Origin of the sequence: Shewanella sp. S1-49-MNA-CIBAN-0167, assembly GCF_040310145.1 — a bacterium.
GTDB lineage: Bacteria > Pseudomonadota > Gammaproteobacteria > Enterobacterales > Shewanellaceae > Shewanella > Shewanella psychromarinicola.
In genome coordinates this window covers 1-115,343 of sequence record NZ_JBEOPO010000007.1, presented here as the reverse complement: position 1 = coordinate 115,343, position 115,343 = coordinate 1, and the positions used below count along the sequence as shown (strand labels likewise).

Sequence of the window (115,343 nt, the reverse complement as noted above, 5' to 3'; positions counted from 1 at the left end):
TATTTCTTGGCATGCATCACGCATATCCACTTTCATCATTGGAGTGTCGTTAGCTTTATTGCCCTGGGTAAGGGTTAAAATACCGTACTCTTGAAGAATATGACTGATAGCCTCTGCACTCACGGGTTTTTGAATGAAGTCCAGAGCACCTAAGGCTTTGACCCGTTCGTGAGCCTTAATTTGAATATCACCTGAGACCACAATAATTAATGCAGGTAAATCTTGTTGTTGTACCGCTTGCAGAACTTCGTAGCCATCCATAACCGGCATATTGAGGTCAAGAAAGACAATCTCACCTTTACCTGCGCGAATAACATCAAGGCCTTCTGCGCCATTGGTAGCGTAGCTGATCTCGACATCCCAATCTTTGGGGAGTGTTCTTGCCATTTGTTTTCTAGCGAGTGCTGAATCGTCGCATATTAATATTGGGATGGTCATTGTTGCTGGTTTTCCTTCTTTCGCCTTAATAAAAGAAACTCATGAATGACCCACGAGTGTACAGGCGGGCAGATTATTATAAGAATTTAATACAGCGATTTTAATCTATTGGCGCATTATACGTATTTGCTAATAATATTGGTAACTTAGTTTTAACATTTGCTCGATTGGGTATCATGTTAAATGCTGTATTTCAGCGCCTAACTGCAACTAGGTTGGACTGATTTTATCGTCGGTACATGAGCATACAAGGCTTTATATACCCAAGCCACTCCAACATGCGCGTTTCAGTGCTCCCGTAGGATAACTGAATCAGGCAGTGATTGAAGAGAATGGTTACTGCCTTTTTAATATCACTATTCCTAGGTTCTAGGTCGCTACGCTACTAGGAACTCGCAAGCTCGCCAGAGGGCGGTGCTTCGCTCCTTCTAGGTGCTAGGTTTTAGGTCCTAGGATCTAGAAGCGTAGCGTCCTCGAAGACCGCAGGTCGTCCTAGCAGCCGTAGGCGCCCTATTCCTATACCCTTGAACTCGGTCACTGGATAACATTTTACTCAAAAAAACCTGGTAATATTTTGACCTGCATCGATTATTGGTCATGTTATTACTATTCGACAGAGAGTACAGATATGTTAGTCTAAAAACTGGACTGACCAGTAAAAGGATGTTTCATGGAACGAGAGTTAATTAAATTCACGGTAGATAATGGTATTGCACATGTTTGCTTGAATCGACCCACTAAGATTAACGCGCTCAATGTTGAGATGTTTACCGCGATTGATAAGGTCATTAAACAGATCCGTGCTAACAAGCAGATTAATGCGGTGATTTTATCCGGCGCCGATGGGAACTTTTGCTCTGGTCTTGATGTGAAAAGTGTGGCTAATTCCCCCACTAATGTACTGAAACTATTATTCAAGTGGTTGCCTGGTAATGCAAACTTAGCACAGCGCGTGTCTTTGGGCTGGCAACGTTTACCTATTCCGGTTATCGCGGTATTAGAGGGTTGTTGTTATGGCGGCGGAACTCAAATTGCCTTGGGCGCCGATATCCGTATTGCGACGCCAAACTGTCAGTTGTCGATAATGGAAGCAAAGTGGGGACTGGTGCCAGATATGGCAGGTCTGGTGGCGTTAAGACAAATAATGCCGAAAGATAAAGCATTAATGTTGACCTATACCGCGGATATTTTAACGGCTGAGCAAGCACTCGATCTAGGCTTGGTGACTCAAATAAGTGACAACGCTTATGAGTGTGCGACCTTGTTAGCGCAAAAAATCATGCTTACTTCACCCGATGCGAACGCTGCGATCAAACGCAGTATTAATCAAAGTTGGACGGCTTCTGTGCGCAGTTTATTAGCGCGAGAGTCGCTGAGTCAAATTCGGTTATTATTGGATAAAAATCGAGTGATAGCAGCGATAAGACAAACCAAAAATCCTGACAAAGCCTATCGCGCCCGCCAATCTTGGTGGTAGCAGAGTGTTGACCGAGATCTTATATTCGCAAATATTATCTACCGATAATGGTTCTGGCGAAGCCTTCGATTTGATCGAGGGCTTCTTCCCAGCCACTGGGGTTGCTTAAATCTAAACTCATCTGATATTGGCGATAATATCGAGCCGATTTAACTTGGTTCAAGTGAAGCCGAGTCGGTGCTTGTTCCATTGAATTAGGATGCGCATCCGATGACTGAATATCGAGGATTGGAATAGACATGGCGACTAATTGTTCTGCAATCGATTTACGCTGACTTTGCGGATCAATTAAATATTCATATTCACGATAAGGGTTGATCAACACCAACATATCAGGCGTGGGAATTTTTTTATCATAAAGTAAATTGGTGATCATGCCTGCACTGTCATCAATCACGATCAGAATTTGGGCTCCTGGAAATAAACCTGTGGTGGAGCTTAACTGATTAAGGGCTTCATTTAGACTAGCTTGTTGAAAATTTCGTAGTTCAAGTAACTGAGATGAATCATATTTTGGTGTGCTTTTATTGCTACTAAGTTGTAACTGTTGGGTACCTGCCTTGGTGATATCTTCAGGTTTTGTGGCATAGTTGGGCCGGTATAGCCCTTTTGCCGGTGTTAAGCTAATACTTGCCCAGCCACGGCTATTAATTGTTGTTCTTAGGTAGCTGGCTAAACCTGCGGCATCAGCATCGGTGTCGGATGCGGCAATAATGGTTACTGAACCGAAGTGTTTTTTGCTCTGCCAAGACCTAACGAGAACTTTACTTTGCTTGCCGTCGATAGTGACAAATTTAATTTCATCAGCAGACAGGTGAGCATATTGTTGCTGCGCCTGTGTGAAGGGCATCGTCGCCAATATGCTTATCGATACGATTAATAACTGACTAAGTCGACCTAGTTGCACGATAACCTCGAGCGAATAACATCATAATATGATTAGCTTAATGTATTTTGGTGGCAAAAAACAATGCCCTGATAAACAGGGCATTGTTGATACAAGATTGTTGCTACAAAATTGTGTAATGCTAACTCACCCCCACGGTTAATCCGAGTGGCGGTGAGCGAGTTGTTATACGTGGCTGACAAGCACCATGCGTATTGCATCAAGTTGTAATTGACTGTTGTCCATGTAGCCCGTTAACTCGACCATTTGGTTGCGAATATGTTCTAACTCGTCTTCGCGAATGTTCGGGTTTACGGCTTTTAGGGCTTCAAGTCTTGCTAATTCACCCGTTAATTGCAGTGTCATTTTGCTGCGAGCATCGATCACCAGTTGCGTTAGCGCTTGTTTTGCATATTCTTCACCTTTGGCGAGTAACGGGTGCAAAATAGGCTGAGAGGCATTCACCAGCTTGCTGGCAATATGACGGTTAATGGCACTTAGCTGCTTGTCAAAACTGGCGTAATCAACTTTATCGGCCATATTTAAGCCATTTTTATCCAGCAATACTCGGATGGGTGTTGGTGGTAAATAACGGTATAGCTGAGTGGCTTTAGGTGCAGAGGCATCGGCCATGTAAATCAATTCTAAAAACAGCGTACCAGCAGGTAATGCCTTATTTTTTAGAACCGCGACACTGGTGGTGCCGGTTTCTGAACCGGTAATTAAATCTAAGCCCGTTTGTACTAAAGGATGCTCTTGGGAGATAAACGCAATGTCGTCACGTGCCAAAGCCGTTTCACGATCAAACGTCACCGTAATACCGTCTTCATTTAATCCAGGATAAGTAGGGAACATCATGTGTTCACTAGGGCGTAAGATGATTGAGTTTTCACCGCGATCTTCTTGATCAACACCAATAATGTCCCATAAGCGGATCACCGACCCGATTAGATGAGTATCATTATCGCTGTCTGCTAACCGCTTGATTAACGCATTGGCACGCTCGCCGCCATGGGAGTTTATCTCTAGCAGTTTATCTCGGCCTTGTTCCATTGCCTGTTTAAGCTCTTTGTAACGATGTTGAGTATGGTTGAGTAATTGGATCATTACCTCTTCATCAGCGTCGCAAAGCACATTGATCAGCTCGTCGGCAAATTCATTGAACAACACATGACCGCTAGGGCAGGTCAGTTCAAATGCGTTCAATCCTTGGTGATACCATCGCATCAATCTTTCTTGCGCAGTACCGCGCAGGTAAGGTAAATGAATTTGGATGTCATTTTGTTGGCCAATACGATCTAAACGGCCAATACGCTGCTCTAATAAGTCAGGATTTAGCGGTAAATCAAACAGAATTAAATGGCTAGCAAACTGGAAGTTACGTCCTTCAGATCCAATTTCAGAACAAATTAATGCTTGGGCGCCGCCGTCTTCTTGAGCAAAGTAAGCGCCGGCTTTATCGCGTTCGATAATCGACATATCTTCATGGAATACCGTAGCTTGAATACCTTCGCGGGTGCGCAGCGCTTCTTCAAGGCTTAATGCGGTTTCTGCTTGGCTAGCAATAATCAGTACTTTTTTACTGCGATGCGATTTTAGAAACTCAATTAACCAGTCTACCCGTGGATCAAACTTCCACCAACTGGCGCTGTCGCTTTCAAAGGCTTGATACAGTTTTTCAGGGCTTAATGCCTGGGCGGCTTTTTCTTTTGGTTGTTTGGCGCTGCCCATCATGGCGTTAACGCGTTCAGCAGTAACGTATTGTGGAGGCATCTCATGAGGGTAAGCATTAAATAAACGTTTCGGAAAGCCTTTCACTGATGCGCGGCTATTTCGATAAAGAACACGGCCTGTACCATGACGGTCGAGTAATTCTTGGAGTAATTCCTGTCGTGCTGCTTGTTGTGCTTCAACGTCAACCTCTGTTGACTGGATTAAGCGAATGCTTGGCTGTATGTCTTTTTCGCTAAGCAATTCGGTTAAACTATTAATGGCACTGTCGGGTAATTTAGTGTCTTTAGTTAATGCTTCAGCCGCTTCTGCTACATCTTTATAGCCTGATTCTTCAGTTAAGAAAGCGTCGTAATCGTAAAAACGATCGGGATCGAGCAGGCGTAAACGAGCAAAGTGACTTTGATGACCCAGTTGGTCTGGTGTTGCGGTTAGTAGCAATACGCCAGGGACCACTTCACTTAAGGCTTCGACGGTTTTATAGGCGCGACTAGGTGCCTCTTCTGACCACTCTAAATGGTGAGCTTCATCGACAACCATTAAGTCCCAATCGGCATCTAAGGCTTGTTCAAGACGCTTTTTCTTACGCAGTAAATCAAGTGAGCAAATGATCAACTGTTCGGTGTAAAAAGGATTGTCATTGTCGGCATAAGCTTCAACGCAACGATCTTCATCAAATACTGAAAAACGCAGGTTAAAGCGGCGCAGCATTTCAACTAACCATTGATGGCGGAGTGTGTCTGGCACTATCACCAAAATGCGTTCAGCACGGCCAGTGAGTAATTGCTGATGAATAATTAAGCCAGCCTCAATGGTTTTACCTAAACCGACTTCATCGGCCAGTAGTACGCGCGGGGCGTAACGGCTACCGACTTCATGAGCGATCCACTGTTGATGCGCAATTAAGCCTACTCGTGGGCCTTGCTGGCCGAGTAAGTCTGAGGTGGCTAATTTGTGGCGTAATAACTGACATTGGTAACGCACACCAAAGCGTTCTAAGCGATCAATTTGCCCAGCGAACAAACGGTCTTGGGGTTTATTAAAGCGAATGTTGTGATTCAGCATTGTCTCACGAAGACTGACTTTTTCTTGAGTTTCGCTATGAATACCATGGTAAATCACCAATTGATTTTTTTCTTCAAGCTCTTCAATGGTGATACTCCAACCATCACCGCTTTCAACAGTGTCACCTGGGTTAAAAATAACCCGGGTTAAGGGAGCTTCACTGCGGGAAAACATCCGGTTTTCTCCAGTGGCAGGGAATAGCAGCGTAATCATGCGGCCTTCAACTTGAACGACTGTCCCTAATCCGAGTTCTGACTCGGTATCACTTATCCAGCGTTGACCTAAGGCAAACGACATCTATTACTCTCATTTATTGCGTGAAACAAAAAAGGGGGCGTATGTTAAACCAAACCCATCCAGATTGAAATTCTAGCATTGATTTATCGTTCAGATATTCATTTTTACATCATATTGACATGTTAGCGTCATATTGACGTCATAGTGTGAAACAAAGGCGATAGTGATGATATTGAGTTCTTACTCGACAAGTGGCATATTTTATTGAGGCAAGCATTGCGCATGGCAATGGCCTGTTTTCAAAGAGGCTTTAATTATTCCTTTAATGTTATACGTTTAGCTAAGTGATATTGATAACTTTTCATTGAGAGCACTCTGGAGGCACCATGGAACAAAACGACAGAAAGTTGTTTGTACTGGATACCAACGTGTTACTGCATGAACCTTTAGCGATATATTCGTTTAAAGAACATGACGTAATTATTCCCATGACTGTGTTAGAAGAACTCGATAGCATCAAGGATAGGAAGCGAGATGTCAGTCGTGATGCACGGGTTGCCATACGTGCATTAGAAGATATTTTGGGTGGTCCCACGACTCCGGAGCAAATTTTAAAAGGCGTTGCGTTGCCCACTCGTGAAGAACATTCAGACGTTTCTGGTCATTTGTCGATTTTCCCAGATCACCAAATAGAGTTTATTATCGGCTCACTACCCGGTGATAATAACGATAACCGCATTATCAACACCGCGCTGCATTTACAAAAAATCCATTCTCCCCGCACCGTGGTGTTAGTTACCAAAGACATTAACATGCGCTTAAAAGCCAAAGGCGCGGGTATTGAGCGAGTAGAAGATTACCGCAGAGATCAGTTGATTGATGATGTGCGATTTCTCGCCAAAGGCTTTTATCAATTCTCCGGAGATTTTTGGCAAAATGTCGATAAAGTGTCGACGGATCGTAAAGATCGTCATACGGTTCATCAAGTGCCATTGGAGCATCTTGGTAATGAAAACTTTTACCTTAATCAGTATTTAATTGACGACAGTTCTGATTTTTGTGGCCGTGTTGCCAGTAAAACTGAGCAACATTTGCAGATAATTGATCGCGGCCGTGATCGCTTATTACATCATCAAGCGTGGGGGGTGAAGCCGAAGAATATTTATCAAGGCATGGCGTTGGATGCTTTGCTGGACCCTGACATTGAATTGATTATTTTGACTGGCCCCGCGGGGTGCGGTAAGACGCTATTAGCCATGGCGGCGGCATTAGAACTGGTGGTTGAACGCAAGCGGTATGACAAAATTATTGTCACCCGTAACACTCCCGAAATTGCTGAATCGATAGGTTTTTTACCGGGCACCGAAGAAGAGAAAATGACCCCTTGGTTAGCCGCTATTACCGATACACTTGAAGTGCTGCATAAAAATGATGTTAATCCCAGTGGCAGTGTTAATTACATTATGGAGAAGGCTAACATTCAGTTTAAGTCGATTAACTTTATGCGTGGCCGCTCTATTCAAAACTCGGTGGTCATATTGGATGAATGCCAAAACTTAACCGCATCACAAATTAAAACCATGATCACGCGGATGGGCGAAGGGACTAAATTGATTTGCAGTGGTAATTTAGCCCAAATCGATTCGACTTACTTAACCGCGGTTACATCGGGATTAACCTACATGGTTGAACGTTTTAAAGACTTTGAAGGCAGTGCCAATATTTACCTCGATGGCGTGGTACGGTCGCGTTTAGCCGAGTTTGCTGAGGAACATTTGTAACCGTTTAACCGATTGAGATAGTGGCCACAAAGAGGGTTCTATATCCCGCCATATAATAAGGTTACATTGTGTAACCTTATTAACTTTCTTATCAATGGTTTAAAATCAGTCTTAATATTTGTTGTCTGTATTATAGCCATCGTATTCATTATCGCCGCTTATCGCGGCGATTCACATTGCGCGAATCAAGGCGAAGCCTTGAAGGCATAGTGTTGTTCAGCAACCACTGCTGCGTTGTTCTACCTCCTGCGTCAGACCTCCCTGGAAGGTTATTTTTTATGGCACAAAATAGACCATGCAATCGTACGTTTAAAAACGTCAACGCAGAGTCAAGTGATTTGAAACTTGGCCATTGAGCGGCTCAAGCGTTCCACTTCTGCGCTGGATTAACGTAAATGGCAATCGCCACTCTAGGATTAATTCACCTTAAACTGAAAGCTTGAGTGGCTCTGAATTGTTCAGATAATTAATGTGATTGGTATCACTTGCAGGTTGGACAAGTGCCTAAGGAGCCATTAATACATGTGCTTGAGCTTATCTTCCTGATATCATAATCATTCGTTTTTTATTGCCGATTATTTGGTGTTATTCGTTCGACAGCGAGTCTTCCTTTACGCTGTATCAAGGGTGGTTAATGAAACCGACTGAGCCAGACTTACAATTAAAATCTCCTATTCAACGTAATTATAACCGAGCGGTGTTTTACACCTATATCGGCGTGATTGTGATGGCCTTATTGACGGCAGGCATTATGTTTGAACGTCAAAAAGAGCAGCAAATTCAACAAAGAGAAGAACAAGTTGCTCGTCATGTTATGCAAATCGATTTATTGCTTGAGTCGAGTATTCGCGCGGTGAAAAGTTTGCGTGATGTGGCGGTGGATCATTTACGCTTGGGTGAATTTGTGCGTAAAGAGCGATTACCTCAATATGAAAAATTTAACGAAGATGGTCAGTATTTTACCTTAGAACCCAATTATGCCAACAGCGGCGTGCCGTTTACTAATATGGGGCGTATTACTGGCGCTGGATCGTTAGATAATCGCAGTGAGAGCTTTTATCAAGAGCTTGAAATGCTATTTGAGCTATCATTATCCTTCCCTGTCGCCAAAGAAGCCGCCCCTAAAGCCTCATCGATTTATTATATTTCTAAGCGTCGAATGATGTCATTTTATCCATGGGAAAGTAATGACTTACGCTTTAGAGACGAACTGCTCAATAAGAAACAATTTCAACTATCAACGCCTTCAATGAACCCACAACGGAGTGTCTTTTGGAGCGAGGCATATATTGATTCGGCTCATCAAGGTTTAATTACTACGCTTGGGTTGCCAGTGTATCTAGCTGATGAGTTTATCGGTTCAATTAACCTCGACATGACCTTATCGTCGCTAGATAAGCAAATTCGCACCTATTTTAAAATGCCTGGCACAGTTATTTTGCTTGACCAGCAAAATAATATTTTATCTCACAGTGATTTCGACTCCAGTGAAATGAATAAGGTTTACCACATTAGTCAGCGTATTCCGGCTGAGTTACATTCATTATCTGAATCTGAGCTATTTGATGCCCACGAAGGCATTTTGCGAAACGGTTATTACATTCATAGTGTGGCACTGCATAACGCGCCTTGGCGATTACTGTATTTACAAGATGAAGATGATTTATTTAAAGACTCGTGGGACAAACTGCAACTGAGTTTTCTGTTCGTGGTGCTGGCCTTGTCTCTGTTAGTGACCATAGTGCATTGGCAGACTCGCCGTGCATTCGTCAGCCCTGCTTCTCGGTTGTTAACACACTTAGAAGCATGCTCACAAACACCGATTAGACCGCCTGAAAAAATAACCCGTGGTTGGGAACCGTGGTTTGCATTAGTGAGCCGTATTTTTGAAGAGAACCGCCAGTATACTCTCCACTTAGCTGAACAAAATAAACGTCTGGACAACTTAGTGGCGCGGCGAACTCAGCGTTTACGCGAAACCACCGAACGACGCGAACGTGAATTTGCGTTATTGCGATCACTCATTGATTCGATCCCTGAAGCGATTGTGTTTAAAGACAAAGAAGGCAAATATTTAGGCTGTAATAAGTCAGCTGAACGAATGCTGGGCTACAGCGAAAATGAGATTATTGGCTTAACGTCATCAGAAGTGGTGAGCCCAGAGAAAGGCTTGCGCATTGGTGAAGAAGACAAGAAAGTACTGAGTCAGCAACATTCATTACGTTACCAAGAACGGGTCAATATTGAAGGCAAACCGGTATTACTCGATACCTTTAAACTGCCGTTTTATAATCGCCGTGGCGAACTATTAGGCTTGATTTCAGTTTGGCGCGATATTACTCGTGAATACGATGCTGCTGAGCAATTGCGTTTGTCTGAGCAGCGTTATCATCTTGCCATGGATGCGGTAGAAGATGGTTTGTGGGATTGGTATATTGATTCCGAACAAATCATTTGTAATCCAGCCTTTTATTCGATGTTGGGTTATCAAGCCAACGAATTTCCACCATTACTGGCATCCATTGATGAGTTGTATCACCCAGATGATCGTGATCGAGTGCAAGAATACCGCGCTCAGTATGTCCGCGATCCGGTTGGCACTTATGAAATTGAATTTAGAATGCGCGGTAAAAATGATCTGTATTACTGGGTGTTATCCCGTGGTCGTGCAGTTGAGTTCTCTGAGGACGGTTGCAGCAAGCGCATGCTAGGTACTCATAAAGATATTACTCGCCAGAAGAGTAATGAAGTTGCCTTACTTGAAGCAAAACAAGAAGCCGAATTAGCCAACATGTATAAGAGTGAGTTTTTGGCCAATATGAGTCATGAAATTCGTACTCCAATGAATGCCATCATTGGGATGTTGCAGTTGGCGCAACGCACAAGTTTAACCGTGCAGCAGCAAGATTATCTTAATAAAGCAGGGTTTTCGGCCCAATCGTTACTGCGAATTATTAATGATATTTTAGATTTTTCGAAAATCGAGGCTGGCAAATTAGAGCTAGAAAGAGTCGCTTTTCCACTGGATAAAGTGCTTGATCATGTGATTGATATTAATGCCATTAAAGCCCAAGAAAAAGGCGTTGAACTCTTGCTATATGCACCGGTAACGGCGGGATTAATTTTAAACGGTGATCCGCTGCGTTTAGGCCAAGTTTTAGTCAATTTATTGTCCAATGCGGTTAAATTTACCCAAACGGGTGAGGTTGAGCTGGGTTGTGAAGACGTGGGTGAGCGTGACGACCGTATTACGCTGAAGTTCTGGGTGCGTGATACCGGTATTGGTATTAATAAAGATCATCAAGCAATGCTGTTTGATGCCTTTTCGCAAGCCGATGGCTCAACCACGCGTAAATACGGCGGTACAGGCTTAGGTTTGTCGATTAGTAAACATTTGGTGTCCATGATGGGCGGCACTATGCAAGTTGAGTCTGAAATGGGCACGGGCAGTAAGTTCAGTTTTACGATTAGTTTTGAAATTGCCGAGGAACAAGTCGTCGAACCACTTGTGGTTCCAGAACAATTAAATAATCTCACTACACTGGTGGTTGACGATAACCCAAGCGCATTACAAATATATTCAGCATTGATGAAAGATTTTAGTTTTGGGGTGAACTCAGCTAACAGTGGCCCAAAAGCACTGGATATGTTGCGTAAAAAACCGGTCGATTTATTGTTGTTAGACTGGATGATGCCAGAAATGAACGGCAGCGAGGTTATCACGGCGATTGATAAAATGGTCGAAGATGGTAGCTTAGCAAAACGGCCGATCATTATGTTAATGACCGCTTATGCCGCAGAGCCATTAGACCATGAGCTGCAAACAAAGTCGGTTTATGCGGTGTTACAAAAGCCGTTTAAAGCGTCGGCATTATTTGATGAGATTATTAACGCCTTTGCCAAAGAGCCTAAGCTTAATTCCATGCCGGTGATTATTGAAGCTGAACCTACTAAGGCATCGGGTTTGATCTTGTTGGTCGAAGATAACGTGATCAACCAACAAGTGGCATCTGAATTACTCAAAAGTGCCGGGTATGAAGTGGTGATTGCTGATAATGGTCAAGTCGCATTAGATATGATTGACTCTCAGCCGTTTGATGCGGTGTTAATGGATATTCAAATGCCGATCATGGATGGATTAACCGCTACTGCTGAATTACGCAAACGTTACAACAAAGAACAGATGCCCATCATCGCCATGACAGCACATGCCATGTCGGGTGATAAAGAAAAAAGTTTAGCCGCAGGTATGAATGCACACATTACTAAGCCGATAGTGCTTAGCGAATTATTTGAAACTTTATCTCATTGGATTAATTATAAAAATAATCATAAAGACGATTAGTATTTTTCGACGATAGGGTATTAACGACAGGGAAATTAATTATGATCCGCCGCAGTATTTCATTGGCATTGTTGCTGGCTATTACACCAGTAACGTTACTTTCTCACAGTGCGATAGCGGCCAGCGATGCCGCTCGAAAAATCATTAAGAGTGCTGAAGCGGCAAAAGGCTTTATTAATCTGTTTTATGACGCCAAATCTGCAGAGTTGTACCTGCAAGCGGATAAGCTTAATCAACCCTTTCTATTGATCACAAGCTTACCCCATGGCGTCGGTTCAAACGATATTGGCTTAGACCGTGGCCAGCTAGGCCAAACTCGGATGGTACAGTTTGAGCAACATGGCCCCTATGTCGTGTTAAAGCAGCTTAATACCCATTTTCGCGCCTCCAGTGATAACGTTGCCGAACGTCAAGCCGTAACACAAGCTTTTGCCGAGTCGATTTTATGGCGGGGTAAATTAGTGCAAGGTAAAACGGCGATAGTCGCAATTAATGACTTAGTGATCGATGATTTACATGGGGTGTCTGATGTATTAGCGGCAACCAAACAAGGTGAGTACAGCTTAGACAGCAGCCGCTCAGTGATTTTACCCCAAGGGATTAAGTCGTTTGAACGTAATGCCGATATTGATGTTAATTTAACCTTTAAGGCCAACAAAGCGGGCAAACAAGTGGCGCAAGTTACTCCAGACGGTAAATTGTTATCGGTGCGGGTGCGTTATTCATTTGTGCAACTCCCTGATGTTGGCTACCAGCCCCGCCGTTATCATCCCATGAGCGGTTATTGGTCCGATCAATATCTTGACTATTCAACCGCCATCGATCAACCGCTGACGCAACGTTATTTGCTGCGTCACAGATTAGAAAAAGTGACCCCAGGAGACGCGCCCAGTAAGGTGGTGACCCCTATTGTGTATTACCTCGACCCAGGTGTTCCAGAGCCTATTCGAAGTGCATTACTCGAGGGTGCCCGCTGGTGGGAAACGGCCTTTACAAATGCCGGTTTTATTGATGGCTTCAAGGTTGAATTACTCCCCGAAGGCGCAGACCCTCAAGATATGCGCTATAACATGATCCAATGGGTGCACCGTGCCACGAGAGGCTGGTCATATGGCGCCGTTGTTACCGATCCTCGTACCGGTGAGATCATTAAAGGTAATGTCACGCTCGGCAGCTTAAGAGTTCGTCAAGACCATCTCATTGCGCGCGGGCTTACCGCAGGCTGGCCAGATCGACACGCCGCGGATAATGCGGCAATGGCATTATCACTTGCGCGTATTCGTCAGCTAGCTGCCCATGAAGTTGGCCATACATTAGGCCTTGATCATAATTTTGCCGCATCAACAAACGATAATGCCTCTGTGATGGATTATCCGCACCCCTATGTGAGTATTCAAGGCGATAAAATAGATATCTCAGCGCCATACAGGGAAGGGATTGGCGAGTGGGACAAATACACCATAGCCTATGGTTATGGTGACCCTTCACAGGCTGATGCGTTGTTAACCTCGACCTTGAGTAAAGGTTTTCGGTATATTGGCGAAGCAGATTCCCGCAGCGCAAACGCCAGCAATGCATATGCCAGCTTATGGGATCGTGGTAACGATGCTGTCGCGGAGCTACTGCGGTTAGAGGCGGTGCGCCGTAAAGTCATTGACGATTTTAATTCAGATGCTTTATTAGCGGGTGAGCCTCATGGCGAATTAGCGGATGTATTTGTGCCTCTTTACTTGCTCACTCGTTACCAAATAGAAGCCGCCGCAAAGTGGATTGGCGGTGCTGATTACAGCTATCAACAGGTCGGTGCTGGTGTTCGTTGGAATTATATTCGCCCCAAAATGCAACTTGCTGCACTCGATTCATTACTGGCGAGTTTACAAAACTCAAGCTTATTGGTACCCAATAATGTGTTACAAGCATTGGTGCCTAAAGCGGGTAATTATCAAAAAACACGCGAAAGTTTTGGATCAAACTTAGGTGTTATCACCGATCCGGTGGCCATGGCAGAAGTGATGAGTCGCCATATTGTGTCGCAACTATTAACGCCTGAGCGTTTAAATCGAGTCAGTCAGGCCTATATGGGCGATAGTCAGCAGCTGTCGGTGGTTCAATTAATCGATAAGCTTGTTGGCATGAGTTTATACCAAGATTTACCGAGTGGCCAAGGCTTAGCAATACAAATGCGGGTGAATGCGGTGGTTATTGACAGTCTATTAGCGGCTTACCACAATCCTAAAACCGCCCCGGAAGTAAAAGCGCAGTTAGCCGCCAGAGTCGACTATATTGTCAAGCAGCTTAAACGGCGCAGTAATCGTGGTAGTGATTATCAATCGGCGCATTATGATTGGCTGTTCCAAGGTATTACCAAAGGAATGACGGATTCGACCTACCGATTAATTGCCAAGCCTGTGGACATGCCACCAGGTTCGCCAATTTAAGCACTACTAATTTAAGTGCTGTTGATTTAAATGTTGATAATACGCGACCTATAGAGCTCGCGTATTTGTGTGTATCACAGCAATAACCTAGTTTGTGTTTTAAGTGTGTGACACTTTTGTATTGAGCAAAATAGGTTTGTGAGTGATGACTTTAGGATTTTTAGGATAGAAATCATCTGCTTTACGCTCGATATGGCTAAATTGACGGGTATTTTTGTAGGGCAGTTTCATAAACCCCGAAATGCCATGACCTTGAATTTTATTCGCCTGAGCAATAATGCGATCTAAACTAGCTCGGAATGAAGCTTGTTTACGTGGATTTAATAATCGTAAATAACTGTGAATTTTTAAGTGATTAGGTAACGCTTCAAAAATAATACAACCGGTGTGATGGATTTGATTTAACCACCCTAGCTCGGTCATAATTTCTGCTGGTAGTTCCAAGTTTTCTTCCGGATCTTTACCGTCTTCAAAGTACGAGTGAAGGCGAGATTTGTCTTCTAAGGTGGGCACATCGCCGACTTCAAAAGGCATTTGCAGTTCACCGGTTATTTTATATTGATGCTCAGTACTTTTTCGCTCAAGGTGTAAGGTGTCTTTGGCATTAAAGAAGCAAGCTTTAAACACCCCAATTCGTTTAATTCCCCGCGCCATCGTCACCATATTATTAACCGCCAATATTAACGGCGCTTTCGTATCGGGATCGTAGATCGCTAAATTTGAGTCGATATACACGCCAGATTTTTGCCAATGTATCACCAGTCCACCGACAATAGGATATTGTGCCAGACGACCCACTGCGGCAATAAAGCCTTTTTCGGTATCAGCCATGCCCGCCATAAAATTACGATAATATTTATCTAATTGCACATCATCCATTTTGGCAATAGGATCTTGGGTATTGTGCTCTTTTAAAAACGATTTCCGCGAACTGTAACTCACTGTTTCAACTGTTTTTGATCGCGGTTGAGCCCACACCGGAATATCTGGTGTTAACGGAGGGGTTGATAATATCGGTAAATGCATTCTATGGCTGTGGCGCAGACTTTTGAGAAAATAATCACCCGCCAGATTACGGCGTTCAACATCATCACTGAGCATTGCATCAAGTGTTTTTGCCAGCTCGATGGGCAGTCCGATGCTGGTGGCGGGAATGACTTTTTTGCCGAAACGACTAATTTGTCCTGATGCGAGTGCATACAAGGTTGCTGCAGCGCCTTGCTCGTCAAATCGTGGGGTTGATAACGCGCCACTAAGTTGTTCGTCACCAATAAAATACACATCCCCCATGCGCGCATTAGTATGCTGTTGATCGCTTGATAGTAATGACATGACATTGTCATCAACCGCGCGGTTGTGTTCATCTCGCTGAGCAAAGACCGCAGAGCCCCAATCGATTAATGATAATTTGTCGGTTTCAATGTCATAAACTAGGTTAGACGGCTTAATATCGCCATGAACTAACGGTTTACCCTTACGCAGATAATATAAAATATTCGCCAATTGCCTTGCAATACTGACGATCATTATCGGTGGCAAAGCCCCTAATCGCTGGCAAATTTTGTCGAGGTCTTCGCCTTTAGCCCGCTCCATCACTAAAATACCTTGCTTACCGACGCGTTCAAATTTAATCGCTTCGGGTACGTTGGGATGTTTTACTTGGCTAAGCATATAGGCTTCTTCTTCTAGCCTATCTTGGACACTTTGAGGTAAATTTACCCTTGAGAATTTAAACACGTGTGACTGGCCAAACTCATTGATCCCCGCAAAAACAAAACCATAGGCTCCCTTACCAATAAATTCAATGTGCTGGTATCCCAGCTTACTCAACTGTTGCTTACACAGGCGGATCCAAGCCTTATGCTTGCGAGCGTCATTGGCGCTTAGCAGGTAGATAGACTGTTCTTCATTGATATAAAAATGTTGGAGTTGCGGTGTTTGCAAAGTAAACCTCCGTTGACGGTTAGTTCATTAAACCTTGATTAGCCTTACTGCGGCAAGTGCTTCTTATTTAAAACAAGCCATTTTATTCAAACACCAGCGCGGTCTATTTAAATAAAGCCACCTGTTTATCTAAAAACCACCACAGTATTTTCACCAATCAGCGCTTTTTATTTATAAATGGCAGCTTCCTAGCTAAAAAAAACCGATAAGTAAACCTTGACCTATATCAAATCAAAATGGATCTACACTCGGTACTATTACAGCAAGAGTTAATTAACGCTTATGGCGAGAGGTTATTATGAATAATATCAATAAAGCTGAGCTTATTCAGCTATTTAAGTTCCCACGGCAGCGAATTTTACAATCAATGGAAGTGACCCACTGCCCCCATGCGGTGTTTTTTAATGATAGTGATGAGCAATGCATTACCTGTCATCAGGGTGAAGAGTGTTTGTGGATTAATCATAATGATGAAATGGTCGCACTTGAGTTGAAGTCGATTGAGCAATTAACGCAGCAATTATTAATAGCGGTTGATTATATTGACTCTAATTTAAGTCCACATCATATGTCGCGCCGAAAGTGTCAATGTGAAAACTGTCGTTGGTTAAAACAAGTGCAAATGACCCTAGGCGGTAAAGCCTAGTCAGCGGAATGCCAAATCATCACTGGAGGTTGCATCCGGTTTTTTTAGTCTTTAAAGTAGCCAGTATCTCATTAGCAACTTGACTGAAGAATAGCATCATGGAACCCAGCTTTTGGCATGAAAAATGGCAATTACAACAAATCGGTTTTCATCAATACCAAGTGAACCCTTTTTTAGTAAAATATTGGCCGCGTATAGGCTTGGCTGAAAATAGTAAGGTATTTGTTCCTTTATGTGGCAAATCGTTGGATATGTTTTATTTGGCCGAGAAACGTCATACGGTGCTGGGGTGTGAATTAAATACCTTAGCCGTTGAACAATTTTTTACAGATAATGATCTTGCTTATCAAGTTACCCATACCGATGATCACGCGGTATTCTCCACAGATCAAGTGACCTTATATCAAGGTGATATTTTTACGTTGCCCACAAGTGTAACAACATCTATTGGTGGTTTTTACGATCGCGCTGCGCTGATTGCGTGGCCAGAAGCAATGCGTCAACAGTATGTTAAAGCACTCGCTGCGCTTATTCCTGCCAATGTCAGTGGATTACTCATTACCCTTGATTACCCACAAGAGAGCCTAAAAGGGCCACCATTTGCAGTCAGTCCAAGTTGGGTTGAAACCTATTTAAGGCCTTATTTCAATATTGAATTACTGGAGTGCGTGGACGTGTTGGCCGATAATCCGAGGTTTGTTAATAAACAGGTTCCTTGGCTTAATGAAGCTGTGTATAAATTGACTCGAAAGCCATAACATCGACCTAAAAAAACCTACCGATAAGCTCTGTAGGTTTTAATATAACGCTGATGAGCGTTTTAAGCAGCGTCTAGTGAGATTATCTAAGGATTATTTGGGGCCGTAAATCGACTTCACCGTCAGCATAAATAGCAGCAATATCATCTTGCTGGCAAATGACAGCCACAGGTCCTCTGGGCATATGACGCACAAATAATAATCGGTAGCCATAGCGATGTAAGTCGTAAAGTGCGAGTTTTTGATCCGCGGTGGTTAAATCCCAATGCTCGTCGTGATTCAGTACATCCTTGTTACGTCGATCATTTATTTGATATGCAACTTGAGTCATAATCCTTTCACCTAAGTCTTTTAAATTGTTTATTAATTGTTGACTGTATTACTATAACGATAAAACTTTTGAATGATAGTTTTTTGAACAGTTTTAGTATAAAAACTCCGAGTTATGTTAAGGCGAGCTCACATTCACATCAATATGGATATTCAGATGCTTAATTACATTGAACCAGTATTTCGCCCACCTTCAGAGGGGAAGTCATTAATTTTACAGGTCACCAATGGTTGCAGCTGGAATCAGTGTAGTTTTTGCGACATGTATACCCAACCTCAAAAACAGTTTCGAGCACAAAAGCTCGATAGAATTGAACTGGATATACTTACGGCAGCCGCATCTGGTTATCCATTTAGTCGGGTCTTTTTTGCTGACGGTGATGCGATGACGTTACCGTTTAATCGTTTAAAAGCCATTTGCGAACTCATTAATACTCATCTACCTCGAGTGACCCGGATTAGCAGCTATTGTTTACCGCGAAACCTTAATAATAAAACGGTCGAGCAATTATCCGAATTACGGGAAATGGGCTTATCCATTTTGTATATTGGCTGTGAAAGTGGTGATGACGAAGTGCTAAAACGAATTAATAAAGGCGAAACGTTTGCCTCATCCATAGCTGCGCTGCAGAAAATTAACCAAGCAGGCATCAAATCATCAGTAATGATTTTAATGGGCTTAGGTGGGGTGCAATTATCTCGTCAACACGCGATTGCATCGGCTGAATTAATGAATGCTGCTCAACCCGACTATTTATCGACACTGGTGGTGACATTACCGCTGGGAACAGAGCGAATGGATGAGGTATTTGATGGTCAGTTTGTATTGCCAGATCAAAGCGGTTTACTGTTAGAGATGCACACCTTATTAAGTCACCTTAAGCTGGATAAAACGATTTTTCGTTCTGATCACGCCTCGAACTACCTAGTGCTTAAAGGTATTTTAGGTAAAGATAAGTCTGCATTAGTCGCCCAAATCGAGCAGGCATTACACGGAATTATCCCGTTGCGACAAGAATGGCAACGGGGCTTGTAGCGGCGTTTACAATAATATTAGCCAGTTTAATCGAATAGGTGAATTAACTGGCCAGTGTTTTTCCGCTTAGTGACAGCCTTGGCTATTGCTCGTCTTCAAAAATATTTTCAATGGGTAACTTAAACAATCGCGCTGCTTTAAAGGCTAATGGCAAACTAGGAGCAAACTTACCTGTTTCGATTGCATTTGTCATAGCCGGTTGCACACCTGTAAGTGAACCATTAAGTTCACTTACAGGTAAAAGTTTGACGAGCAATCACACTTCTTACGGCACTATTTTTGTATAGTGCCAAGGGCTTTAATGAGTCTCAGGACCCTGTAACAGTTTGTTTGTTGCAGTCGCTAATCATCTTCGAATATCTTGTTGATATGCATTGAAGGGCCTGTGAGTATCATCGCAGGATATTCAGTAACACCTTATAGTGTATCGATTCACTAAATAAAGCAGGACAGTGCTCCCCATGAAAACTAAAATTATATTAGACACAGATCCCGGTATTGATGATGTATTTGCTATTTTGTTTGCCCAAGCACATCCAGATATTGAACTTAAGGCCATCACCACGGTTTATGGTAATGCAACCATCGAAAACGCGACCCGTAACGCGCTATATATTAAGCAGAAATATCAATTACAAGCCGATGTCGTTACTGGTGCGAGTCAGCCCATTATTCGACCTCCGGTAGGTCCAACTGTGGTGGTTCATGGTGAAGGTGGTTTGGGAGATGTAAAAGTACCTGAAAATATTGAGGGCCAAGCAGACCCTCGTCCTGCCTATCAATACATTATCGATACCATTAAGGCAGAACCAGGAGAAATTACCTTGGTGGCCATCGGTCCGTTAACTAACCTTGCACTAGCACTTCAAGCCGATCCCAGCATTGTTGATTTAGTTAAAGAGGTCGTTATTATGGGCGGCGCCTTTGGTGAGAATAATCACCACGGTAATGTGACTCCGTTTGCCGAAGCAAATATTCATGATGATCCCCATGCTGCGGATATCGTGATCACTGCCTCTTGGCCTGTGGTAGTGATTGGTTTAGATGTGACCGAGCAAAGCTTCTTCACCCGTGAGTATCTTGATCAATTGCGCGATGATGCTGGTGAAGTAGGGCAGTTTATCTGGGACATTAGCCGGTTCTACTTGAGGTTTTATAGTGAAAAAGTGGGTCTAGAGGCTTGCCATGTGCATGATCCATCGGCTATTGCCTATGTGATCAATCCCGAGCTGTTCACCCTAAGAGAAGGACCAATACGGGTCGTTACCGATGGTGTTGCCGAAGGGATGACCATTCAGAAGTTGGATAGCCGTGTTTATCCACACGATGAATGGATGGATAAGGCACCACAAAAGGTCGGTGTCGCGGTCAACAATATCGCATTATTGGAATTATACCGTCGCAGTATTATCGATTATGCAACAAGTTTGAAATAATCCATCTGGCTGATTAACCTATATGAATCGTAACCCGAATTCAGATAATAACGAGGCTGCCTACAGCTGCTAGAGCGACCTTAGGTATGCTAGATTTTAGGAATAGAGCGCCTGCGGCTGCTAGGACGACCTGCGGTCTTCGAGGACGCTACGCTTCTAGATCCTAGGTGCCTAAAACCTAGCACCTAGAAGGGGCGAAGCACCGCCCTCTGGCGAGCTTGCGAGTTCCTAGAACCTATCAGTCGCGAAGCGACGCTCTCTTATCTTCAATCACTGCCTTGTTCCATTATCCTATGGGAGCTCTGAAACGAGCATGTTGAAGTGGCTTTGTTATTTGTGCTGGCCACCATGGGAGGCCGCTATAGTGGCCTTCACTGTTAGTGCTATAAATCCTAGTGCTATAAATCCTAGTGCGGTAAATACTAGTGCTGTAAATGAATTTCCTTTACTGGGCAAGGGATAGTGATATTGGCTGCTGTTAACGCTTTAATGATGGCTAAATTAGTTTGGTACTTTTGTTCATAGTAGCTTTTTGTTGGCACCCAATAACGCACGCCAACCTCCATGCCAATAGGATTAAACCCATTGATACCGACCAACGGTTTTTTGTCTTTATAAATAGCAGGAGCAGTGGCAAGTACATGGTTAATTAATTGGATCACATGATCGGCATCAGCTTGGTAATCAATATTAAACTTGTTTTCAACCAGTTTGTAAGCGAATGAATTATGTAAAATCTCCCCGACAATATGTTTGTTCGGGATGCTGATCTGCTCACCTTCTTCATTGCTTAAAATGGTTTGGCCCAATTTAATGATTTCTACTACGCCGCTGACATCTTTAATTTCAATCGTATTTCCTACCACAAAAGGGCGGGTGACAATAATGGTAATGCCGGCGGCATAATTAGAAAGCATACCTTGCAATGCCAAGCCCGCACCCAGTGAAGCAGCACCTATCGCAGCCACCATTGGTGTTACGCTAATCCCCAGTTTACCCAAACAGATCACGGCGACCATCACAATAATAATGATTTTGACCAAGTTGGAGGCAAAGTTACTTAGGGTGATATCAATATGATGTTTTTTCAGTTGCGCGGCGACAATATTGGCAGCTTTGTTTGCAACCCAAAGTCCCAATAAGAAAATGATAATCGCCCCAGCGATTTGAAAGCTGTATTCAATAACAAACTCAGTGATGACACTATAAACATTTTGAAGTTGTTGGAGCTCTTGATCTAAACTGGGTTCGTTCATTCTATGTTCCTTATTGAAACGTATTGAGTCGTTATCAACTTGGATGACAACCACTTTTCACACTTAGGGCTAAATCTTAGCCTACAGTTAAGTGTCGTTAAAGTGAAAGTATTTTCTGTCATTTATCGCGCATTTTTTTCGGTAATGTCTATACTTTTCAAGCGGAGAAACAACTCAATAACCTGGGTCATTAAGCGGGTGATGTGTTGAATGTTATTGATATTCCTTCAAGAATAAAAAAGTACACTTTTTGCATAAAAATTCGTTGCGTATTAGTTGAAAATATCGTTTACTGCGCATGTTTACACCGACGCTTAATGACACTTTTACCGCCCAACTAACAGGAGGCACCGGCCTAATGAGCCAATTTCAATCGATTGATGTTGCAGATTATTATGACAAGGACACGTTTGACCGCATTGAGGCATTTGCCAAAGATAAGCCAACGCCATTTGTAGTTATTGACACCCAAATCGTTGCGAAACAATACGATGATATGGTTAACAATTTTCCTTTCGCCACTATTTATTATGCGGTTAAGGCAAATCCGGCCAAAGAGATTTTAACCTTGTTGCGCGATAAAGGCGCAAATTTTGATATCGCATCCATTTACGAGCTTGAAATGGTGACCTCGATTGGCGTTTCGACTGATCGTGTTAGCTACGGCAACACCATTAAAAAACGTGTCGATGTGCGATCTTTCTATCAGCAAGGCGTGCGCATGTTTGCTTCAGATTCTGAAGCCGATTTACGCATGATTGCAGAAGAAGCTCCAGGTTCAAAAGTGTACTTGCGTATTTTAACCGAAGGCACACACACGGCAGATTGGCCTTTGTCACGTAAGTTTGGTTGCCAGAATGAAATGGCTTACGACTTATTGGTATTGGCAAAAGAGTTAGGCTTACAACCCCATGGCATTTCTTTCCATGTAGGTTCGCAACAACGTGATATCGGTGCGTGGGACTCAGCCATCGGCAAAGTGAAAAGCATTTACGACCGTTTAAAAGAAGAACACGGTATCGTGCTAAAGATGATCAATTTAGGCGGTGGTTTTCCTGCAAACTATATTGATAAAACCAATGAGTTAGGTGTTTATGCACAGCAGATTAAGCATTTTTTAGAAGAAGATTTTGGTGATGAATTACCCGAAATTATTCTAGAACCTGGTCGTTCATTGATTTCAAATGCCGGTGTACTCATATCAGAAGTGGTGTTGATTTCACGTAAGTCGCACACGGCATTAGAGCGCTGGGTATTTACTGATGTGGGTAAGTTCTCTGGTTTAATTGAAACCATGGATGAAGCGATTAAGTTTCCAATTTATACTGATCGTAAAGGTGAGTTAGATAAGTGTGTGATTGCAGGGCCAACTTGTGACAGCGCCGATATTATGTATGAGCAGTACAGTTACGGCTTACCCGTTGATCTTGCTATTGGTGATCGCATGTATTGGTTAACTGCGGGTGCTTACACTACAACATATTCAGCAGTATGTTTTAATGGTTTTCCACCACTCAAAGACTATTACCTTTAACTAATGGATTAGTTTGACGACAACATTATTGACAGGCTCAAAGGACGCGCTAGCGTCCTTTATTTCTATTTGTGGCTAAATTTAGCTTTGTTGTTGATGGTGCTTTAAATCTCAACTATCTGTTATTTAAGATGGAATCTGTCAGTTTGCTTCAATTTCCATCAGTTGCCATCAATTTTCTTAGTTTTAACTCGGTTTCTGTATCACTGCTACTGTGTGTCTCTCGTTCAGTAACTTGCTCATCAAATCTCGCAACTTTGCAAACATAAGTGACTTCTTAACGTTAGTTAGAGGATTGCGACCTCATATTGAACCGATCAATAGCATCATTTCAATCTGCATTTACGCCATGCTATTTCAGTAGAAATGAGTTCTAGTTGTGAATCAATACATTTTAAAAAATGAGACCTGTTTGTTGAATCGAATACTGATTAACTTTATGCTCAGTGATTATGCTTACCTTCAGCCTGAAACCATTTTTGTGAGGTTAACTTGATGTAAATCACGTTAATGGTTTTCGTATTAGATAAATAATTTGTTGTTTTTGTCGGCCTTCAACTATGATGAAACCAATGTGTTATTTATGAATTTGGCGGGATTTGGACATATATTAGTAATAATTTAACGAAAGAATATTAACTATTATGAATATATATGTGATCAAGTTAACCTTATCCCCCTAAATACTAGGTTACAGTCTGGGTTATAAGAATTTAATATTCAAAACTGAAAGGGGTTTTCACAATGTCCGATGTATTTCATTTAGGATTAACTAAAAAAATGTTAGATGGTGCTACCTTAGCAATCGTTCCTGGTGATCCAGAACGTGTTAAGCGTATTGCCGAATTAATGGACAACGCAACGTTCTTAGCAAGTCATCGTGAATATACCAGCTATTTAGCTTATATTGATGGCAAAGCTGTGGTTGTTTGTTCAACAGGTATAGGCGGACCATCAACGTCTATTGCGGTTGAAGAATTGGCTCAATTGGGTGTGACAACTTTCTTGCGCGTCGGTACCACGGGTTCTATTCAACCAAATGTGCATGTGGGTGATGTGATTGTGACTCAAGCATCAGTGCGTTTAGATGGTGCTAGTCTGCATTTTGCACCGCTAGAATTCCCTGCAGCAGCTAACTTTGATTGTACTACTGCAATGGTTGCAGCATGTCGTGATGCTGGCGTGGAGCCACACGTAGGTATTACTGCATCTTCTGACACCTTCTATCCTGGCCAAGAGCGTTACGATACTGTGTCTGGTCGTATTACTCAGCGTTTTGTTGGTTCAATGAAAGAATGGCAATCAATGGGTGTGCTGAACTATGAAATGGAATCAGCCACACTATTTACCATGTGTGCGACTCAAGGTTGGCGTGCAGCCTGTGTTGCGGGTGTTATCGTAAACCGCACAGAGCAAGAAATTCCTGATGAAGCGACAATGAAGAAGACCGAAGTTAGTGCAGTGTCTATTGTTGTAGCAGCAGCGAAAAAATTGCTAGCTTAAGTTAACGCTTTTAACCACGCGTTATAACAAGCGATGTGTTAAAACTGTTAGTGTTAAAAAATAACCATTAAAAAAGGTGCCTAGGCACCTTTTTTGTTAGCTTATTTTTATCAATTGTCGCGCTGATTAGAAATGATACTGCGCAATGATTGAGTAGGTATTTTGGTCGATACCCGCAACGCCATATTTACTCTGCCAGTAATCATATTCAAAACCCACTAATAGCTTGTTTTGTTTGTGATCACCAAACAGCGTTTTGCCTAAGTCATATTTTATTTGCGGGTTGATGTGCAGGTTTTCGTCGTAGCCGTTGTTATCGGCAGAAAATACCCAATCAATAAAGCCATCAAAGATAATATTAGCATTACCAATAGGCATGTCTATTCTAAATACCGGAGTGAACTGCCAGCCATCACTGATGTTACCACTGCTTATTGCATCTCGACGGTAAGTGTTCAATTGTAAGTAGCTAAAAAATGGCACGTCAAAGTCTAAACCGATACCATAAAGCATGCTGTTAACTGGGCCTTCACCTTCTTCGTAAGTTAATGCTAAAGAGACATCTTTTATCGCACCAAAGCTAACGGGCTGACCCAATATTTTGCTAGCACTAAAACGAGGTGAAATTTCGCCATAAGTCGTGCTATCAACCCCGTTATTATTACCGTTAAAGTTAATAAAATCTTGAAACATAAACCAATCACCATACTTCCAGCCACCGGCAGTCTCTAGGGTAATGGTTGTTTGTCTTTCTGATGGGGCTAAGTCATAGTTTTCGCCATGCAGGACAGTAGCGCTAGCATCCCACCATTGGACTAAATCGTCAGCAAAAACATTTTGTGAGAGTACGAGTGTGGCTAAAAGGCAGAGTTTTTTCATTTTTCTTCCGGTTAGTTAGCTGGCCAGATACACCAGTTTTGACAGTTTAAGAGTAAGTTTTAGATCGACCGAGGGTAATTTTATGATCTATTATTCCCGATCGTGCACAATGGGGCGCAATATATTCAATATTTTGATAAAGCACAATTAAAACTGGCAAGAATGTGACGATTTCATTGTTTTCATCATCGATATAATCATGTGACAGGTATTCATACTGTTAATTTGATGTTACACATAATGACTATTAGTTTGTGCTGTTATGTTATATCAATCGTATAGTCGTTATAAATAAGGTGTGACTCAGCAGAAATACTGACCTTGTTAGCGGCAGCTCATTTTCGAGGAAAAGGTAAATTGATGAATCGTTTATCACGTTTATATTAGCTGACTTGTTTGACATAATATGTCGCATTAATAAATAAAGCTGTTATAGTCAATCTACAGACATTGTCATTTTATGGGGGAGAATATGGAGATTGCCAATCCAATCGCAGTCTGGCTAGTACTTGGACTGTTATTGATGCTATCAGAAATCATTATTCCGGGTGGCATTGTTATCTTATTAGGTGCGGCATGCGTTATCGTCGCATCAGCACTGGCTGTTGGTATTATCGATGGCTTGGTGCAAAGCATGACACTATGGTTTATGGCCTCGATGGTGCTGTTGCTGAGTTTTCGTCATGTGACTCAACGTTTGGTGGGGGGAGATTCTCATGTGGATAATACCGATGAAGAAGTGGATCTCTACAATCAAGTCGCTATCGTGAAGCAAGACATTGGCCCAGGCCAACAGACAGGTCGAATTAGCTGCTTGGGTTCTGAGTGGACGGCTTTAGGAGATGGTACTGTGATAAAAGAGGGTACCCAAGTAAGGATCATTTGTCGGGAAAATATTGCGTTTGTTGTTGAACCTATCATTGATCCGGTATAGCTATTTATTGTTATCTAAAATGTTAATGTTATAAATTTAGATTATTGTGTCGTGATGACTGTTAAGCGTTATCTAGGAAAGTCAGATTAAAAGGAAGTAGATATGTTTGTGTTAACAATCGTTTTTTTATTCGTAATGTTTATTTTGTTCAAACTCATGTTAATTGTACCAATGCGTGAAGTTCATGTGATTGAGCGTTTAGGTAAGTTTCGTAGCGTGCTCAACCCGGGGTTTCATTTTCTTATTCCTTTTGTCGATCGCGTCGCTTATCGACACGACACACGTGAAGAAGTGCTTGATGTTCCACCCCAAAGTTGTATTTCAAAAGATAATACCCAATTGGAAGTCGACGGTTTAGTCTATCTTAAAGTGATGGACGGGAAGCTGGCTAGCTATGGTATTGAAAACTATCGCCGCGCGGCGGTTAACTTAGCGCAAACAACCATGCGTTCAGAAATTGGTAAGCTGACCTTGTCACAAACGTTTTCAGAACGTGACAGTTTAAACGAATCAATTGTGCGTGAGATTGATAAAGCCTCTGATCCTTGGGGGATCAAAGTATTACGCTATGAGATTAAAAATATCTCACCTTCGCAGAAGGTTATTCACACCCTTGAAAAACAAATGGAAGCAGAGCGTCGAAAGCGTGCAGAGATCACCTTAGCCAATGCTGAAAAAGCGGCAATGATCAATATGTCGCAAGGCGAACGTCAAGAAGCGATTAATTTATCGGAAGGCCAAAAACAGAAGCGCATTAATGAAGCTTTAGGTACAGGTCAAGAAATCTCGATTATTGCTACCGCTAAGGCTGAAGCCATGGAAATGATCTGTAAAGCCTTAACGGTGAATGGCGGTAATGATGCGATGAATATGTTGCTTAAAGAGCAGTTTATTGGCCAAGTCGGTAAGATCCTCTCTGAGGCTCAAGTGTCGGTTGTTCCTGCAGAAATGGCCAAGTTAGAAGGCTTTTTTGAAGGTATGGAGCAAGTGACTCATGCGGTATCAAATTCATCAGCCAAAGGAGCGCGCTAATGTCGATTAACGGAATTGATACTGATCTTATTGTAATGGCAATTTGGGGTGTTATTTTTGCTATTTTTGTGCTGAAATTATTTAAGTCTATCTGTCTTGTACCGACAAAATCGGCTTATATTGTTGAACGTCTAGGGAAATATCACAGTACTTTAGATGCAGGCTTTCATGCACTGATCCCCTTCTTTGATAAAGTGGCTTACATCCACGATTTAAAGGAAGAGACCATTGATGTACCGCCGCAAGAATGTTTCTCCAGTGATGAAGTGAATGTGGAAGTGGACGGGGTCATCTATATTTCGGTTATCGATCCCGTTAAAGCCAGTTATGGGATTACCGATTACCGTTATGCTGCCATTCAGCTAGCTCAAACCACCACACGTTCTGTGATTGGTACCTTAGATTTAGATCGCACTTTTGAAGAGCGTGATGTGATTTCTGCCAAAGTGGTTGAAGTACTCGATGAAGCAGGCTCTATGTGGGGCATTCGAGTGCACCGCTATGAGATTAAAAATATTACCCCACCTGAAACGGTTAAAAATGCCATGGAAATGCAGGTGAATGCCGAGCGTGAACGCCGGGCATTATTAGCCAAAAGTGAAGGTGATAAGCAGAGCAAAATTAATCGCTCAGAAGGTGTTATGGCGGAAACCATTAACCGCTCAGAAGGTGAAATGCAGCGGCGCATTAATGAGGCAGAAGGTAAAGCTCAAGAAATTCTGACCTTAGCCAAAGCAACATCCGAGTCAATAGAACGATTAGCGGTGGTTATTTCATCTGAAGGTGGTCAAAGTGCATTGCGTATGCAACTCGGTGAGCAATATATGAAACAACTTGATGGCTTAAGTAAACCTGATAGCCGTGTTGTGTTACCTGGTAATTTAGTAAATTTTGAGTACTGGATGGAAAGTATTGGTTTAAAAGAAGATAAACCTTAATATTGATATATCGTCAAAGTGGATCGATGATTATTTCGATCCACTTAGCATTTATCATAAAAGGGTTTAACTCAGGGTTGAACTAAATTAACCAAAAGGGTTTGGATGCGACTAAAAATTTTACATTGTGTCGATGATGCTGAAATGGGTGGCGTTAATTTTGCGTTACAGGCGTTATGCCATTCTCCATTATTAGCAAAACAATGTGATTTTGAGGTGCGATATCTTGATTTAACTGTTCCGACTCGAGTTCGCACAGACGCTGATATTATTTGTTTTCATGGGGCATCAAATTGGCGCAAACTCATTGGCTTAATTTGTTTAAAGTTACAATATCCTCGCACGCCTTTTTTACTTCAAGAGCATCATTACAGCCAACATTTTGTTAATGAGCAAATTGTTTCTACGAAACGTTTTTATCGTATGCTGAAATGGACTTATGCCTTAATGGATACTGTTATTGCCATTTCAACCTCGCAACAACAATGGATGCTCACTCATCATTTAATCAAGCCGGAGTCGATAGCATTGCTAGGACAGGGTCGTGACTTGAGTGCATTTGTTCCCATGGTTTCAAATAATCTTTCAACGCCCGACAATATTACTGCGCCAAGAATACCTATTATCGCCGCATATGGCCGGTTTCATCATCAGAAAGGTTTTGATGTGTTACTGCAAGCTATGGCGAATATTCCAGTCCACAGTTGTCAATTAATACTCGGCGGTGAAGGACCTCAATTAGCACAACTAGAGGCGCTAGCATCGCATTTACCTCACGTTAGTATTGTTGGATGCATTAATGACGTTCCTGCTTTTTTAAGCCAATGTGATGCGGTAATTATCCCATCACGATGGGAACCCTTTGGATTGGTGTTTATTGAAGCCAGTTCCATGGCTAAATGGATAATATCGACTTCTGTAGATGGTTTAGGAGATCAATTAGTCTCTCATTTTCAGCGAGATCTCGGTCCAGCTTGCATAACGATTGAACACGCTAATGCTGAAGCCATTCAACAAGCTATTCATAGGTTTTTACAACAGTGGCAAACCGATCCAGCCCCCCTGACTGACTCTGAAACGTTAGCATTATGGCGTCATACCCAATGGCAGCAATTACAACATCAATGGCTTAATATGATTAATGCATTGATGTAATCTGATGTTTTTAATCGCCTCCCATCATAAATCTAAAATATTACCGAATAAGTTCAGTTTGGCCTCTCGCATGTGTTAATCATTTTCAATTTGCATTTATTTTGCAATTTGCAATTCGAGATTTAATGTAAGTTTTTGAAATATAACAGCTAAAATGTTGGCTTGTTATTTGCTTACTATTAATTACGATAAGTGAAAGATGGGAACACCAATATGAATTTACTTTTTTCTAACATGTTATCTCGTTATCCCCTTTATAGAGGCTTTACGTTAGGTGCTTTGACATTAGCTATGTCGAGTGCTGCACAAGCAAGTGAACCTTTTGAAGCCTGCCCAAACGAAGCGTTTATTATCCAAACGCCAGCATCTAAGCCTATTGTATATGGTGTCGATCTCGGAACCGGTAGCTACCTTACCTTATCCAGCAATATGGGCATTGATGCCGCCTTAAATGGTACGGGTTTTAGTTATAACGACAATTACCTTTATGGCTGGGATTATCAACATCAAACGTTGGCCCGGATAGGTGCTGACTATCAGGCTCAACCTTTGACATTAATTAAAGATTCTGCCGCAACTGCTGCAGGCAATTTTTATGTTGGCGATGTCGCGTTAACTGAAAACGTCTGGTACGGATATAGGAAAAAAGTCGGTTTATTTCGGGTAGATTTAAATGTTGTCCCATTAACCATGGATTTGGTGGCTGGCAGTCAATCAATGGCCAATTACAATATTACCGATTTTGCATTTCACCCAAACAATGGCTTTTTATATGCCGTGACTAATGGCAAATCAGGTGAATTAATTTCAATAGATCCTTCAACAGGAGGGCATGAAAGCTTAGGCATAGTGATTACTTCAGATAGTAACTTTACCTTTGGCGCCCAGTTTTTTGATCCACAAGGTAATTTGTATATCAGTAATAATGGCAACGGAAATGTTTATAAGGTCAATGTTGAACAGCCGCAACCCAGTGCAGAACTATTTTCATATGGCCCATCTTCAACATCCAATGACGGTGCGCGATGTGCATTAGCAGAGGTTCCTGTTGGGGATGCGGTAGATTTTGGTGATGCACCAGTGAGTTATGGCACTCTTATGACTGATAATGGTGCGCGCCATGGCATTGATGGATCAATGGCTTTAGGGTTACTCAATGATAGTGAATCAGACGGTTATCCAGATCCGCTTTCAGACGATGTGAGTGATGGTATTGATGATGACGATGGCATCAGTATGCCAACTGGATTTGAAATTGGTGAAGATGCCATTTTGCTGGTGACTACACAAGGAAAAGCAGGTTTTTTAAATGCTTGGATTGATTGGGCACAAGATGGCCAGTTTGATGAAGAAGATCGCATCGTCTCAGGTCAATCTGTAAGTGCAGGTTCCCATACATTGCTAATATCAGTGCCTAATTGGGCTAAAGCGGGTCCAACTTGGTCACGTTTTCGATTAAGTTCAGTCGCTGATATTTTACCTACAGGTGGTGTCAGTGACGGCGAAGTTGAAGATTATCCTATTACCGTTACCGAAACGGGTATCACCATGACTTACTACCCATCATCTTCAGGTTTTACGACGTTAGCTTATGAAGATTTGTATCCCGACCAAGGCGACTTTGATATGAACGATGTCGTTATGCAGCTCAGGATCACCCAATTTGTTAAAGATAACCAAGTGCGGCGTGTTGGCTTTAACGCACAACTTGTTGCTATGGGAGCTTGGTACCACAATGGTTTTGCTATTCAATTACCCGGTATAGCACGAAATAATGTACAAGAGTCAGCTATTGAGTGGACGGTACAAGGACAGAAACAAACTCACTCGCCTTTAGAAGCGGGGCAAACTAATGCAGTTATGGTGCTGAGTGACGATTTATGGAAACATGCAACTAAAGGCAATGGTTGTGAATATTTCCGTACTGAACTTGGTTGCGGTACCAGTTATCGTGCCAACTGGCAAATGACGGTGCCCTTTGTGAATGCGGTTGATGAAGCCTTAATGCCTGATTTTCCTTATGATCCGTTTATTTTTGCGACACCCAATACTGACCATGGTTTAGCTGCTAAAAATATTAATGGCGGCAAAAATCCCGGCCGATCGCTTGAAGTTCATTTAAAAAATAAACTCCCCACCGATTTATTTAATCCAGCCTTTTTAGGTCAACGTGACGATGCGTCTAATGTTGCACTAGGACAATACTTTCAAGATCAAAATGGAATGAGTTGGGCAATTGAAGTACCTGACACATGGAAACACCCCATTGAACTACAACGACTTGATCATACCTATGTGGAGTTTGTTGATTTTGCTGCCGATGCTAGCGGTAATAGTAACCCTTATTGGTATATCAATGCAGATAGCGAGTTAATTTTTAAAGACTAGTTGTGACGCTGTAATGCAACGTAAAAATAAAATACTGAACAATGATACTAATAAATAGAAGGCGAACTAATATGAGATTTACTTCAACTGTTACCCTGCATATTAAGCAACAGATCAAGATGGCCCTGCAACAAAGTCGCGGGTTAATTGTCACTGGTGCGAGTCTATCTACTTTAGCTCTGCTGACCGCTTGTGGCGGAGGTGGTGGAGATGATGACTCTTCTAAAGCGTCAGTCACGCCGCCAACGACAATCACTACACCGATCACCACACCACCAGCAACTACGATACCAACCACGCCGATAGTTATTCCTGTTGTGGATCCTACTTCACTCGATGACTTAGTCGTTGATCCTGATTATGATTTACAAGCGGCTTTTACTCTTTTAGTGCAGGTGGATCTTGCTACAAGTCAGCGAGGATATTTTTCATTATGTGATGATTATCAACAACAAAATCAGATAATTACGGTTAATTATGAGTCGTGTTTGTTACGTGGGGCGCTTAATAATGGCCAATTGAATGAACAATTACTTGTAGCAAATCATCAACGGAATCTAATGGCGGTGGTGTGGTTTTATGATGGCAGCGCACCGCAATACCAACAATGGCAATATTCGTCAGACAGTGCAGGGCAGCAGTTAGCCATAAACTAGTATCTTGACTTGTTGCTTAGGATTAAGCCAAGTCATGATTATTCAGCCAATGCGACAGCATTAATCATATATTCAACAAAGACTTTGGCAACAGCGGATAAACAACTATCTGTCGGGTAAATGATATTAATGTCTTTGAATCCGGCACTGAGTTCAGGTAATACATTAATTAATTGCTGACTTTCAACGGCCTCGGCCGCAATGATCTGAGGCAATAAGCTAATGCCCGCACCACCTAAACAAAAATGATACAAGGAGTTGTAATCACTGCAAATAATTTTATGGTTGCTGCTAATCTCTGCATGTGGAAATATCCATTTATCTTCTAATACCCCCTCTGCAGAGCGATACCCCAATAATGAGTGGTAATGTAAATCATCAATGGTCTCAATTACCGATGATTGTTCAAGATAAAGGTTGCTGGCATACATTTTTCGTTCAAAGGTAATCAGTTTTTTTGCGCAAAGATTGCCTTTGCTGTCATCACTGACATTGAGCATGCAATCTAGATCTAAGCGCTTTAGGTCTTGGATTTGCCCCTGCACAACAAACACTTCTAACTGTACTTGTGGATAATCATGAATAAAATTAGCAATATATTTATCCATAAGCTTGTCAACAAAAGGCAGTAAACCAATGCGTAATTTGCCTTGAACTTCATCATGGCGATGTTTGAACACATCACTAGCATGATTGAATTGATTAACTAAAGGTTCGATTTGAACAAGATACTGTCGACCCGCTGAGGTTAATGTCATGACTCTTGTCGTGCGGGTAAATAGCGGCGCACCAAGCTGTTTTTCCATATCACCAATACGACGACTGACTAATGCTCTGCGAGTATCTAAAGATTTTGCAGCTTTAGAAAAACTGCCTAACTTTGCTACAGCAATGAATAGTTCTAAATCTTTTATATTCAATATGGCAACCTATACAGCTTAAACTGTGGGTAATAAATGCTTTTCAAATGGAATTTTGAGTATTAATGACATTGAATATATTGATAATAAGCAGGCATGCTCGCGAGCCTTATTCGCCACAAATAACAAACTTAATTCAGTTTGTTTAGCGATGAATTTAATGATTAATCAACTATTAGGTCCCTTACTCAAGGCTAAAATTAATTAATTACTTTATTTTGTATAATAATTTTTGCTTGCTCTTTTGTCAATTTAGGCTCTCATTAAAGCAGTTAGATCATCACAAGTAAGTGATTTTAGTGACTTTGATATTACCTTAGTGAGTAGGTTATCTCTCTTGTTAGGGGAATTGTTGATATAAAATAGGTGAAGTATTGCACGCCATTATCTCGCTATTTAAGATATAATGCCTCGCAGATTTCTGGGAGGAAAAATGGACGTATCATCATTATTAGACGGCCTAAACGATAAGCAGCGTGAGGCAGTCGGCGCACCACTTTCAAATATGTTGGTGTTAGCGGGTGCCGGCAGTGGTAAAACCCGTGTATTAACCCATCGTATTGCGTGGTTAATGCAAGTTGAACAACAAAGTCCATATTCTATTTTGGCAGTCACCTTCACCAATAAAGCCGCAGCAGAAATGCGTGAACGGGTGGAGAAGGTCGTGGGCACTAACATGGGGCGGATGTGGATAGGCACCTTCCATGGTTTAGCTCACCGGTTATTGCGCACTCATTATCAAGATGCCAATTTACCACAAAGCTTCCAGATTATTGATTCAGACGACCAGTTGCGTTTACTCAAACGCATTCTTAAAAGCCTTAATTTAGATGAGAAGCAGTATCCTCCGCGTCAAGCTCAGGGTTATATCAATGGTAAGAAAGATCAAGGTCTTCGCCCTAAGCATATTGATGCAGGCAGCTTTCCGATTGAGCAAAACTTACTCAACATTTATAAGATTTACCAAGAGTCTTGCGATCGTGCCGGTTTGGTCGACTTTGCGGAAATCTTATTACGTGCTCATGAGTTATGGCTTAATAAACCGCATTTACTGACCCATTATCAAGAGCGCTTCCGTCATATTTTAGTTGATGAGTTTCAAGATACCAACGCGATTCAATACGCGTGGATCCGTGTGTTAGCCGGTAAAACAGCCAATGTGATGATTGTCGGTGATGATGACCAATCCATTTATGGTTGGCGTGGCGCGCAAATTGAAAACTTACATCGTTTCTTAAAAGACTTTTCTGAGGCTAAAACGATTCGGTTAGAACAAAATTACCGTTCAACAGCGAATATTTTGAACGCTTCTAACTCTGTGATTGCCAATAATCCTGATCGTTTAGGTAAAGAGTTATGGACTGAAGATAAAGATGGCGAGCCCATTTCAGTCTATTGCGCCTTTAATGAGATGGACGAAGCCAAGTTCATTGTCAGTCGCATTAGCGAGTGGCATGAAAAAGGCGGCAGTTTGAGCGAGTGCGCCATTCTATATCGTTCAAATGCGCAATCGCGAGTATTAGAGGAAGCCTTTTTACATAAAGGGTTAGCGTATCGTATTTACGGTGGCTTGCGCTTCTTCGAGCGTCAAGAAATTAAAGATGCGATGGGCTATATGCGTCTTATCAATAACAAAGATGATGATGCCGCATTCGAACGTGTGGTCAATACCCCTGCTCGTGGTATTGGCGATCGAACGTTGGACATTGTACGCTCAACCGCAAGACAGCATGAGCTAACACTTTGGCAAGCCTGTGTGCGTTTGGTCGAAGAGAAAGTACTCGCTGGGCGTGCAGCTAATGCCATAAATGGCTTTATGGAACTGATCATCTCGATGCGAACGGATACTGCAGATATGGTGCTGTATACCATGACTGATAATGTGATTGATCGTTCAGGCTTGCGTACTATGTACGAGGCTGAAAAAGGCGAGAAAGCCCAAGCGCGAATTGAAAACTTAAACGAACTCGTTACCGCTGCCCGCAGTTTTGAAATGCCTGAAGAGCTTGAAGACATAGGCGAGCTTAATGCCTTTTTATCCCATGCCGCACTAGAAGCTGGCGAAGGCCAAGCGGATGCCTTTACCGATGCAGTGCAGTTGATGACCTTACATTCGGCCAAGGGACTTGAGTTCCCAATGGTGTTTATGGCGGGCGTAGAGGAAGGATTATTCCCGAGTAAAATGGCTCTGGATGAAGGCGATCGGTTAGATGAAGAGCGCCGTTTGTGTTATGTCGGTATGACCCGTGCAATGCAAAAACTGTACATCAGTTATGCGGAGTCGCGTCGTATTTATGGCCGTGAAGATTATGCTAGCCCATCACGGTTTATTAACGAAATTCCTGAAAAGTTTGTTGAACAAATTCGTATCCGTGCTCAGGTGAAGCCATCGATTAGCAAGCGTTTTCCTGCTCGCCCTGCGACGGTTACCACTAAACCGAATGGTTTTAATGATACCGGTTATCGAGTTGGCTCTAAAGTGAAGCACTTTAAGTTTGGTGAAGGCAAGGTGATTAACTTTGAAGGCTCAGGTGAAAAAGGGCGTGTTCAGGTTGAGTTTGTCGATTTCGGCATCAAATGGCTGTTGGTGTCGTTAGCAAAACTAGAGCGTTGCTAATCTGTTGCGTTTGCTAAATCATGGAGAGATGACACCAATGCGATTGCAAGACAAGCTGCATGCATATGCACGATTAATGCGGATCGATAGACCCATTGGCACCTTACTTCTACTGTGGCCGTGTTTAATGGCGCTGGTGTTAGCGGCTCAAGGTATGCCAGACATTAAGGTCTTGCTGATATTTATTGTCGGTGTGGTGATTATGCGTGCTAATGGTTGCATTATTAATGACTTTGCCGATCGTAACTTAGATGCCCATGTTGAACGTACCAGTATGCGGCCGTTGGTGTCGGGTGTGGTCAGCGCCAAAGAAGCCCTAGGGTTGTTTGTTGTGTTGGGGCTCGCCGCATTTAGCTTAGTCTTATGGCTCAATCCACTGGTAGTGCAGCTATCTGTCGTTGGCATTGTGTTAACTGTGATGTATCCGTTTATGAAACGGATTACCAATATGCCGCAAATGTTTTTGGGCATTGTATGGAGCTGGTCTATTCCGATGGCTTATGCCGCTCAACTCGGCGAAGTCCCTGCTGAAGCTTGGTGGTTATTTATGGCTAATTGGTGTTGGACTGTGGCTTACGACACCATGTATGCCATCGTCGATCGCGACGATGATTTAAAAGTGGGCATTAAATCAACCGCCATTTTATTTGGCCGTTACGATAGGCAGATTATCGGCTTATTTCAACTTGCCGCCCTAGGGTGTTTTGTGATGGCGGGATTGATGGCTGAGCGTGGAGTGATTTATGGCTTGGGCATTATCAGCTTTGTTGCGTTTGCTGTGTATCAGCAAGGGTTAATTTATGGTCATGAACGTGCGCCATGTTTTAAGGCTTTTTTAAACAACAACTGGGCAGGTATGGTTTTGTTTATCGCGCTAAGTGCTGACTATGTTATTTCTGCAGCGGTATAATCACGACAAAGCATGAAATGGAATTGAGTTAATGGTTTATTACCATAGGGCAGGGATGCATGAATGAAAACAACTCCTTGGTTAATCGGTGCGATAATATGTTGTTGGTTATCCCTAGCCAGTGAGTCCGCGAACAATGATGCTTTACTGGCTGGCTTACCAAGCAACGCTGTCGATGTGCATTCCACAGCTGCAGTAGTCACTATTCCTCGTACCCGCCAATTTGTGCTTAACGATGGCGATCGCCACTATCAAGTGATGATCAAACTACCTAAAGATTACCGCAACAATCGTACTCATCATTACCCTGTAGTCTATATGACGGACTCCATGTATAGCTTGCAAGTGGTGTCTGGTGCGACGCGATTTCCAATGAACAGCAACATGATGCAACAAGCTATTTTAGTCGCCATAGGCTATCAGAGGCCGAGCAAAGGTTCGGCGAGTAGGATCCGCGACTATACCCCAAGTCACGATGCGAGTTGGAAACTACCCACTGGTGAGGCCAAGCGGCACGTTGCCTTTATCAGCCAGGTTGTTATGCCCTTTATTGAAAAAAACTATCGAGTCGACACACAACAAAATACCTTTGTGGGTAATTCGTTAGGCGGGTTACTCGGCGCACATATTTTATTAGAACAGCCAACGCTATTTGCGTATTACGTGTTGGGTAGCCCATCTCTATGGTTCGACAATAAACAATTGTTGCAGCAGTTTGCTCAGCGTTTTAGTCAAACACCAGCAATATCTGCCGAGGTGTTTATTGGCATTGGTGAATTAGAGAAACCACCTTATACCCATGATGGTCATCAGATGGTTGCAGATGCTGAGGCTTTTTATCAAATACTCCAATCTCACCCATCTGCTCAAACCGGCACATTACAACTGAAACTATTGGTGATCCCCGAGGCCGATCATTCGATGGCTTTTCCTACTACCGCGATTCATGGTTTAACTTGGCTGTTCAAGCGCAATTTTTCGTGATCCCCATTTACGGCAATTTTTAGTAACAATTTTCACGCCAATCAATAGCAGTGAAACTAATGTTTGCTGATATGTTAACGACTTGTATCATCTCGTTTATATTCAGAATAATGATATGGCGTGGGTTAATAACATCTACAGGGATAAGTATTTAATGAGAGCCACGGTTAAGTATCGGTTAGTCTTTTTAGCCTTAATGGTGTTTAGCTTTGTAATAGGCGTTCAGTGGACGCCAGAGTCGTTAACGAGTGAAGCTGACAAGCGGTCGTTATACCTTATTTGTGCATTGTATTTTGTATTACTGCCTTTGAGCTACTGGTACTGCATTATTAAAATGGGTGCTCAGAAACTGTGGAAACTGATTGTCATTTTCAGTCTAAGCAGCTTGGTTGCTCGGTTAAGTTTCCCTGCCGAAGTCGCGCACTATTTTGAGTTTATTGCATGGTTACGTTATCCGATTATTGCGGTATTGCTGGTCATTGAATTGTACTTGGTGGTGAGTGTTGTTCGTGGCTTGATTAAGGTGCGAAAGCTTAAGGGCGATCCTAGAGTCGGGGCGGTAGAAACGTATCGGGATGGCGATGAAAAAAGCTTAACTATCGCACTTATTATGGCCAGTGAAGCGACTAACTGGTTTTATTCAATCCCTTGGTTTTCACGTCATCATCCGGTGGCCATCGCTAATATTAACCTCAACAGTGCAACGCGCTGGCATGTGTGGCTTATGCTATTTGGTTGTATTACCGCATCTTGTAGCAGTTATTTATTACTGGTTTCATGGAGCGAATGGGTGGCGATTATTGTCTCGAGCATTATTGCCTATACCTTGATGTCTATCGTGGCTAACCATCGGCTATCGCGTTATTACTCTTTGTATTTAATCAGAGATAACTTAGTGATCAATAATTCATTGTGGGGATTTATGGTGGTGAACATTGCCGATATTGCCAGTGTCGCTGCTCAAGAATCAACTGAATTAAATAAAGATGAGCCAGAAACCATTATTATTGGCCGTGGGCAGAGTAATGTCACTATTACCTTAAACCATCCGGTCATTTATCATGGTGGTATGGGCCAGTTACCCGAACCCATGATTACGATACATTTGAGTGTGGATGAGCCACAGCTGCTAATTCAGGCGCTTAATAATAAAGTCTCAGTGGCCGCGTAGTCATAAAAAGCTCATAAAAAATGCGCTGATAAAAGCGCATTTTTTATGAGTCAATCAGTACTACCAAGTGAAAACCCAGTCGTTGATTTGTTGATTAGTTTCGTACTAGTTTGGTTAAGTCTGCAGGGCGATAATAAACTGACTTTAATACTTTGCCTTGGCGCACAACTTTACCTGCCATTTCGACGTCTTTAGCGCACTTAGCAATAATAAACTCACCTTTAGTGCTACCGACAATCTCGACACCTTGTTTAGCGTAATGGGCAATGGTTTCGTCGAGTTCTTTGTGGTTGCGGCATACTTTACTCATGTTGCTTGAGTGCACTTCATCCCAGCATTGAATAAAATCAATTTGACGGTTTTTAGCGACGTTGAGCAATAAATCGATAAGGTAACTGATCTCAAGGCGATCGCTTACCTGAGACGCACCTAAGTGCACTAAACGGCCCATTAACACATAAACAGAGTCAACAATCGCATCGGCTTGTTCGATGCGAGAGTCGGCTTCAGCAAGCTCGGTCATTTCTTCAATAATTAATGATGTGTGTAAGGTATCTGCTTTGTCGTCTAGGCTAGCACTGTCATTAACCGGTAAATCAAAAGTGCTGCGAAACTCAAAAATGTCGCGATATAAATGGTTAAAAATGGATTGGTCTAAAACAGATAACTTCATTATAAAATAAGCCTAAAAATTGAAAAAATGGTGATAATGGTAATGAATTAAGGCGGAATCTACAAGGAAAACGGCGACCTTCGGTCTGCCGTTGTTGAGATAAAAAGAACCGCCCTAGAGAAGTCGGGATTGGACAGTAGTTGAAAATCACCTTGAACTATGAAATTACAGTTTGGTGTACTTAGCAATAAGTCTATCTAAATAAGGCTGTATGTCGTCGTCTGTCCAATCAATATAACCACGAACAAAACCAACAAGATTGCCTTTTCCATCCAGAATGAAGCTGGCTGGGATTAAATCTGCAGGCATGATGTAGTCGATGTTTTTTTCAGGGTCTAGCCATGTTTCATAGCCTGTAATACCGTGCGCTTTAAAGAAAGGAGCAATTGCATTGGTATCTTCATCGATTGATATTGGTAAAAGGACAAAATCTTTGTCTTTATTTCGTTGCTGTATTTCCTGCATAGCCGGTATTTCTTTAGCACAGGGGGCGCACCATGTTGCCCATAAATTTACCATCACTAACTTGCCGTGATATTGCTGCAAATCTACCTTATTTTTCTGTTGATCCATAAAGTGTATATCAGCAATCTTTCTAGCATGATGCAGTTCAACAAAGCGCGACATTACCAGAGGTTTTTCAATAGGGTCGCCGGTTTTATAGACTCTAACATCCACAGGTGACGCAGGTGCATTTAAATGAATACTGGCGGTAAGGATTAACAGTGTTAAAGGAAGCAATTTATTCATAATTTTTCTCGTCTATTACAGATTTTTCGTTAGCTGATTGCCGTTTGTGTTGTGTCATTACCCAGCTAATACCGCCGACAATGGACAGAATAATCAACATAAAAGGTATGAGCCATAGTGCGAATGTGCCGCTATTGATGCTTGGGTTATAACGGATCCTTTCACCAAAGCGTGCCACCATAAAATCAATGATTTGCTGTTTAGATTGACCTTCATCTAATTGTTTAAAAATGTGGCCTTTCAACTCATTAGCAATTTGTGTTTGTGAGTCAAAAAGACTGCGATTATCAGAAGAAGGGCAGCGAAGCTCTTGGGCAATCTCAAAACCCAATTTGCGCTTTTCTTCTGGGCTATACATTGCGGTATCAGCGAGTACTGACGGAATGAACACACACAGTAATATTGTTATCATCATGACTCTTAAATTCATGAGATGAGTTCCTGTAAAGTGTAAGTGGATGGTAAAGTCTTTAACTGTGTGGTGGGTTGGTGATAGCGGCTTGTTAATACGATAAAAAAACCGCCAAACATCATTAATATCGCGCCAATCCAAAGCCAGCTCACCATAGGTTTATAGCTGATACGGATTAAGTATTCAGTCTCATTTAACTTGGTGCCCATTGATACATATAAATCTTGAAACGCCGTAGAGTAAACACTAGCGGCAGTGGTTTGCATGCCATTAGTTTTAAAGGTTTGACGTTGAGGATAAACATAACCCACGGTTTTTTCGTCTAAATCCATAATACGGATATTGGCTTGCAGGGCATCAAAGCTTGTTGCCGTTATCTGCTGGGTTTGCTCAAATACAAAGATATATCCGGCCAACTCTCTGCCTTGACCTGGCCCCATACTTAGGACTTCTTCTTGTTCAAAATGAGAGACAACAGTACCCGCAAGAATTGCTATTGCAATGCCAAAGTGCGCTAAGCACATGCCAAAAAAGCGGTATGATTGAGTGGTTTTTGTTTTACTTTTAAGGAGCTGATACATCGCGAGGCAAGTGCAAGCTATAATCCATATAGTGGCCAGTAAGCCAAAGAAAAACCATGCATTAGTACGCTCTGTATTGACACTGATAAGTATCACTAGTGCAACACAAACGAATAGCAAAAGCAGTGGGCGTTTTAAGCTGGATAATTTTTCTTGTTGCCAACTTATCAAAGGTGCTAATCCCATCAGGAAACTCAGGATGAAAATAATGGGCACAAAAATACTGTTGAAATAAGGTGCGCCGACTGAGATTGTGTTGTTAGTGATGACGTTATAAATAATTGGGTAGTAGCTGCCTAGTAGCACCGACAGACCAGCTACCACCAATAAGAGGTTACCAAGCAATATAAGTGTGTTTTTGGAAAAAGGACTGAACCTGTCTTCTGCAGTTATATAAGAAATACGGCTTGCAAATAACGCTAAAGCTCCACCAGATAACACCACAAGCAGAAAGAGAATTGACATACCACGGGTGGGATCAGCAGCAAAGGCATGCACAGATTGTACAACGCCAGAGCGAACGATAAAGGTGCCAAGTAAGCTAAGTGAAAAAGCCAATATCGCTAAGAATAGCGTGAATTTTTTACATTGCCCTAAGCGCTGAGTCATGGTTACTGAATGCACTAAAGCTGTCGCCACAAGCCATGGAATAAACGAGGCATTTTCTACAGGATCCCAAAACCACCAACCACCCCAGCCAAGTTCGTTATAAGCCCACCACGAACCAAACGCATTGCCACCGGTTAGAAACACCCACGCCATAATAGCCCAAGGGCGCATATATTGTGCTTGTTGTTGGGTGAATTGTTTTCCGAGCAATGCGGATACTGAACTTGCAAAGCAAACCGTTAAGCCGACATAACCGAGGAACAATAGCGGTGGGTGAATAATTAAACCGATGTTTTGTAATATTGGATTTAAGTCTCGGCCTTCAATTGGAAAGTTCGGTAGAAGCCTAACAAAGGGGTTTGATGTGAAAATGATAAATAAACTAAAACCCAAAATGACCAAGGCTAATACCGATACGGTACGGACAAAAAACGCTTCATTATTCTCTGTCTTTCTATTGGCGATTAATGCCGTCCAAAATGCAATGGCACTGACCCAGAAAAGCATTGAACCTTCATGGCTTCCCCAAACTGCGGCAATTTTATAGAAGGTGGCCAGTTGAGTATTAGAGTGGTTCGCCACATAAGCAACAGAGAAGTCATTACAGATAAAGCTAAGCGTTAGGCAGGTAACTGCAGCCATAAAGGCTAATAACATCATATTACTTAATGGACGGTAATAGCTGATTAAATATCGGTTGCCTTTATATAACCCGAATAATGGAATGGTGGCCAATAATAATGAAAGGCTTGTGGCTATGATTATCAGTAAATGTCCAATTTCTGGGATCATCTTATATATACCTAGTTATATTAATCATGTATGTAGTTAATTTTTACTCATTGGTTTTTACTCATTGAGTCGTGAAATTTGATAATTAAAAAACTTAATGAATAAAGTTAAATAAACATTATCTTTGTTGATGTTTATTTTCTGTGAGGCTGATCTTATTCGTATTTCAATTATTTTAAGATGAGAGTTTTTTATATTAACAAATATATTTTTAGATTTTTTTATAGCTAAAAAATCGGTATTTTTATATAAAAAATAATCTAAAATAAAATCCAAGTTATTGTAATTAAAGACTTTATTTTGTTTTATGTTTTGTTATTTCTGAGTCGTTTTTCTATGTGATCTTGCGCATGGTTAGCCCTGTAATTACCTTTAAAATGCCTCTTGCTCAAATTAATTATATCGTTCGCTGAACTGCCAGGTTTGGTGGAGAAAAATAGAGTAATGATGATGAGGATTGGGACAATGAAACAGGGTAAATACAAGCTAGCTGCACTCAGTGTGCTGCTTTGTCTTGGCGCTGTAGGTACTGTTAATGCAGGCGGAAAGGCAACAAGTGAAAAGTCGATGGGGCATACCGCATTAGAAGTAATTGAACATTCTAATGGTGTTGAAAAAACTAAAGGGGTTAAAACACTACAAGATTATATTGTTCAGGAAAAAGAATTATTTGATTTTCTTTTTCAAAATCACCCATTATTTAAATATCATGAAGAAGGTAATTTAATTGGTGAGTATCATGTAAGCGACCGGGGTGAAGAATATCTCGATACTGGTAATAGCCCTGTATATAGTGAAATGGTTGGTCGCCCAAGTGCGGTTCAATATCGTTTAGGCGCGAAATCAATTCTTGATTATCCAAATAAGTTTGTTGGTCCTGAAAAATGTGGTGAATGTCATGCTGTCCAATATGAAGCATGGAGCCGCTCTCGTCATGCGAAGACAATTCGTTTCCCTGGCGACCATCCAGAAGTTGATAACGATCTTAAAAAGCCAATGTATGGCACTAAAGATACGTCTATCTTAGCTGACGGTATTACGCCTGATGCCATCTATGCAACTGTCGGTACGCCTCGTACTAAATATGGTTTCATCGATAGTTACCTTGTTCGTGGCACATACCATATTCGTGATGGTTTACTTATTGAAGGCACCGGTAAAATGGTCGCTGGTGGTAACCAATTCTCACGTGGTTGGGCCGAATGGTTAACCCCTGCCATGGCGGCAAAAATCAATGCTGTTATCCCTGAGTTCCCAGCCACTAACGACGGTAAAGCTTTTGGCGCAAGTGGTTCTCATCAAATCGGCATGAGCTCATACGGAGCGAAATACGAAAAAGAAATGCTGTTCCAACCAGCAAGTTCTTATTGTGAAGTGTGCCATAGCTTCAAGTTTGATTTCCAATCTAAAGATGAATACTTTGCCGCATTAGGCGACCCTAAAAAACTACAAGAACATACTATTTCTAAAGGTATTGCCTGTGAAGAGTGTCATGGCGCTGGGGGTCACTTAGACGGTGGGAATGGCGGCGGAATGCCTTCTAACTGTGAGCGTTGTCATCAACGTTTTAATTTTGTACCTGATTTAGCTAAAACAGAGAAAGGTAAAGAGAAGTTAGAGTATGCATTTGGTGTGAAAATGAAGTCTGCATGTCCATCATGTGGTACTGAAGGTTCGCAAATGTTCGCTTCTATGCATTATGAAAAAGGCATGCGTTGTTCTACTTGTCATGATCCACATGAAGTAACAAGCAACGATTGGAAGTCTGGTTATACCAAACCAAAAATGAAGAAAGAGTGCTCTGATTGTCATGCTGCACAAGCTGAAATCGTAGAGAACACTAAGTCTCATAGCGAACAAACCTGTACAAGTTGTCATATGCCGAACATGGGTAGTTGTGAAAACTTCACTGCTATGCAGTTCCCTGACCAAGCAGGCTTCGACGCGGTGCGTAAGTCGCATATGTGGAAGATTGAAATAGATCCAACTAATAAGACTCTTAACCCGCCTGAAGGTGAGCCTCGTGTATCAAGTACTAAAGGTTGGACTGTTGCTAAAAATGCAAACGGTAATAACTACTTAGACTTAATGTGGTCATGTGCACGTACTGCAATCTCTGATGATAACGTTGTTAATGGCAAAGGTTGTCATAGTCAGTTCCAATCCGAACTCGATCCAAGCTTACATTACGAAGACCAACAAGAGATTTATGGTGAAGTGATGAAGTGGCAAACACCGATTAAAGACACCTACGCTCAGGTTGTGGTTGCACTGGATGGTATCGATAAACTGCTAGAAGTCACTAAATTATCCGTTGAAGATAAATCACAAGTACTTTTACTTACTGATAAAGCTCAAGATGCTGTAACGCTTCTTAAGAAAGACGGTTCTTGGGGGGTGCATGGTGCACGTTATAGCCAAAAACGTATCGATGCTGCGATGACATATGTCACCCAAGCTCAAGCAATTATCAATAAAAATAGTATGTAAATCAATAATGGTTTCCCGCAATAGCGGGAAGCCATTTACCGATATTCCGACATCGCTGTGATGACGAGATATGTAGAGAGAATGTAATGAAAAAACTACTTAGCACCATTTTGATTTCAGTGTCGTTGTTAGTCGTATTTAACACTCCAGTATTCGCTGGCGGCGGCGGAGAGATGACTCTTGCTCCAGTATATGACATTCAGCTTAACCCGATCTCAATGCGTGAGGCTGAGACGTTAATAGGCAAAGAGGATGTTTATTTTTTTGATGTGAACACGATGGAGTTATGGGCTGAAGGATATATTCCGGGTGCTATTTATTTCAACGTTAAAAATTGGAAAAAACTACTTCCAAAAAATAAGGATGCCGTAATGATTTTCTACTGTGCAAATCCTTTATGCACTTCCAGCGCAATGGCGGCCAGAGAAACTGTGAAAATCGGTTATACCGGCGTTAGGCATATGAGCGAGGGCATTTATGGATGGCGCTTATCAGGTAGGCCAACAGAGAAACCATAACCCTTTATTTCAGATTAATAGCTATTGGTAATTTACTGATAGGTAAAACTCAATAATGTGAGAATTCTTTATGAAAAATCTTAGCAAAAGTGCGTTAACCATTGCGACGTGTATTTCGTTAGTACTATCAGCCAGCAGTGTTGCGAGTGATGGATTGGCAAGTGATGTTGAAAAACAGTCTTATAGTATAGGCGCTTCGGTAGGTAATTATTTATCAAACCAAATTTTTAATCAAACAGAGCTAGGTGCAAAAGTCGACGTTCAAGACGTTATTGATGGAGTGATTGATGCGTTAAAAGATCAGCAAAAAATCACTGATGAGGACGTCATCACTTACTTGAATGAGCGAAGTGAATTATTGAATTTATTAAACACCCAAAAAGATGAAAAAATGGCGTTAGCAAGTCGTAAAGCTAGCGAAGATTATTTAACGAAAAACAAAGATAAATCAGGTGTAAAAGTGACAGACACCGGTTTGCAGTATGAAGTGTTAACCCTTGGTGACGGTATTAAACCTAAGGCTGAAGATGTGGTGACAGTGAAATACAAAGGTTCATTGATTGATGGCACTGTCTTTGAAGAAACCACCGAACCAGTGCGTTTTGCATTGTTAACGGCTATTGACGGTTGGGAAGAAGGTTTACGTCTAATGCCTGTTGGTTCAACTTTTCGATTCACTATTCCATCTGAGTTGGCTTACGGCGCAGAGGGCGCGGGTAATATTCCTGGTGAAACAGCCTTAGTGTTTGAGGTTGAGTTAGTTAAGTCCGAAAAACCAAGTGAAAAAGCCAAAGGAATGGGGCTGAGTGGTATGGGAATGGAAGGCATGATGAACCAATCAATAGCGGGTAAATAGCCTAGTTAACGTAACAACTTATTCAATTCAAAGAAGAGACACTTATGAATATTCTGGCCTTAGGTATTGCAATATGTCTGAGTATATTTATCGGACTCTTCTGGCTTCATCACAGTGCATACAACCGTAATTTGAGCAGTACTGTGGTGAAAAATAATAGCAGAGTGACTAAAGGTGTTAGCAAGGCTGTAAACGTTGAACTTGATGAGTTCAATGGTCTTGCTACCGCTCATTATCCTTTTGGGATGTCAGTCATCGTGTTGATCTTTTCGATATCTATTTATGCCAGTGGAGGACATTTTCAAGGTTGGGATCAGGGTAGAGTTGATGACAATGTGGATTATCTTGTCGCTGCTAACATCACGAAAGGGCGGATGCAAGTTGAGCAACAACCACAAGATGAAAGGGCACTTATGGCGTTAGCGCAGTCTTATGCCGAAGGCGGCTTATATGCTGACTCGGTCGGGACGCTAACCCAGCTTATTTCTTTGGTCGGCAACGACGCTGAACTCTTAGGGATGAAAGCAACATCAATGTATTACCGTGATACTCGCACATTCGGGCCTGAAACAAAGCAAGTGATTGATACCGCTTTGTCTATCCAAAGTGACGAGCTTCATACTCGAATGCTACTTGCAACAGACGCTTACTTAAATGGTGAGTATGCAATAGCCATCGAGCATTGGCAGATTTTACTAACAAACCAATCTCAACCTTTTAATCGACAATCTATTACTAATGCAATTATAAAAGCCGAATTTCAATTGGACGAAGTGAATCAATAATTTCGTCATTTGAATTTACAGCCGAACCAATAAATACCTGTCAGCCAATGCTGATATAGGGAGGGTGTTGTGAGTGAGAATATAGAGAGACGGAGGTTTCTAAAAGGTGTTGGGGCTGCTTCTTTAATTTGGGGACCGATGGGTTGTACCTCAGTTGAAGACGACAGTTCTAATACGAATAAACCTCATTATGTCATGGTGTTTGATCAAAACAAATGTACTGGATGTGGAGAGTGCAAGCTGGCTTGTAATACAGCAAACAACTTACCTGAGGGGAAGTCAAAGTGTTTGATGGAACATCAATCGGGTGGAGTAGAAGGTAAAGCTTGCCCACACTGTGGTAAAGACAAATGTAACTGCGAACGTAAGTTTGTACGTGTTTCTTGTCAACAGTGTAAAAATGCACCATGTGTCAGTGTATGCCCAACTGGTGCAGCACATAGAGATCCTAAAACTGGGATTGTGACCATGGATAAAAGTAAGTGTGCCGGTTGTAAATATTGTATTGGCGCCTGTCCTTATAATGCTCGTTTCATAAATGAAGATACCAATGTCGCTGATAACTGTGATTTTTGTTTAAGTAGCAAGTTATCAAAAGGCGAGTTACCAGCATGTGTACAGCTATGTAAATATGACGCATTGGTTTTTGGTGATATTAACGACCCAAACTCATATGTGAATAAATTATTGGCAGTCAAAGACTCTGTTCGTATGAAACCTCAGTTTGGTACTGAGCCGAGTTTACGTTACATACCAGTCGTTAAATTGGGGGTATAAGATGGACGGTTCAATGGAATTCACCATGGGGTTATCCAAAGGGATAGCGTGGCCATGGCCTATTGCAGTGTACTTGTTTTTAGCAGGGATCTCTGGTGGTGCTTTAGTTGTTGCGTTAGCTCTTCGGTTTATTAAATGCCAAACCGCTAACACACCTTTGTATAAAGCTGCCGCGTTAATTTCGTTCGTTACGATAAGTTTAGGTATGTTATGTCTAGTGTTAGATTTAACTAACCCTATGTTCTTCTGGCGTATTTTGGTGTTTTACAATTTAACTTCAGTAATGTCACTTGGGGTTATCGCGCTTTGTGCTTATATCCCATTAACAGCGGTGTTGTGTCTTTATGCCTTTGAAGATGACATAAAAGCTATTAAGGGGTTAAGCATACTATTGCCACTTATTAGTATGTTGAAGCCAATTCGTCGTCCATTAGAATTATTAACTTTGATTCTTGCTATGTCGGTTTGTGCATATACAGGCTTCTTAATTTCAGCACTAATTCGTTTCCCACTGATTAATACTGCAGTGTTACCTGCATTATTTATCGCATCTGGTATTTCTGCTGGTGCAGCAGCATCAAAAATGGTGTCGGTTTTAGTGTTTAAAGAAGACTTACACAGTAGTGAGTTAAAGCTGTTACACGGTGCAGAATGGCCGATCATGATTACTGAAATTTTGTTTATTGTGATGATTGCCATGTCACTTGCTACGGGTAATGAAGGTGCGCAATCTGCATTTTCTGCATTTACTAGTGGTGTATGGGCTAACTTGTTCTGGGTTGGGGTAGTTGGGGTTGGTTTCTTAGGCCCCATCTTACTTAACTTTGCCACAGGTAGAACCTTTAGCCATTCAGCCAAAGCGTTCTACTTATCAGGTGTATGTGTCATTAGTGGCATGATGTGCCTACGTTTGTTCATCTTATATGCGGGGCAAACTTACGGTATTTAATCAGTTTTGAGGGCTGCCCTTTATTAATTGACTCCCCCGCTGCTTTTAGGGGGAGCTCTTTCAATGTGATTGTTTACTGTTAAGTGTGAATTATATGAATAGAATTTATGTTTTACTGTTGTTTATCCCGATGCTATTTGCTTGCGGCCCTCAAAATGATGGGCTAACAATGCACAACTCTCAGGCTATTCACGATCATGACCGTTGTCATATGTGCGGCATGATGATCACAAAATACCCAGGACCTAAAGGTGAGGTGTTGTTAAAAAATAGTGATGTAATCCCCAAGTTTTGCTCAACTAGAGACATGTTCAATTTTATTTTACAGCCGGAGAATCAACGGCAAGTAAGCCAAGTTTATGTGCATGATATGGCAAAAACATCATGGGAAATGCCTAAAGATGATTCCTTTATTGATGGAGTAAAGGCTTGGTATGTTTATGGCTCGAATCGTAAAGGTGTTATGGGGCCTTCCGTTGGCTCATTTAGTAGTGCAGATGCAGCGCAAAATTTCGCTAATGAGTTTGGCGGTGCAGTGTTGGCATATGATGAGATCACACTCGAAGTATTAGGTGAAGGAATGTCGCACGAAAAGGGCATGTCACACAAAAAGGGCATGTCACACAAAAAAACATGAGTCATTAATGCTAGTCTCAAATAAAGTGGCTTTTTATAAGGTCACTTTCATTGGGCACTATTACGTTTGAGTAGAGTGGTATGACAATGAGACTTGCTAGTTTGTTATCTATTTTTATGGGCATACTCATTCTGCCAAGTACTGCTGCTGAAATACAGGTGAAAGATCCACTAAGCTTACAACTAAAAATTCAGCAAGCACATTCTTATGACACGTTAGTCTTGCATCCAGCCGTTTTTCAGGGGCAATTTATCATAGATAAACCGCTCATTATTATTGGTAAGCCCGGCGCAGAAATAGACGCGTTGGGTTATGGCAGTGCAATAACGATAGCAAGCTCAGATGTTAAGCTTCGATCGTTAAAAATTGTCAATTGGGGGGCAGACCAATATGAGCTAAATGCCGCAATATTAATTAACGACGGCATTAATAATGTGTTAATTGAAAATAACGAATTATGGGGTCCAAGCTTTGGTATTCGAGCAGATAATGGTGATTTTTTATCGATTAAAAACAATGTGATTACTGGTAGCAGCCAAGGACATATTTTGGACAGAGGAGATGGTATTTACTTAAAGCGGGTCGATAATGCCGTCATTCAATTCAACGAGATTAAACATGTGAGAGATGGCATTTATCTTGAGTCAGGTAAGTATAGTTTGGTGAGCGATAATTACTTTGTTAACCAGCAATATGGCTTGCACTATATGTATACCGCTCATGATGAAGCATTTAATAATTATGCTGAAGATGTTGATGGTGGTTTTGCATTAATGAGTTCTGAGAAAATCAAGTTACATCATAATCGAGTTCAATCGGCCCAACGTTTTGGTGTGTTACTGAACATGACTAATCACTCTGAAGTATCTGCAAACCGGGTCAATAAAATTGTTAATTCACATGCGAAAGTTGCGGGAAGTGAAGGCCGTGGGATGTTTATTTACGGTGCACGTGATAATGCAGTGTTTGATAATAATTTTTCCAATAGTGAGGTAGGTATTTATATGGCGATGGGCGGTGAAGGCAATAAGATTTACCGTAATCAATTTATTAATAACCAGGCTCAGGTTAAATATGTTGGTGATAGCCTCGTTGAGTGGAGTTATGAACGTCAGGGGAATTATTGGAGTCGTTTCATTGGTTGGGATCTGACGGGGAATGGTATTAGTGAGCAGGCTTATCAGCCAAGTGATCAATTAGATCGTTTGTATTGGCTTTATCCAGAAGCGCAATTTCTATTAAAAAGTCCAGTCGCGCAACTACTTCGCTGGACGCAACATCAATTTAAAATTATGCCTGAATCAGGAGTAATTGATAGTTTTCCTATGATGAGCCCCCCCCAAGTTGATAGATTATAAAGGTAATCATTATATGCAAGATACCACTGCAATTTTAGTCACTCATTTAGTTAAACAATACGGCGATTTTTTGGCCGTTGATGATATCAGTCTCACTGTTAATGCTGGAGAAACATTGGCTTTACTCGGTCATAACGGTGCAGGTAAATCTAGTTTAATCAAAATTTTGCTTGGTATTGTCCCTGCCACGTCGGGTGAAATCTCGATGTTAGGAACGGTGCTTAAAAATGAAAAGCAACACCGGAAAATTAACTTGGGTTATTTACCTGAAAATATCTCGCTTTACGAGAAGTTAACCGGAAAAGAAGTACTGGAATATTTTGCTTCATTAAAGGGTGTTGCTAAAAATCAGGTGGTTAAGGTGCTCGAAGAGTTTGGTTTGGGTCAGGTGCAGAATAAGCCTGTTAGAACCTATTCAAAAGGCATGAAGCAACGCTTAGGCTTTGCACAGGCCATTTTGTCTGAGCCTGATATTTTACTACTTGATGAGCCTACAGTCGGGCTTGATCCTCAAGCGTCGCTATTTATGTATCAAAAAATTGCCGAACTTAAACGGCAAGGCTGCGCTATTGTTGTGTGCACTCATGAGCTCGCAGTGGTTGAAGGTAATATCGATCGTGCATTTATTATGGCCAATGGTAAAAAGCTAGCAAGTGGCCGGTTAGAGGAGTTACGTCAAGCCGCGGATCTTAAGGTGCATTTTACAGGCGATGATATCCTTGATGCCATTGCCCATGATGATTTTCTATCAAGATTAGCAACCAATAATCAGTTATGGGTTCATCAAGTTGATAAGCCGAGGATTATTAAGTACCTCACTTCACATCGTGGGGCCTATAACTTTTCAATTGAAGAGCCTGATTTAAGTGATATTTATCATCACTTCATGAATCTTCATCAACACAAAGCGGCATAAGGGGCTGTGATGTTTACAGCGGTTTTGGCCATTGCATTAAAAGAAATAAAAGATAACTTTCGAAATCGATGGTTTTTATTTATTGGCTTAATGCTGACATGTTTATCACTGCTTATCACTTTTGCGGGTTCCGCCGTATCAGGTGAATTAGTTGTGGCTGATTTACCATTACTCATGACCAGTTTGAGTTCAATGTGCGTGTATATTTTACCATTGACCGCAATATTACTGAGTTACGATAGCTTTATTGGTGAGGAAGAGTCAGGCACTTTGTTGCTACTATTGTCTTATCCGGTTACACGTTTACACATCATATTAGGTAAGTTACTCGGCCATCTTTGGGTGTTCAGTTGTACGATTGGTTGGGCTTTTTTTCTGACAGCCATTTTAGTGTGGACGTTGACTGCCTTCCCGATACAAGAAGTCGTAGTGGCCTTTATTCACTTAATACTGAGCAGTATATTGCTAACGGTATGCTTTGTGTTGTTGGGTTATATAGTGAGTTTGTTGGTGGTTGAGAAAGCCAAAGCGATAGCGGTGCTGTTATTTCTGTGGGTAATGATTGTGCTGGTATACGATCTTGTTTTGCTCACATTCATGGTGGCTGATTTACAGGGCTTTTCAAATGCGATTTTTCAGGTATTGATTTTACTCAATCCTAGCGATTTATTTAGGGCAATTATGAGCGGTGTCGTATTACCAGACATACCACCTCAAGGTGATGTGGTTCAACACCGAGGCAGTAATAGCATGTTAAGTATTGCTCAGATGCCCATCGCTGGGCTTTATAGTGGCTTACTATTATGGGTATCGTTTTTACTGATCGTGGGGCAGCAAATATTTAGTCGTAAACGCTTATAAGAGCATTTCATTTGTTAAGGTGTCATCAAATCAGTGTAAAGGTAAGTTATTGTAATAAAGTAATTTAAATGTGTCAGATTGAGTTTGTTATCACATTGTAGTACCGTTTTTAAATGTATCAGATTGAGTTTGTTATCACATTATAGCACCGTTTTTAACTGTACAATTTTGTAACAATTAAATTGGTTTATGATCATTATTCTAGGTGCATACGGTGTTAAAAATCACTAATTATTTATCACTTGATACTTCAGCTAAGCAACTGATTAATCATCTAAACAATGAGAAAATCCCGCTCACTTTTTCTGAACATGCCGTACTAACTAAACTGCTTGATTTTGAATGTAAAATTTACACAAAAGAAGAATTATTAGAGGCTGGCTGGCCTGATAGAGTCGTCGCACCAACGTCACTCACTCAGTGTATTAGTACCTTGAGACGTAAATTAGAGCCCTTTCAAGACATCCAACTAAAAGCGGTTGCAAGGCGTGGTTATCAGCTTCATATAAGTGAGCAAAGCCATGTTAAAGTCGTTTCACTGAGTGACAGTGACACGATTCGCGCCGCTTTTTTTGACGTGAGCTTATTGGTTAAAATTGCTGGTGCATTGGTTTTGTTTGGCATACTCATTATCTTTTGGTATGGCTGTGAATATCACCAAGTGCTGAAAATTACATCGCAATGGAAAAGTGATAAAGACATTGAGCTCAACATTGGTGGTATTCGTGAAAGTGCGAAAGTGTTCTATAAAAACGACACGGATCAATTGCATGAATCTAAATGGCAGAAGCACATTGCGCCAAAGACAAATCAACTTAAAGGTTTAAAGGGGTTTAGCGGTTTTGCTCTCACGAACGGCAGTTCTTATTCATTTGCTACTTGTCCAGGATACACTTTGAATGATTGTGATGGCCAAGGCATTATTAATATCACTATGTTAACCCCTGAACCCGCAGGAATTAACATGGAAAGTTTTATCCCATTATCTAAAAAAATGGAGACTCGAATTCGCTATAATCGAGTGCTTATTCCAGAAGGGGATATTGGCGATATTGTTGAGCATCATTACCATGCAGATGTATATTTTCCAATAGCTGGACAAAAGCTCATACGCGCCGACTTAAGTATTTCATTAGTGTATCAAGGTGAAAATACTGGCCAGATATACACCACGACATGCATTACCGATGAAGACTGTATAACGACACCGATAAAATTAAAAACCCGTGGGACATTTAATCAATATCAGCAATCAATTGGCGATGTTGATGTGGATGTGTTTTTTACCAAGATAGATCAAAAAGAGTTCATTAAGCCCGAGCACGTCACCGAATCGGCAATGCGTTTTTATCGTGAAGTGAAACGCATGGATATTCAAGAGGAAGAGCTTGTATTTTTTAGGGTTCATACCACTGAAAATACAGCCGTATGGATAATGCCATTTATGAGCGACTTAGTTGCTTGGAGTCGTTATGAAAGAGTACAATTTTAATCAGTTAAGCTACCCGGAGGGCATAAAAGCTTACATTTATAGCCTACTATCGTTGAGATATTATTTGGATTTTCACCAGATCTTAATTCGGTCTTCATTGTGAAAGTTGATTAACAACAATAAAAAATCGGATGAAACATTATCATCCGATGTATATCTTGGTCAGCTTAGTCAACTGACCAGTAAACTCTATGCGCAGTTGTTTATTACTTGATAAATGCGAACGCATCACCATATAAATGAGTTTCTTCAATCCCAAGTTCACGAAAAACTTCTCGTGCAGCCCCGACCATATCAAAGCGGCCGGCTATGTAGATGTCATAACCATTTAAGCTGACAAAATCCTGCTTTATTTGCTCAAGTAAATTTGCTTTTTTGCCTTGCCAAGTACTGCCTGCAAGTTCAACTACAGGAATAAACTCTAACCATGAATGGTCTGCATGCCATTGACGAGCAATCTCTTGATAGTACATAGCATCTTCGTTACGACAACCCCAATATAGCTGAGTTTGAATCGTTTCGCCGTTAGCAATCTGCGCTTCAACGATACTTTTAATGTATGAAAAACCCGTGCCGCCAGCAATTAAAATGCGCGGTCTATGGCTATCGCTACGTAAAAATGCGTCGCCAGCCGGGGCTTCAATATCAATATGAGTCGCAGTTTGAAGGCGTTCAACAACTTGCATGGGATAACTTTCGCTGACCGCAGCACCAATGTGCAATTCAATTAACGCAGCATTAGGCGCCGAAGCGATAGAAAAAGGACGTTTGTCTTTTTCACCCATGATCACAGATAAGTATTGGCCAGCCTTAAAGTCAAAGGCGGCTTCGGGTTTAAGGAACACTTGATACACAGCATCATTAAACGGGGTGACTTTTTCAATCTGACAACGAATGGTTTTCATCTAACGTCCTTTAAACCTTTTTATAATTTTTATCAATGAGTTAATTATAGCTATCTACGCCTTAATCAGATCACTGTGGTTACAATGTTGGTACATCTTCTATGCCAAGATCATCCCAAATTTGGTCAATTTTTTGTTTAACCTTAGGATCCATCACAATAGGGGTGCCCCATTCACGGGTGGTTTCGCCTGGCCACTTGTTGGTGGCATCTAAACCCATTTTAGAGCCTAAACCGGCAACGGGTGAGGCAAAATCCAGATAATCGATAGGGGTATTATCTACCAGCATGGTGTCGCGTGTTGGATCCATCCGGGTAGTAATGGCCCAAATAACATCTTGCCAATCACGGCAATTGATATCTTCATCAACCACGATAATAAATTTGGTGTACATAAATTGGCGTAGGAATGACCATGCCCCCATCATGACACGCTTAGCATGACCCGGATATTGTTTACGGATTGAAATCACAGCCATACGGTAGGAGCAACCTTCAGGCGGCAGATAAAAATCAATAATCTCTGGGTACTGCTTACGAAGAATAGGCACAAATACTTCGTTTAATGCCACGCCTAACATAGCGGGTTCATCGGGTGGACGGCCGGTATAGGTACTATGATAAATAGCATCTTTACGGTGAGTAATATGAGTCACAGTAAATACGGGGAATGAGTCGGTTTCGTTATAATATCCAGTGTGATCGCCGTATGGACCTTCTACTGCTTTCTCATCTGGGTCAATATAACCTTCAAGAATAATCTCGCTGGTGGCTGGTACTTCAAGATCGCAGCTAATGGCTTTACAGACTTCGGTACGTTCGCCGCGTAGTAAACCTGCAAAGGCATATTCACTCATGGAATCTGGCACGGGAGTTACAGCACCTAAAATGGTCACAGGATCGCTACCTAATGCCACTACGACAGGATAACGCTCTCCAGGATGAAGCTGTTTAAAGTCTTTAAAATCTAAGGCGCCGCCACGATGATCAAGCCAGCGCATAATCAGCTTATTTTTGCCCAATAACTGTTGACGGTAAATACCTAGGTTTTGTCTTTTTTGACGTGGCCCTTTAGTGATCGTGAGTCCCCAAGTAACTAATGGGGCGACATCTCCAGGCCAGCAATGTTGGATTGGCAACGAGGTTAGGTCAACTTCATCACCGGTTTTAACCACTTGCTGACAAGGCGGATTACGCACTGTTTTAGGCGGCATATTGAGTGCCTGCTTATACATAGGTATTTTGGCGATGGCATCTTTAAAGCCACTCGGTGGCTCAGGTTCTTTTAAGAATGCTAATAATTCACCGACTTCACGCAAAGCCAAAGGATCGTCTTTACCCAATGCCATAGCAACACGTTTAGGCGTGCCAAATAAGTTAACCAGTACCGGCATGGTGTGATTGGTAGGATTTTCAAATAACAGTGCGGGGCCACCCGATCGTAAAACACGATCAGCGATCTCCGTCATTTCTAAATGAGGGTCAACAGGATAGCTAATGCGCTTTAACTCACCATTTGCTTCCAAATGATCGATGAAGCTGCGTAAATCTTTAAAACTCATGTTTACCGCCTGTAAATCAAATCCAATATGGCGCGCACTATAGCATTTTTCTAATATAGGGTTAACCAATTTGATAGACCTATATTACTGATATCGACTTTAGCTATACTTAGGCTAAAATGGTAATAGTCAATAATGTGGTAGAGGTGACTTATGCGAACGAATAAGCAGTGGACTTTGATGCCATTATTCGGGCTTGGTTGTGTTGTTATACTCAGTATGGCGAGTTCAGCCAGTGCTCAGCCGTCGTTAGCGAATGAGTATTCTAATCGTGTTTCGCATTCTGTCAGCTCTCAACATAATCATTATCGCCAACACAATAATCATCACCGAAATCGTGATCCTTGGCGTTGGGGATTTGGTTGGGATCAAGGCTGGGGAGTTAACCGACATTGGGGCCCAAGTATCGGGATTAGTTTAAGTCATGGCAACAACTGGCGATATGGCTCATATTGGGGGAATGGTTATTCCCGTAGAAATAACAACGGTTTTTATCCCTATCAACATCAGTTAACTAGCGGATATCAGCCGCAAAATATTAAGCTTATCGACACCATTGTTGCGCCTCAACAGCGGACTACGACCCATATTGAGTATGCTTCGGGCTTAAGCCACCTACCTGCAAATGCTAAAGTGATCCAGCGTGCGAACGGGACAGTCTATGAGTGGCAAGGGGTTGAATATTATTTTGATTGGAACACTCAAACCTATGAGGTTGCTAAAGCAGAGACACCATGATTGCTGGTATAGAAACAAAATTCAATGCTACCGTCTGCTTTAGCTTGATACATTGCAGTATCAGCTGCGCTGATTAGCTCCCGACTATTTAAACCATGCTTAGGCAGTATACTAATCCCAATACTCGCCCCCACGTGTAAAATATGTTGGCCGATGATAATAGGTTGCTTAATACAGTCCAATAGCTGGTGTATTTTATGTTCTATATCGATAGGCCCGGTGATCATATCGAGCCATACGATAAATTCATCTCCTCCGAATCGACCGACCATATCGGTTGCTCGCAAGTTGTTTACTAAGCGTGAGGCTATGATCATTATAACGTCATCGCCAATACTGTGGCCGAGTGAATCGTTAATGTCTTTAAATTTATTCAAATCAAGAAACAATAAAGCTGCTTGATCCTCGCCACGTAAATCTCTTGCGATCGCAGTATCTATTTTTTTTATAAACGCACGACGATTGTAAATCCCTGTTAGTTCGTCATGTTCAGCTAGGAAAATGAGCCTGTCTTGTTGTTCGATCAGTTTGTGGGTTTGACTGTCTACTTCTTGTTTTAACTCTTCTTTTTTGATCGTAATTTGGGCGAGTGATTGTTTCATTTTATTAAAGTTATCGGCAAGTGCAGATAACTCATCGGTATCAGTGAAATTAATCTGGCTGGTTAAATCCCCAGCAGCAAGCGCGTTCATCCCTTGTTTAAGTGAAGCCAATCCTTTTTTAAATCGAATCAGCGTTATAAAAGACCATGCCGTAACCAAAATCGCGAGTAGTAACAGTACGGCTCCAACGAGGTATAATAATTTTTGCTGTGTTTGACTCGCTTGTTTAATTGATAATTGATGAAGTCGGAACATTTCTTCGGTCATTTCTTCAATGGTCATGCTGTATTTAGCTTTAAATAATTGTTCGGCAATCAGTGTTGATGAAACATCGACTTGTTTGCTGTGGTAGCTATTTTGCGTATTGATGAGCTTTCTAATATTGCTATTGAGCTGATTAAGATTTGCGATAATGAGTTTTTGTTGTATCGCCCAGTTGATATCTTCTGCGAGATTTTGGGCCAGTTCTGTTTGGCGTTTATTCAGCTCTGAAAGCCCCTGGCCATCGGTATATTCTTGGTAAAGCCACAGCTGGCTTCGCAAGCTATCAATGTTGATCTGCAACTTCATTGAGTAATTGAGTTGGCGATATATTTGCTGCTGATAGTTGTGAATTTGGATCAGCGATAAACCAACAATGAACGTGAGAAGTGTGCAGAGTGTTGCGGTTAGCTTTAGGCGCTTAGATAACATCATAAATTACCATCCAGCCTCTGAATTCATAAAATCTTCAAGTAATTGACGATCGATAACTTGCCTGAAGTCGACGCTCTTTTCTGTCGGAACTAATTGATTGTCGATGGCCCATTGGCTTTGAATTTGAATGTTAGAAAAAAGTGCATTACTGAGGGATAATCTAAAAGTATAGTCATTCCAAGAATAATGCAGTTGGGAAGGATCGATATTCAAGATGCGACTAATGTCTACCTGAGCAAGATCTGAGTGTGTATGAATATAGTCTATTGCGTCATTAATTGCTTTGAGTAGAGCTAACTTTTCTGAGGCTGATAACGTCGTTTGTTTAAGCTCGATTAAGTTAAAGGATAAGTGATATAGACCGCGGCTATTGATGACTTTTGTATTTGAGGTTATTTGTTGTGTTAACAAATAACTTAATGGCTCCCAAGCTGAAATAATATCAACTTCATTATTTAATAATGCTGGAATAAGCTGATCTGCACGTAAATAAATGCGCTCGATAGGCTGTTGAGTTTTATTATACATAATCAGTAAACTATCGAAAAAAAACTCACTAGCACTGCTTTTTACTATCCCTACGCGGACGTTGGCTAGATTATTCAGCTGATGATATTTTTGCGGTACTAGGCTAAGTAATTTGAGATCGTTATCTGATTCGACAAAACTGGCTAATACGGAAAAGTTTGTTTGTTTAAAACTATTAAACATCACCACAGTTTCAGAGGCAGTGGCGAGATCCACTTGTTTATTGAGCAGCGCATTGAAGCATTTCACCCCACCATCTAATCTAACTAACTCAATATTAAGATTATTACGCTTAAAATAACCTTGTTGTTCGGCAATAAAAAAGGGTGCAGAAAGTGGCGTATTAGAAACAGCAATTTTAATCGGACCCTTTGCGGCTAAGGTCTTGATGGATGAGTTTTGATTAAGATCACAACCCGCAATGCCAATCGCGATTAGGCTCCAAAAAATAATCATTAACACTTTGTGCATAAGTGAGATTTCAGTCAAAAGATAAATAATGTTAAGTGTAGTTAATGTATTATTTTTTGTGAGAAATATTGGTCAATATAATCGTTTTTTTTTAATATTATCAATTAATAACGGAAATACTAAGCTTCTTGTTAATCATTAATTTACTAAGTAAAGTGATTCATAGTGGCGGCCATTGTGAAAATAAATATTATTTACCATTTAATTCAGATACTTATTTGTTAAATTAGTGAGACGATCACTGATGGACACCGAGCCATAACGGCTATATTTCGGTTAAGCTGTTTTATGCATGAGCAGAGAATGAATTCGATTGGTATTACTCCGACTAAGGTTAACTTATGAGTATGAAAAAGCCCCAATGCATCCTTTGCATTGGGGCTTTTGTTTGCATAGTTTATTTATATTTATATTATTATTTATGCTGCGGTGGTATCACCACCCTAACGCAATCATTGAGTATCAATTGAAGCTTTAGGGCGTTGCTCAAGCTCATTATTATTATTTGGCTTTGAGCTATCAGCCAAAGGCTGAAATAAAAATGACGTTATTGGCTATTACATCTGGGGAACCAATAACGCCTGAACTGTCAATAAAGCGGCAAGGATGCAAGTATTTTGCGCTTATTATTAGAATGTTTGTTGCTCTGTTATCAACTTGCTGGGGGACGAGTTGCTAACACTATCAAACATCCTTGCCAAAACGGTTTTGATATTTAGCTCTGTTAATGGTGACAATCGCGCCGTCAATGGCTAAAGCTAAAACACCTTAATAAAAATGACGTTATTGGCTATTACATCTGGGGAACCAATAACGCCTTAACTGTTATGTTAGCCGGCTTCCTTAACGACTAACGGTGGAGCAATAAAGCGGCAAGGATGCAAGTATTTTGCGCTTATTATTAGAATGTTTGTTGCTTTGTTTTCAACTTGCTGGGGGACGAGTTGCTAACACTATCAAACATCCTTGCCAAAACGGTTAACTGAATTTCCAGTCATTATGGCTTAAGATAGTTTAAACGCTATCTCAAGCGTATATGCTTAGCTTGCCATCGTATGTAACTGTTGACTTAGCTGAGTGATTTTTTGTTGTAAATGGGCTATTTCTGACACGATAGCGCTTTTGCTTCTCATTTGGCGAAGATCATTACTTCTTACCCATTGGTAAACGGTTTTAGCTGATACACCGTATTGCTTTGCTACATCAGACAATAATCTGTTATGGTTTTTGACTTCATCAATTACTTGTCTTTGTAATTCCACTGGATACTGTCTCGTATTTGACATATTCATCAAATAACCTCCTGCTGATTTATTTATGTTTGCCTGAGCGAGTTTCAACATCATCCCACTGGCTGCAACCGAGATGCGCTAAGAAAAAAATATTTTGTCGGCATTGTTGAACGATATTATTGAGCATGATACTGACCGATTTAATCTGACGACTTAAGTTAATTTTCTTCATCGCTATCTCCTACAACTACAATGGAATGCTTTACAATAAAACTACCTCTTAGTGGGTATTAGTTGTTATATGGAAACTTTGTGCCAACGTTGTAGGAAAATTTAATCTGTTATTTATCAAGTATTTAATATTTTATTGTCAATGGGTTATTACTTACCTATTGGTTAGTTTGGTGCAATTGCACTAAATTGGTGAAAGATGCTATGGCGATTATTTATCGCTGAAGTGGTCGATGCTGCACAGTATGGATGACCAATATGGCAGCAAAAGGTCATCTTAATGACAAGATGAGCAAGGCGTTATAGTCGAATGAGTTATTCCGAGTGGATGGTTTAAAAAATCATACAAGGAGTGGGTTTGATGATATGGCTTTAATGGACGTCATCTTGGTAAGTGATCCGGGCGTGAAGACGCATGTTAAACAGGCTAGCGATGTATGGCGGGGGCAAAGTCGTCCGGGGAATTGCGCTAGAGTTTGCAATTTCACTGGACGACATGGTGTGCACCAATCAAATGAATGAGCTAGTGGATTAAGAACAATGTGGCTAGGCCTAAAAATGCAAATAAGCCAACCACATCTGTCACCGTGGTTAATACCATGCCACCGGCTAATGCTGGGTCAATATTTAACTTTTTTAACATTATTGGAATAGTGGCGCCAGCAAAGCCTGCAACCGTCATATTAATCAGCATAGCACAACCAATTAACCCTCCTAACGCGATGTCATCTTTCCACAGCCATACTGCAAAAAATACCAATATAGACCACATTAAGCCGTTTAATAATCCAATGCTGAGTTCTTTACCAATCAACCAACGTGAGTTACTTTGGCCAATATGCCCAAGTGCAATACCACGGATCACCAGTGCTAAGGTTTGATTACCGGCAACCCCGCCCATACTCGGAACTATGGTCATTAAAATCGCGATGGTGGCAAATTGCTCTAAGGTGCCTTCGAACATGTTACTGACAGACGAGGCAAGTAACGCAGCAAATAAGTTAATCGTTAACCACAGGGAGCGTCTTAGCGTACTTTTTAGCACTGGGCCAAAGGTATCCTCATCATCATCCATCCCTGCCATCCCCATCATTGAATGCTCGGCATCTTCGCGGATCACATCGATAATGTCATCGATGGTGATCCGGCCAAGCAATTTTGCTTGGCTGTCGACGACTGGGGCGGATAGCCAATCGAGTCGTTCAAATTTTTGGGCTACATCTTTATCAGACATCTCAACCGGAATACTTTCTAACTCTGTGTCCATAATGCTTCGGACGGTTACGCTTGGATCGCAGGTTAATAAATCGACTAATCTTACTCCGCCTAAAACATGATCTTGACGGTCAACAACATATAAGGTGTCGGTAGTATCGGGTAAGTTTCCCCGTTGACGTAAATAACGTAATACCACTTCGATATTGACATCGGGTCGTAAGGTGACGGTATCGGTGTTCATGATACTGCCTGCCGTATCATCAGGATAGCGCAGTGCTTGTTCTACTCTATCCCTGTCCTGGCTGCGCATTGACTTAAGTACTTTCTTGTAAACACCATCGGGTAAGCTGCGAAGAATATAGGCGAGATCATCTGTGTCCATACCTATTGTGGCCTGGGCGAGCTTTTCTGGTGTCATGCTGCTAATGAGTGAATCTTTAAGCTCTTCACCTAATTCGTCAAGAATTTCACCCGCATATTGTTGGTCAATGAGTTGCCATAACACTTGTCGATTTTTGGGCGGTGATGATTCGAGAATTAGGGCGACATCGTTAGGTGACATGGTGTGCAACATGTTACGAGCATGAACAAACAAACCACTGTCTAGCGCTTGAACGAGTTGATTGAGGCGTTGTTCGGTTATCTCATTATCTAGGTACTCTTTACCCATATATCTACTTCCTATTCATCATACTTATATCATAAAGTATGTAATCATTCTGGGCTGCTCAGGTTTTTCTGTTTAAGGCGTATTGGTGCAATAATCGTTGTCTGCTTGTAAGACAATGTAACGCCGAAATGGGATACTTGAGTCGTTTCCTCTGGACGAAATTATGCATGGTCTACGCTGCTATACATCATATTGACGGACGACTGCACGGATGCAGAGTCATACTGGATCCGTTGCTGAAAGCGGCGATATCTGTATTATGTTAAACGCTAAACTCCCGCAGAGTGAACTGATACTTAATCAGATGGGTATCAACTGCGTGAGATAAACCTAAGGGCTAATATTATCGAGGGACTGATGTCTACCGTTGAGCATCAATGTCGTGACAGTTTGGTTAGGCCACGTGTAATAAGAATAATAGTGGATTAAAAAGTGAGTGACTCGCGAATCGTACTCTTCACTGATTTAGCAAGATTCATCAAATTTAGCATTAATCAGATCACACACTGCATTTAATGCTACTTCGGCATCTGGACCCTTTGCGGTCACGGTGATCATTTTCCCTATTCCACTTTCAAGCATTAACAACCCAAGCACACTTGCGGCACTGGCGTTTTTTTCGCCCTGAGTTAAGGTGATGTTCGCGTCAAAATCGGCGGCTAATACCGCGAGTTTTGTTGCTGCACGGGCATGTAATCCTAATTTGTTGGAAATGGTAACTTGGCGTTCAAGTTTGATCATTCATGCAATCCTATGCTCACTTAGCGGTGAGTTCACTTATACTTAATTCTCTGTGGCGAGCATTAACAGTGTGTTTACTGCCTTGCCTAAATCGTTTTGCTAATTGGTCTGCAATATATACCGAACGATGCTGGCCACCCGTACAACCAATCGCGATAGTCAGGTAACTGCGATTGTTACGTTCTAGGTGTGGCATCCAGGTTTCAAATAGGTTTTCAATTTGCCAAATGAACTTGTTGACCAATGGCTGACGCCCTAAAAATTCTTGTACGGGTTCGTCTAATCCTGTCAATGGGCGCAATTCTATTTCCCAGTGTGGATTGGGCAAAAAGCGTACATCAAACATAAAATCCGCTTCAGTCGGCATGCCGTGCTTAAAGCCAAAAGACTCAAAGTTAATGACCAATTCTTTATCGACACTGCCTAGTAGTATTTGCCTAACTTGGTCGCTTAACTCGTAGATATTTAGCGCCGAAGTGTCAATGTAATGGTCAACAATTTTTGCGGTAGGCTCAAGTAAACGGCCTTCTAATTTGATCGCTTCTTGCAGTGAAATATGATTTTTAGATAACGGGTGCAATCGGCGTGTTTCGCTGTAGCGTTTAAGTAACACTTTATCATTGGAATTTAGAAAGAAGCTGATAATTTCAGTGTCATGTTCAAGTAGGGCTAATTGGTCTTGAAGCACTTTGCCTTGTTCAGCAATGTTGCGGACATCAACACTAATCGCAACTAAATCATTACTGCCCTTGAGCTGAGCGAGTAATGTGCCAATGAGGGGTAGAGGCAAATTATCGACACAATAATATCCTAGGTCTTCTAATACTCTTAAGGCAACGGATTTCCCTGAACCTGAACGTCCCGATACTATGACAAGTTTCATGCAGTTATAACCCGATAAAGTTCTGTTGCGTTGTGGCTTTTGCGAAGCTGTTTCAATATTTGCTTATCGCTGAGCTTTTTAGCCATACTCGATAACGTGCCTAAATGTTGTTGGCACTGGTCTGCAGGTACTAACAAAGCAAATAAAATATCCACGGGCTGCTTATCAATTGCATCAAAGGCAATGGCTTCTTCACATTTAACAAATATCGCGATGGGGTGATCGATGGTCGTTAATCGACCATGAGGTATCGCAATGCCATTTCCTATACCTGTGCTACCCATTTTTTCTCTCGCTAATAGGCTTTCAAAAACCTCTTGCGAAGACAGGGTTGGATACTGGGCAGCGACTAAATTGCTGATGAGTTCCAGTACTTTTTTCTTACTGCCCGGTGTGGCACAGGTAGTGCATTCCGGCTGCAGAATGGTACAAAGTTCCATCGTTAGTGTTTTGTATACTTCTCTTTGTGTTTAATTACCTGACGGTCGAGTTTATCGATCAGGGCGTCTATTGCAGCATACATATCAGTATTTTCTGACATAGCAAAAATCTCTGCGCCATTAACGTGGATTTTGGCTTCTGCTTTTTGTTGTAATTTGTCTACATGGAGTACAACGTGTACATTATGGATCTGATCGAAGTGTCGTTCAAGCTTTGAAAATTTACCATTAACATACTCACGTAAAGATTCAGTTATTTCGACATGACGTCCAGTCAGATTTATATCCATAGAAAATCCTCCACAACCTTGTAGGTTATAAACTCTTACGTTGGTTTGAGGGCGGGATTAGCATTGCTTCTCGGTATTTTGCAATCGTACGACGAGCAACGTTTATGCCTTGTTCTGCCAGAAGTTGAGCCATTTTACTGTCACTCAATGGTTTTTTCTGGTTTTCTGCGGCAACCAGCTTTTTGATAAAAGCACGAATTGCTGTTGATGAGCATTCCCCGCCATCGTCAGTGCTGACATGGCTAGAGAAGAAGTACTTTAGTTCAAATAGTCCACGTGGGGTGTGCATATATTTTTGTGTGGTGACTCGTGAAATTGTCGATTCATGCATTTCTACTGCTTCAGCAATATCATTTAGCACCATAGGTTTCATGGCTTCTTCACCGTATTCAAAGAAGCCTTGCTGAAATTGCACAATGCAATTTGCCACTTTGAGTAGAGTATCATTGCGGCTTTCGATACTTTTAATAAACCATTTAGCCTCTTGCAAATGGCCTCGAATAAATTGACTGTCAGACTGATTTTTACTGCTTCTAGCCATGGCGGCGTATTGCTGATTAACGCCAATTTTGGGCATATTGTCTGGGTTTAACTCTACAACCCAACGGCCATTTTTCTTTAGTACCGTGACATCGGGAATAACGAATTCGTCATCGGTGGCGGTGATCAATAAGCCTGGACGAGGATTGAGTGATTGGATTAGGGTGATGGCGTCACGTAACTCATTTTCTTTTAGCTTAGTTTTGCGCATCAATAATCTAAAATCACGCCCAGCAATTAAGGTTAAATAGTCTTTGATTAGCAAACGGGCATTATCGATATGGGGTGTGGTGTTAGAGAATTGCGCTAATTGGATCAATAAACATTCACTTAAATCACGTGCAGCAACACCAACGGGATCAAAGTGTTGAATTCGTTTTAATACAGCTTCAACTTCATCTAACTCAACATTTTCGTCACCCATGGCTTCGAGAATATCGTCGGTACTTTGGGTTAAATAACCGCGTTCATCCACGGCGTCGATGATCGCTGTGGCAATGGCAAGATCGGTCTCTGAAAATGGAGTGAGATTTTTCTGCCATTCTAAATGTTCATACAGACCTTCGGTGGTTTCACCTTGAAACGGCATGTCATCATCGCGCATGCTAGCACTACCTGAACCTGACATCGGCGAGGCGGTGTACACTTCATCCCATGTAGTATCCATGGCTAAATCATCCATGGTTTCTTTGGTCATAGATTCTGCTGTGTCGACTGTTGAGGTGTCTTTTTCAATATTGACAATGCTGTTGTCACTGAAGTCTGTATCAGCTTGGTCGCGATTTTCTTTTACGGGGTCTTTTGCTTCAGAAAACTCATCTTCTATTTCAAGTAATGGATTTGAATCCAATGCTTGTTGGATTTCTTGCTGTAGCTCCAATGACGATAATTGCAGTAAGCGAATGGCTTGCTGCAATTGTGGGGTCATGGTTAAGTGTTGACCCATTTTAAGTTGGAGTGACGCTTTCATTTACCGCTTATCCCTAGATGATTTCCATAAAAGTGACAATTTATAAAACTGTAATGGATTGTCACGTACATCAATGATGTTTAACGCTGTTTAGATATCGTTCAATCAAATGAGTTAGATAGACTAAAGGCCCGTAAAGTAACTATAGCTTGAATTGTTCACCTAAGTACACCGCCCGAACTTGTTGATTGCTCAATACCTCATCAGGTGTGCCTTCGGCAATTAAATTACCTTGGCTGACGATATAAGCTCGCTCACAGACATCTAACGTTTCACGTACGTTATGGTCGGTAATTAATACTCCTAGACCTCGGCTTTTAAGTTGTTGAATGATTTTTTTTATGTCGATGACAGAAATCGGATCAACACCAGCAAAGGGCTCATCGAGTAGAATAAATTTTGGATTGGCGGCTAAAGCGCGCGCAATTTCAACACGACGACGTTCACCACCCGATAACGACATGCCTAGGCTGTCTCGAATATGGGTAATATGGAACTCTTCTAATAGATGCTCAAGCTGTTCAATACGTTGGTTTGTACTGAGTTCTTTGCGGGTTTGCAACACGGCCATAATGTTGTCATACACTGTGAGTTTACGGAAAATACTGGCTTCTTGTGGTAAGTAACCAATGCCTTTGCGAGCTCGCAGATGCATTGGATCGTCAGTGAGATCGTCATCATCAATTAAAATTCGACCCTTATCACTTTTCACTAGGCCGACAACCATATAAAAGGTGGTTGTTTTACCTGCACCATTGGGGCCTAAAAGCCCAACAATTTGGCCTGTTTTAACCGTTAAACTGACATCTTTAACAACTTGACGATCTTTATAGCTTTTAGCCAGATTTTCAGCGGTTAAGGTTATTTGGGTCATGGTTTGATCTGCTTTTTAACTGGGATTTCAGGGAGTTTTTGCTTTGGCGCAGACTCGTCTTGGAAATTCTCAGGTTGAATAATGGTGATAACCCGATCTTGCCCTGTGCCCGAACTTTCAGCAATAAGCTCTTGCGCATTGATGTTGTACTTAATTCGATTACCGGTCACTTGGCTACCCGATTGATTAAGTTTGGCATTACCTGTCAATGTTAGCGTGGTAGTCGCAAGGTCATAGGATATTTCGTCGGCACTGGCAGTACCAATTTGACCGTCATCTAATTCTTGTGAAAACGTCGCGGGTTTGCCAGTGGCGATAAGTTTCTTACTGGTGCTGTTTTCGGGGGTAAACGCCCGTAATTCATCAGCATTGATATTAATACTGCCTTGGACAATCTTAACCGGACCATTAAAAATGATTTGGTTATTTTTTATGTCAGCAAATTGGCTAACCGCAACAATTTTTAATTCTTGTTTCAGATCACCTTGTTTCGCCATAGCAGGCAAACTCAACAGGCAAAGTATGCTGCTCAATAACATAACATTGGCGCGAGTGTGGAGACGATTAATGTGGCTCATATGTTCCTTCTACCTGGCTCAGTAGCGATAATTGTTGCGAATTCAAGTCAGCATGTAGGCCTAAGCCTTTAATAATAAACCCTTTGCCTTTGATATACACCATCTCTTGTGAGGTGCCTATCATAGTGGTTAAGTCTACCGTCACCGCTTGGGTACTCAATGACTGCAGGGGTTCTTCTATATCAATGGCATCAATAATAACATTGTTTTCTAATATGACTTTGCTGGTGTTTTTATTCAATTGTCCTCGATCTGCACTTAATTGCCATTGTGCTTTACCATTTTCAGGGTAAATGAGGTATATCGGTTTGGTAAAGTGAGTGATGTCACTTGAAGCATAATGCTCCATGTGCTCGGCGCTGACTCGACTTTCGACAAAACCTTGTTGATTGAATTCCGTGGTGCGTAGGTTATCTGCAATAAAGTCAGGGCGCTCAATACCAGGTACTTTCACCGAGTCCATTTCACTGCGTTTTATTTGTGCTTGCCAGTACAACATAAAAGCAAGACCAAAAAAAGCCACAATACTTAGGGTGATCCGATTCATATACTCATTCCATGAGCACTGGCAAATTTATCTTGGCTTAAGAGTAATAAGTCAGTCAGTTCTCGCAAAGCTCCATGTCCGCCGTTTAAGGTCGTTGTCATGTGACAATGTCGTTTTACAAACGGATGACCATCGCCGACACACACGGAGAGACCTACGGCTTTCATTACGGGCAGATCAACCATGTCATCGCCAATGTAGGCTACTTGTTCGGCGCTTACATTATACAGCGACATAAGTTGCTCAAAAGGTTCAAATTTATTATCAATGCCTTGATAAATATGTTTGATTCCTAATCCGGTCATTCGGGTTTCGACAATTTTTGATTGACGACCTGTAATGACGGCAACATGAATATCGCTAGTGAGAACTGAGCGTATACCGTAGCCATCGCGAGTATGAAAGGCTTTGAGTTCTTCGCCAGCATTACTGAGATAAATACGTCCATCTGAAAAGACCCCATCGACATCACAGATTAACAGTTTAATTTTCTGAGCTCGCTGCCAAATATCATTACTGATAGGGCCGTAAAATCCTTGGTGACACGAGGTTGATTCTGACATGATTAAATGACTCCAGCTTTAACCATATCGAGCATGTTTAATGCCCCGATCGGTTGGTGTTTTTCATTGACGACAACCAGTCCGTTGATGTTTTTTTCATCCATGATTTGTAGCGCTTGTGCAGCTAAAATACCCGTGGGGCAGGTCACACAGTTTTTGGTCATCACCAGGGCTATCGAAGTGGTACGAAGGTTCACTTCGGCATCGATGACCCGGCGTAAATCACCATCAGTAAAAATACCCACTAGTTTGGCTTCATGGTTGACTACCGCCGTCATGCCAAGGCCTTTTTTAGATATTTCATAAAGCGCTTCAGTAATACAAATAGCATCACTGACGATAGGCAAATCATCGCCTTTATGCATGACATCGTCTACTTTTAGTAATAATTTTCGCCCCAATGAGCCACCAGGATGTGATAAGGCAAAGTCATCACGGGTAAACCCTTTTGCTTGCAACAATGCAATGGCTAATGCATCACCCATTGCTAGCGTAGCAGTGGTGCTAGACGTCGGCGCTAATCCTAACGGGCATGCTTCTTCTTGTACTTCAATGCATAAATGAATTTTAGATAAACGCGCCATGTTAGAGTCTGGTTTACCTGTTACGGCAATAACAGGCACGCCCATACGTTGAATCACAGGCATTAACGTGAGTATTTCGCTCGATTCACCTGAATTGGAAATCGCCAGTACAATATCGTTCTTAGCCAATGCGCCTAAATCACCATGACTGGCCTCACCAGGATGAACAAAAAATGCCGGCGTGCCGGTACTGGCAAACGTCGCGGATATTTTATTACCGATATGACCCGATTTGCCCATTCCCATGACAATCACTTTGCCTTTGCACTGCATAATGAGTTCACATGCTTGGCCAAACTCAACTGAGTCCACATATTGATATAAATTATCTAAAGCAGCTTTTTCAATATCAATGACTTTACGGCCCCATTGACGAAATTGAGTTTGATTTACCATACGGCTCTCTCTTTTAGCTTAAGACTTTACCTTTAATGCTCCAATCTAATGGGATTGAAATACAATAATTTGGTACGCAATAAAGGTGATTAATAATAGTGCGCCATGCCAACGAGTCAGTTGTTGCTTGGTGCCACTGGATAATACTAAAACGGCTAATGCAGTACTGGTGCCCAATACCATATAGAAGTCTCTTCCACTGGCAGAGGCATCTATTTCGCCAGGGGCAATTAACCCTGGTAGTGCCAGTACGGCAAGAATGTTAAATAAATTCGATCCAACGATATTACCAATAGCGAGATCGTGTTCTTTTTTTAATACGCCAGCAATACAGGCTGCTAATTCTGGTAGGCTTGTTCCCACTGCAATAATGGTTAATCCAATGACAAGATCTGACAAGCCATAAAACTTTGCAATACCCACAGCACCATCTACCATCCAACTCGCTGATAGCGGGAGGAATATAATACCGACGATTAGCCAAATGATAGCATGAAAGGTTGAGACATTTTTAGGGATATCAGATCCAAGTTCAGTATCTAAGCTGTCGGTTGTTCTATCATGAGTCGCTTGCCAAATGAAATATCCCATTAACACGAAAAGTACCACGATGAGCATGATACCTTCTGCTCGTGTTAGCACATTATCATGCAGGGTATAGCCAGCAAATACCGTGGCGGCTAGCATAATAGGTATTTCGCGTTTTAAGGTCTTTGAGGCTACGCTAATGGCGCCAAGTAAGGCGGTTAATCCTAATATTAAGGTGATGTTAGCAATGTTTGAGCCCAGTACGTTACCCACGGCGGTATCACGCATGCCATCCATTGAGGCCGTAGCTGCAACAAACATTTCAGGTGCAGAGCTACCCATCGCAACAATGGTCAATCCAATTAACATGGGAGGCAAGCCTAAATTTCGCGCAAATGCCGCCGCTCCGTAAACAAATCTATCCGCACTCCAAACTAAAACAGCAAGGCCAGCAACTAACATTAGAATATTAACTAGCATGTGATTCCGATAGTGATCATTAATTAACGAGCATTTTCGCTGGATTTTTATCAAATTGAAAGTCAAATTGAAAGCATTGCACAGTAATTGTACTCGAAATGATGTGTGGTGATATGGATATAGTTGTCGCTTAATCGACAATTACAGTACAATTTACACCTTAACTTAATGCAAGGAAGGCAGTTATCTCCTCAACGCCAATGTCTGATATGAGTAAATCAAATAATAATCCTTTGGTCGAAGTCAACCATATGGCCTTTAGCCATGGTTCGCGCGTGATTTTTAACGATATTTCTTTATCGATCCCCAAAGGCAAAGTAACGGCAATTATGGGACCTAGTGGTATTGGTAAAACCACCTTGTTAAAATTGATTGGGGGACAGTTAACCCCTAATACCGGACAAGTCTTGTTCGACGGTCACGATTTACATAAGCTTAAGCGCAAGGAACTTTTTGAATTGCGCAAGCGGATGAGTATGCTGTTTCAAAGCGGTGCATTATTTACCGACCTTAATGTATTCGATAACGTGGCATTTGCATTGAGAGAACATTCTGGATTACCAGAAGATATTATCCGCTCCATTGTATTGATGAAGCTGCAAGCGGTAGGTCTTCGTGGTGCAGCGTATATGATGCCTAACGAATTATCCGGTGGTATGCAGCGTCGAGCAGCATTGGCTAGGGCGATTGCACTAGAACCTGAAATGGTGATGTACGATGAGCCATTTGCGGGACAAGATCCAATTTCAATGGGGATGCTGGTAAAACTTATTCGTGAGTTGTCGGATTCATTAAAACTGACTTCTGTGGTGGTCTCTCACGATGTGGATGAAGTATTAGGTATTGCAGATTATGTCTATGTAATAGCAGACAAAAAAGTCATTGCTCATGGTACCCCAGAGCAATTACGTCAATCTGACAATCCGCAGTTGATCCAATTTATTCAAGGCGCACCAGATGGCCCTGTGCCATTCCATTATCCTGCAGAGGATTATCAAGAGGAGCTACTTCGTGGGCGCAATTGATTATATTGCCGATATTGGCGCATATGCACTGAAACTCGTGCAGGGCCTCGGTCGGGCTGGCATCATGTTATGGCGCGCGATCGTGCGTGTTCCGAATATCAAAAAAGGCACGCCATTACTTATCAAGCAGATTTATGTGCTTGGTGTCCGTTCTATGGTTATCATTATAGTATCAGGCTTGTTTATTGGCATGGTATTAGCCCTACAGGGATATAATATTTTAGTTGGGTTTGGTACTGAAGAAAGTTTAGGCCCAATGGTGGCGTTAAGCTTATTACGAGAACTTGGACCCGTTGTTGCCGCGTTATTATTTGCCGGACGAGCGGGCTCGGCGCTAACCGCCGAAATTGGTCTAATGAAATCGACTGAACAATTGTCAAGTTTAGAAATGATGGCGATAGACCCTTTAAGGCAAATCATTGCGCCGCGCTTTTGGGCAGGTGTTATCAGTATGCCATTACTCGCACTAATGTTTAGTTTGGTGGGTATTTTTGGTGGACATTTAGTCGGTGTTGAATGGAAAGGTATTGATAGTGGTGCGTTTTGGTCTATTCTTCAAGCATCGGTTGAGTGGCGACAAGATATTGTTAATTGCTTGATAAAAAGTGTTATTTTTGGTGTGGTGGTCACATGGATAGCCTTGTACCGAGGTTATGAAGTCGAACCCAATCCAGAAGGCATTAGCCGTGCGACAACCTCAACGGTTGTGCAGGCAAGCTTAGCTGTTTTAGCACTGGACTTTTTGCTGACAGCAATCATGTTCGGAAATTAAGATTTTTTCATTATTTAGATTAATTTAAGTGGTTTAATAGTATGTTGACACGGAAAATTGAGTTATTAGTAGGCGTGTTTTTATTGTCAGGTCTATTGGCATTTTGTGTATTAGTATTCAATGTTGCTAATGTTAAAGTAAAAACCGATGCCCAGACTTATACATTAGTGGCTGAGTTTAACAATATTGGCGGACTAAAAGTACGTTCGCCTGTAAAAGTCGGTGGCGTAGTGGTTGGTCGCGTGACTGATGTTGCCCTTGATAGCCATAAATTAGTGCCTATTGTGACGTTAACAATGGATAAGCGTTTCGATAAATTCCCTGAAACGAGCAGTTTGGCCATTTTGACTTCAGGGTTACTCGGGGAGCAATTTATTGGCTTAACGCCTGGGTTTATGGACGATGATATTTCGATGCTTGCCGATGGCGATAAAGTACATGACACTCGTGGAGCATTGATTTTAGAAGATTTGATTGGTCAACTTTTGTACAGTATGTCATCTGCAGATAAATAGGATCCCTATTATGAAAATATTTTTTAGTCGTGTTATTGCTTTATGCCTAGTGGGCAGTGTTGTGATAAGTCAAGGTGCTATGGCTGCCAATGATGAGGTTAATACCAATGACCCTTATGAGATGATCAAACAAGTATCTAATATGACTTTTGATCGATTTAAATCAGACAACACGTTAATTAATAATGATTTAAGTCACTTGAAAGTGATTGTTCGAGAAGAGCTTATGCCTTATGTCGATTATAAATATGCCGCTTACAAAGTGATGGGGCAGTATTTAAGTGATACAACGGTAGATCAACGTAATCGTTTTGTTGAAGCTTTTGAAGGGTATCTAGTCGCGACCTATGCGCAAGCATTAACAGAATATACTGATCAAAAAGTCGCTTTTGATCCGCCGAGAGATTTTAGCGATGAGAAAATAGTTGAAGTGAACGTCCAGATCCTTGAGCAAGGTCGTCCACCGATTAAAATTCAATTTAAAGCGCGTCGTTTAAAAGACAACACTTGGAAAGCATTTGATTTAGTGGCGGAAGGCGTGAGCTTATTGGCCTCTAAGCAATCTGAAATTTCGAATTTAATCCGTCAGCAAGGTATTGAAGCGGTTATTACCATGTTGAATGATAAAACCCAGCAGAGAATTGATCGTCAACCTGCAAAAGAAGCTGCAGCTGCGTGATTACCTTTAATCAACAAGACGACCGTTGCATTGTTAGCGGTCGGTTAACTCAAGATGAGGTGAAACAATTGTGGCCTAAACGCCATGAATTGTTTACTGCATCAACCCAAGTGGTAGACTTATCAGCAGTGGAATACGTCGACAGTGCAGGTGTTGCATTGTTATTAGCGTTAATCAAACTGCATGTTTCAAGCAGTCAGGAAACAAGTGTGTCACGTCAATTGGTTAATCCAAGTGTTCAGCTCAAGAAAATGATTGAGCTTTATGATTTAGACGCTTTTTTCAGCCAAGTATAGAATTGAATAGTAAAGGTAATTGATTTCATGGAATGCAAAGATATTGAACAACTTTTAACCGAGGCGTTGTCGCTAACAGAAGCGCATGTGACCTCTGATGGTAGCCACTACAAAGTGGTCGCTGTGGGCGAATGTTTTGACGGCATGAGCCGCGTAAAACAACAGCAGGCGATTTATACCCATTTAGCGGAGCAGATTGCCAATGGTGAATTGCACGCATTAACGATTAAAACTTTTACGCCTACCCAGTGGAAGCGTGAAAAACTTTTCAATATGTAACAACTGAGATTCACATTGGATAAATTAACTATTAAAGCCAGTAATCCTTTAGCTGGCGAAGTCGTGATCTCGGGTGCAAAAAACGCAGCATTGCCAATTTTAATGGCTGGCGTACTAGCAGAAACAGATTTTATTGTTTCAAATGTACCTAAACTTCGTGACGTCATCACCAGTTGCGAACTGTTACGTTGTTTAGGCGCAGAGGTTGAAGACTTAGGCGATAGCCGCATTCGTATTTCAACCACGCATTTAAATAACTATTGTGCCCCTTATGACTTAGTCAAAACAATGCGTGCTTCTATTCTTATTTTAGGCCCACTGCTTGCCCGTTATGGTACTGCAGACGTTTCTTTACCCGGCGGTTGTGCTATCGGCGCCCGTCCTGTCAATTTGCATTTGCACGGCTTGGAGTTAATGGGGGCCAAGATTGAAGTTAAAGAGGGCTACATCAAAGCGCGAGTTGATGGCCGTTTAAAAGGCGCCCATATCTTTATGGATATGGTCAGTGTCGGCGCAACAGAAAACTTGCTTATGGCAGCCGCGCTAGCGGATGGCACAACGGTTATTGAAAATGCTGCTCGTGAGCCTGAAGTGACTGATTTAGCAAATTGCTTAATTGCTATGGGTGCGAAAATCACCGGTGTTGGTTCTGCCACGTTAACGATTGAAGGGGTGGAGCGTTTATCCGGTTGTGAATATCGCGTGATGCCTGATCGTATCGAAACAGGGTCATTCCTGGTTGCGGCGGCGGTAACGCGTGGCAAAATTCGTTGTGTGTCAGCAGACCCTATTGGATTAGAGTCGGTATTATCCAAGCTTGAAGACGCCGGTGCCGAGATCACCACAGGCGAAGATTGGATTGAGCTTGATATGAAAGGCCAACGTCCAAAAGCCGTAAACATTAAAACGGCACCTTACCCTGGATTTCCGACCGACATGCAGGCGCAATTTTGTGTGTTAAATGCGCTGGCAGACGGGACGGGTAGAGTGACTGAGACGATTTTTGAAAATCGGTTTATGCATGTGCCAGAATTAAGCCGTATGGGGGCTAATTTAGAGCTGGAAGGTAATACCTGCATTATTCATGGTATTGAGCGTTTAAATGGTGCCCAAGTGATGGCGACCGATTTACGTGCCTCGGCCAGCTTAGTGATTGCCGGCTTAATGGCTGAAGGAACCACGACAGTGGCTCGTATCTACCATTTAGATCGTGGTTATGAGCACATAGAAGCAAAATTCAAAGGGCTAGGCGGCGAAGTTATCCGCGTTAGCTAACTTAATATAATACTTGCTTATTCACTAAGACCGCACTTAACCGTGCGGTTTTTTATTTGATATGTGTCAAAAATTCTTAAATAAACCTCACCGCATCGCAAAGTAATTGCAAAGCTGATCACTTCTTCATAATGGTAAACTGTTAATGTGTTGTGATGACGACTTTCATCACGTTTAACATTTATTTATTTTACGGCCTCGTGTTTTTTGCGATTGGTTGCGTGGTGGTGTTTCGGAATTTTAAATATAGTCAGCTATCTATATCTGAGACGTTATGGGCGCTGGCGCTTTTTGGTTTCTTTCATGCTTTTCATGAGTGGTCTGAGCTATACGCCATCTTATTCAGTGATGATATCTCGCCAAAATATCATTCTGTGGTGCAATGGTTAAGAGTGATAAAACTGTCACTTTCTTTTGCTGGCTTGATGATTTTTGCTTGGCTTTTATTCCGAATTTGCCCTAAAACGTGTGCAAGAATAGGCCAGTTTATTACCGCAGCAATTATGGTGATTTATATTCTGGTGATGTTGTTCTTATATCAAAGGAGTTCAGTGCTGGCGGAAACATTTGCACAAGCTGCCAGCTACACTCGTTTTTTACTCGGCTTTGGTAGTGCCACCTTAGCCGGAGTGGGTATCGCTGTTTATGGTCATCAATTGCGTCAGGATAGTCACGAATATGGGCAGTATTTTATTGCCACTGGTGTTGGGTTATTTATCTACGGTGTATTGGCTGGTTTAGTGCCGACAGAGCTTCATTCTTCCGTTCCAGTGTATAGAACCTTAGCGGCCACTTTTGTGTTGATCACGCTCTACAAGGCACTCAATATTTTTGATATTGAGAAAGAAATGGCCACAGAGGCTAAGCTGAAGCGAGCTATTGAAGCGGATAAATATAAAGCCATTGGGCATTTAGCGATGGGAATAGCCCATGAAATTAATAACCCTTTGGCTTCTTCTACTTTGGCATTGGATTTACTCGAACGAAAACTTCCAGTGAAGTTGGATGAGTTAACGGATTATATTAATAGAGCGCGCTTAGGCATTGATAGGGCATCTGTTATCAGTAAAGAATTACTGGCCTATGCTCACACCGATTTGGGTAACGCTCAAAAGGTGTATTTTTGTGATGTCATTTATGGCGCTAAGCAATTAATGAGTCATAAAATTGTCCCTTACGTTATCAATATTGATTGTGATCCATCCTTAAGTATCATTGGTCAGAAGGTGAAGTTGGAAGAGTTATTAATTAACTTACTTAATAACGCCATGGATGCCAGTGGTCATAACTCTCATATCGATATCAGCGTCACTAGAGATGAGCATCAGGTTTTATTTGAAGTCAGAGACTATGGCGATGGAATGAATGAGCAAACGCAGCAACAAGCCACAGAATTGTTTTACTCAACTAAACCTATAGGTAAGGGAACGGGATTAGGCTTGGCTATTTGTAAGCAAATTGTCAGTGCTCATAAAGGGAAAATGAACATTATCAGTGCCAAAGGCGTTGGTACTAGAGTACTTATCCGTTTTGCCACAGGGGGGGAGTGTGAATGGTTAACGTGTTAATTGCAGAAGACGATCATGAACTTAGGCGAAATATGGTCGATATTCTTCAACTTGAAGGCTATCAAGTCACCGGTGTTGACAGTGGTGAAGCTGCAATTACTGCTTGTGAGCAGCAAAATTATGATATTGCTCTGTTAGATTTAGTGATGTCTGGTATGACAGGTGTTGAGGCCATTTCCAATTTACGCCAACTTAACCCCTATATGGCGGTGGTCATTGTGACGGCTTATGCCACGGTTGATACCGCTGTGGATGCGATGAAAAAGGGTGCCGATAATGTTATCACTAAGCCTTTTAATAGTTCGGTGTTAATTGTCACTATAAAACGCAGTATTCAAGAAAAACTATTATTAAAAACAACCAATGATATCGATCCAGATTGTGTCTATTCTGCGTTAGCAAACGCCTTGCGACGCGAAACACTTAAGCAGTTAGGTACTCATAAGCAGCTAAAGTTTATGGATCTTTGCCGATTAGTGGGGGTTGCAGACCATACCAAATTTAATTTCCACTTACGCCAGCTAAAAAAAGCAGGTTTGGTAATGCAAAATGAGAGCAAGATCTACATTTTAACAAGTACCGGTCAATTCGTATTACAAAACCACAACTTATCATTATAGTTTTAATGCATTTAAATCAGTTGGTTAAGTTTATTGTGATAACAATAGTTCACAAGTTGTTAGAGACTGTGAACTATCGTTATCTATCTCTTTATAGGTAATCCGCAAATACTGAGCATATGTCCAAAGAGACATATCAATCACGCCCAACAACATTGTGCAGTGATTGAAAGCCAATTTGAGGATGAACTGATGAAAACAATAATTCCATACAAAAAATTACTTCTTGCCAGTATGATTACCATGCTTGTTGCTTGTGGTAGTGACAATGACGATACCGTTACTCCACCACCAGCAGATGAAAATACCCCCCCAGTAGCAACTGCTGATATTGCCAATGTTCTGGCTGCACAAGTTGTGACCATTGATGTGCTAGCAAATGACACCGATGCCGATGGCGACACCTTGGCAATTGTTTCTGTTGATTCTGGTAGCGCAGTGATTAAAGATGGCAAGGTTGACTTTACCGCTGGTGCAGAAGCCGGTGAAGTGACGTTTAATTACACCATTACTGATGGCACCGACGAAGCATCAGCTGTAGCCACGGTAACCGTAGAGGCTATTCCTGAGCCAGAAGCATTAAGCTATGTCGGGTCTTCATCTTGTGCTGCCTGCCACGCTGATACGCACGAGACTTTTGTAAAAACTGGTCACAACTTCAAAATCATGAAAAACCCGGGCAATGATGCTCCGGTATTTCCGTATACTCCTGCTACAACCATTATTGGCGCTATCGATTTGTTGGTCAATTCAACAGCCAATAATGATTTAGGTGCACCAACAAGTTATGACGAGGTCTCATATACTGTTGGTGGTTACGGTTGGAAAATGCGCTGGTTAGACAAAGATGGCTACATCGTTACCGGTCAAGACGTGCAATACAATATTCGTAATGCTGCTGGTGAATTGAATATTCCTGATAATCATCCAGGTGATGTGGATGTTATGGGCGATTACAAGGGAGACCAATTCAATGTTAAATATAGCTGTGGTAACTGTCATACAACGGGGTGGAAACGTACGACTGATGTAGCAGGTGGCGATACTCGCAGCCCATTACGTCAAGATGATCTTCCTGGCATGGATGGTACCTTTGCAGAGCAAGGCGTTCAGTGTGAATCTTGTCATGGCGCGGGTAGTGAGCATGTCAAAGCACCATCATCAGAAAATATCGTTAAGATTGCCGTTGCTCGTATAACCGAAGATTTCTTAGCCGATGATATGGGCTATGGTAAAGCGGTCACATGCGCCGAGTGTCATACTCGTGATGGTGAGAAAGATTACCCAACATTTATTAGCCATTATAACGATGCCTTCCCTGATGGAAGTAAAGTCGGTGGTCGTATCATCTCTAGTGGTGGATTATCAAAGCATCACCAGACTGGCGATGAAATGTTAGGCGTTGTACCTGAAGACCATGGCACTTATAAAGCCGGTGACGAAATTGGTCCTAAGAGCGGTATGGCGTGTACCTCTTGTCATGATTCTCACAAGTCTACCTTAAATGCAGACAGTGCTGATGGTTTGCATACTGGTGCAGTTAAAGAGTGTTCTTCTTGCCATATGGGTGAATACAAGAAAGAGTTTACCGTTGGAGTACATGAGTTTGTTGCAGAGTGTACCGACTGTCATATGCCAAAATTGGCTAAGAGCGCAGTAAAACATTTCGGAAAAGATGGCACAACGGCCTTTGGTGACGTCAAATCTCACCTGTTTACTCTTGACCTAGACCCTGCCGCGAAGCAGTTCACTGAAGATGGTAAGTTCCAAATGCCTTGGGCAACCGCGCAGTACTCTTGCGGTGAGTGCCATGCTGATTATGCTGATAAAGCAGCAGCACTACCTGATGGTAAAATGCATAAGTAAACATTAGCGCTACCTTAAAGCCATGCGGTATTCCGCATGGCTTTTTTTATTGTTAAATGATGAAGCCGTCAATAATCTGGTTTTAGATTATCCATGTAACTGTTGTGATGAAACTGTTTGAGTAACTTAAATGAGTTAACGAATTAACCGCTTAATGAAAAAAGCCATCAATATTAATTGATGGCTTTTTTCATTAATGTTTAACTGCCGGGGTTTATGGATCAAAGACCTTATGTTGCTCACTATTCACCAAGGCAAAATAGTTTCAAACCATCATTTGGCGTTATTGAACCATCCCGCCAGTATTAAGCGAGTGTTATTACCAAGTAGCGCTAACATGAATGAATTTACACAATATAATCATGACTTACATTGTTGAACAAACTAAAGCTCAGCTGCAAGAAGATAAAATACTTACCCCGCACTAAAAATAGTGATTGAGTTGATTTAGGTTGTCGTGGTGATGCAGGGGAATAAATTAGCGCTCAACAGTAACAATAGTCGTATCCTTCATAAGATATTAATCAACACAAACAGTCTAAAGATAAATTAGATCAACAATCGGTGGGTAAAAAGTAGTGTGGGTAAAACATCAATGCAGACGGATACACTGATGCTATAAAGGTAATTATTGTTGAACGAGACATTATTCCCAAAGGGAATTATTAATAGTTTGGTTTTCAAAAACGGCATGTCGTCGGCATCGTTATTCACTGCATAGTCAAAGCGTTTCAAGTTCAATTATTGACGACGAACAAGGTAATCGTTTTGTTGGTGAATTCCCCTAAGGGATAAATAGCCCATGGTGAAGGCGTTAAAGCCTATGGCGTTTACTTATCGCTATATCCGTTATTGCCTTATTGAGTAATATGTTAGCCACAATTATGCTGAAAATGATATCAGGATGACAAAAGTGCATCAAAAGACCTGCCTGCTTTAGGCATTGGCAGGCCATAGATGTTTTACTTAATTCGAGTCACTAATCGACTTAGTTAATAGACTGAGTTAATCGACTTAGCAAAAAGCTAAAATTTCAGCAACACATGGCTTAGCATTTCAGTTAAAGAATAAATTGTCTTATATATTTATATTTATCTAAGAAAATGCGGAATCGTTAGCGCTAGTGTTGTACAAAAAAAGCCATTCAATTGAATGGCTTTTTTGTCGATATTTTTAATGGTATTACTCAGGGTTAGTGACTTTTTCTGCAATAATGACTGGCAGCGTCTGCTTTTTACCCTCACGTATAATGGTCATGTTGACTTTCGTGCCCGGTGGGGTTTCTGCAATTCGGTCCATCAACATTTCAACACCAGGCACATCTTCGTCATTATACTGAGTAATAACATCCCTAGGGGTTAAACGTGCTCGGGCAGCCGGTCCGCCAGGATCGATACCCGTCACCAACACGCCTTTCAAATCTGGTAGGTTAAGTATTTGTGCCATGACAGCGTTAAGCGGTTCTCCCGAAATGCCTAACGCGCCACGAATAACCCGGCCATCCTTAATTAATTTGTCCATAATACTGTGGGCTAACTTTATCGGGATCGCAAAGCTAATGCCGTTACCACCATTATCGCCACCCACTTGGAATGCCGCGGTGTTGATACCAATGAGCTCACCACCGGTATCGACTAATGCTCCGCCAGAGTTACCGGCATTAATGGCCGCATCTGTTTGTAAGAAGTCTAAGTAACCAGAACTTAAGCCGTTGCGGCCGGTTGCACTAATAATACCTTGGGTAATGGTTTGGCCAATGTTGTAAGGGTTACCAATCGCCAATACCACATCGCCGACTTGGGCTAGTTTATCAAGATTAACCGGTACGATAGGTAAATTATCGCCTTCAATTTTTAATACAGCTAAATCTGTTTCGGGATCGGAACCCACCACTTCGGCAGTAAATTTTCGCCCATTTTGCAGTGCAATAACAATTTCGTCGGCTTTTTTTATCACATGGTAATTGGTTAGTACATAACCTTCGTTACTCATTATTACCCCAGAGCCTAAGCCTTGAAGCGAACTTGAATTGAGTGGATTACCTTGATCAATACTAAGACTGTAAATATTAGCAACTGCCGGTGCGGCTCGTCGAACGGCTTTAGCAAAAGATAATTCTGAGCCACTGGAGCTGACATTGGATAAATTATGATTGAACGAGGAATTTTGCATCAACGAGGTTATGGCTAAAAAAACAGCTGCCATGATCAGACCAAATACCACAGCTTTAGTTATATAAATGCAAGTGTCTTTTAAATTCATGGCTTGAATAATTGTTAAAAATAATAGTTGAAATATTAACATAGCTCAAAGAAATAAGCACCGACCAAAGGCTTGGCGATGCTTCATTCTTTAACTAACACCAAAGACTATAACGTAATGGTTGTTATTGCTGTGTGACTCTGTTTATAGGCAATAATAATGTAATACATGTTAGCGTAATACATGTTAGCGTAAAACAAGGTAGAGCAAATGGTTGTCACGTAATATTTTAAGTGCCGCAGAGCTTTGATTATCTTTCAACATTTCTGTTAATGCTTTAAGGCTGGTCACTTTACTGCGGTTTAGCCCCACAATTAAATCACCTTTCTCTAAACCGCTCATTGCCGCCGGTGAGCCTTGAGCAACCTCTGTGATCTGGATGCCTTTTTTGCTGTCTTCTAACGTGGCACCTTGTAGCATAGGATGCACATTACCCGCTTCTGCTTCGACTTTATCTGCTTTACCTAATGTCGCTTCAATAGTTTTTTTATCGCCGTCACGAATAATACCAAATTCTACTTCTGCTCCCTCGCCCATAGTGGCCACTTTTGCCCGTAATTCTTGGAAGGTTTTAATACTGCGACCATTGAGGCTGACTATAATATCTCCCGCTTTTAGCCCTGCTTTATCCGCAGCACTTTTTGGCATGACTTCATTAACAAAACCGCCATGCAGAGTATCTAAACCAAAAGCTTTGGCGAGTTCACTATCAAGATCGCGTCCTGATACACCTAATACCCCACGTCTGACTTCACCATGTTCAATAATTTGATCAACAAGGTTATTCACCATATTGGCAGGGATAGCGAAACCAATACCGACATTACCGCCATTAGGGGCGACAATTGCGGTATTTATCCCGATGAGTTCGCCTTTTAAGTTAACCAATGCGCCGCCAGAGTTACCACTATTTATAGCGGCATCTGTTTGGATAAAGTTTTCGAGCATTTCTATGCCTAAACCACTGCGACCTAGCGCGCTGACAATCCCTGATGTAACGGTTTGCCCAAGACCAAATGGGTTACCAATGGCAACAGCAAAATCACCAACGCGGATTTCGTCAGAATCAGTTTGCTTAATAGCGGTTAAGTTTTGGGCTTCAATTTGCAGTAAAGCAATATCGGACTCTTTATCTGCACCAATGAGCTTAGCCGTTACTTCGCGACCATCATGTAAACCAATTTGAATGTCGTCTGCACCGTTAATGACGTGATTGTTGGTAATAATGTAGCCTTTATCAGCATCGATAATAACGCCAGAGCCTAAGCCTCTAAAAGGGCGCTCTTGAACTTGTTCTTGTGGTGCGTTGGGGCCAAAGAAATAGCGAAACACATCCGGTACACGTTGCTTTGACACTTGGGTGCCCGTTACTGCTACCGACACAACTGCTGGCGTTGTGCGTTCTAACATTGGCGCTAAGCTAGGCAGGGTTTGACCGTCAACGGCTTGTGGAATGGCCGCTAGCGACAGCGTTGGTGTCATGACTAACGATGCCGTTAATAACGCAGCAGAGAGTAAGCTTAATTTGGTTTTCATCTAGGGACAGCTCCTGTATACATTCAAGCTTGATGAGAAAAATATCTGGCTTGATGACATGATGTTAAAGTTAAATATCGTTAATCATTTTGCTGATGTGTTGCCTAAAGCTCGTTTTATGATGTTCTACAATGGCGAGCAAGTCAGTACAATTATAGGTAAAGAATAAGCAAATTTACGTTAATCAATCAGAGTGGCTGTTATTATGTTAGTTCCTTTTTTATTAACAAAGGTTAATTTGATCCTTTGAAGCCATTACTCGTACTTATTGTTTAATGTTATTATCCGCAGCAATTATTTGATGTAAGAGAGTCGTAATCGTGTCGCAGTTAACCCCTTGGCAACATTATCAGCAAGACCTTACCCGAGACGACTTTTCACATGATATCGCTCAAGAACAAGCGGTTAAGTCATTGCAACGCGTTTATGACGAGTTGATTGTCGCCGCTAAACCCGTTTCGGGCTTGAATCAGTTGTTTGCTGCGGTGGGGATAAAATCGACATCTGCCCCAGTAAAAGGCTTGTATTTATGGGGTGGGGTTGGCCGGGGTAAAACCTATCTGATGGATACCTTTTTTGATGCCTTGCCCACGGAGAGAAAATTACGTGCTCATTTCCATCGTTTTATGCATCAAATTCATCATGACTTAGGCGAACTTAAAGGGGTACAAGATCCTCTTCTGACGATTGCTAAAAAGATGGCGTCACAATATCAAATTATCTGCTTCGATGAGTTTTTTGTGTCTGATATCACTGATGCCATGTTGTTGGGCACCTTATTTCAAGCATTGTTTAAAGAAGGGGTCGCACTTGTCGCTACCTCGAACATCATTCCTGATGAATTATACAAAAATGGCTTACAGCGGGTGCGTTTTTTACCTGCGATTGCATTGATTAACCAGCATTGTGAAGTCTTAAATGTTGATTCAGGGATTGATTACCGTCTACGGACCTTAGAGCAAGCAGAGATTTATCATTATCCACTCGATGAACAAGCTGATATCAATCTATTACATTATTTTGATCAACTCGCGCCGGAATCAGATAGATTTACCACACCGATAGAAATCGATGGACGCGCCATTCGTATTCGTCAACAGTCGCAAGGTGTACTGTTAATCGACTTCCGTGATTTGTGTGATGGGCCTCGTTCGCAACGTGACTACATGGAAATGGCTTGCTTTTATCATACTGTGCTGTTGAGTGGGCTTGAGCAAATGGGGGCGCAGCAAACGGGTGATGATATCGCCCGGCGTTTCTTAGCTATGGTCGATGAATTTTATGAGCGAAATGTGAAATTGATTATTTCAGCGCAAGTGGAATTGGAGCACATTTATACTGATGGCCTGTTAAGTTTTCAATTCAGGCGTTGCCGTTCAAGGTTGATTGAAATGCAATCGAGAGAGTATCTCGCGTTGGAACATTTGCCTTAGTTTACCAGCGCTATTTTTTTAAAAAAAGCCGAACGCTTTTTGTTCAACGTGTATAGAGCAGTTAATTTAAAATATTATCAAAAAGCAGGTGATCTTTGCTGTGGCTTTGCGTATAATCTGCGACCTGCCCGCGTTAATCCGCCAATTGGGCGGAAGTTATAAGCCAATATTCATGTTCGAAGGGGCAAGAATCGGTAATTTTGTGTTGATTGCAATCCGCATTCAGCATGTAAGACAGAAAATTAACTTTGGGTTTTTGTAATAATGAAGACTTTTACTGCTACACCAGAAACTGTAACTCGTGACTGGTTTGTTGTTGACGCTGAAGGCAAAACTTTAGGTCGTATCGCAACTGAAATCGCAACTCGCTTACGTGGCAAGCATAAGCCAGAATACACACCGCACGTTGACACTGGTGATTATATCATCGTTATCAATGCTGAAAAGGTAACTGTAACTGGTAATAAAGCTGCTGGTAAGATTTACTACTCTCATTCAGGCTTCATTGGTGGCATTAAGCAGATCAGCTTTGAGAAGCTTCAAGCTCATAAGCCTGAAATGATCATCGAGAAAGCAGTTAAGGGTATGTTACCAAAAGGTCCTTTGGGCCGTGCTATGTTCCGTAAGCTTAAAGTTTACGCAGGCACAGAACATAACCATGCTGCACAACAACCACAATTTCTTGATATCTAAACGGGAGGAGTAATAAAATGGCTGCAACTCAGTACTACGGCACTGGCCGTCGCAAAACATCTACAGCTCGCGTTTTCGCTAAAGCAGGTAGTGGCAATATCGTTGTTAACCAACTTCCACTGGATGTGTATTTTGGTCGTGAAACGGCTCGTATGGTTGTTCGTCAACCATTAGAGTTAGTTGAAATGACTGATAAATTAGACATCTATGTAACTGTTAAGGGCGGTGGTACTACTGGCCAAGCTGGTGCAATTCGTCACGGTATTACCCGTGCACTATTGCAACTAGATGAAACATTACGTCCTTCTCTACGTACCGCTGGTTTTGTTACCCGTGATGCACGTAAAGTTGAGCGTAAGAAAGTTGGTCTACGTAAAGCACGTCGTAAGCCACAGTTCTCTAAGCGTTAATTCGTTTTTTGGATTCAAAAAACCCAGCTTACGCTGGGTTTTTTATTGCCTAAAATTTAGCGCGCAAGATGTGTTTTGTGTGCATATTAATGATGTTCTATAAAATCGCTGCAGATAAGCTCGAAAACATCGGCCGAAGATGTCATGCCAATCAAATTACTTTACTCTGTGTTGACGCATTTTTACGTACGACGGCATGATCTATTTTGTTCCATACAAGATAAGACATTTCCTCCATTGTCCATGGCGGTCAGATACAAAAGGTAGATCAATGCAGAGCAGTTGCCGAACAACACTATGCCTTTAAGTCTTGGTCTTGATTAAAACAACTTAAATTCCCGCTGCATGACCCAATATTGAACACGATTGGTGTCAGTTAAAGAGAGACTACAACATGAATATACAGCTGTTAATAACCGCATTTGGCTTAGTTTTAATTCTTGAAGGGCTTGGTCCGTTACTTTTTCCTAACAAGTGGCAAAAATATTTATTAGAGCTTTCAACACAAAAGCAAAATGTTCTCAGACGCTTAGGTGGCTGTTTAGTGACTATAGGTGTCGTTTTATTGATCATTGCGCAATAAAATACTTGCCTATAACCCCCTAAAATCTGTTAAAATTCTATTTTATACCACAAGACGTTGCAGCTAATCATGGGTAAGAATGTAGTCGTGCTCGGCACTCAATGGGGTGACGAAGGTAAAGGTAAGATTGTCGACCTTTTAACAGAACAGGCAAAATATGTAGTTCGTTACCAAGGCGGCCATAATGCCGGTCATACTTTGGTAATTGATGGTGAAAAAACCGTTCTTCATCTTATTCCGTCAGGTATTTTACGTGATAACGTAAAATGTATTATCGGTAATGGTGTGGTCGTTTCTCCTGATGCGTTGATGACAGAAATCAACATGTTAAAAAAACGTGGTGTCCCTGTAGAAGAACGTTTATTAATTTCTGAAGCATGTCCGCTTATCCTTCCATTCCATTGTGCATTAGATGTTGCCCGTGAGAAAGCTCGCGGTAATAAAGCCATTGGCACCACTGGGCGGGGTATTGGTCCTGCATATGAAGACAAAGTCTCTCGTCGCGGTTTGCGCATTGGTGATTTGTTTAATGCAGAACTATTTGCGACTAAGTTACAAGAAGTTATGAAATACCATAACTTTATGCTAACTGAGTACTACCATGTTGAAGCCGTTGATTATCAGCAAACACTAGATGATGCATTGGCAATTGCTGATTATCTCAAAAGCATGTGTACTGATGTCAGTGAAATGTTAGATGTTGCCCGTAAAGCGGGTGAGCCAATTCTATTTGAAGGCGCTCAAGGAACATTATTGGATATTGACCACGGTACTTATCCATTTGTGACCTCATCAAACACAACTGCGGGTGGTGTTGCGACGGGTTCAGGTTTTGGTCCTCGTCATCTAGACTATGTGTTAGGCATCATGAAAGCGTACACGACGCGTGTCGGTGCGGGTCCATTCCCAACGGAATTAACCAATGAAATTGGTGATTATATTGGTGAGAAAGGCCAAGAGTTTGGTGCTACAACGGGTCGCAAACGTCGCCCTGGTTGGTTAGATGCTGTGGCCATGCGCCGTGCCGTTCAAATCAACAGTCTTAGCGGTTTTTGCTTAACTAAATTAGACGTTTTAGACGGTCTAAAAGAAGTTAAGATTTGTGTTGGCTATCAATATGCTGATGGAACAGTTTCAAAGGTGACCCCTTTAGCTGCTGAAGGTTATGATCTAGTTACCCCAATTTATGAAACTATGCCTGGTTGGAGTGAAAACACTTTCGGTGCCACAACCATCGAGCAATTACCTGCCGCGGCAATTAATTATATCAAGCGTCTCGAAGTGTTATTAGAAACGCCCATTGATATTATCTCTACCGGTCCGGATAGAAATGAAACCATGATTTTGGTGAGTCCGTTCAAGTAAACTGAAAAGGCCGCGATAAGCGGCCTTTTTAATGAGTGCGATTAACTGTCGTAGCAGTTTCTACTCAAGAAATACGCTATACTGCCGATGGGTTAGTCATGATAGTGTCATCGAGAATCCTTATGTTGCGTATCTCTTTATTGTTGTTGAGTGTTGTGTCCATCAATGTGTTTGCGGTCACCGAAGCCGTCGATATCTATAGCGATCAACAATTGATTTCGCTCATTCGTTCAAATCAATATTTGCAACGCGTAAAAGCTGACGACTGTCAGTTAGTGCAAGACATTGAAGCCCGTGCAGAAGTGTTGCAGCAACCCATGTACCAGTTTTTATGGGGTGAAATGCTCAATAACGGTGTGTGCGTAAAGGCACATCCCTCTCGCGGTATGGCACTACTGCAAACCGCTGCAGAGCAAGGTAGCCCCGAAGCGATGGTAAAATTGGCAGATTATTATTATCGCGGTAAACTAGTGGTTAAAGATCCTAATCGTGCCGTGCAATATGTGTTGCCTGCCGCAGCGAATGGGGATTTAACCGCAAAAATGATATTGGTTCGTTTATTTGGACAAGGCTACGGAAGTCCTGCCGATTATGAACTAGGCTATCATTGGTTATATAACAGTATATTTGACGACGACGCCCAACAGAAAAAGGCCTCGTCCTTATTGCAGATGCTAGCTGCAAAAATGCCTGCCAGTATTGTGGCCAGAGCACAGCAGCCACAGCTGTACACACGTTAAAGGCTCCACGATATGGAGCGAATTATTTGGAAATTGAATGATCAACGATCCTCATTTTGAGAGAGAACAAGACAAGTACGACAATCCTATTCCTAGCCGTGAGTATATTTTAGAATACTTGCGTGCACAAAAGTCTCCTGTTACCCGCGATAAAATTGCCGAAGCATTAACCATTACTGAAGAAGTGCCATTAGAAGCGCTTCGTCGCCGTTTACGCGCAATGGAACGTGATGGGCAATTAGTCTTTACCCGCGGGCAAAGCTATGGCTTACCTGAACGGATGGATTTATTGTCTGGTACGGTTTTAGGCCATCGCGATGGATTTGGCTTTTTTAAGCCAGATGAAGGCGGTGATGACTTATTTATTAATAATCGCGATATGCTGATGTATTTCCATGGTGATAAAGTGCTCGCTCAAAAAGCGGGTACCGATCGTCGTGGTCGCCGTGAAGCACGTATTGTCCGACTAGTACATGAGCGAACCGCAGCGTTAGTTGGACGTTATCATGTCGACAGCGGTATGGGCTTTGTGATTGCAGATGACCGACGTATTACCCAAGAAATATTAATCGCCAGCGAAGATACGTTTGGTGCTCGCGCCGGTGATGTGGTTGTTGTTGAATTAACTCGTCGTCCAGGTCGTTTTGTTAAAGCTGCAGCAAAAGTGACTGAAGTCTTGGGTAAGACAATGGCACCGGGTATGGAAATCGAAATTGCGTTACGTAATTATGATTTACCGAATACTTGGTCAGATGTTATTGAGAAAAAACTCAAACGTATTCCCGACGAAGTCACCGAAGAAGATAAATTAGGCCGTGTCGACTTACGTCATTTACCCCTAGTCACCATTGATGGCGAAGATGCCCGTGATTTTGACGATGCGGTTTATGCTGAAGCTAAACCAAGTGGCGGCTGGCGTTTATGGGTCGCGATTGCTGATGTGAGTCACTATGTACGTACTGATTCAGCATTAGATACAGAGGCTCGTGGACGAGGTAACTCAGTATATTTTCCGTCGCAAGTTATCCCAATGTTGCCTGAGAAAATATCAAATGGCTTATGTTCATTAATGCCAAAAGTCGATCGTTTGTGCATGGTGGCCGAGATGACCATTTCTGCTGCCGGTAATTTATCGGGAACCAAGTTTTTCCCTGCGGTAATGCACTCTCATGCTCGTTTTACTTACACCCAAGTTGCCGCGATGCTTGAAGGTGGGCCAATCGCCTCTGAGCACCAAGCGTTATTCCCACATTTATTGTGTTTACAGACGTTATATCTCACCTTAGATAAACGCCGTGCGGAGCGTGGGGCCATTGCATTTGAAACCCTAGAAACACAGTTTATTTTCAATGAACAACGTAAAATTGAAAAAATAGTTCCCAGCGTTCGTAACCAAGCACATAAGATCATTGAAGAATGTATGATTTTAGCCAACGTGGCCTCGGCTAAGTTTGTCAAAAAACACAAAGGTGAAGTGTTATACCGTGTTCATGAAGCCCCATCAGAGCAAAAGCTCGCCAATTTCAAAGAGTTTCTTGCTGAACGCGGCTTAAGCATGGATGGCGGGCTGGAACCGACAACCAATGACTATCAAAATCTGATGTTGAAAATAGCCGATCGCCCTGACTTTGAGCTTATTCAGGTGATGTTATTACGTTCAATGCGTCAAGCAATCTATAGCCCTGATAATAACGGTCACTTCGGATTGGCATTAGAGGCTTATTCGCATTTTACCTCACCGATCCGCCGTTATCCTGACTTGATTTTACATCGAGTGATCAAATATTTGCTCGCAAAAGAGCAGGGCGAGGTAAACGATAAGTGGACCCAAGATGGTGGCTATTTCTATCAACTCGAAGAGTTAGATTTATTAGGTGTAGAATGCTCTACCACTGAGCGTCGAGCTGATGAAGCCACTCGCGATGTCAGTGATTGGCTTAAATGTGAATATATGCAAGATCATGTCGGTGATACCTTCGACGCGGTTATTGCCTCAGTCACTAGCTTTGGTTTGTTTGTTAGACTTAACACCTTGTTTATTGATGGGCTGGTGCATATTTCCAGTCTTGGCAGTGATTACTATCAATTTGATCCTATGCGCCAACGATTAGTTGGTGAAAATACCCGCCAAGTATACCAATTGGGTGATGAAGTGACGGTCACCGTCGCTGCGGTAAACCTTGATGATCGTCAAATTGACTTGTTGATGGTGGGTGACAACACTAAAGGCGCGGGTAAACCTGCACGCAAAGGCAGCAAACCTTCAACCGCTCGTGAACGAGTGAATGCAGAAGGGGCTAAATCGGCACGGGGTAAATCGACAGGTAAATCTGATAAACCTAAATCGGATAAACCTAAATCGGATAAGCCTAAATCGGATAAGCCTAAATCCGATAAACCTAAGTCGGATAAACCTAAGTCGGACAAACCTAAATCGGATAAGCCTAAGTCAGATAAACCTAAATCTGATAAGCCTAAGCCCAGCAAGCGTCGTTCAAGTGGAAAAGCTTCATCGCCAGCAGCCAAACCTGCGGTTGCTAACAACTCTTCCGCTGTGGAACAAAAAGCTGATGCCACAAAACCCAATTCTAGTGTTAAGAAAACCCCTGCCAAGCGCAGCAAGAGATAGTAATTAAATGAAAAAACAAGATACCATTTTTGGCATTCATGCCGTTGAAGCATTGTTAAATAATAGCCCTGAACGCGTCATTGAGCTTTGGCTATTACAAGGCCGTGATGACGAACGCTTAACACCGTTGATTAATATAGCGTCCACGTTTGGTACCACACTTCAGCGTGCTGCACGTAAAGTATTAGATGACAAAGCCGGTAGTTCACATCACCAAGGTATTGTTGCGCGAGTAAAAGCGCTTAAGCCTCTAACTGAAAGTGATTTAGATGCATTGCTTGATAAAACAGAAGTGCCTTTTTTATTAATTTTAGACGGAGTTACTGATCCGCATAACCTTGGTGCGTGTCTACGTAATGCAGATGCTGCGGGTGTGCATGGGGTTATCGTGCCGAAAGATAATTCAGTCGGATTAACCTCAACAGTAAGCAAAGTCGCTTGTGGCGCAGCCGAAATCATACCGTTATTTCAAGTGACTAACCTTGCTCGTACCATGCGTCACTTGCAAGATAAAGGTGTTTGGATAGTCGGCGCGGCAGGTGAAGCTGAGAGTAATGTATACCAAGCTGACCTTAAAGGGCCGCTAGCGGTTGCTATGGGTGCTGAAGATAAAGGTTTGCGCCGGTTATCTCGCGAAGGCTGTGATTCATTGGTTTCAATTCCGATGGCTGGAAGCGTGTCGAGTCTCAACGTGTCTGTTGCTTCAGGGGTTTGTTTATTTGAAGCGGTCAGGCAGCGTTTAGGTTAATGACCAACCATTAGCTTGTTTGCTATAAAGCGCGATAAAAAAACGGCGATATTTATCGCCGTTTTTTTATTGTTCAATACATTATTTATCACATATCAAAGTAAAGAAAATTAGCGTCTACCGATTTCGTTGTCGACATCCTCGTCATCCAATTCTTCCGCGATCAAATTATCAGCGCTCACAATGCTAGCATAAGCGGTATTATATTCTGCTGGCTCATCGGTATCATCAAACTCATCATCGGTTGATTCTGGCATGATATCAAATGCACCCTCAGCAGGATTGATCATTTGCTCGTTAACCATTTCAATATCCACGCGTGGATCTAACGAGGCTGCTAGCGGCGAGCCTACCATGTCACCCGCTGCCATTATATAATCTTCGGTAGTCGTGTGCTCAGCTTTTTGACGGACATTAATCCATAGTAGTCTTACGAGTAAAGTAAACGAACAGATGGCCATAAATCCATAGAGCATTTGGTCGCCTAACGCTTGCATTAAGCCAGAAGCAACTAAGGGGCCAATACTTGCTCCTATACCGAACGTGACTAATATTGTGGCTGACAGTCCTACTCGCTCGTGTTGCTCTACGCGCGAGTTAGCTAATGCGGTTGCTAATGGATACAAGGTAAAAGCTAAAATACCAAATAGGCTGGTTAATATTAATGAATATACTGAGTGGAATGGGACGACAGTAATAATTAATACGATAACACCCAATAAAGTGCAGTTAATTCGAATTAATAAGCTACGAGAGATCTTGTCGGATAATTTACCCATGGGCCATTGAGCTAACAATCCTGCAAAAATGGTACAAGACATGTAGATCGCAACGTGTTCAGGATCAATGCCTTTGGCAGTGGCGTAAGATGGAGCCAAACCATAAAAACACCCCACTATCATGCTACCTAATGCTATCGTTGTTAGGGCTTGAGGAGCGAGTTTCCAATAACGACCCATTTGTAATGGTGCCGGCGTTAACGGTTCAGGATGAATTCTGCGGGTGATTGAAATTGGCACAATACATAATGCGAAGCATATGGCTATTAATAGTAGCGGTTCTAACCCTAGATCAGGATATAAGCTAATGGCTCCCTGGCCAGCCATTAATGCTAAGTAAGATACAATCATGTAACTCGCAAAAACAGTGCCGCGTTGATTGGTTTCAGCTTGTTCATTCAACCAGCTTTCTAACACCATGTATTGGCACATCATTCCCATACCGACAGCAAAACGTAGCACTAACCAGACAGTTAAGTTGTCTATTAAGGCATGACCCAGTGCAGAGGCGGTAACGATCCCCGCACAAGCAACAAAAGCACGAATATGGCCAACTTGAGCAATAAGTTTATGACCTACTTTAGAGCCGCAGACAAGCCCAATATAGTAGGCTGACATCATGCCACCAATCCATATCTGTGGAACTTGCATGTTAGTCAGGCTTAAGCCTAAGTAAGTGGTTAGTAAACCTGCCGCCAGCACCATTAAAAAGGTGGTGCTATATAATGATGCAAAACTGCGAAGCGGGCTGTCCATAACTGGGCCTTTATTGGTTCAAAAAGGCTTCATGGCCTTATTTAGTGGTTCAAAAAGGCCATGAGGCCTTATTTATTGAGTGTATTGCTTCGCTTCAATGAAGATCAATAACTATTGAAACGTGTACAACAAGTTGAATGTGGTAATGGTATCGGTATTTCTACTTTCATCAGGAACCACCTCGGTGTACTTGATGTTCATGCCTATTTTAAATGCCCAATCCTGAATAAAAGTATTTTTATAACTCATATCAAGAGTTAATGTATTGTTGTCTTGACCTGTTTCAGCGGTCACATCGGCATTAAAGCTTGTGTACTCTTGTAATTTAACCGTGTACTTAGCCGCAGAACGCAGAATAATATCGCGGTTTGCTTCTGGGTCAGGCACTAAGGTACTTTCTTTGGCTAAGTCATAACGATAACCCGGACCGACTTCAAGGCTTAATTTGGTTTTATAGTTTTTAATCAAGTCAAAGCCATAACCTGCTGAAATAGTTGAAATTTGTGTGTATGAGCCAAATTGGTCCCAGGTAAATTCACCACGACCAAACACATAACCTCGTTCCAACTTATAGTTTGACTGTAAAAACAGCTGATATCGCTCTGCGGTCGACTCGGTTCCATCAGCAGCATAATATGCTTTTATCGTCGCTTCCTGTTTGGTACTCGGCGAGTCATAAGTTAAATAAGTGCGGCCGTTGAAGTTTTTAGTTTCATTATTGCCACTATTTAACTGAAGTCCTGCTTCAATCTCAGCATTAAAATTACTGGGTGGCTCTTGGTAATCTGGTGGAACCAATGCCCATGCTGGTGCAGACAATAGAAAGAAGCAGCATGTGGTTACTATTTTTTTTATAGACATCATTAGAGTGTTTTATTCTTAACGGCGTAAACGCGATATTTTCGACTGTCGACATCATACCTGTAATCAAGATTGCTGAAAAGAGTGAGTTAGTGCTTGAGTTTACGGCGCACTTTATGTATCATCGCGCGCTCAAATCAGTCACTTTAATTCGTTCCTTGCCTCTAACTTGGTCTGACTGAGCCAAAACGAGGCTACCTAACCGTAAGGAGCAATAGATGCGTCATTATGAAATCGTATTTATGGTTCACCCAGATCAAAGTGAACAAGTCCCAGGTATGATTGAGCGTTGCACCGGTATTATCACCGCTGCTAATGGTACAGTCCACCGTTTAGAAGATTGGGGTCGCCGTCAATTGGCTTACCCAATTCAAGACCTACATAAAGCTCACTATGTTCTTATGAACGTAGAAGCATCTGCAGAGTCTATTGAAGCACTAGAAACAGCTTTCCGTTTCAACGACGCTGTTCTGCGTAACATGGTAATGCGCACTAAAGTTGCCGTTACTGAAGATTCTCCTATGGCAAAAGCAAAAGACGAACGTGAAACACGTCGTTCACCTGCTGATGACCGTAAGGTAGAAGAAAGCGCTGAAGAAAAGGCTGAATAATTTTTTGTGAATAACCACTTAACGTTGTCAGGAACGATAACTCGTTCAAGGCGATTTGATAGCCCTAGCGGTATTGCCCATGTGGTCATAACGGTAGAGCATAAATCACAGCGACAAGAAGTAGAAATGTTGAGAAACGTCTACTGTTTGATCCAAGTGGTATTAAGTGGCCCGCGCTTTAATAGCGTTGCAAATAAATTACAAGCAGGTGTGCAAGTTGATGTTGAAGGGTTTCTTTCACTACAACAAGGGCGAAATGGCCAAAACCGTTTAGTCTTGCATGCTGAAAATGTCGAATTGAAAACTTAGGAGACTGTCAAAATGGCACGTTATTTCCGTCGTCGCAAGTTCTGCCGCTTCACCGCTGAAGGTGTTGTACAGATTGATTACAAAGATATCGTTACTTTAAAGAACTATATCACTGAAAGCGGTAAGATTGTTCCTAGCCGTATCACTGGTACTAGTGCTAGATATCAACGTCAACTAGCTCGCGCTATCAAGCGTGCTCGTTATCTTTCTCTACTGCCATATACTGATTTACATCAGTAATATTGCAGTATTAATTCCTAATCGAATATAGAGGACTTGATAATGAACGTTATTCTGCTAGATAAAGTTGCAAACTTAGGTAGCTTAGGCAACCAAGTTTCTGTTAAAGCTGGTTATGCTCGTAACTACCTTTTACCTTACGGTAAAGCAGTTGTAGCAAATGCAGCAAACATTGAAGTATTTGAAGCTCGTCGTGCTGAATTAGAAGCTAAATTAGCTACTGAATTAGCAACAGCGACAGCTCGTGCTGATAAATTAACTGTTTTAGAAGGTGTAGTTATTACTTCTAAAGCGGGTGATGAAGGTAAATTGTTCGGCTCAATTGGCAACCGTGATATCGCTGATGCAGTTACTGCAGCTGGCGTAATTCTTGCTAAATCTGAAGTTCGTTTACCTTTAGGTGCTTTACGCACTACTGGTTTCTTCGAAATTGAAGTTCAAGTACACGCTGAAGTTAAAGCCGTAGTTAAAATTTCTGTAGTTGCAGAAGCTTAATTACCTTTAGCTCCATAAAAAACACCGCCCTAGGGCGGTGTTTTTTTATGTCTGCGATTTAATCCCTCGCCTTGCTAACCATAACTGTTTAGGCCGCACGGCCAGCTGTTTGGGATCGTTCAATGTCAGATAATATACCAGTGAACATCTATTTGATGGTCACTGGTATATTGTTTACTAGGGTTAGTTTGGTTCTTTTCCAGCTGTTGCTTCAGGGGCTACTACAGCAGTACCTTGGCAGGTGCTTTCGTTGCAACTTCGGGCACAGCTTCAGGTGCGACTACAACCGCTGCTTTGGCAGGTGTTTTAGTTACAATTTCGGGCACAGCTTCAGGTGCGACTACAACCGCTGCTTTGGCAAGTGTTTTAGTTACAGCTTTAGTTACAACTTCGGGCGCTGCTTCAATCACGGCTTTGGCAAGTGTTTCAGCTACAACTTCGGGCACAGCTTCAGGTGCGACTACAACCGCTGCTTTGGCAGGTGTTTTAGTTACAGCTTTAGTTACAACTTCGGGCGCTGCTTCAGGCGCTACTAAAACCACTGCTTTGGTAGGTGCTGTCGTTGTAACTTCGGGTACGGCTTCAGGCGCTACTTCAATTACCGTATCTGCTTGTGCCTCAGTTGCCACTTTGGGTGCTAGTACCGTTACTGCTTCAGCCGTCGCTTTGGTAGGAACTTCAGTCGCTACTTCAATTGCAACATCGGGCGCTACTTCAATTACCGTATCTGCTTGTGCCTCAGTTGCCACTTTGGGTGCTAGTACCGTTGTTGTTTCTGTCGTCGCTTTAGTAGGCGTTTCAGATGTGATTTCTGGCAATATTTCAGTTGTCGCTATGGCAGTTGCTACCTTTGCTTCTCCTTCAGCCTTGGTCACTAATGTTAACTCTTTTATCAAATTGTCAGCGTGATCGACCTTATCCATCATCCACAAAATGTAGCGAATATCGACATGCACTGCACGGGTAATCGTTGGGTTAAAGAACCAATCTTTAGTAATGGCTTCATAAGTTGAGTCAAAGTTGAGACCGACTAATTCGCCTTTACCATTAAATACCGGTGATCCGGAATTACCGCCTGTAGTGTCAGCGCTTGATAAAAAGTTAACTGGTACTGAGTTAAAATCAGCGGGCTTGTCTAAACAAGACATAAACTGACAACTACTTTGCTGTTGATATACCGATGTGACGCGATGCTTGCCCAAGTCATCAGCTTTAATGGCTGCTAATAGCTTGGCCGGGACATAGTAAGGTTCTTCTCCGGTGTTTTTAGCAAGGATGCCGGCTAAGCGAGTAAATGGTTGCTTGTATAACGCGTCTTTGGATTGGTAACCATCAACCATGCCATAAGTAATGCGTAAGGTGCGATTAGCATCGGGATATACTGGCCAGTTATTTGATTTGTAATAGTCAATAATCGCCTTCATATATTCAGGGTGAACGAACGACAGCTTACCTTCAAGCAACTTTTCACTTATCTCTAATGTCATGTTGGTTTCATGAATGGCGACCGCTAAACGAATAAACGGGTCTGCGCTAATTTCAAAATCTGCAGCCGTTTTAGCCATCCATGCAAGGCGTTTAGTTTGATTAGTTAGCTCAGTTAGTGCGTATAAACTTTCAACTTTTGTTTCTAGCTGTTCAAAACTGTCTGAGATGCTTAAGGCATTATCAAACACTTGGTTTTTTAACGGTTGGCGAACATAAGCTTGTAAGTCTTGTAGCCATAAAATTTTATCGACCACTGGGTCAAAGCTGCTATCGATGCGTTTGAGTGCTGCTTTAAACATTTTCATATCACGAAGCTGAAACCCAGATTCACGTTGGTCATTGGGTTTCTTTCTTTCTTTAGCCAAACGGTAAAGTTTACTCGCTACCTGAAGCATTTCGCTTGATTGGGCATTTTTAAAGAAATAATTGGTTTGCATTTGCTGATGTTTTTCGGCAAGTAGCGCTTCAAGATCGCTGATTAGATTTTGGTTAGCATTAGGGTCTTTTTTAAGCCAAGCTAAAAAGTCATTCTCGCGTTGCTGCTTAATGCCGACAATATCGGTAGCGTTAAAGCCATCTAACAAGCCATTAAGTTTTTTCATTCGATTAGCCATTGAGGCCATAGTGCCTGCATATTTAAGCGCAATATCTTTATCGATATCACCCATTAAAGTAATGGTGTCAATTTGTAATTGGTAGCGTTTTGCATACGTTGGATATATCCAATCACTGGCAAATTGCAGCTCGCTGGTTAAGTTGTACCGGCTGGTCGCGCCTGGATAACCGGCAACAAAGATACCGTCGCCAGCTTTTACACCGTCAGCATTAATTTTAAGGTAGCTTTTAGGGCTATAAGGAATGTTATCTTCTGAATAAGAGGCCGGTTTACCGTTTTTACCGACATAAGCGCGTAAAAATGTAAAATCACCTGAATGACGGGGATATTCGTAGTTATCAATATCACCACCAAATCCGCCAACACTTTCAGGGGGGGCATACACTAAGCGTACATCACGAATGATTAACTGTTTAGTCAGATAATATTCTAAACCATGGTGAAAACTGTTAACCGAACAGCGATAGTTGTCATCTGCTTCGCAGCTTTTGATTAATGCTTTGCTGTTGGTTTGAATTCCTTTAAAGCGTGCCAAAGGTTCAGTACTTAAGTTAGCCATCACTTGGCTGGTCACGTTGGTGACTTTCTCGGTAATGTATAAGCGTTCGTTTGGCCCTGCTGAAGGTTCCTCTGCTTGAGTGTTTGCTAAAAAGCCATCTTCGAGGTAATTATGTTCTTTTTTACTGTTATATTGTATGCCGCGATAAGCACAATGATGGTTTGTGACAACTAGGCCTTGGGGGGATACAAAACTGGCGGTACAATACCCCAGACTGACGACAGCATTCATTGGGTATTGTCCCAAATCGGCCAGTTGTGATGCGGGAATAGCAATACCGCGTTGTTGGAGTTTGTCGGCTATGGATGGCATTTGATACGGTTGCCATTGGCCTTCGTCGGCACAGGCAAAGCCAGATGTCAGCAAAAGTGCTGCAACAAGTGCGATACGCATGTATTTTCCTTAAATTATTATTTTATTTCCGTTTGACGGAGCCGTTATTTTAATTCGTAATGATGGCAAATTAAGCTTGATCACGGTGTTATACCATATTTTGTAAAGTCGTTGTAAATTGGGAGTGTTAATGTCACAGCAAGGTGCTTTTAAAGCCAGAAACAGGCAGAGAGATGTAGAAGTTAATGCATTAAAATTGCCTCCTCACTCTATTGAAGCAGAACAATCCGTTTTAGGCGGATTGATGCTAGACGCTGAAGCGTGGGATCGTGTTTCTGAAGCGGTTGTGGCCGAAGATTTTTATTCTCGTTCTCATCGAATGATTTTCATGGCTATGCAACGTTTAATGGAGTCTAGCCAACCTCTGGATTTGATTACCGTATCTGAGCAGTTAGAAATTGAAGACCAATTAGACGATGCCGGCGGCTTTGCTTATCTTGGTGAAATTGCTAAAAACACCCCCAGTGCAGGTAACATTTTATCTTACGCTGATATTGTTCGTGAACGTGCGGTTGTTCGTGACATGATCGCTGTTGCTCACGAAATTGCTGATGCGGGTTATAACCCAGAAGGCCGTGATTCAAGTGCATTATTAGATTTGGCTGAAAGCAAAGTGTTTAAAATTGCTGAAATGCGTACTAATGCCAATGAAGGCCCAGAAAACATTAAAAGCATTCTTGAAAAAACCGTCGACAGGATTGAGCAGCTTTACAATAATCCTCATAATGGTGTTACTGGTGTTTCAAGCGGTTTTAATGATTTAGATAAAATGACTGCAGGTTTTCAGGCTGGCGATTTAATTATTGTTGCCGCACGTCCTTCCATGGGTAAAACGACCTTTGCGATGAACTTGTGTGAACAAGCGGCTATGAATGAAGATAAGCCGGTGCTCATTTTCAGTCTGGAGATGCCATCTGAGCAGATCATGATGCGTATGTTGGCGTCGCTGGGCCGAGTTGATCAAACCAAAATTCGTACCGGCCAACTAGACGATGAAGATTGGGCGCGCGTGTCATCGACCATGGGCATTATGCTTGAACAAGGAAAAATGTTTATCGATGACGGCTCAGGACTCACCCCAACAGATGTTCGCAGTCGTGCCAGGCGTATTGCTCGAGAGCATGGTGGTTTGTCTATGATAATGATCGATTACCTACAACTAATGCAGGTACCGTCGTTAAAAGATAACCGTACTTTGGAAATTTCGGAAATTTCTCGCTCGTTAAAAGCGTTAGCTAAGGAACTGGAAATTCCGGTTATCGCGTTGTCGCAGCTCAACCGCTCACTAGAGCAGCGTGCTGACAAACGTCCAATTAACTCTGACTTGCGTGAATCGGGTGCGATTGAGCAGGATGCCGATTTGATTATGTTCATTTATCGCGACGAAGTGTATAACGATAACTCTGAAGATAAAGGCACTGCTGAGATCATTATTGGTAAACAGCGTAACGGACCCATTGGGCGTATTCGTCTAGTATTCCAAGGTCATTTTTCTCGTTTTGATAATTATTCTGGTCCACAGTTCGACCAAGATTAATCATTGATTATGTTATATTTAGTTATAGTTTTCTGTTGTTTATGATAGCAACATATCGCTGTTAGTGTGGTTGCATTTGATGCATCAAATCACCTAACAGGCAGTAAAACGTGGCGTGTTATTTATTGTTTAATTAGGGCTATCTATTGAAACCTTTTCCCCGTGCAGAAATTAGTCGTTGTGCTTTACAAAGTAACCTAGCGCAACTGCGTCTTATTGCGCCAAATAGCAAAGTGATGGCTGTGGTTAAAGCCAATGGCTATGGTCATGGCTTATTAAATGTGGCTGAAAGTGTCGGCAAGTATAATGGCGGCGCAGATGGGTTTGGTTTAGCAAGGCTTGAAGAAGCGCTGCAGCTCAGAGACGGCGGCGTAAAAGGTAAGCTTCTATTATTAGAAGGTTTTTTTCGTCAGTCAGACTTACCAATATTGGTGACTCATAATATCGACACTGTGGTGCACCATGAATCGCAATTGCAAATGCTGGAAACTGTCAGTTTAGAGCAACCTGTTACTGTATGGATAAAAATCGATACGGGTATGCATCGTCTTGGCTTTAGCTTGGCGCAGTTTGATGATGTTTATCAACGTTTACAAGCGTGCCCTCAAGTGGCGAAACCGATTCATTTTATGACTCATTTTGCTTGTGCTGATGAGCCTGATAATCAATTAACCCAGTTGCAAATAGATGCTTTTGAACGCAAGATAAAGTCGCTTGAAGGCGATTGCACTTTAGCAAACTCAGCCGGTACTTTGTTTTGGCCGTCGAGCCAAGCCGATTGGATAAGACCCGGTATTGCGCTTTATGGTGTATCTCCGCTGGCTGGTGATAAAGGGAGTAACCATAAACTTGTGCCTGCCATGGAGCTGGTGTCTAATCTCATCGCCGTGCGCGAGCACAAAGCGGGTGACAGTGTCGGTTACGGTGCATTTTGGACAGCAAAAAAAGATACCCGTCTAGGTGTGGTAGCAATAGGTTATGGTGATGGTTATCCACGCAATGCGCCAGAAGGCACGCCAGTATGGATTAACGGACGCCGAGTGCCAATAGTGGGCCGAGTGTCGATGGATATGTTAACCGTTGATTTAGGTGCTGATGCGCAAGATAACGTGGGTGATAATGTACAACTGTGGGGTAAGGCGTTGGCGGTAGAAGAGGTTGCCGAATATATTGGCACTATTGCTTACGAGTTGGTCACTAAATTAACCCCACGAGTCTTGGTTGAGCTGCTTGATTAGTCATACCATGCTCTGGTGTTATGCCCAATACGCAGTCGCGGCTTGGGCATGTTAGTTTATGGCTGTTTGACAGCATTATTGAGAGTATTTTCGAGAGTATTCTTGATGGTATCAGAGTCGGCAATCTGGCCGGGTCATTTCAATCTATCTGCGACATTGATTACACCGATTGCACATCCTCAAAACAAATTTCAATAAAGGCGCTGCCATATTCGTGGGTAAACGGCATTAATATTTTTTTACCACGTGCTTTGTGGGAAATCGTATGGTTTTTACCAGAGACTACGGCGGGTGTTGCCATATCAAACTCATAGCCTTTTTCGCTGAGTAAGTTTTTAGCGCCACCGGTGACCATGTTAGTGAGCTCACCGACTAAATCAGTCACTTCATCATTAATAACCCCAGGATTTTCAGCTAACATTTTATTCATAATTTCAAGGATTAATGTTTTTTCGAAAGTAATTGAAAGCGAACCGCGAGTTTTAGGGCCCACCATACCAATCAAGCCAGATACATCACCTTTAGCAATATCATGGTTTTTTAATTGAGGTTTACCAGGTTTTAAATCCATTGTTGCCATGGTAGAGATAACATTGATTAAAGACACAAGAAATGGGTTGATGAATTCAACGTTCATAGGCTAAGCGATCCTTCTACATATAAAGAGTGGTGATAAGGAATAGTTAAGGGAATAAAGAGGGCTCACGGTACACGGCCCAATCATCATAAACCACCAAAGGTGCTGATGATGATAAATACTGACTATATCAGTAAAGTGGAATACTGCTTCTAGCTTAAAACACAAAAATGAAATGGAAAGAGACATGTGCCGCAGAAATTACTTTTGTATATCTAATCAGCTATTTAGCACCATAAACCCATTGCCCTGGTAAAGCTTAAGTGGTGTTGAATATTTAAACAAAAGGCTAGGGTAGATAACATAATGATCAAGATTAACGGTCGGTATTAACTAACAGCATTAACCATCAGTATTAATTAACAACATAGACGATAAGTATCAGTCAATAACGTTAACTATCAGTATTAACTAATAACATTATTTAATACTGGGTAGTACAGGATCATGGATAGGCTGTTGATGTTGAGCGCATAAAAATGGGTGGATCAGCACAATTGTAAGTTAGGCAACTAAAACGATGAAAGAGTATCTGTCTGTTTTTGCTATAATTTACCGAATATTGACTAAATTAAAATGGGGCGTTAATGGTAAAGTAAAATATTTTCCCGAAAACGAGTATATTGAAGATTTTAATCCCACAAGTGCTCATGCTGATAATTGGTTATTGCAGACTTAATTGCCGTGCGTGGGTGAATGAGGGACGTTGATTGGTTTTATTGCGTTACTCTTTCTAACCTTATTTTAGCCAATTTAATGCTGATATTATTACGTTTTTTCTTGTATTAGGATTATAGTGGAGCACATGTTATGTGTACCCCACTAGAATACTTTTAGTACTCTGAACCTACTTTCACAGTTCTATTCTAACTAAGGTTAAAAGCTGTAGGCTAAACCAATCATATAATGATCATTGTTAAATTCGTGATAGCTGACTTCCAGCATCAGATCCAGTTGTGACAGTAAAGGATAGTTATAACGCAGTGCAATATCATAAGCGCTATCAGCCACTTCTCCATCGTCATCAAACTCATAAGCTTCGGCATCGGTAAAGAGGCCTGCATGTGCGACTAGGCTGCTATCGTTAAATAGCGACAATGAGTAATTTATTTCGGTATACCAAGTTTCTAGATCTTGGTCGTAATTAACCGCCAGATTCATTGCTTGGTAATCTACTGACAATGCGTACTCGATGGTATCGCCACCTGCGGCGTAAGTGTATTTCATGGCATTAAAACCGAAACCTAAGTCGTCATTGACCATTTGATAATAACCAGCATAGTAGTCGATTTCATAATCTTTAATGACATCATCCGCGTCTTCATAGCGATAGGTTTCAAATGCGGTGCCTAAATAAAAACCGCTGTCATGTTCCACCATAAGGTCGGCTTGAAGTGATGGCTTATCATCACTAATGGTTTGTCCTCGCCAAAGGTAATTGCTCAATCCCATCATCACTCCTGACGTTGTAAATTGGCTCTCTTCGGCAGCAACCGTCTGACTGGCACTTATAGCCATTGCCATAATGCACGATGACAGTATTAATTTTTTCATTATTAACCCTTATATTAAATAGTTTTCTATTTGCTAGTTAGTATATTTATTATGTTTAATTATTTCGCTATTCACTTTACAAGCTTTTAGTTTAATTTAATAAATTGATTTTTAAAAATATCGAAATGCTTGCAACTTTATATTCGTTTGTGATTTTGGTTTTTATTTTAACTTTTTAATAAATGCTTTTTTTGTTTTGTGGGATATGGTTTAAATATAAGTTGTTATTTTTTGTTTTAAGATGATTTTTTATTATTTATCTTAAGTCATTGATTATTTTTAATTTAATCTTAAGTGTGGTTTTATTGTTTTTCGGGAAATGGTTTTTTCGAAATTTATTAAACATGGGTAGAGTCTAATAAAATAAATTGAAATTATATTTTACGGCTTTGTGTGACTTAGTGCTATTTTCGTTTTTATTAATATTAGGTATTATTTTGTCAACGGTTAGTTTTTAATTTTACAGTTTTAAACTGGCCTTGATTAATTATGCTTTCCTTTAGTTGTCGGTTTTGTGTGAATAAATAATCGTCAGTAAAGGTATAAATATTATAATAAGGGATATTTATGAACGAAGTTCATTGGGGGTTGTTAGTCGCAGCCTATCTATTTTTAGCCGGAGCAGGAGCCGGAGCACTTTTTATTAGTGGTTGTCTCGTGCTATCTAATAAAATTCAAGTGCCGCATCACTTAGATACGGCAAAAATAAGTGCCATTGTGGGTACGCTGTTATTAATTATTGGTACGGGAATGATCGTATTCGATCTCACCTCATTCCAATACGGGATTGCTCATGCTGATATGAGTAAATTCTTCCGTTTCTATCGCCTATTTATGACTTTCGAGCCAAGCTCCATGATGAGCATAGGTACTTGGTTGCTGACGTTGGCGATTATCTTTGCCTCGCTCTTTTGCCTCTCATTTAGATCGAACGCTAATCAGCCTAGCTATAGCCGATTATTGGCAACGATTAATGTGATCTTGGCTATCTGCGTTGCTTCATATACTGCATTACTTATTGGTGATATCAGCCATAACTTGGTTTGGTCAAACAGTATTCTGGTGGTGATATTTTCACTGTCGGCCCTCTCTTGTGGCGCTGCTGTAGTGCTGATGGTCAAAACTCGTCTCAAGATAACCGATATCAACCACTCCTTCGCTAAATCAGATGCTGCACTGTTGGCGCTGGAGTTACTTACCGTGTGTGTGTTCGCCTACTCGATTCGTAACATCAGTATATTCAATGGAATAGACAACCTGTTGTCGATTTCAAGTGATGCCGGTGCTATTTGGTGGATAGGTGCCGTTTTAATCGGATTAATTATTCCATTATTGCTGAATGTAACGTCAATCATTGGCAAGACCGCGGCGTCTCATAGCAAAGAGTATCTGTTAGCTGTGTTGATATTAATAGGCGCATTTTGCTTGCGCTACTCGGTTTTACTCTCTGGTCAGTATTATTAGGAGTCTACGATGCTAGATAGAAGAAGAGCCCTCAAACTATTGGCTGGCGGTGCAATTGCGACAACTGGGGTGATGTTTATGCCTGCGGGCAACGCGATTGCAGCGATTCGTCAACAAGGTAAAAAGCGTCTGGCCATGGCGATCGATCTTAGCCGATGCAACGGTTGTAAAGCCTGTGTTGTCTCATGTGGCATAGAAAATGGTACCAAACCCGATGAACATCGCACTCAGGTGATCCAAACCAGTGCGGAAATTGGTAACAAACAGTACGCATTTAATCTGCCAATCATGTGTAACAACTGTGAGGATCCCTCATGCGTGTCTGTTTGTCCAACGGGCGCGACATTCAAGCGTGAAGAAGACGGCATAGTCGTCGTGGATTCTACGCTTTGTATAGGGTGTAACTACTGCATCCAGGCGTGCCCATACAGTGGGGTTCGTTTCACTAATTCGACAACGGGTACCGTCGATAAGTGTAACTTCTGCATTCAACGTACCTCTAGAGGCTTGTTGCCGGCTTGCGTAGAGACTTGTACCGGTGGTGCACGTGTTTTTGGGGATATTAACGATGTTAATAGTGAAATATCCAAACTGCTCAGTCAGAGTAACCCTATGGTGCTGCAGGCGAGCAAACAGACTTCACCGAATGTTTTTTATATTGGCTTGACGCAAGAAGAGAGCAACACCGCGTTTAGTATACATTCTCCTCAATTGTGGCAGAGGTAGCACCATGGATCGTAGAAAATTTTTAAAGGCGGGATCGGTCGCCGCAGTAATGACAGCCGGTACAGTAAGTACCAACGTTATGAGTTCCGCTCGCAGTAAAACAAGTGATGCAGATATTAATAAATATGCACCCACTTCATTAACGCCTGAGTATAGCTTCGATGCTGACAACAAATTGATCGCAAATCCGGAACAGCGTTTCGCGTTTTCCAAGTGTTACGGTTGTTTCAATGTTTGTGGTGCGCGATTGAGTATCGATAATAAGACCGACAAGGTTTTACGGGCTGTGGGTAACCCCTACACCTTGACCAATAAGGCTGGTCAACCAATGACAATGGAAACATCGCCCAAAGATGCCATGTTCCAGCTATCTGCGGCCAGTGGTTTAAGCCAAAGTAATCGGGCAACCCTTTGTGGTCGTGGTAACGCCGTTCCCGATGCGTTCGATGATAAACACCGCATTACCGCTTGTATGAAACGAGTAGGTAACCGTGGTGATAACAAGTGGCAAAGCATCTCATATGAACAAATGCTAAAAGAGGTCGTTAATGGTGGCGATCTCTTCGGTGAGGGACATGTTGAGGGCTTGAAGGCGATTCACGCTAATCCCGCATTAGCTAATCCGGCTTATCCTGATTTTGGTCCGGTAAAAAACCAGTTGCTGGTTTCAACGTCATCTGAACAAGGTGCACGTGCCGATTTCATGCATCGTTTTGTCGCTGAAGCATGGGGAACGCCCAATATTGGCACTAAGGACTCTTATTGTGGGCACCAGCAGGTTGCAGGTTGTGCTTTAGGTTGTTTCGACGCTGTCGATGAGATGGCGCTGCCTCAAGTCGATTATGAAGAGTCAAAGTTTGCTATTTTCATCGGCACTAACCCTGGTCTCAGTGGTAATGGCTTGAATGTAGGCTCTAGTCGTTTAGCCAAGGCGCGTACCGATCGTGATGACTTTAAGTATGTGGTCATTGATCCTATTCTGCGCTCATTGACTTCAGAAACTGACACCACAAATGGTGAGTGGCTACCGATCAAATCAGGTGGTGATACTGCATTAATGTTCGCCATGTTGCAGTACATCATTAATAATGACCGGTACCGTACACCCTATTTAGAGGCGCCTAGTCAGGCAAGCGCTGATGCCGTCGGTGAGATGAACTACACCAACGCCACTTACCTAGTGGTAAAAGATAAAAAACACCCTCTTTATAACCAGTTTTTGACTGCACAGGCCTGTGGGTTAGGCGATGCGGAAACGAAGATGGTGATAGATAAGCAAACCGGTAAACTGGTCACGGGTGACAGCGAACTGGCGGCAACATTATTCTATAATGACATCGTAACCCTAGGCGATGGTTCACAAGTACAGGTTGAAACTGCGTTTTCGCTACTCAAGCAACGCGTCAACAGCCATTCCATGCAAGCGCTGTCAAAGCGTTGTGAAATACCGGTGGCGAAGATAGAAGAGTTGGCCAAGGAGTTTACCTCCCATGGTCGCAGTGTCTCTATGGAAACCAATACCGGTTGTAACGCTACCGATGGCGGTCAGTTTGCCTTTGCGATGATCATGTTGGCGACTATGGTTGGCGCACACAATGCCAAGGGCGGCATGATGCATATGGGCGGAGTAGGTTATTCCACCATGTATGATATCTATGACGGCCCACTGTATAACTTAATGGATTTTGAACACACAGAGGTGACCGGTTTCAATGCCGAGCGTTCTGGTGATTATGAACAAAGCCATGAGTATCAGCAGAAAGTAGCCCAAGGGCTTAATCCATACCCAGCAAATGAGGCATGGAACAACACCTTTGTGCAAGATAACAGTGGCGAATTGCTGGTGGCCCATGCTAATAAAAACCCATTTAACTTCAAGGCGTGGATCACCTGGTCAACTAACCCGATTTACGGATGCTCTGGCTTACAGGATCAGGTTGAAGACTCGATTAAAGATCCGAAGCAACTGGGCTTGATCATTGCGCTCGACCCTTATATTAACGAAACCAATGTTTTCGCCGATTATATTGTCCCGGATACGCTTCAATATGAGGCATGGGCAAGTTCACGTATGTGGGGCAGCGAATATATTGGTGATGTGGCTTGCGTTCCTGTTGTCGAAGCGCGCACCGCTAAAACAGCCAAGGGTGAGCACGTCAATATGGAGCAGTTCATCATTGATGTCAGTAAAGCGATCGGCTTAAAGGGATTTGGCGATAACGCATTTACTGATGTTGCAGGTAAATCATACCCGCTCAATACACCAGCTGACTTCTATGTACCGTTATTTGCAAACATTGCTCATACAGGCACTGTATTACCTACACCGACGGATGAGGACATTAAGTTCACCAGTGTCGATCGTGCTTTACCTATGTTCGAAGCGCGCCTGAAGCCGCAAGAGATTGGACCAACAGCGTTCATGCTAACCCGTGGTGGACGTTATGAGCGTGTCGATGAGCGTTATGAAGGCGAGTTTTTCAATGCGGCAATGCGCATGGATACTCAGTTTCAGATTTATAACGAATCATTAGCCAGAGTAAAGGACTCCTATACCGGTGAGTGCAATGATGGTCAGCCTGTTTATGATGTTGATAGATTCTGGGATGGTTCAGCGGTTCGAGATCACTGGAATGAAAAGGACTATCCGTTTAACTTCTCCACCTTTAAACTGCAGATGAGAAGTCCATATTCGGTTGCCCTGCCGCGCATCACAGCGTTAGGTGAAACAAACTATATTCAGTTACATCAGGATGATGCCGCTAAATATAACCTTAAATCTGGCGATAAGGCTCAGGTTCTTTCACCTAAGGGCAAATATTTAGAAGGGATCGTTCAGGCGGATAAGACGGTTGCTCGGAACACTATCGTCATTGGTATGGGTTATGGCCATACCGCATTCGGTGCCAGTGCTGTTGAGGTGGATGGTATGGTGCGTCCGGGGATCAAAGAGCGTGGAACGGGTATATGCCCTAATGCGTTCAATGTTGTCGACCCAACCCGAAAAGGTGCCAGCCTTTACCGCGACAGAACCTTTGGTTCAACGGCAAGACACGGTGTTCCCGTAGGGCTCAAGAAAGTATAAAAGTGATTGATTAAACCATAGGGTCCCCTCGTTATTGAAAATGGTAATGAGGTGGGCCTGAATTGTGTTTATTTATCCTGAACTCGGGATAATGAGTGAATATTCATCTTTTTCTACATTTAGGCGTGGGTCGTTGTGCGCTTAGCTGACGGAGACGTTGCTCCCCATCCCGTCGGCGCTAAAACACCTTTTACTCTATGCCCTCTATTTATCTGATCAAAGGATAAATAGAGGCTTTTTTATGAAGCTCGTACTCGCCAGTTTAAGACTCCATCGCCAGATACCATTCATATTTAATGGTGTTAAACAATTGCTGCTTGAGCCAGTGGTGAGTCGGTGACTGGTTAATTTCGGAGTAAATCAGATAATTTCCTACTTTGCGTCCTACGTTGATCATACCAAGCAGTTGTTCGGTAAGCTCATGGGGCAGGGTACAAGTTTGTATAGGCGAAACTAAGTTATAGTACTCGCGGGTAAAGACATTGCAGCTCATCGAAATTGAATTAGTATCGATAATATGACGACTCAGTGCGGCGATATTATCTGTCGCACCAGTGATTCGAAGACTCTTTCCCTGTTGTTTCGCTATCTGCTCTAGCAGTGGTGAGCAGAGGTCATTAAAATTATCTAACTCAAAATAACCATACTTACATAGGTTGTCGACAGTCAGTTCATTATCGAAAACCGGATGACCAGCCTTGGCGATTAAAAACATCTCTTCAGTGGGGGAGATCATTTCGCTGATGATTTTATGGTCTTTAAAATTTTCGTATACCACGGCAAAATCGATTTCACCGTGCTCGATGGCTCGGCTGCAGTCGGTGGATAAGGTTCTTATCTCGAATGTTAAATTTGGAGCTTGTGGTAACACGAATTCATTGATGACTTTATTTATTACGTAGGTAAATTCGTTGAAGGCATAGATCTTAAAATGCCCCTTAGCAGTTAGAGGATTGAACTCAGTGTGGTTGTGCTTGAGAACCTGATAACCATGTAAAAGATGCTTAACGCAGGGTAAAACCTGTATCGCTTTATCGGTTAATACAAAACCCTGAGCCCGACGAACAAACAGTACATCCTTGAATATGTCCCTTAATATACCGAGATGGCGACTTACCGATGAAATACTCATGCCTAATTCGTTAGCAACTAAGCCTGCATTCAGGTGTCGACTTACTGATTCAAAAACTATTAAAGAGTGATAATCTAGTCGTTCAACATTCATATTTAATACGCATTAATTTTTTTAAATTTATCATATGCTGATAGCTACTAACAGCAAGCTTGAGAGTTTAAATTTGAGCGGTGACATTGAATTTAGACAGTCCACGAACTCATTGGAGTTGAATTTTTTTTAATGCGGTTATGAGTTGTGTTAATGCATTATCGATTAATCTTTTGTCCCGTTTGTTACTTCAAGCTATGAGTTTAAGATCATGCAAAGCAGGATAGGTATCGATGATTGGCTTATCGTCAACATTCACGTTAAACATGGATTTTGCTATGCGTAATACTTCCTTATGCAACTAATATCAACCGGGAGAGTTTGTGCCGCGGGGAAGGTTGGGCGACTTTTTTCGGTTTAAGCAAAAATTAACAACAGCTCTTAACATGGCCATCCACGATTACTGGCTGTTGTACAATAAAAATAACTAAATAAGAGGTGTTCTATGGATGGAAAATCATTAATCGTTATTTTAATAATGATGTCTGTATCTGTATCTGTATCTGCTTCTGCAGAAGTATACAAGTGTGCGGATGGTAAGTATCAAGCAGACCCATGCGACGACCAAAGCGAACCGTTAGATTTAAGTAATGTAGGCAGCGTGGTTGCACCATCAAGAGGTTACCCTGAAAACCTAACTAACGAGACAATAGATGCAAGGCAGCAGGATAGTCTTGTTAATGCGCGTGATAAAAAAGCTGAAATCGCTCAATACTTACGTAAACAAAAAATTGAACGTGAAATTAGAAACCTCGAAAAAGAAAGGACAAAAGCGTTCAAAGATCGTGATGACAAAATCGAGCAACTGCGCACAACAGGTAAGCGAGCTAACAATAATTTAGCCGGTGCAACTTGGCAGCAAAGTCTAGCGCAAGAAATGACCGCTGTAATGCAACAGGGAAATACAGAAGTCGAATCAATTGACCGTCAAATATCAGTGCTTAGGTCTGAATTAAAACAACTGTAAATCAAACACGCTAATCAATGACCGCTGCAGCCAATCGGTAGTCTTTTTTTGCGAAAATATATAAATCCATATTATTTAATCCAAGTTAAGTCATCGAGACATCTCGGTCATTTAGCTTTGTGCTGTCTAAAGGATATACCATGAGTTTTAGAGATAAAATCATTAACCTGATCTGGTGAGGCCTGAGACTTATAGACCCTTGGTCTCCAAATCCATTTTTTCTATTTCAGCAACTCTTTACTCTCCCCAAGTATCAGCAGTTAACTTTTTGGTAAAAGTTCTTTGCTCCGTGTATGATATGTTGCCTTTTTTCTTTACGCGAAATAAGCAACGGTACTTACTTCTACCATCAGCTTTGTCACGTTTTTGAATGCTATAAGAAGCCATAATTTCGGGTTCCCCATTTCCATTTTTCCAATTAATTATGGTTCCCTATTGTTTCCCCCGTGCAACTAAAAATATCTTAAAATGTGTAACAGTAACTCAAAATATGAGAGTAGTTAATTCAGTGAATACAACGCCTAAGCTAGCCACACCAACGGATACACTCGATCGCACCTTTTCCATTGCGCCGATGCTGGATTGGACCGATCGCCACTATCGTTACTTTGCTCGTTTAATGTCGAGCAAAGCCTTGTTGTATACCGAGATGATCACCACGGGTGCGATATTGCAAGGTAAGGGCGACTATTTGGCCTATAACACTGCAGAACATCCACTGGCGTTACAGTTGGGTGGCTCTAACGCGGTTGATTTAGCGGCGTGTGCCAAATTGGCTGCTGAGCGTGGTTATGATGAGGTGAACCTGAATGTGGGTTGTCCGTCTGATAGAGTACAAAATGGCCGCTTTGGTGCGTGTTTAATGGCCGAGCCTGAGTTAGTTGCACAATGCGTTGATGCGATGAAACAAGTCAGTGATATTCCGATTACAGTCAAAACCCGTATTGGGATTGATGAGCAAGACAGTTATCAATTTTTAACCGACTTTATTGATATCGTCAGTGCCAAAGGTTGTGGTGCTTTTACTATTCATGCGCGTAAAGCCTGGTTGCAAGGCTTAAGCCCGAAAGAGAATCGTGAGATCCCGCCGTTAGATTATGATCGGGTGTATCAATTAAAGCGCGATTATCCACAGTTGAACATCAGCATTAACGGTGGCATTAAAACGTTAGACGAAGCAAAGCTACATTTAGCCCAGCTTGACGGGGTGATGGTGGGGCGTGAAGCTTATCAAAACCCGTATATGTTGGCGCAAGTAGATCAACAGTTGTGCGCAATCGATAAAGTGGTGATTACTCGCCAACAAGTGATAGAACAAATGTTACCTTATATTGAAGCGCATTTAGCCCAAGGCGGTCGTTTAAATCATATTACCCGTCATATGATTGGTTTATTTCAGGGCTTACCAGGTTCGCGTGGCTGGCGTCGGCATTTGAGTGAGAATGCTCATAAGCCCAATGCTGATATTGGGGTTGTGCTTAACGCCGCTGAATTTGTCGATGCAAAAGCACTCGCCAGTGACGAATCTACTTTGATATAATTCTCGTTATATAGAGGTTATGTCACCAGATTATGTCGCGAGCTTATGTCGTGAATAAGACGTGAAATAAACGGCCAGACAGACATGTTGAAAACAGCTGTTAGCATATAAAAAGCGCCTATTATTAGGCGTTTTTTGGTTTTGTCTCTCGCTAGAATCGCTAGCGGAACCATAAAGCCTGCTAAACAACAGTGTCTAATACCATAAGCTAGACAGTCACTAATACAGTCACCGACATTTTCACACTTCAACCACTAACCCAGTCACCAAGTTAACCACTAATCTCTGCTACAGCCTCTCAGTTGGCGGTGATATTTCGCTATTTATTGCTACTTTTTAGCCTTGCTATAATACTGCATAAAAATCGCTGGTCATTTTCACTAACTAGATGGTGATTTTTACTACCTGTTGGTTTTTTGTTCTATATTTTAGTTCATTTATATTAACGATAATTAATTAATTTAGTCAATTAATTAGCAGGTTACTGTTGTTTTTTAAAGTTGGCACGCTGCTTGTAATACCTATTGTATAATCAACTAGACGAGTGTTTAGTTGTCATCAACCAGCACAATAAAGGATTCCATTATGTCTATTTTAACTTCAACTAACGTTATTCGTCGTAGTGTTCAGTTATCAGTTGCTGCAGCATTATTGGTTACCGCCAGTGTTTCGGCACAGGCTGATGAAATGTCAACCGCTAATACAGTTGCTGCACTTGAGCAGACTATGACCCAAGCTAGTCAAGAAATGATTGCCAATGTAAAACAAGAGTTAATGTTGTCGTTGCAAACTCAAATAGCTGAACAGGTATTTGAAATGAAT

Annotated in this window: 99 protein-coding genes and 2 pseudogenes (1 of these 101 running past the window's edge); 62 read left to right on the top strand and 39 right to left on the bottom strand. The window is 41.9% G+C overall.

Annotated features, from left to right (window positions below; genetic code table 11):
- Positions 1 to 438 carry the start of a response regulator gene (locus AAEZ00_RS05005; RefSeq protein WP_101034007.1) on the bottom strand. Its footprint begins 558 nt before the window's first position, so 438 of the gene's 996 nt are visible here — the first part of the coding sequence; the start codon lies at positions 436 to 438; its stop codon lies beyond the left edge, outside the window.
- 670 nt (positions 439 to 1,108) lie between these two features.
- Between AAEZ00_RS05005 and AAEZ00_RS05000 the strand changes: the two genes are divergently transcribed.
- Complete coding sequence (locus AAEZ00_RS05000) at positions 1,109 to 1,915, top strand: crotonase/enoyl-CoA hydratase family protein (protein ID WP_124012540.1); 807 nt, start codon at positions 1,109 to 1,111, stop codon at positions 1,913 to 1,915.
- Between the two features lie 34 nt (positions 1,916 to 1,949).
- On the opposite strand, the gene AAEZ00_RS04995 is transcribed toward AAEZ00_RS05000, so the two are convergent.
- Together AAEZ00_RS04995 and rapA are read right to left on the bottom strand one after the other, a co-directional pair.
- Positions 1,950 to 2,822 carry a DUF3530 family protein gene (locus tag AAEZ00_RS04995; RefSeq protein WP_351088405.1) on the bottom strand — a complete coding sequence of 291 codons (873 nt, stop codon included), beginning with the start codon at positions 2,820 to 2,822 and terminating at the stop codon, positions 1,950 to 1,952.
- A 165-nt stretch (positions 2,823 to 2,987) separates the two neighbouring features.
- Positions 2,988 to 5,894 (bottom strand): RNA polymerase-associated protein RapA, encoded by a 2,907-nt coding sequence (gene rapA, locus AAEZ00_RS04990; RefSeq protein WP_124012538.1) that lies wholly within the window; start codon positions 5,892 to 5,894, stop codon positions 2,988 to 2,990.
- Positions 5,895 to 6,220: 326 nt separating this feature from the next.
- Between rapA and AAEZ00_RS04985 the strand changes: the two genes are divergently transcribed.
- The 3 genes from AAEZ00_RS04985 (at position 6,221) to AAEZ00_RS04975 (ending at position 14,398) form a co-directional block, all read left to right on the top strand.
- Positions 6,221 to 7,615, top strand: coding sequence for a PhoH family protein (locus AAEZ00_RS04985; RefSeq protein WP_351088404.1), 1,395 nt, complete (start codon positions 6,221 to 6,223; stop codon positions 7,613 to 7,615).
- Positions 7,616 to 8,249: 634 nt separating this feature from the next.
- Positions 8,250 to 11,960, top strand: coding sequence for a response regulator (locus tag AAEZ00_RS04980; protein WP_124012536.1), 3,711 nt, complete (start codon positions 8,250 to 8,252; stop codon positions 11,958 to 11,960).
- A 41-nt stretch (positions 11,961 to 12,001) separates the two neighbouring features.
- Positions 12,002 to 14,398: a zinc-dependent metalloprotease gene (locus AAEZ00_RS04975; RefSeq protein WP_124012535.1), complete on the top strand. Its 2,397-nt coding sequence runs from the start codon at positions 12,002 to 12,004 to the stop codon at positions 14,396 to 14,398.
- Positions 14,399 to 14,497: 99 nt separating this feature from the next.
- On the opposite strand, the gene AAEZ00_RS04970 is transcribed toward AAEZ00_RS04975, so the two are convergent.
- Positions 14,498 to 16,342: a serine/threonine protein kinase gene (locus AAEZ00_RS04970; protein WP_124012534.1), complete on the bottom strand. Its 1,845-nt coding sequence runs from the start codon at positions 16,340 to 16,342 to the stop codon at positions 14,498 to 14,500.
- Positions 16,343 to 16,640: 298 nt separating this feature from the next.
- Here AAEZ00_RS04970 and AAEZ00_RS04965 point away from each other — a divergent pair, with 298 nt between their 5' ends.
- Positions 16,641 to 16,988, top strand: coding sequence for a hypothetical protein (locus AAEZ00_RS04965; protein WP_124012533.1), 348 nt, complete (start codon positions 16,641 to 16,643; stop codon positions 16,986 to 16,988).
- 98 nt (positions 16,989 to 17,086) lie between these two features.
- Positions 17,087 to 17,746 (top strand): thiopurine S-methyltransferase, encoded by a 660-nt coding sequence (locus AAEZ00_RS04960; protein ID WP_351075083.1) that lies wholly within the window; start codon positions 17,087 to 17,089, stop codon positions 17,744 to 17,746.
- A gap of 82 nt (positions 17,747 to 17,828) precedes the next feature.
- Here the strand turns inward: AAEZ00_RS04960 and AAEZ00_RS04955 are convergent, their stop codons facing one another.
- Positions 17,829 to 18,077, bottom strand: a complete 249-nt coding sequence (locus tag AAEZ00_RS04955; RefSeq protein ID WP_101034017.1) for a hypothetical protein — start codon at positions 18,075 to 18,077, stop codon at positions 17,829 to 17,831.
- Between the two features lie 156 nt (positions 18,078 to 18,233).
- Here AAEZ00_RS04955 and AAEZ00_RS04950 point away from each other — a divergent pair, with 156 nt between their 5' ends.
- Complete coding sequence (locus AAEZ00_RS04950; RefSeq protein ID WP_351075085.1) at positions 18,234 to 19,112, top strand: radical SAM protein; 879 nt, start codon at positions 18,234 to 18,236, stop codon at positions 19,110 to 19,112.
- A gap of 82 nt (positions 19,113 to 19,194) precedes the next feature.
- On the opposite strand, the pseudogene AAEZ00_RS04945 reads toward AAEZ00_RS04950, so the two are convergent.
- A pseudogene (locus tag AAEZ00_RS04945) lies at positions 19,195 to 19,302 on the bottom strand (helix-turn-helix transcriptional regulator); the annotation flags it as partial.
- A 271-nt stretch (positions 19,303 to 19,573) separates the two neighbouring features.
- On the opposite strand from AAEZ00_RS04945, the gene AAEZ00_RS04940 reads away from it, so the two are divergent.
- Positions 19,574 to 20,548: a nucleoside hydrolase gene (locus tag AAEZ00_RS04940; protein WP_124012517.1), complete on the top strand. Its 975-nt coding sequence runs from the start codon at positions 19,574 to 19,576 to the stop codon at positions 20,546 to 20,548.
- A gap of 422 nt (positions 20,549 to 20,970) precedes the next feature.
- Here AAEZ00_RS04940 and AAEZ00_RS04935 read toward each other — a convergent pair whose 3' ends face one another.
- Positions 20,971 to 21,804: a mechanosensitive ion channel family protein gene (locus AAEZ00_RS04935; protein WP_124012516.1), complete on the bottom strand. Its 834-nt coding sequence runs from the start codon at positions 21,802 to 21,804 to the stop codon at positions 20,971 to 20,973.
- Between the two features lie 358 nt (positions 21,805 to 22,162).
- Between AAEZ00_RS04935 and AAEZ00_RS04930 the strand changes: the two genes are divergently transcribed.
- Entirely contained in the window at positions 22,163 to 23,338 is a 1,176-nt protein-coding gene (locus AAEZ00_RS04930; protein WP_124012515.1) for a type III PLP-dependent enzyme, read from the top strand.
- Positions 23,339 to 24,082: 744 nt separating this feature from the next.
- Complete coding sequence (gene udp, locus AAEZ00_RS04925; protein WP_101034022.1) at positions 24,083 to 24,841, top strand: uridine phosphorylase; 759 nt, start codon at positions 24,083 to 24,085, stop codon at positions 24,839 to 24,841.
- A 126-nt stretch (positions 24,842 to 24,967) separates the two neighbouring features.
- On the opposite strand, the gene AAEZ00_RS04920 is transcribed toward udp, so the two are convergent.
- Complete coding sequence (locus tag AAEZ00_RS04920) at positions 24,968 to 25,720, bottom strand: outer membrane protein OmpK (protein WP_101034023.1); 753 nt, start codon at positions 25,718 to 25,720, stop codon at positions 24,968 to 24,970.
- 472 nt (positions 25,721 to 26,192) lie between these two features.
- On the opposite strand from AAEZ00_RS04920, the gene AAEZ00_RS04915 reads away from it, so the two are divergent.
- From AAEZ00_RS04915 to AAEZ00_RS04890, 6 genes are all read left to right on the top strand, one after another.
- The gene (locus AAEZ00_RS04915; RefSeq protein ID WP_124012514.1) at positions 26,193 to 26,654 is read left to right on the top strand and encodes an NfeD family protein; all 462 of its coding nucleotides are present in this window, start codon (positions 26,193 to 26,195) and stop codon (positions 26,652 to 26,654) included.
- 102 nt (positions 26,655 to 26,756) lie between these two features.
- Positions 26,757 to 27,686, top strand: a complete 930-nt coding sequence (locus AAEZ00_RS04910; protein ID WP_124012513.1) for an SPFH domain-containing protein — start codon at positions 26,757 to 26,759, stop codon at positions 27,684 to 27,686.
- Positions 27,686 to 28,624, top strand: a complete 939-nt coding sequence (locus AAEZ00_RS04905; RefSeq protein ID WP_124012512.1) for an SPFH domain-containing protein — start codon at positions 27,686 to 27,688, stop codon at positions 28,622 to 28,624. Before AAEZ00_RS04910 ends, AAEZ00_RS04905 begins: the two co-directional genes overlap by 1 nt.
- Positions 28,625 to 28,729: 105 nt before the next feature.
- Positions 28,730 to 29,779: a glycosyltransferase family 4 protein gene (locus AAEZ00_RS04900; protein WP_124012511.1), complete on the top strand. Its 1,050-nt coding sequence runs from the start codon at positions 28,730 to 28,732 to the stop codon at positions 29,777 to 29,779.
- 213 nt (positions 29,780 to 29,992) lie between these two features.
- On the top strand, positions 29,993 to 32,167 hold the full coding sequence (locus AAEZ00_RS04895) for an LruC domain-containing protein (RefSeq protein WP_233768617.1): 2,175 nt from the start codon (positions 29,993 to 29,995) through the stop codon (positions 32,165 to 32,167).
- Between the two features lie 71 nt (positions 32,168 to 32,238).
- The gene (locus AAEZ00_RS04890; RefSeq protein ID WP_233768618.1) at positions 32,239 to 32,823 is read left to right on the top strand and encodes a hypothetical protein; all 585 of its coding nucleotides are present in this window, start codon (positions 32,239 to 32,241) and stop codon (positions 32,821 to 32,823) included.
- Positions 32,824 to 32,861: 38 nt separating this feature from the next.
- On the opposite strand, the gene AAEZ00_RS04885 is transcribed toward AAEZ00_RS04890, so the two are convergent.
- The gene (locus AAEZ00_RS04885; protein WP_351088403.1) at positions 32,862 to 33,743 is read right to left on the bottom strand and encodes a LysR family transcriptional regulator; all 882 of its coding nucleotides are present in this window, start codon (positions 33,741 to 33,743) and stop codon (positions 32,862 to 32,864) included.
- 433 nt (positions 33,744 to 34,176) lie between these two features.
- Here AAEZ00_RS04885 and uvrD point away from each other — a divergent pair, with 433 nt between their 5' ends.
- The 4 genes from uvrD (at position 34,177) to AAEZ00_RS04865 (ending at position 39,425) form a co-directional block, all read left to right on the top strand.
- A complete protein-coding gene (uvrD, locus tag AAEZ00_RS04880; protein ID WP_124012509.1) occupies positions 34,177 to 36,360 on the top strand; it encodes a DNA helicase II in 2,184 nt (727 codons plus the stop codon).
- 37 nt (positions 36,361 to 36,397) lie between these two features.
- Complete coding sequence (gene ubiA, locus AAEZ00_RS04875; protein ID WP_124012685.1) at positions 36,398 to 37,270, top strand: 4-hydroxybenzoate octaprenyltransferase; 873 nt, start codon at positions 36,398 to 36,400, stop codon at positions 37,268 to 37,270.
- Positions 37,271 to 37,333: 63 nt separating this feature from the next.
- On the top strand, positions 37,334 to 38,254 hold the full coding sequence (locus AAEZ00_RS04870; RefSeq protein WP_124012508.1) for an alpha/beta hydrolase: 921 nt from the start codon (positions 37,334 to 37,336) through the stop codon (positions 38,252 to 38,254).
- Positions 38,255 to 38,408: 154 nt separating this feature from the next.
- Positions 38,409 to 39,425: a hypothetical protein gene (locus AAEZ00_RS04865; protein ID WP_124012507.1), complete on the top strand. Its 1,017-nt coding sequence runs from the start codon at positions 38,409 to 38,411 to the stop codon at positions 39,423 to 39,425.
- A gap of 94 nt (positions 39,426 to 39,519) precedes the next feature.
- Here AAEZ00_RS04865 and AAEZ00_RS04860 read toward each other — a convergent pair whose 3' ends face one another.
- The 4 genes from AAEZ00_RS04860 to AAEZ00_RS04845 form a co-directional block, all read right to left on the bottom strand.
- Positions 39,520 to 40,098 carry a nucleoside triphosphate pyrophosphohydrolase family protein gene (locus AAEZ00_RS04860; RefSeq protein WP_124012506.1) on the bottom strand — a complete coding sequence of 193 codons (579 nt, stop codon included), beginning with the start codon at positions 40,096 to 40,098 and terminating at the stop codon, positions 39,520 to 39,522.
- Positions 40,099 to 40,263: 165 nt separating this feature from the next.
- Positions 40,264 to 40,848 (bottom strand): TlpA family protein disulfide reductase, encoded by a 585-nt coding sequence (locus AAEZ00_RS04855; protein WP_124012505.1) that lies wholly within the window; start codon positions 40,846 to 40,848, stop codon positions 40,264 to 40,266.
- The gene (locus AAEZ00_RS04850) at positions 40,841 to 41,278 is read right to left on the bottom strand and encodes a cytochrome c-type biogenesis protein (protein WP_124012504.1); all 438 of its coding nucleotides are present in this window, start codon (positions 41,276 to 41,278) and stop codon (positions 40,841 to 40,843) included. The genes AAEZ00_RS04855 and AAEZ00_RS04850 overlap by 8 nt, the downstream gene beginning before the upstream one ends.
- Positions 41,275 to 43,242: a heme lyase CcmF/NrfE family subunit gene (locus tag AAEZ00_RS04845; RefSeq protein ID WP_233768619.1), complete on the bottom strand. Its 1,968-nt coding sequence runs from the start codon at positions 43,240 to 43,242 to the stop codon at positions 41,275 to 41,277. Before AAEZ00_RS04845 ends, AAEZ00_RS04850 begins: the two co-directional genes overlap by 4 nt.
- Before the next feature lie 465 nt (positions 43,243 to 43,707).
- On the opposite strand from AAEZ00_RS04845, the gene AAEZ00_RS04840 reads away from it, so the two are divergent.
- The 11 genes from AAEZ00_RS04840 (at position 43,708) to AAEZ00_RS04790 (ending at position 54,881) form a co-directional block, all read left to right on the top strand.
- Entirely contained in the window at positions 43,708 to 45,732 is a 2,025-nt protein-coding gene (locus AAEZ00_RS04840) for a multiheme c-type cytochrome (RefSeq protein ID WP_124012502.1), read from the top strand.
- 86 nt (positions 45,733 to 45,818) lie between these two features.
- A complete protein-coding gene (locus AAEZ00_RS04835) occupies positions 45,819 to 46,250 on the top strand; it encodes a rhodanese-like domain-containing protein (protein ID WP_124012501.1) in 432 nt (143 codons plus the stop codon).
- A gap of 70 nt (positions 46,251 to 46,320) precedes the next feature.
- Positions 46,321 to 47,106 (top strand): FKBP-type peptidyl-prolyl cis-trans isomerase, encoded by a 786-nt coding sequence (locus AAEZ00_RS04830; RefSeq protein ID WP_124012500.1) that lies wholly within the window; start codon positions 46,321 to 46,323, stop codon positions 47,104 to 47,106.
- Positions 47,107 to 47,150: 44 nt separating this feature from the next.
- A complete protein-coding gene (locus AAEZ00_RS04825; RefSeq protein WP_124012499.1) occupies positions 47,151 to 47,891 on the top strand; it encodes a nitrite reductase in 741 nt (246 codons plus the stop codon).
- 69 nt (positions 47,892 to 47,960) lie between these two features.
- Positions 47,961 to 48,668, top strand: a complete 708-nt coding sequence (locus AAEZ00_RS04820; RefSeq protein WP_124012498.1) for a 4Fe-4S dicluster domain-containing protein — start codon at positions 47,961 to 47,963, stop codon at positions 48,666 to 48,668.
- Between the two features lies 1 nt (position 48,669).
- Positions 48,670 to 49,617 (top strand): NrfD/PsrC family molybdoenzyme membrane anchor subunit, encoded by a 948-nt coding sequence (nrfD, locus tag AAEZ00_RS04815; protein ID WP_124012497.1) that lies wholly within the window; start codon positions 48,670 to 48,672, stop codon positions 49,615 to 49,617.
- A gap of 94 nt (positions 49,618 to 49,711) precedes the next feature.
- The gene (locus AAEZ00_RS04810) at positions 49,712 to 50,254 is read left to right on the top strand and encodes a nitrous oxide reductase accessory protein NosL (protein WP_351075102.1); all 543 of its coding nucleotides are present in this window, start codon (positions 49,712 to 49,714) and stop codon (positions 50,252 to 50,254) included.
- An 80-nt stretch (positions 50,255 to 50,334) separates the two neighbouring features.
- On the top strand, positions 50,335 to 51,612 hold the full coding sequence (gene nosD, locus AAEZ00_RS04805) for a nitrous oxide reductase family maturation protein NosD (protein ID WP_233768620.1): 1,278 nt from the start codon (positions 50,335 to 50,337) through the stop codon (positions 51,610 to 51,612).
- Positions 51,613 to 51,625: 13 nt separating this feature from the next.
- A complete protein-coding gene (locus tag AAEZ00_RS04800) occupies positions 51,626 to 52,528 on the top strand; it encodes an ABC transporter ATP-binding protein (RefSeq protein WP_124012495.1) in 903 nt (300 codons plus the stop codon).
- Between the two features lie 9 nt (positions 52,529 to 52,537).
- On the top strand, positions 52,538 to 53,389 hold the full coding sequence (locus AAEZ00_RS04795; protein WP_124012494.1) for an ABC transporter permease: 852 nt from the start codon (positions 52,538 to 52,540) through the stop codon (positions 53,387 to 53,389).
- 214 nt (positions 53,390 to 53,603) lie between these two features.
- On the top strand, positions 53,604 to 54,881 hold the full coding sequence (locus tag AAEZ00_RS04790) for a winged helix-turn-helix domain-containing protein (RefSeq protein ID WP_124012493.1): 1,278 nt from the start codon (positions 53,604 to 53,606) through the stop codon (positions 54,879 to 54,881).
- A gap of 206 nt (positions 54,882 to 55,087) precedes the next feature.
- Here AAEZ00_RS04790 and fre read toward each other — a convergent pair whose 3' ends face one another.
- Both fre and ubiD read right to left on the bottom strand, forming a co-directional pair.
- Entirely contained in the window at positions 55,088 to 55,786 is a 699-nt protein-coding gene (gene fre, locus AAEZ00_RS04785; RefSeq protein WP_124012492.1) for an NAD(P)H-flavin reductase, read from the bottom strand.
- A gap of 79 nt (positions 55,787 to 55,865) precedes the next feature.
- Positions 55,866 to 57,347, bottom strand: coding sequence for a 4-hydroxy-3-polyprenylbenzoate decarboxylase (gene ubiD, locus AAEZ00_RS04780; RefSeq protein ID WP_101034036.1), 1,482 nt, complete (start codon positions 57,345 to 57,347; stop codon positions 55,866 to 55,868).
- Between the two features lie 153 nt (positions 57,348 to 57,500).
- On the opposite strand from ubiD, the gene AAEZ00_RS04775 reads away from it, so the two are divergent.
- Positions 57,501 to 58,085 (top strand): hypothetical protein, encoded by a 585-nt coding sequence (locus tag AAEZ00_RS04775; RefSeq protein WP_124012491.1) that lies wholly within the window; start codon positions 57,501 to 57,503, stop codon positions 58,083 to 58,085.
- Here AAEZ00_RS04775 and AAEZ00_RS04770 read toward each other — a convergent pair.
- The 16 genes from AAEZ00_RS04770 to AAEZ00_RS04695 all read right to left on the bottom strand — a co-directional run bounded on the left by AAEZ00_RS04770 (position 58,055) and on the right by AAEZ00_RS04695 (position 72,147).
- Entirely contained in the window at positions 58,055 to 59,383 is a 1,329-nt protein-coding gene (locus AAEZ00_RS04770; RefSeq protein ID WP_351075112.1) for a diguanylate cyclase domain-containing protein, read from the bottom strand. The two genes, AAEZ00_RS04775 and AAEZ00_RS04770, sit on opposite strands and share 31 nt — an antisense overlap.
- Before the next feature lie 3 nt (positions 59,384 to 59,386).
- Entirely contained in the window at positions 59,387 to 60,367 is a 981-nt protein-coding gene (locus AAEZ00_RS04765) for an ABC transporter substrate-binding protein (RefSeq protein WP_164839437.1), read from the bottom strand.
- A 1,055-nt stretch (positions 60,368 to 61,422) separates the two neighbouring features.
- The gene (locus AAEZ00_RS04760) at positions 61,423 to 61,674 is read right to left on the bottom strand and encodes a transposase (protein WP_124012487.1); all 252 of its coding nucleotides are present in this window, start codon (positions 61,672 to 61,674) and stop codon (positions 61,423 to 61,425) included.
- A gap of 19 nt (positions 61,675 to 61,693) precedes the next feature.
- Positions 61,694 to 61,846 carry a hypothetical protein gene (locus AAEZ00_RS04755; protein ID WP_157822248.1) on the bottom strand — a complete coding sequence of 51 codons (153 nt, stop codon included), beginning with the start codon at positions 61,844 to 61,846 and terminating at the stop codon, positions 61,694 to 61,696.
- Positions 61,847 to 62,368: 522 nt separating this feature from the next.
- Entirely contained in the window at positions 62,369 to 63,733 is a 1,365-nt protein-coding gene (gene mgtE / locus AAEZ00_RS04750) for a magnesium transporter (RefSeq protein WP_101034040.1), read from the bottom strand.
- 465 nt (positions 63,734 to 64,198) lie between these two features.
- Entirely contained in the window at positions 64,199 to 64,474 is a 276-nt protein-coding gene (locus tag AAEZ00_RS04745; protein ID WP_101034041.1) for an HPr family phosphocarrier protein, read from the bottom strand.
- Between the two features lie 16 nt (positions 64,475 to 64,490).
- Positions 64,491 to 65,357, bottom strand: coding sequence for an RNase adapter RapZ (gene rapZ, locus AAEZ00_RS04740; protein WP_124012486.1), 867 nt, complete (start codon positions 65,355 to 65,357; stop codon positions 64,491 to 64,493).
- Entirely contained in the window at positions 65,354 to 65,797 is a 444-nt protein-coding gene (ptsN, locus tag AAEZ00_RS04735) for a PTS IIA-like nitrogen regulatory protein PtsN (protein ID WP_101034043.1), read from the bottom strand. Before ptsN ends, rapZ begins: the two co-directional genes overlap by 4 nt.
- Before the next feature lie 2 nt (positions 65,798 to 65,799).
- Entirely contained in the window at positions 65,800 to 66,087 is a 288-nt protein-coding gene (hpf, locus tag AAEZ00_RS04730) for a ribosome hibernation promoting factor (protein WP_124012485.1), read from the bottom strand.
- Between the two features lie 25 nt (positions 66,088 to 66,112).
- Positions 66,113 to 67,597: an RNA polymerase factor sigma-54 gene (locus tag AAEZ00_RS04725; protein ID WP_124012484.1), complete on the bottom strand. Its 1,485-nt coding sequence runs from the start codon at positions 67,595 to 67,597 to the stop codon at positions 66,113 to 66,115.
- Between the two features lie 142 nt (positions 67,598 to 67,739).
- Positions 67,740 to 68,471 (bottom strand): LPS export ABC transporter ATP-binding protein, encoded by a 732-nt coding sequence (gene lptB / locus AAEZ00_RS04720; protein WP_124012483.1) that lies wholly within the window; start codon positions 68,469 to 68,471, stop codon positions 67,740 to 67,742.
- Positions 68,468 to 69,049: a lipopolysaccharide transport periplasmic protein LptA gene (lptA, locus tag AAEZ00_RS04715; RefSeq protein WP_124012482.1), complete on the bottom strand. Its 582-nt coding sequence runs from the start codon at positions 69,047 to 69,049 to the stop codon at positions 68,468 to 68,470. Before lptA ends, lptB begins: the two co-directional genes overlap by 4 nt.
- A complete protein-coding gene (gene lptC / locus AAEZ00_RS04710; RefSeq protein WP_124012481.1) occupies positions 69,036 to 69,596 on the bottom strand; it encodes an LPS export ABC transporter periplasmic protein LptC in 561 nt (186 codons plus the stop codon). The genes lptA and lptC overlap by 14 nt, the downstream gene beginning before the upstream one ends.
- Positions 69,593 to 70,159, bottom strand: a complete 567-nt coding sequence (kdsC, locus tag AAEZ00_RS04705; RefSeq protein ID WP_101034049.1) for a 3-deoxy-manno-octulosonate-8-phosphatase KdsC — start codon at positions 70,157 to 70,159, stop codon at positions 69,593 to 69,595. The genes lptC and kdsC overlap by 4 nt, the downstream gene beginning before the upstream one ends.
- 2 nt (positions 70,160 to 70,161) lie before the next feature.
- The gene (locus tag AAEZ00_RS04700) at positions 70,162 to 71,139 is read right to left on the bottom strand and encodes a KpsF/GutQ family sugar-phosphate isomerase (RefSeq protein ID WP_124012480.1); all 978 of its coding nucleotides are present in this window, start codon (positions 71,137 to 71,139) and stop codon (positions 70,162 to 70,164) included.
- Positions 71,140 to 71,184: 45 nt separating this feature from the next.
- A complete protein-coding gene (locus AAEZ00_RS04695) occupies positions 71,185 to 72,147 on the bottom strand; it encodes a calcium/sodium antiporter (RefSeq protein WP_124012479.1) in 963 nt (320 codons plus the stop codon).
- Positions 72,148 to 72,347: 200 nt separating this feature from the next.
- Between AAEZ00_RS04695 and AAEZ00_RS04690 the strand changes: the two genes are divergently transcribed.
- The 10 genes from AAEZ00_RS04690 (at position 72,348) to AAEZ00_RS04645 (ending at position 81,042) form a co-directional block, all read left to right on the top strand.
- Positions 72,348 to 73,172 carry an ATP-binding cassette domain-containing protein gene (locus AAEZ00_RS04690; protein WP_164839438.1) on the top strand — a complete coding sequence of 275 codons (825 nt, stop codon included), beginning with the start codon at positions 72,348 to 72,350 and terminating at the stop codon, positions 73,170 to 73,172.
- Entirely contained in the window at positions 73,159 to 73,944 is a 786-nt protein-coding gene (gene mlaE / locus AAEZ00_RS04685) for a lipid asymmetry maintenance ABC transporter permease subunit MlaE (protein ID WP_101034050.1), read from the top strand. The genes AAEZ00_RS04690 and mlaE overlap by 14 nt, the downstream gene beginning before the upstream one ends.
- A gap of 41 nt (positions 73,945 to 73,985) precedes the next feature.
- The gene (mlaD, locus tag AAEZ00_RS04680; RefSeq protein ID WP_101034051.1) at positions 73,986 to 74,459 is read left to right on the top strand and encodes an outer membrane lipid asymmetry maintenance protein MlaD; all 474 of its coding nucleotides are present in this window, start codon (positions 73,986 to 73,988) and stop codon (positions 74,457 to 74,459) included.
- A gap of 79 nt (positions 74,460 to 74,538) precedes the next feature.
- The gene (locus AAEZ00_RS04675; RefSeq protein ID WP_372491505.1) at positions 74,539 to 75,138 is read left to right on the top strand and encodes an MlaC/ttg2D family ABC transporter substrate-binding protein; all 600 of its coding nucleotides are present in this window, start codon (positions 74,539 to 74,541) and stop codon (positions 75,136 to 75,138) included.
- Positions 75,135 to 75,434, top strand: a complete 300-nt coding sequence (locus tag AAEZ00_RS04670; protein ID WP_101034053.1) for an STAS domain-containing protein — start codon at positions 75,135 to 75,137, stop codon at positions 75,432 to 75,434. Before AAEZ00_RS04675 ends, AAEZ00_RS04670 begins: the two co-directional genes overlap by 4 nt.
- Before the next feature lie 27 nt (positions 75,435 to 75,461).
- Positions 75,462 to 75,713, top strand: coding sequence for a BolA family protein (locus AAEZ00_RS04665; RefSeq protein ID WP_101034054.1), 252 nt, complete (start codon positions 75,462 to 75,464; stop codon positions 75,711 to 75,713).
- Between the two features lie 15 nt (positions 75,714 to 75,728).
- On the top strand, positions 75,729 to 76,988 hold the full coding sequence (gene murA, locus AAEZ00_RS04660) for a UDP-N-acetylglucosamine 1-carboxyvinyltransferase (protein ID WP_124012476.1): 1,260 nt from the start codon (positions 75,729 to 75,731) through the stop codon (positions 76,986 to 76,988).
- A 155-nt stretch (positions 76,989 to 77,143) separates the two neighbouring features.
- Positions 77,144 to 78,556 carry a sensor histidine kinase gene (locus AAEZ00_RS04655; RefSeq protein ID WP_124012475.1) on the top strand — a complete coding sequence of 471 codons (1,413 nt, stop codon included), beginning with the start codon at positions 77,144 to 77,146 and terminating at the stop codon, positions 78,554 to 78,556.
- Positions 78,541 to 79,176 carry a response regulator gene (locus AAEZ00_RS04650; RefSeq protein ID WP_124012474.1) on the top strand — a complete coding sequence of 212 codons (636 nt, stop codon included), beginning with the start codon at positions 78,541 to 78,543 and terminating at the stop codon, positions 79,174 to 79,176. Before AAEZ00_RS04655 ends, AAEZ00_RS04650 begins: the two co-directional genes overlap by 16 nt.
- 192 nt (positions 79,177 to 79,368) lie before the next feature.
- Positions 79,369 to 81,042 (top strand): Ig-like domain-containing protein, encoded by a 1,674-nt coding sequence (locus AAEZ00_RS04645; RefSeq protein ID WP_124012473.1) that lies wholly within the window; start codon positions 79,369 to 79,371, stop codon positions 81,040 to 81,042.
- Between the two features lie 1,182 nt (positions 81,043 to 82,224).
- Here the strand turns inward: AAEZ00_RS04645 and degS are convergent.
- A complete protein-coding gene (gene degS / locus AAEZ00_RS04640; protein WP_351075124.1) occupies positions 82,225 to 83,304 on the bottom strand; it encodes an outer membrane-stress sensor serine endopeptidase DegS in 1,080 nt (359 codons plus the stop codon).
- Between the two features lie 186 nt (positions 83,305 to 83,490).
- Positions 83,491 to 84,840 (bottom strand): Do family serine endopeptidase DegQ, encoded by a 1,350-nt coding sequence (gene degQ, locus AAEZ00_RS04635; RefSeq protein ID WP_335686781.1) that lies wholly within the window; start codon positions 84,838 to 84,840, stop codon positions 83,491 to 83,493.
- A gap of 320 nt (positions 84,841 to 85,160) precedes the next feature.
- On the opposite strand from degQ, the gene zapE reads away from it, so the two are divergent.
- The 8 genes from zapE (at position 85,161) to rlmB (ending at position 93,441) form a co-directional block, all read left to right on the top strand.
- On the top strand, positions 85,161 to 86,273 hold the full coding sequence (gene zapE / locus AAEZ00_RS04630) for a cell division protein ZapE (protein WP_101034061.1): 1,113 nt from the start codon (positions 85,161 to 85,163) through the stop codon (positions 86,271 to 86,273).
- A gap of 264 nt (positions 86,274 to 86,537) precedes the next feature.
- Positions 86,538 to 86,966, top strand: coding sequence for a 50S ribosomal protein L13 (rplM, locus tag AAEZ00_RS04625; protein WP_101034062.1), 429 nt, complete (start codon positions 86,538 to 86,540; stop codon positions 86,964 to 86,966).
- A gap of 17 nt (positions 86,967 to 86,983) precedes the next feature.
- The gene (rpsI, locus tag AAEZ00_RS04620) at positions 86,984 to 87,376 is read left to right on the top strand and encodes a 30S ribosomal protein S9 (protein WP_101034063.1); all 393 of its coding nucleotides are present in this window, start codon (positions 86,984 to 86,986) and stop codon (positions 87,374 to 87,376) included.
- Positions 87,377 to 87,770: 394 nt separating this feature from the next.
- Positions 87,771 to 87,959: a DUF2065 domain-containing protein gene (locus AAEZ00_RS04615; protein ID WP_351088402.1), complete on the top strand. Its 189-nt coding sequence runs from the start codon at positions 87,771 to 87,773 to the stop codon at positions 87,957 to 87,959.
- 69 nt (positions 87,960 to 88,028) lie between these two features.
- Entirely contained in the window at positions 88,029 to 89,324 is a 1,296-nt protein-coding gene (locus tag AAEZ00_RS04610; RefSeq protein WP_101034065.1) for an adenylosuccinate synthase, read from the top strand.
- Positions 89,325 to 89,446: 122 nt separating this feature from the next.
- Positions 89,447 to 90,064 carry a tetratricopeptide repeat protein gene (locus AAEZ00_RS04605; RefSeq protein ID WP_164839439.1) on the top strand — a complete coding sequence of 206 codons (618 nt, stop codon included), beginning with the start codon at positions 89,447 to 89,449 and terminating at the stop codon, positions 90,062 to 90,064.
- 37 nt (positions 90,065 to 90,101) lie between these two features.
- Positions 90,102 to 92,693: a ribonuclease R gene (rnr, locus tag AAEZ00_RS04600; protein ID WP_351088401.1), complete on the top strand. Its 2,592-nt coding sequence runs from the start codon at positions 90,102 to 90,104 to the stop codon at positions 92,691 to 92,693.
- A gap of 7 nt (positions 92,694 to 92,700) precedes the next feature.
- A complete protein-coding gene (rlmB, locus tag AAEZ00_RS04595; RefSeq protein WP_101034068.1) occupies positions 92,701 to 93,441 on the top strand; it encodes a 23S rRNA (guanosine(2251)-2'-O)-methyltransferase RlmB in 741 nt (246 codons plus the stop codon).
- Positions 93,442 to 93,551: 110 nt separating this feature from the next.
- Here the strand turns inward: rlmB and AAEZ00_RS04590 are convergent, their stop codons facing one another.
- Together AAEZ00_RS04590 and AAEZ00_RS04585 are read right to left on the bottom strand one after the other, a co-directional pair.
- On the bottom strand, positions 93,552 to 94,976 hold the full coding sequence (locus AAEZ00_RS04590; protein ID WP_335686783.1) for an MFS transporter: 1,425 nt from the start codon (positions 94,974 to 94,976) through the stop codon (positions 93,552 to 93,554).
- A 111-nt stretch (positions 94,977 to 95,087) separates the two neighbouring features.
- Positions 95,088 to 95,840, bottom strand: coding sequence for a DUF481 domain-containing protein (locus AAEZ00_RS04585; protein WP_101034070.1), 753 nt, complete (start codon positions 95,838 to 95,840; stop codon positions 95,088 to 95,090).
- A gap of 215 nt (positions 95,841 to 96,055) precedes the next feature.
- Between AAEZ00_RS04585 and rpsF the strand changes: the two genes are divergently transcribed.
- From rpsF to rplI, 4 genes are read left to right on the top strand one after another with little or no spacing between them, the layout of a single operon-like run.
- The gene (rpsF, locus tag AAEZ00_RS04580; RefSeq protein ID WP_101034071.1) at positions 96,056 to 96,448 is read left to right on the top strand and encodes a 30S ribosomal protein S6; all 393 of its coding nucleotides are present in this window, start codon (positions 96,056 to 96,058) and stop codon (positions 96,446 to 96,448) included.
- Positions 96,449 to 96,454: 6 nt separating this feature from the next.
- Complete coding sequence (gene priB, locus AAEZ00_RS04575; RefSeq protein ID WP_101034072.1) at positions 96,455 to 96,757, top strand: primosomal replication protein N; 303 nt, start codon at positions 96,455 to 96,457, stop codon at positions 96,755 to 96,757.
- A 12-nt stretch (positions 96,758 to 96,769) separates the two neighbouring features.
- Positions 96,770 to 96,997 (top strand): 30S ribosomal protein S18, encoded by a 228-nt coding sequence (rpsR, locus tag AAEZ00_RS04570; protein ID WP_101034073.1) that lies wholly within the window; start codon positions 96,770 to 96,772, stop codon positions 96,995 to 96,997.
- 42 nt (positions 96,998 to 97,039) lie between these two features.
- Positions 97,040 to 97,492 (top strand): 50S ribosomal protein L9, encoded by a 453-nt coding sequence (rplI, locus tag AAEZ00_RS04565; RefSeq protein WP_101034074.1) that lies wholly within the window; start codon positions 97,040 to 97,042, stop codon positions 97,490 to 97,492.
- Between the two features lie 866 nt (positions 97,493 to 98,358).
- Here rplI and AAEZ00_RS04560 read toward each other — a convergent pair.
- A pseudogene (locus AAEZ00_RS04560) lies at positions 98,359 to 100,548 on the bottom strand (S46 family peptidase); the annotation flags it as partial.
- Between the two features lie 130 nt (positions 100,549 to 100,678).
- Between AAEZ00_RS04560 and dnaB the strand changes: the two are divergent.
- Both dnaB and alr read left to right on the top strand, forming a co-directional pair.
- Entirely contained in the window at positions 100,679 to 102,085 is a 1,407-nt protein-coding gene (gene dnaB / locus AAEZ00_RS04555) for a replicative DNA helicase (protein WP_101034076.1), read from the top strand.
- Positions 102,086 to 102,231: 146 nt separating this feature from the next.
- Entirely contained in the window at positions 102,232 to 103,323 is a 1,092-nt protein-coding gene (gene alr, locus AAEZ00_RS04550; protein WP_351075136.1) for an alanine racemase, read from the top strand.
- Positions 103,324 to 103,483: 160 nt separating this feature from the next.
- Here alr and AAEZ00_RS04545 read toward each other — a convergent pair whose 3' ends face one another.
- Both AAEZ00_RS04545 and AAEZ00_RS04540 read right to left on the bottom strand, forming a co-directional pair.
- A complete protein-coding gene (locus AAEZ00_RS04545; RefSeq protein WP_351075138.1) occupies positions 103,484 to 103,960 on the bottom strand; it encodes a chemotaxis protein CheX in 477 nt (158 codons plus the stop codon).
- Between the two features lie 876 nt (positions 103,961 to 104,836).
- On the bottom strand, positions 104,837 to 105,514 hold the full coding sequence (locus AAEZ00_RS04540) for a TorF family putative porin (protein WP_351075140.1): 678 nt from the start codon (positions 105,512 to 105,514) through the stop codon (positions 104,837 to 104,839).
- A 567-nt stretch (positions 105,515 to 106,081) separates the two neighbouring features.
- On the opposite strand from AAEZ00_RS04540, the gene nrfD (AAEZ00_RS04535) reads away from it, so the two are divergent.
- The 3 genes from nrfD (AAEZ00_RS04535) to AAEZ00_RS04525 are packed head-to-tail and all read left to right on the top strand — an operon-like array spanning position 106,082 to position 110,789.
- Complete coding sequence (nrfD, locus tag AAEZ00_RS04535; protein ID WP_351088400.1) at positions 106,082 to 106,978, top strand: NrfD/PsrC family molybdoenzyme membrane anchor subunit; 897 nt, start codon at positions 106,082 to 106,084, stop codon at positions 106,976 to 106,978.
- Between the two features lie 9 nt (positions 106,979 to 106,987).
- A complete protein-coding gene (locus AAEZ00_RS04530) occupies positions 106,988 to 107,704 on the top strand; it encodes a 4Fe-4S dicluster domain-containing protein (protein WP_101034081.1) in 717 nt (238 codons plus the stop codon).
- A 4-nt stretch (positions 107,705 to 107,708) separates the two neighbouring features.
- Positions 107,709 to 110,789 carry a molybdopterin-dependent oxidoreductase gene (locus AAEZ00_RS04525; RefSeq protein ID WP_351075143.1) on the top strand — a complete coding sequence of 1,027 codons (3,081 nt, stop codon included), beginning with the start codon at positions 107,709 to 107,711 and terminating at the stop codon, positions 110,787 to 110,789.
- Between the two features lie 262 nt (positions 110,790 to 111,051).
- Here AAEZ00_RS04525 and AAEZ00_RS04520 read toward each other — a convergent pair whose 3' ends face one another.
- Positions 111,052 to 112,014 (bottom strand): LysR family transcriptional regulator, encoded by a 963-nt coding sequence (locus AAEZ00_RS04520; protein WP_351075145.1) that lies wholly within the window; start codon positions 112,012 to 112,014, stop codon positions 111,052 to 111,054.
- A 445-nt stretch (positions 112,015 to 112,459) separates the two neighbouring features.
- Here AAEZ00_RS04520 and AAEZ00_RS04515 point away from each other — a divergent pair, with 445 nt between their 5' ends.
- From AAEZ00_RS04515 to AAEZ00_RS04505, 3 genes are all read left to right on the top strand, one after another.
- A complete protein-coding gene (locus tag AAEZ00_RS04515) occupies positions 112,460 to 112,981 on the top strand; it encodes a hypothetical protein (protein WP_351075147.1) in 522 nt (173 codons plus the stop codon).
- 490 nt (positions 112,982 to 113,471) lie between these two features.
- Positions 113,472 to 114,521 (top strand): tRNA dihydrouridine(20/20a) synthase DusA, encoded by a 1,050-nt coding sequence (dusA, locus tag AAEZ00_RS04510; protein ID WP_351075149.1) that lies wholly within the window; start codon positions 113,472 to 113,474, stop codon positions 114,519 to 114,521.
- Positions 114,522 to 115,106: 585 nt separating this feature from the next.
- Positions 115,107 to 115,343 (top strand): hypothetical protein (locus AAEZ00_RS04505; RefSeq protein ID WP_351088399.1); only part of this gene is annotated, 237 nt, incomplete at its 3' end.

Excerpts from the sequence above, each read along its gene's own strand:
- AAEZ00_RS05000 (WP_124012540.1), top strand. The coding sequence starts at position 1,109 with ATGGAACGAGAGTTAATTAAATTCACGGTAGATAATGGTATTGCACAT.
- rapA (WP_124012538.1), bottom strand. The coding sequence starts at position 5,894 with ATGTCGTTTGCCTTAGGTCAACGCTGGATAAGTGATACCGAGTCAGAA.
- AAEZ00_RS04985 (WP_351088404.1), top strand. The coding sequence starts at position 6,221 with ATGGAACAAAACGACAGAAAGTTGTTTGTACTGGATACCAACGTGTTA.
- AAEZ00_RS04980 (WP_124012536.1), top strand. The coding sequence starts at position 8,250 with ATGAAACCGACTGAGCCAGACTTACAATTAAAATCTCCTATTCAACGT.
- AAEZ00_RS04975 (WP_124012535.1), top strand. The coding sequence starts at position 12,002 with ATGATCCGCCGCAGTATTTCATTGGCATTGTTGCTGGCTATTACACCA.
- AAEZ00_RS04965 (WP_124012533.1), top strand. The coding sequence starts at position 16,641 with ATGAATAATATCAATAAAGCTGAGCTTATTCAGCTATTTAAGTTCCCA.
- AAEZ00_RS04960 (WP_351075083.1), top strand. The coding sequence starts at position 17,087 with ATGGAACCCAGCTTTTGGCATGAAAAATGGCAATTACAACAAATCGGT.
- AAEZ00_RS04955 (WP_101034017.1), bottom strand. The coding sequence starts at position 18,077 with ATGACTCAAGTTGCATATCAAATAAATGATCGACGTAACAAGGATGTA.
- AAEZ00_RS04950 (WP_351075085.1), top strand. The coding sequence starts at position 18,234 with ATGCTTAATTACATTGAACCAGTATTTCGCCCACCTTCAGAGGGGAAG.
- AAEZ00_RS04940 (WP_124012517.1), top strand. The coding sequence starts at position 19,574 with ATGAAAACTAAAATTATATTAGACACAGATCCCGGTATTGATGATGTA.
- AAEZ00_RS04935 (WP_124012516.1), bottom strand. The coding sequence starts at position 21,804 with ATGAACGAACCCAGTTTAGATCAAGAGCTCCAACAACTTCAAAATGTT.
- AAEZ00_RS04930 (WP_124012515.1), top strand. The coding sequence starts at position 22,163 with ATGAGCCAATTTCAATCGATTGATGTTGCAGATTATTATGACAAGGAC.
- udp (WP_101034022.1), top strand. The coding sequence starts at position 24,083 with ATGTCCGATGTATTTCATTTAGGATTAACTAAAAAAATGTTAGATGGT.
- AAEZ00_RS04920 (WP_101034023.1), bottom strand. The coding sequence starts at position 25,720 with ATGAAAAAACTCTGCCTTTTAGCCACACTCGTACTCTCACAAAATGTT.
- AAEZ00_RS04915 (WP_124012514.1), top strand. The coding sequence starts at position 26,193 with ATGGAGATTGCCAATCCAATCGCAGTCTGGCTAGTACTTGGACTGTTA.
- AAEZ00_RS04910 (WP_124012513.1), top strand. The coding sequence starts at position 26,757 with ATGTTTGTGTTAACAATCGTTTTTTTATTCGTAATGTTTATTTTGTTC.
- AAEZ00_RS04905 (WP_124012512.1), top strand. The coding sequence starts at position 27,686 with ATGTCGATTAACGGAATTGATACTGATCTTATTGTAATGGCAATTTGG.
- AAEZ00_RS04900 (WP_124012511.1), top strand. The coding sequence starts at position 28,730 with ATGCGACTAAAAATTTTACATTGTGTCGATGATGCTGAAATGGGTGGC.
- AAEZ00_RS04895 (WP_233768617.1), top strand. The coding sequence starts at position 29,993 with ATGAATTTACTTTTTTCTAACATGTTATCTCGTTATCCCCTTTATAGA.
- AAEZ00_RS04890 (WP_233768618.1), top strand. The coding sequence starts at position 32,239 with ATGAGATTTACTTCAACTGTTACCCTGCATATTAAGCAACAGATCAAG.
- uvrD (WP_124012509.1), top strand. The coding sequence starts at position 34,177 with ATGGACGTATCATCATTATTAGACGGCCTAAACGATAAGCAGCGTGAG.
- ubiA (WP_124012685.1), top strand. The coding sequence starts at position 36,398 with ATGCGATTGCAAGACAAGCTGCATGCATATGCACGATTAATGCGGATC.
- AAEZ00_RS04870 (WP_124012508.1), top strand. The coding sequence starts at position 37,334 with ATGAAAACAACTCCTTGGTTAATCGGTGCGATAATATGTTGTTGGTTA.
- AAEZ00_RS04865 (WP_124012507.1), top strand. The coding sequence starts at position 38,409 with ATGAGAGCCACGGTTAAGTATCGGTTAGTCTTTTTAGCCTTAATGGTG.
- AAEZ00_RS04860 (WP_124012506.1), bottom strand. The coding sequence starts at position 40,098 with ATGAAGTTATCTGTTTTAGACCAATCCATTTTTAACCATTTATATCGC.
- AAEZ00_RS04855 (WP_124012505.1), bottom strand. The coding sequence starts at position 40,848 with ATGAATAAATTGCTTCCTTTAACACTGTTAATCCTTACCGCCAGTATT.
- AAEZ00_RS04850 (WP_124012504.1), bottom strand. The coding sequence starts at position 41,278 with ATGAATTTAAGAGTCATGATGATAACAATATTACTGTGTGTGTTCATT.
- AAEZ00_RS04845 (WP_233768619.1), bottom strand. The coding sequence starts at position 43,242 with ATGATCCCAGAAATTGGACATTTACTGATAATCATAGCCACAAGCCTT.
- AAEZ00_RS04840 (WP_124012502.1), top strand. The coding sequence starts at position 43,708 with ATGAAACAGGGTAAATACAAGCTAGCTGCACTCAGTGTGCTGCTTTGT.
- AAEZ00_RS04835 (WP_124012501.1), top strand. The coding sequence starts at position 45,819 with ATGAAAAAACTACTTAGCACCATTTTGATTTCAGTGTCGTTGTTAGTC.
- AAEZ00_RS04830 (WP_124012500.1), top strand. The coding sequence starts at position 46,321 with ATGAAAAATCTTAGCAAAAGTGCGTTAACCATTGCGACGTGTATTTCG.
- AAEZ00_RS04825 (WP_124012499.1), top strand. The coding sequence starts at position 47,151 with ATGAATATTCTGGCCTTAGGTATTGCAATATGTCTGAGTATATTTATC.
- nrfD (WP_124012497.1), top strand. The coding sequence starts at position 48,670 with ATGGACGGTTCAATGGAATTCACCATGGGGTTATCCAAAGGGATAGCG.
- AAEZ00_RS04810 (WP_351075102.1), top strand. The coding sequence starts at position 49,712 with ATGAATAGAATTTATGTTTTACTGTTGTTTATCCCGATGCTATTTGCT.
- nosD (WP_233768620.1), top strand. The coding sequence starts at position 50,335 with ATGACAATGAGACTTGCTAGTTTGTTATCTATTTTTATGGGCATACTC.
- AAEZ00_RS04800 (WP_124012495.1), top strand. The coding sequence starts at position 51,626 with ATGCAAGATACCACTGCAATTTTAGTCACTCATTTAGTTAAACAATAC.
- AAEZ00_RS04795 (WP_124012494.1), top strand. The coding sequence starts at position 52,538 with ATGTTTACAGCGGTTTTGGCCATTGCATTAAAAGAAATAAAAGATAAC.
- fre (WP_124012492.1), bottom strand. The coding sequence starts at position 55,786 with ATGAAAACCATTCGTTGTCAGATTGAAAAAGTCACCCCGTTTAATGAT.
- ubiD (WP_101034036.1), bottom strand. The coding sequence starts at position 57,347 with ATGAGTTTTAAAGATTTACGCAGCTTCATCGATCATTTGGAAGCAAAT.
- AAEZ00_RS04775 (WP_124012491.1), top strand. The coding sequence starts at position 57,501 with ATGCGAACGAATAAGCAGTGGACTTTGATGCCATTATTCGGGCTTGGT.
- AAEZ00_RS04770 (WP_351075112.1), bottom strand. The coding sequence starts at position 59,383 with ATGATGTTATCTAAGCGCCTAAAGCTAACCGCAACACTCTGCACACTT.
- AAEZ00_RS04765 (WP_164839437.1), bottom strand. The coding sequence starts at position 60,367 with ATGATTATTTTTTGGAGCCTAATCGCGATTGGCATTGCGGGTTGTGAT.
- AAEZ00_RS04760 (WP_124012487.1), bottom strand. The coding sequence starts at position 61,674 with ATGAATATGTCAAATACGAGACAGTATCCAGTGGAATTACAAAGACAA.
- AAEZ00_RS04755 (WP_157822248.1), bottom strand. The coding sequence starts at position 61,846 with ATGAAGAAAATTAACTTAAGTCGTCAGATTAAATCGGTCAGTATCATG.
- mgtE (WP_101034040.1), bottom strand. The coding sequence starts at position 63,733 with ATGGGTAAAGAGTACCTAGATAATGAGATAACCGAACAACGCCTCAAT.
- AAEZ00_RS04745 (WP_101034041.1), bottom strand. The coding sequence starts at position 64,474 with ATGATCAAACTTGAACGCCAAGTTACCATTTCCAACAAATTAGGATTA.
- rapZ (WP_124012486.1), bottom strand. The coding sequence starts at position 65,357 with ATGAAACTTGTCATAGTATCGGGACGTTCAGGTTCAGGGAAATCCGTT.
- ptsN (WP_101034043.1), bottom strand. The coding sequence starts at position 65,797 with ATGGAACTTTGTACCATTCTGCAGCCGGAATGCACTACCTGTGCCACA.
- hpf (WP_124012485.1), bottom strand. The coding sequence starts at position 66,087 with ATGGATATAAATCTGACTGGACGTCATGTCGAAATAACTGAATCTTTA.
- AAEZ00_RS04725 (WP_124012484.1), bottom strand. The coding sequence starts at position 67,597 with ATGAAAGCGTCACTCCAACTTAAAATGGGTCAACACTTAACCATGACC.
- lptB (WP_124012483.1), bottom strand. The coding sequence starts at position 68,471 with ATGACCCAAATAACCTTAACCGCTGAAAATCTGGCTAAAAGCTATAAA.
- lptA (WP_124012482.1), bottom strand. The coding sequence starts at position 69,049 with ATGAGCCACATTAATCGTCTCCACACTCGCGCCAATGTTATGTTATTG.
- lptC (WP_124012481.1), bottom strand. The coding sequence starts at position 69,596 with ATGAATCGGATCACCCTAAGTATTGTGGCTTTTTTTGGTCTTGCTTTT.
- kdsC (WP_101034049.1), bottom strand. The coding sequence starts at position 70,159 with ATGTCAGAATCAACCTCGTGTCACCAAGGATTTTACGGCCCTATCAGT.
- AAEZ00_RS04700 (WP_124012480.1), bottom strand. The coding sequence starts at position 71,139 with ATGGTAAATCAAACTCAATTTCGTCAATGGGGCCGTAAAGTCATTGAT.
- AAEZ00_RS04695 (WP_124012479.1), bottom strand. The coding sequence starts at position 72,147 with ATGCTAGTTAATATTCTAATGTTAGTTGCTGGCCTTGCTGTTTTAGTT.
- AAEZ00_RS04690 (WP_164839438.1), top strand. The coding sequence starts at position 72,348 with ATGTCTGATATGAGTAAATCAAATAATAATCCTTTGGTCGAAGTCAAC.
- mlaD (WP_101034051.1), top strand. The coding sequence starts at position 73,986 with ATGTTGACACGGAAAATTGAGTTATTAGTAGGCGTGTTTTTATTGTCA.
- AAEZ00_RS04675 (WP_372491505.1), top strand. The coding sequence starts at position 74,539 with ATGGCTGCCAATGATGAGGTTAATACCAATGACCCTTATGAGATGATC.
- AAEZ00_RS04665 (WP_101034054.1), top strand. The coding sequence starts at position 75,462 with ATGGAATGCAAAGATATTGAACAACTTTTAACCGAGGCGTTGTCGCTA.
- AAEZ00_RS04655 (WP_124012475.1), top strand. The coding sequence starts at position 77,144 with ATGACGACTTTCATCACGTTTAACATTTATTTATTTTACGGCCTCGTG.
- AAEZ00_RS04650 (WP_124012474.1), top strand. The coding sequence starts at position 78,541 with ATGGTTAACGTGTTAATTGCAGAAGACGATCATGAACTTAGGCGAAAT.
- AAEZ00_RS04645 (WP_124012473.1), top strand. The coding sequence starts at position 79,369 with ATGAAAACAATAATTCCATACAAAAAATTACTTCTTGCCAGTATGATT.
- degS (WP_351075124.1), bottom strand. The coding sequence starts at position 83,304 with ATGAATTTAAAAGACACTTGCATTTATATAACTAAAGCTGTGGTATTT.
- degQ (WP_335686781.1), bottom strand. The coding sequence starts at position 84,840 with ATGAAAACCAAATTAAGCTTACTCTCTGCTGCGTTATTAACGGCATCG.
- rplM (WP_101034062.1), top strand. The coding sequence starts at position 86,538 with ATGAAGACTTTTACTGCTACACCAGAAACTGTAACTCGTGACTGGTTT.
- rpsI (WP_101034063.1), top strand. The coding sequence starts at position 86,984 with ATGGCTGCAACTCAGTACTACGGCACTGGCCGTCGCAAAACATCTACA.
- AAEZ00_RS04615 (WP_351088402.1), top strand. The coding sequence starts at position 87,771 with ATGAATATACAGCTGTTAATAACCGCATTTGGCTTAGTTTTAATTCTT.
- AAEZ00_RS04610 (WP_101034065.1), top strand. The coding sequence starts at position 88,029 with ATGGGTAAGAATGTAGTCGTGCTCGGCACTCAATGGGGTGACGAAGGT.
- AAEZ00_RS04605 (WP_164839439.1), top strand. The coding sequence starts at position 89,447 with ATGTTGCGTATCTCTTTATTGTTGTTGAGTGTTGTGTCCATCAATGTG.
- rnr (WP_351088401.1), top strand. The coding sequence starts at position 90,102 with ATGATCAACGATCCTCATTTTGAGAGAGAACAAGACAAGTACGACAAT.
- rlmB (WP_101034068.1), top strand. The coding sequence starts at position 92,701 with ATGAAAAAACAAGATACCATTTTTGGCATTCATGCCGTTGAAGCATTG.
- AAEZ00_RS04590 (WP_335686783.1), bottom strand. The coding sequence starts at position 94,976 with ATGGACAGCCCGCTTCGCAGTTTTGCATCATTATATAGCACCACCTTT.
- AAEZ00_RS04585 (WP_101034070.1), bottom strand. The coding sequence starts at position 95,840 with ATGATGTCTATAAAAAAAATAGTAACCACATGCTGCTTCTTTCTATTG.
- rpsF (WP_101034071.1), top strand. The coding sequence starts at position 96,056 with ATGCGTCATTATGAAATCGTATTTATGGTTCACCCAGATCAAAGTGAA.
- rpsR (WP_101034073.1), top strand. The coding sequence starts at position 96,770 with ATGGCACGTTATTTCCGTCGTCGCAAGTTCTGCCGCTTCACCGCTGAA.
- rplI (WP_101034074.1), top strand. The coding sequence starts at position 97,040 with ATGAACGTTATTCTGCTAGATAAAGTTGCAAACTTAGGTAGCTTAGGC.
- dnaB (WP_101034076.1), top strand. The coding sequence starts at position 100,679 with ATGTCACAGCAAGGTGCTTTTAAAGCCAGAAACAGGCAGAGAGATGTA.
- AAEZ00_RS04545 (WP_351075138.1), bottom strand. The coding sequence starts at position 103,960 with ATGAACGTTGAATTCATCAACCCATTTCTTGTGTCTTTAATCAATGTT.
- AAEZ00_RS04540 (WP_351075140.1), bottom strand. The coding sequence starts at position 105,514 with ATGAAAAAATTAATACTGTCATCGTGCATTATGGCAATGGCTATAAGT.
- nrfD (WP_351088400.1), top strand. The coding sequence starts at position 106,082 with ATGAACGAAGTTCATTGGGGGTTGTTAGTCGCAGCCTATCTATTTTTA.
- AAEZ00_RS04530 (WP_101034081.1), top strand. The coding sequence starts at position 106,988 with ATGCTAGATAGAAGAAGAGCCCTCAAACTATTGGCTGGCGGTGCAATT.
- AAEZ00_RS04525 (WP_351075143.1), top strand. The coding sequence starts at position 107,709 with ATGGATCGTAGAAAATTTTTAAAGGCGGGATCGGTCGCCGCAGTAATG.
- AAEZ00_RS04520 (WP_351075145.1), bottom strand. The coding sequence starts at position 112,014 with ATGAATGTTGAACGACTAGATTATCACTCTTTAATAGTTTTTGAATCA.
- AAEZ00_RS04515 (WP_351075147.1), top strand. The coding sequence starts at position 112,460 with ATGGATGGAAAATCATTAATCGTTATTTTAATAATGATGTCTGTATCT.
- dusA (WP_351075149.1), top strand. The coding sequence starts at position 113,472 with ATGAGAGTAGTTAATTCAGTGAATACAACGCCTAAGCTAGCCACACCA.